Below are 111,544 nucleotides of genomic sequence, written 5' to 3'. Positions count from 1 at the left end.
CCTTGCACCGACTGCACCGCGTCGTCGGCCTGGGAGATGTGAATGAGCGGCAAGATGGTGCCGACGAACAGGAAGATCAGCGCGCCCGCGATCACGGCGGCGACGATGATGCCGCGCAGCCACCAGATCGGCGCTTCCAGTGCCTTGGCGGCCTTGGCCAGATCGCGCGACAGCGACACCAGTTCGGCGGCGACGCCGCGCAGCCCGGCGTCCGGGAAACGGTCGGCGACGCGGCCTTCAAGCCGCTCGGCGGTTTCGATGATCAGTTTCGGATCAAGCGTGCGGTAGCGCATGGCGAGATATCCGATCGGCCCCTAGAACATGATGCCGAAAAGTGCCGAGCGGCTTTCGGACGACATCATGCCTCTCTATCTCTTCGATTCAGCCGGCTCGTTGGTGCGCCGGCCATAGCGGTTGGGCCCAGGCTGCCCTGGAAACAGGCACAACACAAGGAAGGCGACGATCGAGACGACCGGCACGAACAGGATCAGCGCGGCAATGCCCGGCTTGTCGAGGTCGTGCAGACGCTTCACCGCCAGCGCGATGTTCGACCACAGCGAGGCGATGAAGGCGATGAAGAAGATGAACGACCACATATTGCTCTCGGCCGAGCCCTCCGGCACCAGCGTGAAGCGGTACAGCGGGAACGCCTGGATGATGGCGACGAGCAATCCGCCGAGAAAATAGGCCGCGCGGCTGACGCGGCCCGATGTCTTGAAGAAAAGCCAGTTGAGATCCGATCTTTCAGGCAAGCGGGTCCGATCCATATTGGTTGGCACCCTTGGTGCCTTCGAGGATGCCGAGTTCGACCAGCAGCCAGATGCCGCCGATGATGGGTACGAGGCCGATCAGCGTCCACCAGCCCGACTTGTTGCGGTCGTGCCAGCGTTTGGCATAGAGGGCAATCGCGAAATAGATCGATGCCAACGCGAAGAGGATGCCGATGATGCCGATCTGGGCACCGCTGGCGGTGGTGAAACGCGTGCCGAGGATCGCATCGAGAATGAAAGCGATAATGCCGATCACGATGAATACGCCGATGCCGGCCCAGAACTTGGCTCGGTTGATGCGGCCATCAAAGCTTGTGAGCAGATACTTCCAGTCCATGTCACCCCCTCCATGTTGAACCAGCGCGACCGATCGTCGCGCCGGCGGAAGGTGCGCCTGACCGGGGCAAAGATCAATCGCGCAGCAATTCGTTGATCGAGGTCTTGGACCGGGTCTTGGCGTCGACCCGCTTGACGATGACGGCGCAATAGAGACCTGGGCCCGGTTCGTTGTTTGGAAACGGCTTGCCCGGCATCGATCCAGCGACGACGACGGAATTCGGCGGCACCTCGCCATAGAAGACCTCGCCGGTGGCGCGGTCGACGATCTTGGTCGACTGGCCGATGAAGACGCCCATGCCGAGCACCGAGCCCTCGCGCACGATGCAGCCCTCGACCACTTCGGAACGCGCCCCGATGAAGCAATTGTCCTCAATGATGGTGGGACCGGCCTGCATCGGCTCCAGCACGCCGCCGATGCCGACGCCGCCCGAAAGGTGGACATTCTTGCCGATCTGGGCGCAGGAGCCGACAGAAGCCCAGGTATCGACCATTGTGCCGCTATCGACATAGGCGCCGACATTGACGAAGGACGGCATCAAGACGGCGCCTGGCGCGACATAGGCCGAACGGCGCACGATCGACGACGGCACGGCGCGGAAGCCAGCCTTTTCGAAATCGACGGCGCTCCAGCCGTCGAACTTGGACGCCACCTTGTCCCACCACACGGCCTCGCCGGGGCCGCCCTTGATGATCTCCATCGGATTGAGCCGGAAGGAGAGCAGCACGGCCTTCTTCAGCCACTGGTTGACGTGCCATTTGCCGTCGGCCTGCCGTTCGGCGACGCGGGCGGTGCCGCGGTCGAGCAGGTCGAGCGCCGACTGGATGGCGTCGCGCACCTCGCCGCGGGTCGCGGTCGAAATGGCGTCGCGTTCCTCGAAGGCCTTGTCGATGGTCTTTTCGAGGCTCGCCAGATCGGGCTTCGACATGAATTCGCTCCATTACCAAGCTGTTAAGGGGCTGCGCCTTAACCTGTTTAAAAGTCGCGCGGACCCTATGTTAAGGCTCAATAGGGGTCAATCGCGACTGCGTCACGGGACGACGCAAGTAAAGGAATGGACGGGTGGATTCGATGACTCCCATGGAAAAGGCGGGATGGACGCCGCTGCCGCATTCGGATGAGGATCTGGAGCGGTCGAAAAGCGTGCCGGACACGCCGCAGACGCGGGCCGAAACCTACCGCCTGGCCTGGAACGATCCCGACTTCATGACCCGGCGCGAACTGCGCGCGGTCAGGCTGCAACTGGAACTGCTGAAGCCGGAAATGATCCTGGCCGAGCGCGGCATCCGTTCGACGGTGATCCTGTTCGGCGGCGCGCGCCTGCCGGAGCCCGGTGGCGAAGCCTGGGCGGCCAAGAACGAGACGCAGAAGAAGAACCTCGAGGAAAACAGCAAATATTACGAGGAGGCGCGCAAATTCGCCCGCCTCTGCTCGCGGCAGTCGGCCACTTCATACTATCGCGAATATGTCGTGGTGACCGGCGGCGGGCCCGGCGTGATGGAAGCGGGAAACCGCGGCGCCGACGATGTCGGCGCGCCGTCGATCGGGCTCAACATCGTGCTGCCGCACGAGCAGGCACCGAACCCCTATGTGACGCCGGAGCTCTGTTTCAATTTCCACTATTTCGCCATCCGCAAGATGCACTTCGTCATGCGCGCCAAGGCCGTGGCGGTGTTTCCCGGCGGCTTCGGCACGATGGACGAGTTCTTCGAGACGCTGACGCTGATCCAGACCGGGCGCATGGAGCGCGTGCCGGTGATCCTGTTCGGCAAGTCCTTCTGGAAGCGGGCGATCGACCTCGACTTCCTCGCCGAGCAAGGCACCATCAGCCCGGGCGATCAGGACATCATCGATTTCGTCGACACAGCCGACGAAGCCTGGGGTATCATCAGCCGCTTCTACAAGCTGGGGGAATAGGAATTGGGGGAATTTGGGAAACGAAATGAGGAACTGGGGAAATGAAGAATTGACGAAATAAGGGGCATGGTCTTGCGTCCCTCCTCAATTCCTCAATTCCTCAATTCCTCAATTCCTCAATTCCTCAATTCCTCAATTCCTCAATTCCTCAATTCCTCAATTCCTCAATTCCTCAATTCCTCAATTCCCCAATTCCTCAATTCCCCAATTCCTCAATTCCCCAATTCCCTACTCCCTCGCGACTATGGTCGTGAGGAACTTGGCGAGATCGTCGGTGACGAAATCGACGTCATCCTCGTTGGCCGGGTCGCGTTCCCAGATTTCGGAGAAGGTCGGTTCGAAATTGCGCGGTACCACGAGAACCGTGGTCATGCCCAATGACTTCGGCACGGCCAGGTTGCGGGCGAGATCCTCGAACATCACCGCATTGTGGCCGGTGACGGCGTGCAGCTCGGCGAACTTCTCGTAGGTCTGGCGCGCCGGCTTGGGGTTGAGATCGGCGGCGACAATATCGAAGATGTCGTCGAAATGGTCGAGGATACCGAGCTGGCGCGCGGTGCGCTCGGCGTGCCTGCGGTCGCCATTGGTGAAGATGAACTTGCGACCGGGAAGCTGGCGGATGGCGGTGCCGAGAACGGGATCGGGCACCAGCCACGAATAGTCGATGTCATGGACCTTCTCGAGGAAGTCGTCGGGATCGATGCCGTGGCGCGTCATCAGCCCGTTCAGCGTCGTGCCGTATTCGAGATAGAGCTCCTTCTGCAGCTTGCGCGCCTCCTCGCGCGGCAGCGCCAGCAGCTCCCCGACATAGGCGGTCATCTTGACGTCGATCTGCGAGAACAGATTCGAGTGGTGCGGATAGAGCGTGTTGTCGAGGTCGAACACCCAGCCGGTGACATGGGCGAAGCGGGCGGGATCGGGAAGCGTCGTCATGCGCTCCTTATGGCATGAAACAGGGATTCCGAAAGGGACTTTATCCACAACTTCTGCCCGTTGAGGTTGCAGAAATGGCCTCACGGTTCAAATTTTAACCGTCCGGGAAAGGTGGCCTTCAGGGCTTGCTGGCACAGAGACAAGTCCTGAGGGGAGTTCGCGATGAACAGCATTATTCTCAAATCCGCCGCCATCGCTTTCGCCTCCGTCGCCGCCTCTCTCATGCTGACGTTGATTGTCGTCCCAGCCATGGGATTCCCCATAACGCGCACGATCTGGCTGACCTCGACGCTCTGTCCGCTGGTCCTTGCCTGGGCCGCATGCGCCAGCACGTTCTGGCAGAGCGACAGGCTGAAAAACGCGCATCGCGAGCTTGCCCGTGCTCATGCCCAACTCGCCGCCGCGCACCGCCGCCTGGCGGAAAAGGCGAGCCGCGACGACATGACCGGCATGCTCAACCGGGAAAGCTTCTTTGCCGCGCTGGACGGCTCCCGGCGCAAGTCCGACCGCGGCGCCCTGCTGATCATCGACGCCGACCACTTCAAGACGATCAATGACAATTTCGGCCACCTGACCGGTGATGACGCGCTACTGCTGATCGCCAGCGCCATCGAGCGCGGCGTGCGCAGCGGCGACGTGCTCGGCCGTATCGGCGGCGAGGAGTTCGGCGCGTTTCTGACCGGCGCCACCGAACAGGAGGCCAAGCGTGTTGCCGAACGGATCCGCCGCGAGGTCGAGCTGATCCGCTTCCGGCCGGTCGATGAACGGACCATTCCGTTGACCGTCAGCATCGGCGGCACTGTCTGCGGCGAGGATGTCAACGTATCGGAGCTGATGCGCGCCGCGGACCGGCGCCTCTACCAAGCCAAGCATGCGGGCCGCAACCTGACGATCCTCGATACCGATATTTCCGAAGCGGCATGAGCAGGCCGGGCCGGCACACCTGGCCCGTTAAAAAATTTCTAACCCTGTTTGCATCCGGTTGTGCCGCTTGTCGGCACTTTCCCCGCCTTGATGCCATGCTTGGCACGATACTGGCTTCCGTGACGATGTGTGTGCCGTTCGGGGAATGTCATGCGCGCATCGAAGCCCTAGCCGAGAGACCTGCCATGAGTTTCCTCATAAAAACAATGTCGCGCCGCACGCTCGTGCAGGCGCTGATCGCCCTGCCTGCCCTGTCGTTGTTCCGCAAGCTGCCTGATGCCGACGCCACCCATGCCGGTTCATCCCGGGCCGATCCTGACGAGATCGTCGAGGTCAATGGCTGGATCCTGAAGCGGAGCGATCTGGCATGATCTTCGACAGCTACGAGGCATATCGCGCCGCCAACTTTGCGCCAAGGGTCTGCATCCTTGGTTCCGGTCCGGCCGGCACAACGATCGCCAGAAAACTTGGCGCTGCCGGCATTCCGGTCGTGGTGCTGGAAGCCGGTCCGCGGGAATTCAGCGACGACTCGCAGGATTTCTACCGCGGCACCACCGTCGGCGATTTCTATTTCGATCTCGACATCACCCGGCTGCGGTTCATGGGCGGCAGCTCCAATCACTGGGCCGGTTGGTGCCGCGTGCTCGACACACTGGATTTCGAGCCGAAGGCCTGGGCACCCGACACCGGCTGGCCGATCCGCCGCGCCGACATCGAACCCTACCTTTCGGAAGTGCGCGCTATCCTCGATCTTCCCGATTTCCGGCCTGATGTGCCGATCTCGGACGACATTCGCTGGGTGCAGTTGATCAAGAGCCCGGCGGTGCGGTTTGCCGAAAAATTCGCCGACGAACTCGACAAGAGCAAAAACATCGCCGTCGTGCTCAACACCTACGCCACCGAGCTTGCCGGCGACGGCAAACGCGTGACCGGCGCCAAGCTGTGGTCCAACGGACAGGACGCCGGCTTGTTCAGCGCCGACTATTTCATCGTCTGCACCGGCGGGCTGGAGAATTCACGGCTGCTTTTGTGGTCGAACCAGCGCTCCAACGGCGGCGCCGTGCCGAACGCGACGGCGCTTGGCCGCTACTGGATGGAGCATCCGACCTTCGAGGGCGGCAACGCCATCCTGGCCGACTATGGTGCGTTCGAGGTCGATGCCGTCAAGGAGGCCTTCTTCTCGCCGATGCCTGCCGCGATGGAACGTCTCAAGATCATGAATTTCGGCATCCGGCTGATCGAGACGCCCTATCCGGGCGTCAAGAGCCTCATCGCCGACCTAGCCTGCACGGCGCCGCACATGGCGGAATGGGTATCTGGCAAGCTCGACCAGAACCTGCGTTGCGCCGCTCAGCTTTATGTCGCCTGGGAACAGGCGCCGCTGGCTTCGAACCAGATCGAGTTGTCGAAGACCGAGGTCGACCATGCCGGCGTGCCGCGCATCGAACTGCACTGGAAGAAATCGAAACTGGAACAACGCACCCTTCTCGAAGGCCTGAGGCTGTTCGGCACGACGCTTGCCCAGAAAAACCTGGGCCGGGTGCGCATTGCCGACTGGATCTCGAACGGCGAGGATTATCCGACCAACGAAGAGACGGCGGGCCATCATCATATGGGGGGCACGCGCATGGGCACGGATGTCACCAGGAGCGTGGTGGACGCCAATTGCAAGGTGCATGGCATGGACAATCTCTATGTTGGCGGCTCTTCCGTGTTCTGCACGTCGGGCCAAGCCAACCCGACGACGACGATCACCGCGCTCGCCTGCCGGCTGGGCGACCATCTGAGCAAGGTCGTCATGGCCTGAACGACCTCCACGAAGCCGTCGTCCTGCCAAGCCGCGACCGGCAGGGCCGGCACCAAGGATGGCGCCGGCAGAGGCTCAAAAGCCGTAGACGGCGATCCGGACCAGCACGGCGGCGGCGGCCAGCGACACCAGCAGGATACCGAGACCGATCGGAGAGCCCCAGCCATACCATTCCATGGCCAGCTTGGCGTATTTGAATTCTTCCTCGTGTGAGAGAGGCGTACGCTGTTGAATCAAACTCATTTTTCATATCCTTGCCCGGGAGCGGCTCTTGCCTTGTCGGGGGCGTAGCCGCATATTGCTATAATGGTCTAAATGTTAGACGGATTGATAGTTAGATGATCGAAGTAAATTCGTCAAGCGGGAATCGAGCCGAACTGACGACAGCCATCGGTCTTGCCATCATGCAGTGGCAGGACGCGACGCAGGCCTATGACGAGGCGGTGGGGATGAGACTCGGCCTCAACATGGCCGAGCGCCATTGTATCGGACTGCTCCACGGCGGCCCGCAATCGGCCGGCGCGATCGCGACCGCGACCGGGTTGACGCCGGCCGCGGTGACCGCGCTGATCGACCGGCTGGAGGCGCGCGGCCTCTTGACGCGCACGCGCAGCCTCGAGGACAGGCGCAAGGTGGTCATCGAGGCAACGGAGTCAACACGGGAGCTGTCGGCACGCTATTACGGCGCCATCGCGCGGGAAGGGGAGAAGCTCATTGCCACGTTCAGTGACGCGGAGCTTGCCACCATTCGGCGCTTCGTCACCGCCGCGCTCGACCTGCAGCGCGACCAGCTCATGCGGCTGAAGGCCGAGGCGCCGCAGCCGCGCTGATCTAGAGGGTCAGACCACCTAGCGTCCTGATCGGCCGAAGCGCCGTTCGAGATAGGCTTGGCCGAATTCCAGCGCGATCGACAGAATCCAGTAAATCATCGAGGCGGTAATCAGCATCTCGATATGGCGGAACTCCGTCTGGCCCATCGTGCGGGCGAGATACATGATCTCCCAGACGCCGACGACGGAGACCAGCGAGGAATCCTTCAGCATGGCGATGAACTGGTTGCCGGTCGGCGGGATGATGACGCGCATGGCCTGCGGCAGGATGACGAGCGCCATGGTTTGGCCGGGGCTTAGGCCGAGCGCCGTGGCGCCTTCGCTTTGACCGCGCGGGATGCTTTCGATGCCGGCGCGGAAGATCTCGGTCATGTAGGCGCCGTAACACAGCGACAGCGCGACGATACCCGCCGGCACCGCGCCGATCACGTAACCGATCTGCGGCAGCCCGAGATAGATGATGTAGATCTGCATCAGCAACGGCAGGCCGCGAAACAACGATGTGTAGAAGGTGGCCAGCCCGTAAACGATGCCGTTCCCGGTCAACTTGGCGATGGCGCCGACCAGTGCGATCAAGGTCGCGATCAGGATCGAGATCGCCGAAATGTAAAGCGTCGTGGTGACGCCCTGGGTGATCAGGAAGCCGACTTTCCTGGCGATGAAGGCGAGGGAGAGGTCGAAGGAATAGAAGAACAGCATCAGCAGCACGAACAGCTCGATCCAGACGCCGACGATCTGCTGGCGTCGGGGCAGGAGCAGAAGCAGCTTGCAATTCACCAGCACCAGCAGCGCGATCAACACGGCCGAGAGGGCTCGCGACAAGGCTGGGTTGGCCTGCAGCCAGTCGGACGCAAGCGGCATCAATGAGCCGATCCAGCTCGACTTGATGCCCATGGCGTAGAGGGCTGCGGCCAGCAGCGCCGGAAAAAGCGCGGCCGCGGCGCGGCGGGCGAGCCCTGGATGGGAGAGCATCAGCCTGCCGATCATGCCGTCACCTTGTCCTTGGCGATGGCGTTGCGTTCCCGCCACCAGTCCTGCGCTTGCAGTTTCCAATAGGTAAGCTGCGCGGCGGCCAGGCCGGCGGCGCCGCCGGCCCAGCTCAGTCCGAAGGGCGCGAACTGCCGGTACCGGTCCGAGGCGCCCAGAATGCCCTCGGCGACAATTTTTCCGGCAATCGCCGTGGTGTTGAGCCCATGGCCGCCGAAAGCGGTGCAGTACCAGACGCCTGGCTGCAGCTCGCCGATCTGGGGCATCAGATGCCGGGCATAGGACATCAGCCCCGACCACGCCAGTTCGGTCTTGAGGCCGGCAAGCTGCGGGTAGGTGCCGACCATCTCGCGGCGCAATTCGCGCGCCAACGCGTCGGCGGAAGCGGCGCGCGTGGTGATGCGCCCGCCCCACAGGAGACGATTGCCATTCTCGACCAGGCGATAATAATCGCCGGCCCGCCTGTTGTCGCCGACGGCGTCCGTCGTGGCGACCGCTTGCGCGATGAGGCGGGGGGCCGCCTCGGAAACCATGACATAGGTCGCGATGGGCAGGAACGCCCGGTAGAGCTGGCCGAATACCGGGCCGGTATAGCCGCCGGTCGCGAGCACGATCCGGGGCGCCCGAAGCGTGCCCTGTCTGGTGCGAAGCATCTTTTGCGGCCCCGAGAGGTCGCACTGCACGACTTCGGAGCTTTCATGAATCTCGCCGCCAAGCCGCTCGATCTCGTCGGCAAGGCAACGCAGATAGTTGAGCGGATGGATGTGAAAGGCGTTCGGGTCACGCAGGCCCTGGTGGTAGCGAGCGGACTTCAGCACCGATCGGACGTCTTCTCTCTCGAGATACTGAAGTTCATAGCCGTGGTCGCGGGCCATCTGTTCGGCATAGGCCTTCAGCGCATCGCCGTCGTCGTAGCGCAAGACGCTGAGCAGGCCGGCACGCGGCTGGGCGGCCGATATTGCGAGCGTCTCGATGGTGTCGCGCACGAATTCGACGCCTTCGATCGACAGCCGGTGCAGGTCGCGCGCGGCCTCCCCGCCGACACGTGCGGCGATATTGTCGCCGCCGGTGGCGAAGCCGGGCGTGACGAAACCGCCATTGCGGCCCGAAGCGCCGAAACCGACGAGCTGGGCTTCCAGCACGGCGACATGCAGTCCGGCGCGCGCCAGCTGCAGCGCCGTCGTCAGCCCGGCCAATCCGGCGCCGACGACGGCCACGTCACATTGCGCCTCGCCTTGCAGCGGAGGCCTCGTCTTCCGGTCGGTCAGGGTGCGGGCGTAGTAGGTATCCGGATAGGCCATCGACGACTTTGCGGTGAGGGGCATGTATTTGGTGGGTGATGCCGCCGGCTGCCGAGGGGCAGCCGGCGGAATGACTTTACTTGGCGCTGTAGTCCTTGCCGTACCACTTCGTGGTCAGCGCGGCGAGCGTGCCGTCCGTCTTCATCCCGGTGATGATGCCCGCGACCTTCGCGGTCCACTCCGGATCCTTCTTCTCGGCGATGACGACGAGCGGCTCGCGGAAGGCGTACTCGCCTTCGAGGATCTTCACGGGATAGCCGTTCTTGATGGCGTTCTGCGCCGTCTGCTCCGGTGCGATCACGGCATTCAGGCGCACGCCGTCGCCAAGCCGCAGGTCATCGAAGGGAAGCATGGAATCCGCGTAGGTGCGGACCTCGCCCGGTTCCAGCTTGTATTGGATGGGAGCCAGGCCGGGTGCGTCGATTTCGAGCTTGCGGCGGATGAAATCCTCCGAGGTGGTGGCCGTCTCGACGCCGATGATCTTGCCGTTGAGATCGGCGACCGACTTCGCGCCGCTGTCCTTGTGCAGGACGTAGACATAGGGGCTGTAATAATAGATGCCGACAAAGTCGATCACCTTGGAACGGGCTTTGGTCGGCGTGACCGATCCGACGCCGAGGTCGTAGCGTCCCTGCCAGCGTCCGCCGGTCAGCGTCGCCCAGTCGGGCGTTTCGAACGAGACCTCGACACCGAGCCGCTTGCCGATCTCGCGCGAGACATCGATGTCGAAGCCGGCGAGTTCGTTGCTGTCGTTGAGAAAGCTCTGCGGTGGCCAGGCCGCGTTGGTGGCGATGACCATCGCCTTTTTCGACGTGACGCGGTCCAGGGTTTCCCCGGCCATGGCCGCCGTTGTGATCGCGAATGTCGCGGCGGCAAGAACGGCTAAATCGAGCAGCTTTTTCAAAGTTATCCCTCCCTTGTGGTTGAAACTGATAGGATGCGTAACGTCGGACCTCAGCGCTTTCGGCCACAGGTTCAACGCGGATCGGTTTGTGCCCACCACAGCTGAAGCTCGTTCCCCCTGATGGACCGGCGTTTGTGACCCCAGACAGTCAGGTCGCAAAAAGAAGGGTTCCACCCGGCGAAATGCGGGATAATGGCGATCGCGCAGTCATTGCGTGCCTTGAGACGGCAAAGTGCCGGATATGTTCGCCTTGTTCCGGTCGCTAAGGCCGGTCTTGCGGATTGTCGCGGGGGCGGTTCAGCCGATAGGATCGCGGCGGTTACAGCGCGGATCGAGCGAGAGGATTTGTTTGTGGAATTGACCGAGAAGGATCGTCAGCTGCTCGCGCTGATGCAGAAGAATGCGCGTGAGCCGGTCGCGTCACTGGCACGTCAGCTCGGCGTATCGCGGACAGCGCTGCAGGAGCGGATCCAGAAGCTGGAGGCCGGCGGCATTATCGAAGGCTATAGCGTGCGGCTGACCAAGGAGGTGGCCCAGAACGCCGTCCACTGTTTCACGCTCGCCGCCCTGAACAACAAGAGCTATCCGGACGTCTCCAGAAAGATCAAGGCGATGCCTTCGATCCAGGCGGTCTACGCCATCACCGGCGAGTGGGACCTGATCATCCACCTTGCCGCCGAGACGCTCGAGAAGCTGAACCGGGAGGTGAATGCCGTGAATGAAATCAGCGGCGTCGTCAAAACCGCTTCCCATGTGGTGATGGAGACGAAGTTCAACCGGACCATCTACGCCTTGTAGGAGATGGCGGGATGTCCGGCGGCGGGCATCACCGTCTCGAGGTCGAAAGGCACATGGTGGGCATCGTTGCTCCCGACCGTGAACAAATGAGACTATTTCGGTTGGACCCCATAGGCGACAAGAAACGCCTCGACCGAGGCATCCGCGTGCCGTTCAAGTTCGGCTTTGGAACGCGGGTTGCTCCCCGTGAACATGGCTTCATTCATGGGGATCCAAAGGATCATCCCAAAAAGATGGCTGGCCGCCAGACGGGGATCACTGGTTTGCATCAGCCCCCGATCGGTGAGCTTTTGAAAGCAGGACGCCGTCGAGGCAAGCATGCGCTCAAAGCCTTTTTCGTACCAGCCGCGGCCAAGCTGCGGCATTCGATCCGCGTTGGCGATGACCAGGCGGCGCAGCTTCAACAACTCGTCGTCCATGAGCATCGTTATCAAGCGCCGAGCAAGCTGCTGCAGGCCGCCCTCCATGAATTTCGCCTCGGAAAGCAGTGTCGTCACGGACTCGATGATGTCGTTGACCTGGCCAGCGGTTGACAGAACGACTTCACCGAAAAGCGTCTCCTTGTCGGTGAAATGCTTGTACACGGTCTGCTTGGAAGCTCCCGCCCTGGTGGCGATTTCCTCCATGCTGGTTCCATCATAGCCCTTGGCGATGAACGCCGCCGTGGCCGCCTGGATGATTTCACGATCCTTGCGTGCCGATCTGGTCTCCCCCTTGATTTCCATGGCGCCCCTTTGACCAGTACTAGACGGTACCGTTCTCTCGTGATAGTCGTCAAACGGTACTGGACTGACTAGTACCTGTCAACGAAGGCGAGGCTTTAGACCGATGACCAAGATGATCTTCATAAATCTGCCGGTGCGCGATCTGCAGGCAGCCACCAATTTTTATCTCGCGATCGGGGGCACGCTGAATCCGCAGTTCTCGAGCGACCAGGCCAGCTCGATCATGTTCTCGGACTCCATTGGCGTCATGTTGCTTTCGCATCAGTACTACAGCCAGTTCACCGAGCGGCAGATCGGCGACCCCAGGCGTGAAAGCCAGATGCTGATCGCGCTCACCGCCGACAGCAAGGACGACGTCAACGCCATGATCGAGAAGGGCGTGGCGGCGGGCGGACGCGCTGATCCCAATCCAGCGCAGGATCTCGGCTTCATGTTCAACCGCCACATCGAAGACCCCGACGGCAACGTCTGGGAGTTCATGTGGATGAACCCCGCCGCCCTGCAATAGTCTGTCTGGATCAAAGCATCTGAAGCGCGTCGCGTCGAAACGGAGTCATGCGACGCGCTTTAGGTCTTTGTTTTTATGTCGTATTCCCAAAAACTAGACCGTCGCCGGGTCGAGCGCCGGCTGGCTCTTGCGGCGTGCGACGATCGCCTCGAAATCCGCGCTCTGGAAGGCGTCGCGCAAGGCGTCGAAGGACGGCAGCACGAAATAGGCGCGCTGGAACTTGTCGATCTCGTAGCCGGTGCGCATCACCGTTTCCAGGTCGAACGGCACATGATGGGCGTCCTTGCCCTCCACCGCGAATTGCAATTCGGTGAACGACGACATCAGCCCGGCGCCGAAGGCTTTCAGCGGCTGGCCGGCTTCCCGCATCAGGCCATACTCGGCCGTATACCAGTAGAGCCGGGTGATCATCTCGTCGCCGCCGAGCGTGATGATGTCGCCGGCCTTCTTGCCATACATCTGCATGAAATCGGCGAACACCGGCTGCGACAGCACCGGCACATGGCCGAAGAAGTCATGGAACATGTCCGGCTCGACGATGTAATCGAGTTCCTGCCTGGTGCGCAGCCAGTTGGTGACCGGGAAGCGGCGATTGGCGAGGTGATCGAAGAACGGGGCCGCCGGAATGAGGCCGGGCACGGCGACGATCTCCCAGCCGGTCAGCTTGCGCAGCCTGGCGCTGACGTCGGCGAAATCGGGAATGGCGTCGAGCAGGCCGAGCTTCTCCACGCCGTCGAGATAGGAATGGTGGGCGAGCTTGCGCGTCAGCCTGGTCTGGCGGTCGCACAGCGTGCGCCACACCGCCTGCTCCTCGGCGCTGTAGTCATAGCCCTGTGCCACGGTGAAATCGGCGCGGCAGACCGAATAGTCGCCGCGCAACCCTTGCGCCGCGCAGTCGCGGGCATATTCGGCAACGCTCATCGTCGTCATATGTCTCTCCCTCGCAAAGCATCGATGGCTGCGGTGTGGAAAGTGTAGCCCGACTTACCGAGGCAAATTGGTTTTGATCGTAGATCGAGCGGCATATTCGAGATAACATTCACTCAAAATCGACACAAGGAGAGTGAAAATGCCTCAGTTCGATGATTTCGAGATCAGGATGCTCGATGTCCTGCAACGCGACGGGCGCAAACCTGTCTCCGAGCTGGCGCAGGAGATCGGCCTCTCCACCACGCCCTGCGCGCGGCGCTTCGAAGCGCTGCAGGAAGCCGGCATCATCAAGGGATTTGCCGCCGTGATCAGCCGCCGCGCGGTCGGCCTGATGGTCGAGGTGTTCATCCAGGTGCGCCTCGTCAGCCACAGCGACGGCTCTCCCGAAAGCTTCATTGCCTCTGTCCAGCGCATGGACGAGGTGTCGTCGTGCTGGACGATGACCGGCGACCACGATTTCCTGCTGCATGTCATGGTGCCATCGGTCGACGAGCTCAACGCCTTCGTCATGCATCGGCTGATGCGGCTCGAGGGCGTGCGCGACGTCCACACCCAGCTGGTGCTGCAGAACATCAAGGGACCCGGCCACGTGCCGCTCGCGCATCTCAGGCGCTGACAGCGCTCACTCTTTTCTGCGGAAAAGCTGCGAGCAAACTGCTGAAACGGGCCAACCGGGCGGCACGATCTCCGGCCAGCATGCGGACCAACGTCCTGGAGGTCCGCTATGAAAATCGTCCTGATCAATCCGCCGCACACCGCCATCGGCAGCCGCGTGCCCGACGATCACCTGCCACCACTCGGCCTGCTGGCCATCGGCGGCCCGCTGGTCGACGCCGGCCATGAGGTGCGGCTCGTCGATGCCGAGTTCGGGCCGATGCCGCTCGCCTCGGTCGTCGTGGAAGCCCTGAAGGACTGTCCCGGCTTCGTCCTGATCGGCCATTCCGGATCCACTTCTGCGCATCCGGCCGCCTTGTTAATCGCCGCGATGATCAAGGCGCGCGAACCGGCGACGATCGTCATCTATGGCGGTGTCTTCCCGACCTACCACTGGCGCGACATCCTGGCCGAAACGGACGTTTTCGACTTCATCGTGCGCGGCGAGGGCGAGGCGACCGTGGTGGCGCTGGTCGAGGCGGTGGAAATGCGCCAGCCGCCGGCAAGCGTCGCCGGCATCGCCTATCGCGACGATCTGCGCCGGCCCTTCGCCACCCAGGCGGCGATGACCATCGCCGACCTCGACGCCTACCGCGTCGGCTGGGAACTGATTGACGTCAGCAGATACAGTTACTGGGGCGGCAAGCGCGCGGTGGTCATGCAGTTTTCGCGCGGCTGCCCGCATCTGTGCAATTATTGCGGCCAGCGCGGCTTCTGGACCCGTTGGCGGCATCGCGATCCCAAGAAATTCGCGCAGGAGATCGCCTGGCTACACCGCGAGCACGGCGTCGAGCTGATCAACCTCGCCGACGAGAACCCGACCGTCTCGAAGAAGGCCTGGCGCGCTTTCCTGGATGCGATGATCGCCGAGAACGTGCCGGTGCTGATCGTCGGCTCGACACGCGCCGACGATATCGTGCGCGACGCCGACATGCTGCACCTCTACCGCAAGGCCGGTGTTATCCGCTGGCTGCTCGGCATGGAAAACACCGACGAGCAGACGCTGCGACTGATCCGCAAGGGCGGCAGCACCTCGTCCGACCGCGAGGCGATACGGCTGCTGCGAACGCACGGCATCCTGTCGATGGCGACCTGGGTGGCCGGTTTCGAGGATGAAGGTTTTCGTGATCTCTGGCGTGGTTTCCGCCAGCTCATCGCCTATGATCCGGACCAGATCCAGGCGCTCTATGTGACGCCGCATCGGTGGACGCCGTTCTTCCGCATCGCGCGGGATCGCACGGTCATCCAGAAGGACGCCCGCCTGTGGGACTACAAGCACCAGGTGCTGCAGATGACGCGGCTCAAGCCATGGATGCTGTTCTTCTCGGTCAAGCTGATCGAACTCGCCGTGCAGTCGCGGCCGAAGGCGCTGGCGCGCATCCTGTTCCACCCGGATCCCGAGCAGCGGCATTCGATGCGCTGGTACACCAAAATGGGCCGCCGCGCCTGGTTCCGCGAGGTGTGGGGTTTCCTGGTGACCGACAACCGGGTGAAAGGCGGCCCGACGCTCGCCGAATTCTGGGGCGCGCCGCAGGATGCGGAGGAAGAGTCGATGACCTTTCAGCGCCCGGCGAAGAGACCAGTAACGGCGCCTGCCGCCGAGCAGCATGCCTTTGGCGTCTCACCGCCGCCGGCCTGAACCGTCTCGCCCTGGCCGCCAGCGGACCTCGCGCTAATTTCTGGCGATCGGACGATGGTGACCAGCAGGAGGAAGCGATGAAACTTGTCACGCATAAGAAGATGAAAGGTGGCCGGCCTATGCCTTGGGGGAAAGGCACCGTCGTGACCGGAGCCAAGGGGTATGTCTTCCTTGCCGGCAATACAGGCACGGCCGAGAATTATGACCCGTCGAGCGGCAAGGGGGGCGCCGTCGGCGACGCGGCGACGCAATGGCGTTCCATTCTGACGAACATCAAATCGGATCTGGAGGAGCTCGGCAGCTCGCTCGAATATCTCGTCAAGATCACCCAGTACGTCAAAGGGCCGTTTCCCGACGGAGGCGCGCTGAGCTCCCCAAATTTCCGGCTGGACGTGATGGACGAATTCTTCGCCGAGCACTGCCCGAAGCACTGCAGCTACAACAATCCGCCGCCCTCGGAAGTGATCGGGGTCGCCGCGCTCGCGCAATCCGATCTCGTCATCGAGATCGTGGCCGTCGCCGCTCTGCCGGACTGAGGATGCCGGGCTCCGAAGCGCAAAATGTCAAGGCACGATCAGTGTACCGGCGCCGTGTTCGGTGAAGAGTTCGAGCAGCACCGAATGCGGCGTCTTGCCATTGAGGATGACGACGCCCTCGACGCCGCGCTCGATCGCCTCGATGCAGGTCTCGACCTTGGGGATCATGCCGCCCGAAACCGTGCCGTCCTTGATCAGCGCCTTCGCCTCGGTGACCGTCAGCTCGTCGATCAGCTTCTTGTTCTTGTCGAGCACGCCGGGCACGTCGGTGAGGAACAGCAGGCGCGAGGCCTTGCATGCGCCGGCGATGGCGCCGGCGAAAGTGTCGGCGTTGATGTTGTAGGTGTGACCGTCGCGGCCGGGCGCCACCGGCGCCAGAACAGGGATCATTTCGGAACGGGCCAGCAGGTCGAGCAGCGTGCGGTCGACCTCGACCGGCTCGCCGACGAAACCGAGATCGAGCACGCGCTCGATGTTGGAATCGGGGTCGATCATGGTCTTGCGCGCCTTTTCGGCGAACACCATGTTGCCGTCCTTGCCGCACAGGCCGATCGCCCATTCGCCCTCGGCGTTGATCAGTGCGACGATCTCCTTGTTGATCGACCCGGCCAGCACCATCTCGACGATCTCGACCGTCTTCTGGTCGGTGACGCGCAGGCCGCCCTCGAACTTGGATTCGATCCCCATCTTGTTCAGCATGGCGCCGATCTGCGGGCCGCCGCCATGGACGACGATCGGATTGACGCCGGACTGCTTCAACAGCGCGATGTCGCGGGCGAAGGCCTTGCCGAGCTCGATGTCGCCCATGGCATGGCCGCCATATTTCACCACGACCGTCTTGTGCTCGTAGCGCTGCATATAGGGCAGCGCGCGCGACAAGAGTGCGGCCTGCATTTCGGCGGTGGCGGCGACGTCCGTCATCGGCGTGGTTCCCTGGCTTTTGGTTTTATGCATGCCGTTGTCCCCAAACCGCTGGGCACTTTTGGGCGACATGCATCAGGTAAGGACGGCGGCGTCTTAGCGGGAATTGACGCGAGCCGCAAATGGCATTGCTGTCATATTCGAGCCGTTCACGGTGTCGTCATTGTGACGGCACCATCAGCGGCGCACGCCGCTTCAGCCAGCCCGAGATCTTCTCCATCTGCGCGGCGAGCGACAAAAGCGTTTCCTCGTCGCCCGGGCGGCCGGCGGCCTGGATGCCGAGCGGCAGGCCGGCGTCCGTGACATGGACCGGTAGCGCAATCGACGGCTGGCCGCTGACATTGTGGATTGCGGGCCAGTGCGTGAACCAGAGGCTCTTGTCCATCAACTGGCCGAACAGTGGTTTGATCCTGAGCAGCGCCGTGAGAAGCAGCTTGTCGACCAGGGTTTCGATCAACTCGTCGGCGCCTTTGGGATCCATGGCGCCGCAGGCAAGCGGCGGGTGCGCGATGACGGGCATCAGCACCGCATCATAGCGCGCAGTGTCCTCGATCAGGCGGCGCGAGGCGGCATGCAGCCGCTGCAGGCCGGCATAGACCTCGCCGGCCGAGACCATTTCGCCCAACCGGCCGAGCACCCGCGTGGCGCGCTCGATGTCGCCCGTCACGGAGCGGCCGACGCGCAGCGCTTCACCCCGCAACGAGCCGGCAACGGCGGAGGCGACCGTCGTGCAGAAATCGGCGAAGAAATCGCGGCCGATGAAGGGCAGCTCGATGTCCTCGACGGTATGGCCGCCCTCACGGGCGAGCGCCACGGCAATGTCGAGCGCCTTGAGCGTCTCGGCCGAAATCGGCAGGCCGAGCGGCGACTTGCGGTAGACGGCCAGCTTGAGCTTGCCGGGATCGCGCGCGGCAGCGGCCGCGAACGGACCCTTTGGCGGCCGCGCGGCATAAGGCGCCAGCGCATCTGGACCATGAGTGAGGTCGAGCAGCAGCGCACAGTCGCGCACCGAGCGGGTGACGGCGTGATCGACGACCATGCCGTACCAGCTTTCGCTTACCAGCGGCGACAGCGGGACACGGCCGCGCGAGGTCTTGAGACCGACAAGGCCGCTGCAGGCCGAAGGCACGCGGATCGAGCCGCCGCCATCCGACGCATGCGCCGCCGGCACGACGCCGGCGGCGACCAGGGCTGCCGAACCGCCCGATGAGCCGCCGGTGGTGTGGCCGGTATTCCAGGGATTGCGGGTGATGCCGAAGGCTTTGGATTCCGTCATCAGCCGCAGCCCGTGCTCGGGCGAGGTCGAGGTGACGACCGGGATCAGCCCGGCGGCGAGATAGCGGTCGGTCATCACCGAATTGAAATCGGGCACCCATGCGGGAATGCGGCTGCCGCCATGCGAGGGCACGCCCTTGGCGGCGATGCCGAGATCCTTGATGGCAAAGGGGACGCCGGCCAGCGGCAAGGAGCGGTCGATGCTCTTCGCCCGCGCCCGCGCGGCGTCATAGAGCGTTTCGGCCGTGGCATTGATTTCGGGGCGAGTGGCCTCGGCGCGGGCGATTGCCGCTTCGGTCAATTCGATCGCCGACACGTCGCCCTTGCGCACCAGAGCGGCGAGGCCGGTCGCGTCTTCTTCCCAAAGGATTCGTTCGACCGACATGCGCGCTCCCCCGTTGCCGCCAAGCTAGTCAGCGGCGATTCCGTTGGCAATCCAGGCCAATAATGTCTCAGTTTGGAATTTGAGCGGCGAGTTTTTGTAAGACGCCTATCTCATAGAGTTGGAGGGGGAGCAACCGCCCCCGGAACAATGTCGGTATTCTGGGCAACCTTTATCCGCCAGCCCGACGGTTCTTCCTTCACAACAACCAGAAGCAGAATGCCTTTTCGCGTTCCGGCGGATGAGCCGTCCGGAGCGGATGCACCAGTCAGGATCCATGTATAATGCACCGATGCAATGCCGGAAGATAATTCAACAACTGACGAGACGGCACCTTCTAATCGGCTGTCACGAAACATGGTTTCATGAGTTGCGCGGTGCGCCCTTTCGATCTCGGTGTGGTTCTTCCACCACATGCCCACGACATTGACAAAATTAGCGTCGTCGGCGAACAGCGCCGCGAAGTCGTCCATGTCATGTCTATTCCAAGCATCGGCAAAGGCAGTCGCGACATCCTCAGGTTTGGCGACTACCAATCTCATGCCAAATCCCCCTTGCTTTCCGCTAAAGTGTAGCATGTCGGGGTCATCGCCTCAAATGCGATTGCCAATCTTTGAATTCAAACTGGGACACAGCCTCGAGGCAGGTGTGCGGACGCCGGAACTTTAGGCGCGCGGAATATTTCCGCGTTGCAAATACATCGCAATTGCCTAATTTGGACCCGCATGACGCCGCAGGACATCACCAAGCTGATCGTTCGGACTTCGATGAAGGATCGGGCTGCGTTCGACCTGCTGTACCGGCAGACCAGTGCGAAACTTTTCGGCGTGTGCCTTCGTGTATTGAACGACCGGGGAGACGCGGAAGAGGCGTTGCAGGAAGTCTTCGTCAAGATATGGACGAAGGCGGATCGTTTTGCCGTCTCCGATCTGAGCCCGATCTCCTGGCTGGTGGCGATCGCGCGCAACCATGCGATCGATCGCATCCGAGCGCGGCGCAAGCCTGCAGTCGATATCGATACCGCGCTCGACCTGGCCGATCCGGCGCCGGGACCAGAAGCGATGGCGGTGGCGGGCGATGAGACCGAACGCATCCACCACTGTCTCGATGAACTGGAAAAGGACCGGGCGGCGGCCGTCCGCGGCGCTTATCTCAAGGGCGAAAGCTATGCCGAACTGGCGGAACGTCACGGCGTGCCGTTGAACACGATGCGTACCTGGCTGCGCCGCAGCCTGATGAAGCTCAGGGAATGCCTGGAAAGATGACGCTGGCAGAGGACAATGGACCGGAACGTGGAGGCGACGACCTGTTCGCCGCCGAATATGTTCTTGGCGTTCTGCCGGCGGAAGAGCGGCAGATCGCATCCAGGCGCATCGACAGCGAGACAGAGTTCGCGCGGCTCGTCGATGGTTGGGAAGTTCACCTCTCGCCGTTGGGCGCCGGCTATCCGGAGATCGAACCGCCGGCTTCGGTGAAGCCGGCGATCGACCGCCGGCTGTTTTCATCCACCGCCGCCGCGCCCGCCGAACCGCGCGCCGGCCTGTGGTCCAGCCTCGCCTTCTGGCGTGGTCTCGCCGTGGCGGCTGTTGCCGCGCTGGCGCTCTATGTCGCCGTTCCCTACGTCAATCGGCCGGCTGAACAGCCGCAGGCGCGACTGGTCGCCTCGCTGGCGGCCGACGGCAGTGATGTCAAATATCTCGCCGTCTATGATTCCGAACGGCATGAAGTCAGCCTTTCGCATGTTTCCGGCGCGCTCGCCTCCGGCAAGGACTTCGAACTGTGGATGATCGAGGGCAAGAACGCGCCGGTCTCGATGGGCGTCATCCCGGCCGGCGCGACGGCGCACATTGGGGTCTCGCCCGCCACGCAGCAGAAACTCGCGCAGGGTGCCGTGCTGGCCGTCAGCCTCGAGCCTGCCGGAGGCTCGCCGACCGGCCAGCCGACCGGCCCCGTTGTTGCCGCGGGCGATCTGAAGGGCATCTGATCGACCCTTCGGATTGTGACAAGGTAGAAATTACCCAGTCTATCTCCATCACATATGTCTAATAGGCCCGTAAGCCGGCAAACCGCCGTGCTCGAAAGATTTATCCCGCAATGCAGATAAATCTAAAAACCAGGAAATAGTCTGAAACTCACGCATCTGTGTTCCGTATCTCCTCGGGTCCCCAAAAATGGGAAGAGAAACCCGAGGAGTCCAGATATCATGCGTAGATTCGCCACCCTTTTGCTCGCCGGTACGATCGCTGTCTGCGCGCTTGCCACGGCTGCTTATGCTGAAAACCCGATGGTCGGCGGCGCCGCCATGTTTGCCAACAAGACCATCGTCGACAACGCCGTCAATTCCAAGGATCACACGACGCTGGTCGCCGCCGTCAAGGCCGCCGGCCTGGTCGAGACGCTGCAGGGCGCCGGCCCGTTCACCGTCTTCGCGCCGACCAACGAAGCCTTCGCGGCACTGCCGGCCGGCACGGTCGACACGCTGCTCAAACCCGAGAACAAGGACAAGCTCACCAAGATCCTGGCCTGCCACGTCATCGGCGCCAAGGCGATGGGGGCGGATGTGGCCGCAATGGCCAAGGCCGACGGCGGGACGCACAAGGTCAAGACGGTCGGCGGCTGCGAGCTGTCGCTCAAGGCCGATGGCGGCAAGGTCACCGTCACCGACGAGAACGGCAATGTCGCCAATGTGACGATCGCCGATGTCGAACAATCCAACGGCGTCATTCATGTCATCGACAAGGTTCTGCTCCCGAAAATGTGATGGGACCGAAAATGTAACAAGGCGCTTGCCGCGGACGAAACAGCAGGCAAGAGCTCTCTGTCGATCGCGTCGTCTCGCTCCCGTGATCCGCAATCGGCACGCCTGCTCCGCGCCGTTCCACGGTCAGCCGTGAACGGCGCGGAGTGTCGTTTGAGGGCAACCGTCACCGGCTTTTGACTTTTGCGTGGCGGGTATAGTTTGGCAAAACGGACGACAGGAGGAACTGGTCATGAACCGTCGCGACTTTCTTTTGAGCGGTGCCGCCGCGATCGGCGTCGTCGGTGCCGCGGCAATGGTGCTTCGCATGGGCAGCCCGCAGGCCGCCCAGGCGGCCGAGAAATTCGAGGTCACCAAGACCGACGACGAATGGAAGGCCATCCTGTCGCCGGCCGCCTTCGACGTGCTGCGCAAGGAGGGCACCGAGTATCCAGGCACCAGCCCGCTGCTCAACGAACACCGCAAGGGCATCTTCGCCTGCGCCGGCTGCGACCTGCCGGTCTATCCCTCGGAGACGAAATTCGATTCCGGCACCGGCTGGCCGAGCTTCTGGCAGGAGATCGCCAATGGCATCGGCAAGACCGAGGACCGGTCGCTGGGCATGACCCGCACCGAAGTGCATTGCCGCCGCTGCGGCGGCCATCTCGGCCACGTCTTCGACGATGGCCCGGCGCCGACCGGCCTGCGCCACTGCATCAACGGCGTCGCGCTGACCTTCAAGCCCGCCACCGCCTGACGCTAGAGCAGTTCAGCGATTGGTAGAATCGCTGAACTGCTCTAACTATTTGTTTTTACGCAATTCCGGACGGAAAACCGCTACACACTTTTCCTGGAATTGCTCTAGCAAGGGCAATAAAAAACTCCGGGCTTTGCGGCCCGGAGTTTTTTGCGCTGTCAGCGTTTCAGGCGTGGACTGGAGGAGCTTCCTGAAACCGCTGCCGCGTATGGTTCTTTTGTTTCAGTGCCCGCCGCCTCCGCCACCACCGGGCGCGGCCGGCTTCCTGATCAGCATGGTGAACAGGCCAAGCGTCGCGAACAGCACCGTGAGCATGTAGAACACGTCCATGAAAGACAGCAGCGCCGCCTGTTGATGGACCATGCCCGACAATTTGGAGATCGCCGCACTGGTAGCGTCCAGGCCTGATGTCTGCTCGAAGTTGAGCGTCATGTTCTGCAGCTTCTGCTGGGCCGCCGCGCTGCCCCACTGCACGTGCTCGCCGAGCCTTGCGTAGTGGAAGGCATTGCGGTCGATCAGCACGGTGTTGATGAGGGCAAGGCCGACCGCACCACCGAGATTGCGGGTGAGGTTGAACAGGCCGGATGCATTCTTCAACCGGTCCGGCGGCAAGGTGCCGAGCGCGATGTTGTTGATCGGCACCATGCACAGCATCATCGAACAGCCGCGCAGGATCTGCGGGATGAGCAACTCATAAAAATCCCAGTCGGCGGTCAGGTGGGTCATCCACCATGTGCCGGTAGCGAAGCCGAAGAAGCCGATCATCATCATCAGCCGCAAATCCATCTTGCTCGACAGGATGCCGGAGATGGGCGCGGTGAAGAACATGGCTAGGCCGCTGACGAACAGCGCTTCGCCGATCATCATCGAATCGTAGCCGCGGATGCGCCCCAGGAAGACCGGATAGAGATAGGTCAGGCCATAGAGGCCGATGCCGATGACGAAGGAAAACAGCGAGCCGAAGGCGAAATTGATGTTGCTGAACGCCTTGAGGTCGACGATCGGTTCCTCGGCGGTGAAGACACGCCAGAAGAAGATCACCGCGCCGATGGTCATGATGATGGCGCAGATGAACACGGCCTGGTCTTGCAGCCAGTCGTTGTTCGGACCCTCTTCCAGCACGTACTCCATGCAGCCGAGGAAGGCGGCCATGCCGGCGAGGCCCCACCAGTCGAACTTCGAGAACAACTTGAGATTGGGCTTGTCGAAATCGATCAGCGACCAGGCCGCGGTCGCCACCAGAATGCCGGGCACGACATTGACCAGGAACAGCCAGTGCCATGAAAAGGCGTGGCTGATATAGCCGCCGACGGTCGGGCCGATGGTCGGCGCCAGCGTCGCCACCAAGCCGATCATCGGCGAGACGATTGCGCGGCGCGACGGCGGGAAGATGGTGAAGGCGGCGGCGAAGACGCTCGGGATCATGCCGCCGCCGATGAAGCCCTGCACGGCGCGGTAGACGATCATCTGGTCGATGTTGGTGGCGGTCGCGGCCAGCGCGCTGGCCGCGGTGAAGCCCGCGGCCGCGACGGTGAACAGCACGCGCGTCGACAGCATCCGGCTGAGGAAGCCCGACAGCGGGATCATGACCACCTCGGCGATCAGATAGGCTGTCTGCACCCACGGGATCTCGTCGGAACTGGCGCTGAGGCCGGCCTGGATTTCGGCCAGCGAGGCCGAGACGATCTGGATGTCCAGGATCGCCATGAACATGCCGAACACCATCGCCAGGAAGGCAATGACGCGTCGCGTCGAAATCGTGTCGGGAACCGCCGGCATGGCCGGTGGCGATCCTGCGGTGATGGTTGCGGTTGCCATGTCCTAAGCCTCCTTGAGGCAGGCCGGGCGGCCAGGTGCTTCAATCAGCCACCAAGCCGCCCTCCGAAAAGCGATTAGTTACTGGTCGCGGCAGGCGCCGTGCGGCTGTCGACGGCGACGACGACGCTCAAGCCCGCGCGCAGCTTGCCGGTTTTCAGCGCATCGGCCGGCACGTCGATGCGGACCGGCACGCGCTGCACCACCTTGGTGAAGTTGCCGGTGGCGTTTTCCGGCGGCAGCAGCGAGAACACCGCGCCCGACGCCGGCGCCAGCGAGGAGACGGTTCCCTGGATGGGGTGGCCGTCGATGGCGTCCACCGAGATGTTGACCTTTTCGCCGGGAACCAGCCGGGCAAGCTGCGTCTCCTTGAAGTTGGCGACGATGTAGAGCTTGTCCATCGGCACGACCACGGCGAGCTTCTGGCCGGGGCTGACCAGATCGCCCTGTTCGACGGAGCGGTTGCCGACGACGCCGTCATACGGCGCCTTGAGCACGGTGAAAGAGAGATCGCGCGCGGCCTTGTCGCGGCCGAGCTGCAAGGAGGCAAGCGTGCTCGCCGATTCGGCACGCTGTGCCTCGAGCACGCCGATATTGGCCTGCGCAGCGGCGATCTGCGCGTCGGCGCCGACGAGAGCGGCCTTGGCCTGGTCGAGCGCGGTCTGGGCGTCGTCCAGCTGTGCCTGCGTGCCGACATGCGTCTTGACCAGTTGCGCGGCGCGCTGCTGGGCGCGGCCGGCATTGTCGGCGGCGGCCTGGTCGGCGACCTTCTGCGCCTGCGCCTGCTGCAGGGAGGCCTGCGCGGCCTTGGTCTGCGCGTCGATGCGGTCGAGCGTCTTGGCCAGCGTGGCGATCTGCGCCTCGGCCTGGGCAACGGCGATCTTGTAGTCGCCGGCATCGATCGTCAGCAGCGGATCGCCGGCCTTGACCTGCTGGTTCTCGCTGACCAGGAGCTGATCGACATAGCCGGAAATTTTTGGCGAGACGAACGCCATGTCGGCCTGGACATAAGCATCGTCCGTGGAGATCATGAAGCGGCCCGTGGTCCAGTAATCATAGCCGTACCAGGCGCCGCCGCTCAAAAGGGCAAGGCCGATGATCGGCAGCAGGAAAGAGCGCACCGAGCGCTTCTTCTTGGCCGGAGCTTCAGCCTCCGGCGGCGGTGCGACGACTGGCTGGACATGCACATCGGGCGCTTCCGTCGCCGGGGCAACCTTGGCGTTGGGGAAAGGGCGGACTTCGGCGGTGACGGACGTATTCGAGGACATGACATCTCTCTAAAGTTATAATACTGAACCGTTCGGTTCGATCTGGGCGTTGACATAGCGCGTAAAGAGGACCATATCAAGGGGCAATCGAACCGGTTGGTTCGAATTATTTTCGGGGTGTGATTTTTATGGTTGAGACTGTGCGCAACGCCGAAGCCGACCAGTGCGAGGATCTGCTGGATGGTCTGCGCCGTGGCCGCCCGGCAGCCGGACAGGATCCGGTCAAGCGCAGCCAGATCATCGACGGTGCCCGCCGCGTCTTCATCGAAAAGGGCTTCGAGGCCGCCTCGATGAACGACATCACGCGCGAGGCCGGTGTCTCCAAGGGCACCATCTATGTCTACTTCGCCAACAAGGAAGAGTTGTTCGAGGCGCTGATCGAGGAAGAGCGCGGCACCATCTTCAAGAACATGTACGACATGCTCGACCGCGCCGACGATTTGCGCCAGACGCTGGTCAAGTTCGGCAAGGTCCTGTCGATGAAGATCACCTCGGCCAGGGTCATCCAGGCGCAGCGCACGGTTATCGGCGCCTCCGACAGAATTCCGGACATGGGCGCGCGTTTTTACGAACGCGGGCCCAAGCGCGGCCATGACAAGGTGGTGGTCTTCCTCAACGCCGCCATCGAGCGCGGCCTGCTCGAGATCGACGATGTCGACCTCGCCGCCTATCAGTTCACCGAACTGTGCCTGGCCGGTCTTTTCCGGCAGTGCATCTTCGCCTACCGCACCAAGGCACCGACCCAGGACGAGATCGATCACATTGTCCGGTCGGGCGTCGGCATGTTCCTCAAGGCCTACGGCACCGAAAGGCTGGCAGAGGAAGAAAACAGCTCACACTCGCCCTGACAGGAATCTCCGAAACGGCCGTCCAGTGGCCGATTTTTTGCGGAGGGCGGCTTGACCTCAAGGCGCGGAGCGTCAACGTCTGGATCTGGGTAGAACCGATCATTCGGCGGGAATGGTTCTCGTTCGCGAGCGTGAGGGCAGATCGGGATGGGCGTTCCGAAGCTCCAGAATCAGATGCGACGCATCGTGGCGGACTTCAACGCCGGTCGCCACGAGCAGGCACGGCTGCTTTGCGGGGAGGCTCTTCGCGAGGCGGCTGACGACCCTGCCCTCAACCACCTTATGGCTGCCGTTCTTTTCGCCAAGGGAGAGATATCGGAAGCCCGCGCCCATATTCAGGCAAGTCTGGCGATCCGGGCTGACAACGCATCCGCCCAATTGCTCGCCGGCCGCTTGGCGCGGGCGGCGCGGGATTTTGACCAAGCACTGTTCCATCTCGCGCGCGCGGCGGAATTGGCGCCTGGCGCCGCTGTGCTCATCGAGCAGGGGCGCACGCTCGATGAGGCAGGCGACCGGGCCCATGCGCTCGAGGTATGGCGACAGCTGACACTTGCCGATCCCTTTTCGGCGGAGGCGGCAGCACGCCTGGGCCGCATGCTGTTCGAGGACGGAATGCCCGCCGATGCGGCACCCTTGCTGGAGCGGGCCGTAAAGGGAAGCGCGCCCGCGTCGGCATGGTTCGACCTCGCCCTTGTCAGGCAGGATCTGCATGATCATGTGGGGGCAGCGGCCGCCTATCGCAAAGCGCTGGAGATACGCCCCGACGACGCCGAGGCGGCGGTCAATCTGGGGGTAGCGCTTCAGGAAGCGGGCGATATGGACGCCGCGATCGAGGCCTATCGAACGGCCTACGGGCAGCGCGCCACAACCTTTGGCACCATCGCGATGGCCCTGACGTCAGCGCCGCACGGCAAGCTTTGGATCGATCGCGAAGCGTTGAAGGGCTTGCTTGGTAAAAACAAAAATTAGGTCGGGTCGCATTTGGAGCGGCGGCACTCGAATCGGAGCTCTAGCGGGCGCGTTTCACGCGAAACTGCTTACGGTAGACGCCGGGTTCGGCAAGAACCTCGGCGACGGTTTTTTCATAGGAGGCTTTGCGTGTGACATCGAAGCTTTCGAAAACGAGTTCGGGCGCGGCGCGCGGCACGGGAAAGCATTGCGCAATCGGCGTGCCCTTCGCCAGCACGCCGGAGAAACCCTGGTCGGTCCAAATCGCCGGGAAATTGATGCCGGCGTCCTGGAAGTGATCCGAATCGACGACACCAGTCACCAGGCGGAAAGGAAGATCATCGCGGTTGACCGGATGGGTGGCGAAGAGGGACCAGCCTTCCTCCAACTCGATCGTCCAGAAACTGTTGAATTTTATCGCCGCCAGGCCATTCGACAACGGTGCGCCGGAGAGCTGTTCGGCGACATGGAAGCTGAGCGGCGAACGCGGGTGGCCCTTCGTTGACGGCTCGGCGATGTCCCACCGCCATTCAAAGGCCCCGTTCTCAACTGTCACATCGCATGGCAGCAGGATCATGAAGCCATGTGTCATCGCATCAACGAAGGGCGGACACTGTTTTACTGTCCTGATCTCTCGCCCATGGATTTCCGAATAGGCTTTCGGAGGCATCTTGCGGAGCCAGTCAGGCAGCACGCCACGCGCGGGAACCGGCCGGGGGAGCATTTCGGCAAGCGCGGGATCACAACGAAAAACGATACGCATCCGGTTGCCCTCGAACGGCACTGCGATGTTGACGGATTGCCAGGGCGCGGTCAACGTATGCGCGCACGACGACTAGCCGCCATTCGCCGCGAGCACGATGGCAGCCTGCAATTCCTCAAGGCCCTCGCCCTTTTCCGATGATGTCGCCAGCACGAACGGGAACGCCGCCGGACGCTTCTTGATCTTTTGCAGCGTCTCCTCGATCAGCCGCGGCACGCCGGCGGCCTTGATCTTGTCGGTCTTGGTCAGCACGATCTGGTAGGATACCGCCGCCTTGTCGAGCAGCGACAGCACCTCGTCGTCCTTGGCCTTGATGCCGTGGCGGGCATCGATCAGCACATAGACCCGCTTCAGCGTGACGCGGCCCTTGAGATAGTCGAAGACCAGCTTGGTCCACTCGTCGACTTTCTCCTTGGGCGCGGTGGCGTAGCCGTAGCCCGGCATGTCGACCAGCGCCATCGGCGGCAGGTCGGTGCCCTCGCCCGAAAATCCGTCCGGTACGAAATAGTTGAGTTCCTGCGTGCGCCCCGGCGTGTTGGAGGTGCGCGCCAGCCCCTTCTGGTTGACCAGGGCGTTGATCAGCGACGACTTGCCGACATTGGAGCGGCCGGCAAAGGCTATCTCCGGCGGCCCTTCCGGCGGCAGGAACTTCATGGCCGGCACGCCGCGGATGAAGATCCATCCGCGCGTGAACAGGTCGGTTTGGATCGCGGTGCTGGTGGGAACGTTCAAGCTGCTGCCTCCAGTAGAGAGATATCGGCGCTCCTGATGGCGTCGAGATTGCGGCCGATCTTGTCCACCGGCCAGTCCCACCATGCCACCGCCAGCAGCCGTCGGATCGTCCTGTCGTCGAAACGCATCTTGACCACCTTCGCGGCGTTGCCGGCAACGATCGCATAGGGCGGCACATCGTGCGTCACCACCGATTTGGCGGCGATGATGGCGCCATGGCCGATTTCCACACCGGGCAGGATCACGGCCTCCATGCCGATCCAGACATCGTTGCCGACCATCGTGTCGCCGCGCAGTTCCTTCGACCATGTCTGGGGGTCGAAACCCTTTTCCCAGCCATGGCCGAAAATGTTGAACGGATAGGTCGAGAAGCCGGACATGGCGTGATTGGCGCCGTTCATGATGAAGCGCGCGCCCTCGGCGATGGCGCAGAACTTGCCGATGATGAGCTTGTCGCCGATGAAGGGATAGTGATGCAGCACGCATTTTTCGGCGAATTTGTCCGGTCCGTCCGGGTCGTCATAATAGGTGAAGTCGCCGATCTCGATGTTCGGCTCTGTCACCAGAGGCTTCAGGAAGCCGACGCGCGTGTGCATCGGGATCGGGTGCTTGATGCTGGGGTTGGGTCCGTCCATGTCGAAGTCCGTCCAGGAAGTGATAGCCACGCGGATCCGCAATCCGCGCGCCTGGTCAAAATAACGTGATCCGCCCTATAGCACCAATCGGCTGACGAGCGAGCCTTCCTTGCCCGCCACGCTCATTTGTTGCCGCGGCAGATCACGATCGGGTTCGACAGCGCGCTGTCGAAACCACTGCCCTGATAGACCTGAACGTTCGACGCTCCGGGCGGCAGCATGAAGCTGCCTTCGACGACCTTCTGATCTCCCGCCATCGTGTGAAGATCCCAACTAAACGTGCAGAACTGCGGCGGGGCCTTGGGTTCGACATGGCTGCAGTTGAGCTGCGCGCCGCCCAGCATGGCGGCGCCGCCGCAGCTGACCGCATCCTTCGCGGCAGCGGCGCCGGGGCACCCAACGAGAGCCGTGAGAGCCGCGATCCTGATCCAATCCATCGCCAAAATCCTTGCCGGCAAATCCACATCACCACGCGGCTTTTGCATACCGTGGCCCATGCGTTTTTTCTTCCCCGGGGCTTAATCGGTCTTGCGCGGGGCGTCCAGCAGGATTATGTGCATGATGATAATAAGCATGCTCACGAAAAGTTGCCACCCGACCCCGACCTCCTCCCATGCCCTCTTCCCCCAATATCAGCTTCGTGCTGCACGACGTCGCGCGCCTGCTTCGCAAGCGGTTCGAGCAGCGGTCACGCGCATCGGGGCTGACCCGCGCCCAATGGCAGGTGCTGGCCTTCCTTTCGCTGCATGAAGGCATCCACCAGAACAAGCTCGCCGACCTCATCGAGATCGTGCCGATCACGCTCGCCCGGCTGCTCGACAAGATGGAGGCGCGCGGCTTCATCGAGCGCCGGCCCGATCCCGTCGACCGCAGGGCATGGCTGCTTTACCTGACACCGCGGGCCCGTCCGCTGCTCGAGATCATGCGCGGCAACGGCCAGAAAACACGAGACGAGGCCTTCGACGGCCTTTCGTCCGAAACACAGCAGCATCTGCTGCAAACCCTAAGCTTGATCAAATCCAATCTGCTCGCGGCTTGCACCCAGCCAGCCGTCGACCGGGAGAAAGTACATGGCTGAATCGACATCCCCCAAGAAGCCTGCCGGAGACGAAACACCGGCGGGTCGGACCGACCAGATTATCCAGCTCGACAGTGAGCGCGAACAGCGGCGGGCCAGCGCCGTCATCGAAAATGACGAACTGGAAGCGCCGGTCGCCCCGGAGCCGGCGGCGCTGGAGGCTCCGGCCAAGGAGCCGCCGCCACGGCAGGCCCCTGCCGCCGTCGCCCCTCCTGTTCCGGTCAAACCGAAGCGCAGCCTGACGCGGCCCGTCCTTTTTGCCCTGCTTCCCGTCGCGCTTGTCTTCGGCGGCTATTATTATGTCACCGGCGGTCAGCTGATGACGACCGACAATGCCTATATCCAGGCTCAGTCGCTCGGCGTCTCGACCGACGTCTCCGGCACGGTGCAGGAGATCGACGTGCATGAGAACCAGGCGGTCAAGAAGGGCGACGTGCTGTTTCGCCTGCGGCCGGCCTCCTTCGAGACCGCTCTCGCCGCCGCCCAGGCCCAGCTCGGCACCGTCCGCAACCAGGTGCTGACCCTGGAGGCGAGCTACCAGCAGTCGCTGTCGCAGATCGAGCAGGCGCAGGCCGACATTCCCTATTACGAAGCCGCCTTCCAGCGGCAGCAGGATCTGCTCAAGACCTCCACCGCCTCGAAGGCGTCTTTCGACAGCGCCCAGCACGATCTCGTCGCCGCGCGCCAGAAAGTGTCCGTCGCCAAGGCGCAGGCGCAGGCCACGCTCGCCCAGCTTGGCGGCGACGCCAACCAGCCGGTGGAGAAGAACCCCTTCTACCTCCAGGCCCAGTCGGGCGTCGACGACGCGCAGCGCAACCTCGCCGATTCCGTTGTCAAGGCACCGTTCGACGGCATCGTCACCAATGTCGACGCGCTGCAGGTCGGCAAGTACCTGCCGGCTTCGCAGCCGGCGTTCAGCCTGGTCTCGTCGACCGATCTGTGGATCGCGGCGGAACCGAAGGAAACCGAGCTGACCTATGTGCGTCCCGGGCAGACGGCGACGATCAGCGTCGACACCTATCCCGGTGCCGTCTGGCACGGCAAAGTTGCCTCGATCAGTCCCGCCTCGTCGTCGAGCTTCTCGCTGCTGCCGGCGCAGAACACCACCGGCAACTGGGTCAAGGTCGTGCAGCGCATCCCGATGCGCGTCACCATCGCTGACATCGACGGCAAACCACCGCTGCGCGGCGGCATGAGCGCCGTGGTCGACGTCGACACGGGCCATTCACGCGGCCTGCCGGACTTCGTCACCAATCTCATCGGCCTGTTCGGACAAAAGTCATGACCAGCGCGTCCGCGACAGGTGCCACGCCGGTGGTCGCCAATCGCGGCGCCATCACCGCCTGCGTGATCCTGGCCGTCATCATGCAGGCGCTGGACACGACCATCGCCAATGTCGCGCTGCCCTATATCCAGGGCAGCGTCTCGGCCAGCGCCGACCAGATCAACTGGGTGCTGACCTCCTACATCGTGGCGGCGGCGGTGATGACGCCGCCTTCCGGCTACCTTGCCAACCGCTTCGGCCGCAAGCGCATCCTGTTGACCTCGATCACCGGCTTCGTCGTCGCCTCGGTGCTGTGCGGTTTCGCGCAGTCGCTGCCGCAGATCGTCGGCTTCCGCCTGCTGCAGGGCCTGTTCGGCGCGGCGCTGGTGCCGCTGTCGCAGAGCATCCTGCTCGATATCTACAGCGTGGAAGAGCGCGGCTCCGCCATGGCGCTGTTCGGCGTCTCGGTGATGGTCGGGCCGGTGCTGGGGCCTGTCATCGGCGGCTGGCTGACCGAGAATGTCAGCTGGCGCTGGGTGTTCTACATCAACGTGCCGATCGGCGCGCTGGCCTTCGCCGGCGTGTCTCTGTACGTCTTGGAAACCAAGCTGGATTTCAAGGCAAGGCTGGATTGGCTGGGTTTCGGCATGCTCAGCATCACCATCGCCGCCTTGCAGATGTTTCTCGATCGCGGCGAGCAGCTCAACTGGTTCTCGTCATCCGAGATCCTCGTCGAGGCGCTGATCTGCGCTTCGGCCTTCTACATCTTCCTCGTCCACACCTTCACCGCCCGCAACACCTTCGTCAATCCGAGGCTGTTCCTCGACCGGAATTTCGCCGTCGGCATGATCTTCATCTTCATCATCGGCATCACCTATCTCGCCTCGCTGGCGCTGATGACGCCTTACCTGCAGACGCTGATGGGCTATCCCGTGGTGACGGCCGGCATCGTCATGGGGCCGCGCGGGCTTGGCACGATGGCCTGCATGTTCCTGGTCGGCAGGCTGACCGGCAAGGTCGACACGCGCTGGCTGCTGCTCATCGGCCTGCTGATCACCGCCTGGGCGATGTACGACATGACCGGCTGGACGCCTGACGTTTCGCAGTGGACCATCATCTCCACCGGCTTCATCCAAGGTGCGGGCTTGGGCTTCCTGTTCGTGCCGCTGACCACCATCACCTTCGCCACGCTGGCGCCGGAGCGGCGCGCGGAAGGCACCGGTCTTTACAATCTGTCGCGCAACATCGGCTCCAGTGTCGGCATATCGGTGGTCACCGCGCTTCTGACGCAGAATGTGCAGATCAACCACGCCAACATCGCCGCCTATGTGACGCCCTTCAACCAGGCGTTCAGCGATCCGGCGATCTTCCAGGCGATGAACCCTTATACCGCCGCCGGCCGCGCCGCGCTCGACGGCGTGGTGACGCTGCAGGCGACTGTTATCAGCTACATGAATGACTTCAAGCTGATGATGATCCTGTCGCTGGCGGCGATCCCGCTGGTGCTCCTGCTGCGCAAGCCGGGGACGCCGGCCAAGGTCGACCACAGCGCCGTCATGGAGTGATGTGGCGGAAGCGGTCGGGCTTCGAACGCCGAGGCAAAGCGCTCTCACCAAAAGAAACCGGGGCCCTGTGAGGGACGACAGGACCCCGGCCTCGCCGATACGGCTTCGCAAGAAACATGGCACCTCGTCATGAGGCGGGGATGGCGGACCGGGAAAGCCCCAACGATCCGCCGACGCCCCCTTTTCGCCGGAAGCCGCTACTTCGGCAACAGAACCTTGTTGACGACGTGAATGACGCCGTTCGACTGGTTGACGTCGGCGATCGTCACCTTCGACTCGCCGCCGGACTCGTCCATGATGTAGAGCTTGCCCTTCTTGACTTCGGCGGTGAGCGTGTCGCCCGAGACGGTCTTCATCTCGTATTTGCCGCCCATCGCCTTGGCCTTCTTTATCATCTCGGCGCCCGAAATCTTGCCGGCCACGACATGCGCGGTCAGCACCTTGGTGAGCTTGTCCTTGTTTTCGGGCTTCAGCAGCGTGTCGACCGTGCCGGCCGGCAGCGCCGCGAAAGCTTCGTTGGTCGGGGCAAACACGGTGAACGGGCCGGCGCCCTGCAGCGTGTCGACCAGGCCGGCGGCCTTGACGGCGGCGACCAGCGTTGTGTGGTCCTTCGAGTTGACTGCGTTCTGGACGATGTTCTTGGTCGCATACATCGCCGCGCCTCCGACCATGGGGTCCTTGGCATAGGCTGGAGCGGCGATTGCCGCGCTGACGACAAGTGCGGAAAGGGCGATGGTCTTGAGTGACGGCAAGCGCATGTGGTCTTCCTCCGGTGAGGGCTGATCGGAATTGATAGCCTTTGGAAATGCACACGCAGTCACGCCCCGCGAGCGGCTTCAGTTTCGCCGATCACGGGAACGTGAACAGAGGCTTGCCTGAACGAAAAAAGCGCCGGACGAGCCGGCGCTTTTGACATTGGGTTGTGTTCTCGAAGCCGGCTATTCCGCCGGCGAAGGTTTCTTGCGGAACAGCGCCACCAGATTGTCCCAGAGCTCGATCTTGGCGCCCTGGCGCTTCATGATCACGCCCTGCTGCAGGATCGACAGCGTGTTGTTCCAGGCCCAGTAAATGACCAGACCCGCCGGGAACCCGGCCATCATGAAGGTGAAGATGACGGGCATCCAGGTGAAGATCGCGGCCTGCGTCGGATCCGGCGGCGTCGGGTTCATGCGCATCTGCAGGAACATGGTGACGCCCATGATCAGCGGCCAGACGCCGATCATCAGCATGTGCGGCAGGGTGACCGGAACGAGGCCGAACAGGTTGAACAGCGAGGTCGGATCGGGCGCCGCCAGATCCTGGATCCAGCCGAAGAACGGCGCGTGCCGCATCTCGATGGTGATGTAGAGCACCTTGTAGAGCGAGAAGAAGACCGGGATCTGCAGCGCTACCGGCCAGCAGCCGGCGAGCGGATTGATCTTCTCGGTCTTGTACAGCTCCATCATCGCCTGCTGCTGCTTCATCTTGTCGTCCGCGTATTTCTCGCGGATCTCGAGCATCTTCGGCTGCACCTTCTTCATGTTCGCCATCGACGCGTAGGACTTGTTGGCGAGCGGGAAGAAGATGGCCTTGACGATGACCGTGGTGGCCAGGATCGCCAGGCCGAAATTGCCGAGGAATTTGTAGAGCGTGTCGATCAGCCAGAACATCGGCTTGGTGATGAAGTGGAACCAGCCCCAGTCGATCAAGAGGTCGAACCGCTTGATGTGGCGTTCTTCGGCATAGGCGTTGATCTTGGCGACTTCCTTGGCGCCGGCGAAGACCTCGGTCTCGACGGTCGCCGACTGGCCGGCCTCGACATTGATCGGGTCGGTCAGGAAGTCGGACTGGTAGCGGTGGCGGCCATCCTCGAAATAGGCATAGCGCGGCTGGAACGGCTGCTTCTCGGTCGGCACCAGCGTGACGGCCCAATATTTGTCGGTGATGCCGAGCCAGCCGTCGGTCGACTTGCCGGGCTGGTACTGCTTGTCCTTCTCGACCGACGCGTATTTGTGTTCCTGCAGGCCTTCCGTGCCGGTGAAGCCGATCAGGCCTTCATGCAGCACATAGGTGCTGGCGACGGCCGGCTTGTCGTAGCGCGTGACGCGGCCGTAGTTGAACAGCGAAACCGCGCTCGATCCGGCATTCTGCACCGTGTCCGACACCGTGAACATGTAATTGCCGTCGACGGAGAAGGTGCGCTTGAAGGTCAGGCCCTTGTCGTTGGTGTAGGTGAGCGTCACCGGCGTCGACGGCGTCAGTGTCGGATTGCCGTCGACCGTCCACGCCGTTTCCGCGCCCGGCACCGCGCCGGTCTTGTCGTTGCCGACAAACCCGATCTCGGCGAAATAGCCGGTCGGCAGCGCCTGCGGGTTGAGCAGCTCGATCTCGGGCGAATTCTTGTCGACGGTCTCGGTGTAGTGCTTGAGCTTGAGGTCGTCGAGGCGCGCGCCGGTCAAATTGATCGAGCCCTCGACGCTCGGCGTATCGATCTTGACGCGCTTCGAAGTCGCCAGTGCCTGGTCGCGGCCGGCCGCGGTGACGACGTCGCCGCCCGGCGCGTTGGGAATGGCGCCGGGAGCCGGGGCGGGCGTTGCCGCACCCGGGTTGGCCGCCTCGGCCGCTTTCTTCTGCTCTTCCACGCGCTGCTGCTCGATGCGAGCCGCCTCGCGTTGCTGCTCGCTGCGCGGCAGGACATAAAAATACTGCCACAGCGCCAGGATCAGCACCGACAGGGCGATGGTGATGAAGAAGTTCCGGTTGTTTTCCATCGAGAGCCCTTGGCCTATCGTGTTCCGCGAATCCGGCGGGAGAGTTCGGCCTTCAACTGGCCGAAGGGGGCGCGCAGCGCATCATCGCGCCCGACGATGACATAATCATTGCCGGGCACCATGTCATCTGCGGCATGGACGCGGACGGCCTCTTTCAGCCGCCGCCTGACGCGGTTGCGCACAACAGCGTTGCCGACCTTCTTGGTGACGGTGTAGCCGACGCGCGGCATCCCGCCGTCGCCGCGGTCGAGGACCTCGACGAGGAAAAACCGTCCGCGTCGCTTTTCACCACGACGGACGGCCAGGAATTCCGCGCGTTTCAGAAGCCGCTTGGGATTTTGCCCCACTGGCTTGCCGGTTGCGGGCAACGATCTCGTCTCGCTTAGGCGCTGAGCCGCTTGCGGCCGCGGTTGCGGCGAGCTGCGACGACCCCACGGCCACCCTTGGTGGCCATGCGAGCACGGAAGCCGTGCCGGCGTTTGCGGACGAGTTTGGACGGTTGGTAGGTACGCTTCATTTGTTTTAATACCGCGGGGTGCGGCCCTTCTTGATTCTGTCACTTTGTAACAGGAGCTTTGCCGGGCCGGTTTTGGCGCGATCGAAACCGCGCCGGGACGAATGGCCCGAGCGTGAGCGGGCTTATAGAAAGAAGGGTTTTGGAAGTCAATCCGGCGTCGGCGCGCTAAAGACGCACCTCTTTTGGAGCATCTATTTTTCCGACCAAGGGAGAAATTGGCAAAAAAGCCGTAATCGCCTAATCTTGGCTGATCAAGTGATTGTGAAGATCGAGTCGCATGAGCGAAGCCAGCCAAGCAGGGGAAGGGACCGGAACGGCATCAGCCGCCGTCCGCACGGTACCCCTGTCGCGCGGTTTGTCGACGAAGCTGCTGCTGCTCACCATCGTTTTCGTGCTGCTGGCCGAAGTGCTGATCTTCCTGCCCTGGATCGCCAGCTATAGGTTGAGCTGGCTCAAGGAGAGGCTGAGCACGGCCGCCGCCGTGTCGATCGTGCTGGTGCAGGGCGAGTCGACCTCGCTGTCGCGCACGGCCCAGAACGACGTGCTGATGGCCATCGGCGCCAAGGCGATCGCGGTGCGCGACGGCGGTGTCTCGCGGCTTCTGGTGGTGGCCGACATGCCGCCACAGGTCGACGAACACATCGATCTCGCCAGCGTCGGCATGGTCAAGGGCATGACCGGCGCGCTGGACACGCTGTTTTTCGGCGGCGACAGGATGCTGCGGGTTTTTGGACCGGTCGGCGACAGCGACAAGGAGTTCGAGCTGATCATGCCGGACTACTCCCTGCGCAAGGCCATGCTCATCTATTCGCGCAACGTCGCCTTCGTCTCGCTCCTGATCTCGCTGTTCACGGCCATGCTGGTTTATGCCGCGATCGACCTGATCATGATCGGCCCGATCCGCACCATGACGCGTTCGATGCTGTCCTTTTCCCAGGCCCCCGACGATCCTGGGCGGATCATTCACCCCGCCGATCGCGCCGACGAGATCGGCGTGGCCGAACGCGAACTGTCGCAGATGCAGGAGCGGCTGCAAAAGATGCTGGCCGAGCAGAAGCATCTGGCCGACCTCGGCCTCGCCGTATCGAAGATCAATCACGATATGCGCAACATTCTGGCCTCGGCCCAGCTGCTGTCGGACCGCCTGCGCCAGGTCAAGGATCCGACCGTGCAGGCCTTCGCGCCGAAACTGGTGCGCGCGCTCGACCGCGCCGTCGCCTATTCGGAGGGCGTGCTTCATTACGGCCGCACGCAGGAGCCGCCGCCCTCGCGCCGCAGGGTGCGGCTGCGCCAGCTTGTCGAGGACGTGCACGGCCTGCTGGCGATCGAGGAGGGCATCGAGTTCATCAACGCCGTCGAGACGGCGTTCGAGGTGGACGCCGATTCCGACCAGTTGTTCCGGGTGCTCACCAATCTTTGCCGTAACGCGGTGCAGGCGATGGCGGCCGATACCGAAAGCGCCGTGGTGCGCCGGCTGGCGGTCTCGGCCGAGCGCATGGGCAGTGTCAGCCGCATCGCCGTCACCGACACCGGCCCCGGCCTGCCGCCGAAGGCGCGCGAAAACCTGTTCGCCGCCTTCCGCGGCTCCGCGCGCAGCGGCGGCACCGGTCTTGGCCTGGCCATAGCGCATGAACTGATCCGCGCGCATGGCGGCACGGTGGAATTGGTCGAGTCGATTGGCGGGCGCACGACATTCGCCGTCACCATCCCCGACCAGCCGGTGCGCCTCGACCAGGCCCGTGGCAGCCTGCGCCGCCCGGCCTGACGGCTTCCGGCCGTTTGCTGAGGATTACTCGCCTTCCGGGCCCGCCTCTTCCCTGACCTTACCCGATTGTCCGCCGTCTGGATTCAGGCTGATCCCACGGCTCGAAGTGCCGGGATCGGCGCCGGCATCGCTGGATGACGGGCTTGCGACAAAACTTTTGCCGGATCGGCTTGCTTTTCGCAAATTCAGTCGTTAGGGAACTGCACACATTCGCGGCCGGTCTTTCGGATCGGATCGCGGGGCCGTCGAAAACATGGCCTGATGCGCGCCCGTAGCTCAGCTGGATAGAGCACCAGACTACGAATCTGGGGGTCAGGAGTTCGAATCTCTTCGGGCGCGCCATTTCGGTACAGAACTATGAGCGCCGACGCCGCCGATTCTTCGCTGGAAGCGGCAACGAGGGTTCGCAGCAGTTCCGAACTCGATCCCATGATCCATGATTGCGACCGCCGCCGCTGCCAATCTTGGACGTGCTTCTTCTAACTCTTTGTTTTTACGCAATTCCGGACGAAAAGCCGCTACACGCTTTTCCTGGAACGGCTCTAGATTGCTCGAAGTGCGGCAGAGCGCCGCTTCTCGCGACAGATATCCGCTATCGCTAGCGGGAGACCGCGGCGCCCTTGTCCGTCCAGGTGGGCGGCAGGCCGAAGCGGGCGGCGACCATTCCCGGAAGGCCGGGAGCCGTTCCGAACGTCTTGCAGGCATCGTATTTCGGATCACCGCCGAGCGAGGCCCGCAGTCTTTGCATCGATGGTATCGCCGGCATTCCCTTGAACGGGTCCTTGCCCTTGAGCAGCATGCGGCTGAAGTCAGCGGCGAAGGCCGAAGAGAGGGAATACGCATCCCCCACCGTGGACACCCGAGCCTTGGTCGTGATTATGTTTGCACCGCGCGACCAGAGCATGGCTGCCTTCGGGGAACTGTCCTTGTCGACGGCCTCGGCCTCGATGGCCAGGCCGCCGAGGCCGATCGGAAGCCGGGGGACTGGAACGCCGAGCCCCGCCACCGAGGCGCCGAGCGACGCAACGACGGAACCCGCCGCCGCCGTACGATTGGTCGCAACGATGTCGGTGACGGTAGCGTGGACGATGAGGTCCGCCGGCAGGCTCGGGGCCACGACCTGGAAGCGGTCGCTAAGGTCAGTGCAGAGCGCCCGGTCGACCGCGTTGGCGACGAGCGCCAGGTCTTTGGGATCGAAGCCACTGCTGCCGATCTGCGTCGCGGTCGGTACAATGCGCACGGTCTGTGCGGCGAGCAACGGCGCCGGATCCACACGCAATCTCGCTTTTGCGAGGATGCCCGTGGATGGGCTCATTCCGGCGTAGGAACTGAGGGACGTGCCCTGGGGCAAGGGCACACTCGTGCACGCGGACAACCACAGGGCCGCGCAGAGCGCTGCTCGCGGCCGCATTTCAAGTCGTCGAAGCTTCAGGATCATTGTCAAATCGTCTGAACCGGCATCATGGGTTCAGCTCTAGCGGCCCCAGCGTTAATCGCGGTAAAGGCAGTGTAAAGTTGGGTAAAACCCACGATCGGCACGGATCTTCAGCCGGCGCATACGTCGCCGGAAGCGCCGGCGTGATGGTGCGGCCAGCGGGGCGTTTCGCCTCAGAACCGTACGCGGGCCGGAGGAAACTTGTTTCATCGGGCCGGCAGCCCAGCCATCAAAAGAGGTGCAGTATTGGTTTGAGGAGCTTTGCGGATTGCAACGACTCGATGAGTTCGGACCCGGGGATTGCAAGGAGAAAGCAGGAACTGTCGATAGCGGTACGCTTCAGCGCAACCGGGTTGAACGTCCTGGGCAATTGATGCGCGACGTCGCCAACGCTTCGTCCGAAGCGAGGGAGGAAGGCGGGCACCTCATGGCAATATTCCCGGTAGGCATCGCCAAAAAGCCCGTCAAGAGCAATCGATTCGCGGCCTGAGACATAAGCGAATACCAGATACCCAAACAGGAAGTAGAAGGCCGCAATCGCCACTGACCCGAAAATCAGGCCGATGCCGGCAAGCCCTAGGGAAGAAAAGAAGTACAGCGGATTGCGGGTGTGGTTATAAGGGCCGTTCGTTATGAGTTCCCGGTTCTTGCGTCCGCCTATATACAGCGATGCCCAGCACCGACCGGCGACACATATTATGATAAATGCGGAGCCAATAAGCTCCATGCCTTGGCGAGGAAGAGTCTCCGGCGGCCAGGCGCTCTGCGACAATAGGACCGGCGTCAAAAGTAATGGCACGGCCAGCCAGAGGAACCGCATCCTCTTGCCCTGCTGAAACACCGTCGTGGTCACCGACATCAGTCCACTCTCTCGCATTTGAAGAACCGGGGTCGCGGTCCAGCTTTAGCGATGCCAGCGTTAATGGCGGTAAAGGCAGTGTAAAGTTGGGTAAACCTTGCCATCAACCTCGATCGTTGGCCGGCTGCCGAGGAATCTCCAGCATGATGGCCAAGCCGCCGACGTCCGGCAGCGACGCGTAAACGCGCCCGCCATGGCGCTCGATTGCCTGTCTCGCGATCGCAAGGCCAAGACCGTACCCGCCTCTGGGTGCCGCGTCGTTGCCGCGGGAGAATGGCTGGAAGATTCGTTCGAGTTCGTCTCGCCTGACGCCCGGCCCCTGATCCACGACGCACACCTTGAGGAGGTGTTCCGTGGTCTCGCATTGCACGATGATTTGCGAATGTTCGGCGGTGTATTTGACGGCGTTGCGAATGACGTTTTCCAGCGCCCGGCAGATCAGCTCGCCTTCGACCTCGGCAAGAAAGCTGTCGTCGACATTGGTGGTGATCGAAACCTGGCGTGCCTGGGCTTCGAACGCCGCGTCGCTCAGGATTTCGTTCAGGAGATCGATGACGTCCAGCCTCTGTGTCGACAGAGGGAGGCGGGAACCGGCCGTCAGCCTGGCGAGCGTCAGCACTTCGCCGACCAGCGCATCGAGCCGTTCGATCTCCCGGTCCATGCGATCCAGCATGGCATCGAGTTTGCCCGGACTCTGCCGAAGGACACCCCCAACGGCTTGCAGACGTGACAGCGGGGAGCGCAGCTCATGGGACACGTCGTGGAAAAGTCTCTGCTGTGCCTCCTGCAGCTCCTGCAACCGCGCGGCGCTGGAATCGAAATCATGCGCGAGCGCGGAGACCTCGTCCTTCCGGCCTGCCATCTTGTGTCCGATGCGGACGTCGAAGCGGCCATGGGCGAGCGCGCTCAGGCCGTCGCGAAGGTGCACGACGGGACGAATGAGATATCGGGCGAGCGCGGCCGCCGATATCGCGCTCGAAATCAGAATACCGAGCCCTGGTACGAACGGACCAAGCTTGTCGAGAATGACGCTGTATTGCCGAGGCACGGAGATCCGGTAGCAACTCCCGTCCTTCAGGACGGTTCTTGTCTCCGCCGTGCTCCTATCTGTGCATGCGCCGGATCCCGCGATCTCGGAGATCGTGAGGCCGACCGGCACCGTGTCCTCGCTTGCACGGGCAAAGCGCCGAGCGGCATCTTCACCGTCCTTGACAAGGAGGTTTTCAGTCAGGTCGAGGACGACTTCCTGCTTCTGGCGTTCCAGTTTCGAAGCGGAAGGAAGCGTCTGAAAGAAGTCGAGCGTTAGGACTATGATCGCGACGGACGCGGCAAGCGTCAGCCAGGTTATCGCGAAGAACTTCTTGAACAGCCGGGGCATGTCAGTCCAAAAGAAGTTGATAGCCTTGGCCGCGAACAGACCTTATCCATGACTGTCCATCGTCCCTGAGGCCGAGCTTCTGACGCACGCTGCTGATATGGACGTCGATGCGGCGATCGAACGGGGCTAGCGGCTTTCCAAAAGCCCGTTTCGAGATGTCTTGCTTCGGCACCAACTGACCGGCATGGCGAGCGAGAACTTCGAGCAGGCTGAACTCCGTACCGGTAAGCTCTAGCAGCTGCCCGTCCCATTCGGCGGTTCTGTTGCCCGGATGGATCACCAGCCGTCCGGCTCTCAGCGTGTCAGTGGACGCGCCGACCGCGGGCTGGTTCGCACGGCGAAGGATCGCGCGCACTCGGGCCGCGAGCTCTCCCGGCGAACAGGGTTTTGTCACATAGTCGTCGGCGCCGAGGTTAAGGCCCGATATCCGGTCGATGTCATCGCCTCTTGCCGTGAGCAGCAGCACCGGAACCTGGCTCAGCTTCCTGATCCTTTGCAGGACCTCGATCCCGTTCATTCGGGGCATCATGATATCGAGCACGATCAGGTCCGCCGCGTTGCGCGCGGCGGCGGCAATCGCCGTGCCGCCGTCCGTGCCTGTCGCTACGTCATACCCTTCTTCGACCAGGTATTCCTGCAGCAGCGTCGTCAACTCGACATCGTCGTCGATGAGGAGGACCTTGTTCATTCCATTCCGTCCGTCATTCATGCCGGCCCCTAAGGCACAAATGCGGGCGGGCGGCGGGATTTTACCCAACTTAACACAACTTGACTGCGTTTAACGTTCACCCGGCCAAGCATGGAGCGGCGACACGGGTCGCGTTCAACCACCGCTGCGGTTCGTCGGTTGCACGGCCGATGTCGTCGGCCTTGCCATGCCTGGCCAAAGGCCTGCAAGACGCCGCCATCTCACCCCACCGAACGTGCCGCTGCCCGGCCCGCGCTGCGGCCCGAGAAGATGCAGCCACCCAGGAACGTGCCTTCGAGCGCCGCGTAGCCGTGCACGCCGCCGCCGCCGAAACCGGCGGCTTCACCGACGGCATAGAGGCCCGGTACCGGCTGGCCGTCGGGACCCAGCACGCGGCTGTCGAGATCGGTCTGCAGGCCGCCCAGCGTCTTGCGGGTCAGGATGTTGAGGCGCACCGCGATCAGCGGTCCGTTCGCCGGGTCGAGCATCTTGTGCGGCTTTGCCGTGCGGATCAGCCGGTCGCCAAGATAGGCGCGCGCGCCGCGCAGCGCGGTGATCTGCATGTCCTTGGAGAACGGGTTGTCGAGCTGCATGTCGCGGGCGCGGATCTCGCGCTCGACCCCTGCTACATCGAGCAGCGGTTCGCCGCCGGCCAGCGCGTTCATGCGCGCCACCAGCTTCGAAAGATCGGCCTCGACGATGAAATCCTCGCCCTTTTCCATGAACGCCTTGACGGGACCGGGGATGCCCGACGTGGCGCGGCCGAGCACCTGGCGCCAGCTTTTTCCCGTCAGATCGGGGTTCTGTTCCGAGCCCGACAGCGCGAATTCCTTCTGGATGATTTTCCTGGTCAGGATGAACCAGGAATAATCGAAGCCGGTACTCATGATGTGGCTGAGCGTGCCCAGCGTGTCGAACCCGGGATAAAGCGGCACCGGCAGGCGTTTTCCCCGGGCATCGAGCCACAGCGAGGACGGTCCGGGCAGGATGCGGATGGCATGATCGGTCCAGATCGGCGCCCAGTTCTTGATGCCCTCGACATAGTGCCACATACGGTCGCGGTTGATGATCGAGCCGCCGGCCTGTTCCGATATGGCCAGCATGCGGCCATCGACATGGTCGGGCACGCCCGTGATCATGCGCTTCGGTGCCGTGCCCAGCCGCTTGGGCCAATTCTCGCGGACAAGCTGATGGTTGGCGCCAATGCCGCCGGAGGCGACGATCACCGCCTGGGCATGCAGTTCGAAGTCGCCTGACACATCGCGCGAACTCTTGTGGCCACGCTCGACAGTGCTCGGCTGCAGGATGTCGCCACGCACGCCGGTCACGGCCGCACCCGTCCGCGTCAGCTCATTGACCCGATGGCGGAACCTGAAGTCGATCAATCCGCGCTTTTGCGCCTCGCGCACGCGCTGGACGAACGGCTCTAGCACGCCGGGACCGGTACCCCAGGTGATGTGGAAGCGCGGCACCGAATTGCCATGGCCGATGGCATTGCCGCCGCCGCGTTCGGCCCAGCCGACGACAGGAAAGAATTTCAGGCCGCGCTGCAGGAGCCAGGAGCGCTTCTCGCCGGCGGCAAAGCCGACATAGGCCTCCGCCCATTTGCGCGGCCAGAAATCCTCCGGCCGGTCGAAAGCGGCGGTGCCCATCCAGTCCTCGAGCGCCAGATCATGGGAGTCGCGGATGCGCATGCGCCGCTGCTCCTGCGAATCGACCAGGAAAAGCCCGCCGAACGACCAGAACGCCTGGCCGCCCAGCGATTGCTCCGGCTCCTGGTCGACGATGATGATTTTCTTGCCGGCCTCGGCAAGCTCGGCGGCGGCAACCAGACCGGCAAGGCCGGCGCCGACAATGATGACATCCGCGTCGTCAGCCATTTTTCCTCCCAGGATTAGCCGGCTATTTAATGCGGGTCTCAGACGGTCTCCCAGCCGCCCGTGTCGCCGGCGCGGAAGATGGCGTCGATGACTTTCTGGTTGAGCACGGATTCTTCCAGCGTGAAAACCCGCTCCTTGCCGCCTTGCGCCGCCCGCGCGAAGGTCTCGACCTCCAGCCTGTATTGCTGCGTCCCGGGAAAGCGGAACACCTGCGCCTCGGTGTGATTCTGGTTGTGCAGTTCGACGCGGTGATGGTCGTACAGCCCGGCATTGAAGGGCGAGAATACTTCGATGAAACCCTTCTCACCATGGAACACCATCACCTGGCGTGCCGCCATCTGGGTCGACAGGTAGAAGGACAGTTCGAAATCGCCGAAATCGGCGCGGATCGAGGAATAGATGTCGGTGCCGAATGTCCTGTCGCGCTCGATCGTTGCCTGTACGCGCAGCGGCTCCTTGCCGGTCGAAAAGCGCGTCGACACGGTCGGGTAGACGCCGATGTCGGGCAGCGCGCCGCCGCCGAGATCGAGCTTGTTGCGCATGTTGTTGGGATCGACATTGTAATAGGAGAAAGCGCCCTGCACATGGCGCAGCCGGCCGATGGCGCCGCTGGCGATGAGATCACGCACCTTGATCCATTGCGGATGGTAGATGACCATGAAGGCTTCGCAGACCAGCACCTTCTTGGCGTCACGCAGCTTGATCAGGGGCGCGATGTTCTTGGCGTCGAGCGCCAGCGGTTTTTCGACCAGCACATGCTTGCCGGCCTCGATGGCCTTGGCCGTCCATTCGACATGCTGCGACGTCGGCAAGGGGATATAGACGCCGTCGACTTGGTCGGAAGCGAGCAGCTCCTCATAGGAGCCGAAGGCATGGCGCGCGCCGAAGCGGTCGCCCAATGCCTTGGCCTTCGACAGGTCGCGGCTGGCGATCGCCGACAGAACGCCGTTCTCCGCCTCGACGATTGCCGGCAACAACTGCTCGCGGCCGATCTTGGCCGTCGACAAAACACCCCATCGGAACATCGCGCTTCTCCATGTCGGTTACAGGCAAGGAGGTTTGCCTGAAATCGCCGGAAAAGCCAATGCGGGTGCTCTGTTCCCCGCCCCTCGAAACTGTGGCGAGGAACCAGGTCGCGCCTAGCCCCTTCTCCCGGTCAGCGCCATGTCGAAATCGACGACATTGGAATAGAGCGGCGTGCCGACATCCATGCCGTAGCGCGAGCGCAGCACCTTGCCGGTGACATGGAATTTGATCGTGCCACCCTTCAACCCGTCGAGTTCGGCGGTGAATTTTTCCGGAAACGTCTTGCCGCGCGCCGTCAGCCGGCCGGTGACGAGCGCCGTCGTGTCACCGGTCCGGCTCACGCTTGTCGAGCGGAACTGGATTTCGGGACTGTTGGCCGCATCGAACACCGCGTCGGAGCGCAGGAAGGCATCGATGCGGCCTTGGCCGGTGCCGACGCTTTCGGGATAGATGGTGAGGTCGACCTTCGAGCGCCCGACATCATCGTTGTCGATGCGGATCGTGCCCTTGAAACGGGCAAAGGCGCCATCGAAGCCGCCGCCGCCGGCCTTGCCGATGGTGAAGCGGATCGCGGAACCAGCCTGGCTGATCGTATAGCTGCCGGCGGCATCGCCGAGTACGACTGCCGCATAGACGGGCATGGCAAGACAAGCGGCGGCAGCCGCCAATCCGAGGATTCGCGCACGCATTGGATTGTTCCTTGTTCGGAGGCAACGCTCTCTCGCGTCCTCACCCCACCAACGAGATCAAGGCCCGTTCTATTCCCCGGTTGACGAAGGCGTGATCATGCGTGTCAGCACGCTGTCGCGCAGCAGGAAACGATGGCGCAGGGCCGCGCAGACATGCAGCGCAACCAGCGCGATGCCGGCATAGGCGAGATACCAGTGCGCCGACGCCCAAAAACTTTCGGCGGCGTCGGATTCGGGTAGCGGCAGGTTGGGCATGACGAACAGGTGGAACGGCATGCTGGGGATTTCCAGGGTCGAGACCGAAACCAGCGCCCAGCCGGACAGAGGCAGGGCCAGCTGGAAGACATAGAGCGCCAGATGCGCCAACGGCGCGGAGCGGCGCTCCAGGGCGCCGACAGAAGGCGGCAAGGGCGGTGCGGCGTTGCCGAGCCGCCAGGCGATACGCAGGATGATGAGCCCAAGCAGCAGAAAGCCCAGTGATTTGTGCAGCTGGATCAGCTCGAAGGCGGTACGCTGGCTCTGGGTCCTGACCATGACGAAGCCGAGTGTGAACTGGCCGATGAAGATGATCCCGATCAGCCAGTGGAGGACGATGGTTGCCCAGCCATAGCGGGTCGTGGTGTTGGTGATGGTCTGCATGGGAGGCGAACGTTGGCGCGGTCAGCTTTCTTCCCCTTGCCGCCAAGGGGCAGAGTTGCCTACCCGCTCACCCTGAAGAAATCGACGAAAGCCCTCAGCGCCGGCCGCATCTGACGGCGGCTGGGGTAATAGACGAAGAATCCCTCAAAGGGCGGGCACCAGTCCTCCAGCACGCGGACCAGCCGGCCGTCGGCGAGCGGCGCGCGGACATAGTCCTCGAAGACGAAGGCGAGCCCGGCGCCGTCGACCGCCGCCTGGGCGATCAGATGGTCCTCGTCGAGGATCAGCGGTCCTTGCGCGGCAATTTCGATCTCCTCGCCGTCCTTCTCGAATTCCCAGCGGTAGAGGACGCCGCTGGAGAAACGGAAGCGGATGCAGCGATGGTCGGCAAGCTCGCGCGGATGGCGAGGTTTCGGCATCGTCGCGAAATAGGACGGCGCGCCGACGACGGCGCCGCGAAGATCGGGCCCGATGCGCACCGCGATCATGTCGCGCTGCAGGCTTTCGCCGAGCCGCACGCCGGCGTCGAAACCGCCTTCGACCACGTCGGTGAAGCGGTCCTCGATGACGATCTCCAGCACGATCTCGGGATAGGCGGCGGCAAAGGCGCCGAGCCGCGGCGTCAGCGTCAGATGCGCAGCCGTGCGCGGGACGGTCAGCCGCAGATTGCCGGCAGGCCGGTCGCGCGCCTCGACGGCCGTTTCCAGCGCCAGGTCGATCTCGGACAGCGCCGGCCGCAAACGTTCAAGCAGCCGTGCGCCTTCCTCGGTCGGAGCGACGCTGCGCGTGCTGCGCGCCAAAAGGCGCACGCCAAGCCGTGCTTCCAGGCTGGAGACTGCGTGGCTGACCGCCGAAGGCGCGATCGCCAGTTCCCTGGCCGCGCCGCGAAAACTGCCGCATTGGGCAACGGTTGCCAGCACCGCAAGCTGTGAGAGATGCGCTCGGTTCATTGATCTATTTCTTGGAACGACCCGTACTAAGAAGAGCCGATTATCGAACGGACCGCAAGGCATTATTTCTGCCGCATCACAACAAGGAGACGCGTGATGAAAACCCGCAAACTCGGTACTGAACTCGAAGTCTTCCCGGTCGGCCTTGGTTGCATGGGCATGAGCTTTGCCTATGGCGGCCAGCCGGAAGCCGAGGCGATCGCCACTCTGCACCGCGCCGTCGAGATCGGTGTCACCTTCTTCGACACGGCGGAGGTCTACGGCCCCTTCGAGAACGAGATCCTGCTCGGCAAGGCGCTGAAATCGGTTCGCGGCAAGGTGACGATCGCGACCAAATTCGGCTTCAAGATCCTGGAGGAAGGCACCGGCATGGATCGCATGGCCGGTGTCGACAGCCGTCCCGAGCACGTCAAGGCTGTTGCCGAGGCGTCGCTGAAGCGGCTTGGCACCGATGTCATCGACCTCTACTACCAGCACCGTGTGGATCCGAACGTGCCGATCGAGGATACGGTCGGCGCCATGGCAGAGCTGGTGCGTGAGGGCAAGGTGCGGGCGCTGGGCCTGTCGGAGGCGAGCGCCGCCACCATCCGCCGGGCACACGCCGTACACCCGATCGCGGCCGTGCAGAGCGAATATTCGCTGTGGAGCCGCGACCCTGAAGACGATGTCTTCGCTGTCTGCCGCGAGTTGGGCATCGGCTTCGTGCCCTACAGCCCGCTCGGCCGCGGCCTGCTCACCGGCACCATCGCCAAGCCGGAGACCTTGAGCGACGATGACTGGCGCCGTGTCCTGCCGCGCTTCCAGGCCGATGCCATGGCCGCCAATGCCGAGGTGATCGCCACGCTGGAAAAGATGGCGGCCGACAAGGGCGTCACCTCGGCGCAACTGGCGCTGGCCTGGGTGCTGCACCAGGGCGACTTTATTGTCCCCATCCCTGGTGCACGAAAAATCCGCCATCTCGAGCAGAACACGGCGGCGGCCGCGATCGAGCTAAGTGCGGCCGAGGTGGCGGCGATCGGCGATGCGCTGTCACCGGATAAGGTGATGGGCAAGCGCTATACGGAGGAACTGCTGACGCTGGTGAATGGGTAGATTTTTCGGCATCCGCTAGCTTTCAGACGCTGGCGCGAGGCGCCCCCTCTGTCCTCCGGGACATCTCCCCCACCAGGGGGAGATTGGATGTCATTTCGGCCTTCGCCAATCGCCGACGTCGAAAGAGGGCGAGACCGCCAAGCTGCCGATCTCCCCCCAAGTGGGGGAGATGGCCGGCAGGCCAGAGGGGGGGCGCCTTGCGCCAGCGCCCTACCAAGGCACCACCGTAATCTCCGGCCAGTTCTCCTTTGCCCGCGCACCCTTCACTTCATGCGTCCGCTGGTTGTCCATCACCCGGTTCGGCGTGATGCGAAACGAGAAGAGATCGTCGAGTCCGAACGGCGCCACCAGCTCCAATTGCCCATCGGCGCCGTAGCGCACCCCGACCGCATGTGTCTTCGAGGCGAAATAGCTGACGGACTCACTGGAACTCGTATAACGCGGGCAGGGCTGTCCGAACTTCCGCGGATACCACAGATGCACGCGGGCCTGGTTGCGCACTTCGACCGGCAGCGGCAGTCCCTCGAAATACCGAGCCGCCCGGCGGATCACCGCGTCCTCTGCCTCATAGGACAGGTCGGAGTCGTCGAAATAGAAGAGGTCGACATCCCTGATGCCGTAGCCCGACGACTTGCCGGTCAGCTGGTTCCAGACGCTGTTGTAGAGCGCGCCGGAAACCACCAGCCAATCCGGCAAGGCAAACGCGCGCACTCGTGCCAGCGTTTCGACAAGCAGCGGATCAGCCTCGACGATGCCGAGAAACGCACTTCGTTGTTTCTCAAACGGGAGCCCGGAATGACGCAGATGGTTCATCACCCTTTGGAGGGCGATTCGCCATCTACCCGCAATCCTTTATCCCCGCAGCACGCCACCCGTTTGCTTGCCGACATTCTCGACGATGCGCTTGGCCAGCGCCTCGAAATCCTCGTCGGTCAGTGTCTTCTCGACCGGCTGGATAGACACTTCGACGGCAATCGATTTTTTGTCGGCTCCGAGCGACCCACCCTCGAAAATATCGAAGACCGAGACGCCGGTGATCAGCTTCTTGTCGGCGGCCAGTGCGGCGCGAACAAGCGTGCCCGCCTCGACCGCCTTGTCCACGACGAAAGCAAAATCGCGCTTCACCGCCTGGAAGGCGGAGAGTTCCAGCTTCGGCTTGGTCTTGGTCGGCTTTACCTTCGGCTCGGGCACGGCGTCGACGAACACTTCGAAGCCGCATAGCGGCCCGGAGACGTCGAGCCCTTCCAGCGTCTTCGGATGGAACTCACCGAACGTGCCGAGCACGGTCTTCGGACCGAGCTTGATCGTGCCGGAACGGCCGGGATGATACCAGGCCGGTCCGCCGGCCTCGATCTGCAGCCGTTCGACCGGCGCGCCGCAGGCTTCGAGTGCGGCGACCGCGTCGGCCTTGGCGTCGAACACCCCGACCGGACCGGAATTGCCGGCCCAGTTGCGGCCGGAGCCGTCGAGCTTGGCCGTGCCGCGGCGCACGCCGGCGGCGACGCGCCGCTGCTGGTCGGCGCCATCGCCCTCATAGGTGCCCGAGACCTCGAACAGCGCCACGTCGCCGATGCCCTTGTCGGCATTGCGCTGCGCAGCCGAAATCAGCCCCGGCAGCAGCGAGGGCCGCATGTCGGACATGTCGGCGGCGATCGGGTTGGCGAGTTTCAGCGCCGTCTGGCCGCCGCCGAACAGTTCGGCGTGTTTGGCCGGAATGAACGACCAGGTGACGGCCTCCATCATGCCGCGCACGGCAAGCGAACGCTTGGCGGCACGGGTGCGGATCTGCAGTGTCGTCAGGATCTTGCCGTTGACCACGTCATGCGCGCCGAGCGGCTGCGGCGCGATGTTGTCGACGCCATGGATGCGCATGACCTCCTCGACCAGATCGGCCTTGCCGTCGACATCGGGACGCCAGGAAGGCACGGTCACGTCGACGACGTCGCCCGATCCCTGCGCGTGGAAGCCGAGACGCGACAGGATGTCGAGGCTCTCCGCCTTTGGCACTTCGATGCCGGTCAGCCGCTTCACTTCCGACAGCGGAAGGGAAACGATCTTCGGCTGATGCCCGGCATAGCCGGCCACCTCGGTCTCCGTCGGTGTGCCGCCGCAGAAGTCGATCACCAGCTTGGTGGCCAGTTCGATGCCCGGAACCATGAATTCAGGATCGACGCCGCGCTCGAACCGGTAGCGCGCATCGGTGATGATGCCGAGCGTGCGCCCGGTGCGGGCCGTGGTGATCGGGTCCCACAGAGCGGATTCGATCAGCACGTCCGTCGTGGTCTCGTCACAGCCGGAATGCTCGCCGCCCATGATGCCGGCAATGGATTCGACGCCATTATCGTCGGCGATCACGCACATTTCCGGCGTCAGCGTGTACTCGCGCCCATCGAGCGCCTGCACCTTTTCGCCATCCCTGGCGCGGCGCACGACCAGATTGCCGGCGACCTTGGCGGCGTCGAAGACGTGCAGCGGTCGGCCGCGGTCGAAGGTGACGTAATTGGTAATGTCGACCAGCGCGCTGATCGGCCTCAGCCCGATGGCGATCAGCCGCTGCTGCAGCCATTTCGGCGACGGCCCGTTCTTGACGCCCTTGACCAGCCTGAGCGCGAAGCCCGGGCAAAGCTCCGGCGCCTCGATCGTCACCTTCACCGGGCACATGCCGCTGCCGACATGCGGCATGATCGCGCCGCCGACGAGGCGGCCGAGGCCGCTCGCCGCCAAATCCCGGGCGATGCCAAAGACGCTGGTGGCATCGGGCCGGTTCGGGGTCAGATTGATCTCGATGACCGGATCGTCGAGATGGGCATAGGACGCAAAGCTGGTGCCGACCGGCGCATCCTCGGGCAGGTCGATAATGCCATTATGTTCGTCGGACAGTTCCAGCTCGCGCTCGGAACACATCATGCCGTGGCTTTCGACGCCCCTGATCTTGCCGACCGCCAAAGTGACGTCGATGCCGGGCACATAGGTGCCGGGCGCGGCGAAGGCGCCGATCAGGCCGGCGCGAGCGTTGGGCGCGCCACAGACGACCTGCACCGGCGGCTTGCCGTCACCGGTATCGACGGTCAGCACCCGCAGCCGGTCGGCGTCGGGATGCTGCACTGCCGTCAGCACCTTGGCAATGACGAAGGGTTTCAGGCCTGCCTTGTCGTTGACATGCTCGACCTCGAGGCCGATCGAGGTCAGCCGCTCGACGATCTCGGCCAGCGTGGCGTCGGTTTCAAGGTGATCCTTGAGCCAGGAGAGGGTGAATTTCATTGGGCTGTTCCGTAATGGCTGGCGGCAGGAGTCTTCAGGGGTGTCACGCGCTCAAGCCTCCGAACAGCGTCGGCATGTCCAGCGGCCGGAAGCCGTAATGCGACAGCCAGCGCACATCCGCGTCGAAGAAGGCGCGCAGGTCCGGCATGCCGTATTTCAGCATGGCGATGCGGTCGATGCCCATGCCCCAGGCAAAGCCCTGGTATTCGTCGGGGTCGAGCCCGCCGGCCCTGAGCACATTGGGATGCACCATGCCGCAGCCGAGAATCTCCATCCAGTCGGAGCCTTCGCCGAAGCGCACCTCGCCTGGCCTTGAGCGGTCGCACTGGATGTCGACCTCGAGGCTCGGTTCGGTGAACGGGAAGAAGGACGGCCGGAAGCGCATCTTGACTTGCGGCACTTCAAAGAAGGCCTTGCAGAACTCTTCCAGCACCCACTTCATGTTGGCGACGTTGGCCGACTTGTCGATCACCAGCCCCTCGACCTGATGGAACATCGGCGAATGGGTGGCGTCGGAATCCTGGCGGTAGGTCTTGCCGGGAATGACGATGCGGATCGGCGGCTTCTGCTTCTCCATGGTGCGGATCTGCACTGGCGAGGTGTGGGTGCGCAACAGCTTGCGTTCGCCCTTCTCGTCCGGCTGGAAGAAGAAGGTGTCGTGCATCTCACGCGCCGGATGGCCCTCCGGGAAATTCAGCGCGGTGAAATTATAGTAGTCGGTCTCGATGTCGGGACCTTCGGCGATGGCGAAGCCGAGATCGCCGAAGATCGCCGCGATCTCGTCGATGACCTGGCTGATCGGATGGATGCGGCCGCGCTCGGCCGGCGACTGCCGCACCGGCAGCGTCACGTCGACCTTTTCGGCGGCCAGCCGGGCGGCGATCGCCACATCCTTCAGATCAGCCTTGCGGGCCGTCAGCGCCTCGGTGACGCGGTTCTTGAGGCCGTTGATGGCGGGGCCCTTGACTTGGCGCTCCTCGGCGGTCATGGCGCCAAGGGTTTTCAGCATCTCGGACACGGTGCCCTTCTTGCCGAAGGCAGCGATGCGCACGGCCTCGATGGCCGGCTCATCGGCGGCCGACGCGATCTCAGCCATCAGGGAATTTTCGAGCGTATCCAAGCCGGTAGTTGCGTCGTTCACGGTCAAACTCGCTACGTTGGAAGTCAGCTTTAAAGTGAAAGTCACTTCTAAGTTGAAAGTTCAGGCATCAGAGACAAAAGAACCCGCGCCAGCCGTGCCAGCGCGGGTTCCCCAAATCAGAATTGCGAATGCTTGGGAAGCGCTGGGCTCGGAGCCCGATCCCGAAAAGTTGCAGACTTTTCGGAAAAGATCGCGCTCCTCGCTAATTTCCCTGGAGCATGATGTTGTCCAAAAAGTCAGAAACTTTTTGGCATCATGCTCTAGGCGACAGCGCTTTCAAAAGCGTTCGGCGTGGTGTTCTTCAGGTATTCGAGCGCGACCTTGGCCTTGGCGACCAGGGCGGCGAAAGCCTGCGGCTCGTGGATGGCCATGTCGGACAGGATCTTGCGATCGATCTCGATGCCGGCCTTGTTCAAACCGTCGATGAAACGGCCATAGGTCAGGCCGTGCTCGTGGGTCGCGGCGTTGATGCGCTGGATCCACAGCGCGCGGAACGAGCGCTTGCGGTTCTTGCGGTCGCGATAAGCGTACTGCAGGGACTTTTCCACCGCCTGCTTGGCGATGCGGATGGTGTTCTTGCGACGGCCGTAAAAACCCTTGGCGGCTTTCAGGACCTTCTTGTGCTTGGCGTGCGAGGTGACGCCTCTTTTTACGCGTGCCATGTCATGATCTCCTTAAAACTTAAAGGCCGTTCGGAAGAAAATTCTTGATGACCTTCTTGCCATCCGGTTCAGCCAGAACCATCGTGCCGCGGGCATTTCGAATGAACTTGTTGGAACGCTTGATCATGCCGTGACGCTTGCCGGCCGCAGCCGACAGCACTTTACCCGTACCTGTGATCTTGAACCGCTTCTTGGCGGCCGATTTGGTCTTCATCTTGGGCATTTTGCTACTCCGTATTGTTGGCGCACGATCGCGCTTCTTGTTCGCTCCAGGCCGACCAAAGCCCGAAAAGCAAATGAAACCGCCACGGCATGCCCTGCCGGGCGGTTTTCTTGGAACGGCGGTGCTATAGATCAAAGATGGCGCGGGCGCAACACCTCAGGCCGTGCGACGCACTGTCCCCTCTCAGGGCAGCCTGAACCACACCGGCAGCACGCCCGACAGTTGCGCGCCGTCGATCAGTTCGAAAGCCGGCAGCGCAATGAGAAACACCAGCCCGTCGAGCAGTGTGGTCAAAAGCAGGCGCGGCTTGAAGCTGCCGGTGTCGCCTTCCTGGTAGAGCGAAAGCTTGGGGAAGAAGCGCGGCACGCGCGCCAGATAGTCCGCATAGGGTGCGCCGAGCGCCTCCTTGAGGAATTTCTCCTCGCGCAGGATGACGATATGGAAGGCACCGGCGCACAGAACCGCGAAAAGGATGATGCCGGAGAACGAGCCGATCTGCGCGCCGACGCCGGCGGCGGCGACGGTCGAGAACACGTAGAGCGGATTACGGGTGATCGAGTAGGGGCCGCCGGTCACCACCTCGGACGACTTGCGTCCGCCTATATAGAGCGTCGCCCACAGGCGCCCGACGATGCCGAGGAAAATCAAGAGCACGCCGAACATCTCGATCGATTCATGGACCGGCGTGTCCGGCGGGAAGGTCGACTGGCCGAAAAGCAATGCCAGAAACAGCACCACCACGAGCACGGCAAGCACCAGCCGGCGCATCTGCTGGTAGTTGCCCAGCCCGTGTTTGTATTCTGTGTCCAAGATTGGGATCCGATCGTCGAGGAGCCTGGCCGGCGATCGCAGCTCTAGCCAGGAATGGCGTCCCGCCGATCGCCGGGACGCCTCTGTAGCACAATTCAGGCGGATTTTGGCGCGATGACGAGGCCTGACGTCATCGTGATCCAAGCGGGTTCCGCAAAAGTGTCCACGGTTTTGCGGTGAGAATCCGCGACAACCATGGAAACTATGCAGACGACGCGTTGCGAAGCGAGCGGAGTCTGCTTAGCGCGGCGCCAGCACCATCATCATCTGGCGACCTTCGAGCTTCGGCTCGGCTTCCACCTTGGCGATGGTCGCCACTTCCTCGCGCACCTTGTTCAGAAGCTGCATGCCGAGTTCCATATGCGCCATCTCGCGGCCGCGGAAGCGCAGCGTCAGCTTGACCTTGTCGCCTTCCTCGAAGAAGCGGCGAACCGCCTTCATCTTGGTCTCGTAGTCATGGCTGTCGATGTTCGGGCGCATCTTGATCTCCTTGATCTCGATGACCTTCTGGTTCTTGCGCGCCTCGGCCGCCTTCTTCTGGTTGGCGTATTTCAATTTGCCGAGATCGAGGATTTTTACGACGGGGGGCACCGCGTTGGGCGATATTTCGACCAGATCGAGCCCGGCCTCTTCGGCGAGCAGCAATGCGTCGTTGATGGAAACATCGCCGCGGTTCTGGCCTTCGGCGTCGATAAGCTGGACCCGGGGAACCCGGATGTCACGGTTGGAGCGCGGCCCATCCTTGGTCGGCGCCGCTGCTTTGAAAGGTCTGCGAATGGTCGTGGTCTCCTTGGCCGTTTCGTTCAGGGTTCGCATGAATCTGTGTGCGGACGCGCCAATGTGGGAAGCGCGCGGCGCAAGTCAATAGCACAGCGTTCTCAAGAAATCACCTGATCACGAGCCTGTGCCAAGCAAAGAAACATCGCGAGCACTTTCCGTCTTGCCTTTGGCCGTGCCAAAAGCGACGCGTGAAAAAAACCGGGACCGCCCCACAGCCATGACCTCCGCTCCGACCTTTCTTGATGTTGATGGATCCGATATCGCCGTGCGCCATGCGGGTGGCTCGACGCCCGGCATCGTCTGGCTCGGCGGCTACAAGTCGGACATGCTGGGCACGAAGGCCGAGACGCTGTCGGACTGGGCGGCACGGGAAGGCCGGGCCTTCCTGCGCCACGACTATTCGGGCCATGGCGAATCCGGCGGCGCCTTCGCCGACGGTACGATCTCGAAATGGCTTGCGCAAAGCCTTGCGGTTTTCCGGCATTTCGCCAAGGGCGATCAGGTCCTGGTCGGCTCGTCGATGGGTGCCTGGATCGCGCTGCGCATGGTGCAGGAGTTGCGCAAGGCGGGCGATGCAAGCGTCGTCGGCCTGGTGTTGCTGGCGCCGGCACCCGATTTCACCAGCGACCTGATCGAGCCGGTGCTGACCGAGGCGCAGAAACGCGACCTCGCCGAAAAGGGGTTCTTCGCGGAGCCGTCGGACTATTCCGCCGAGCCTTACGTCTACACGCGCGCGCTGATCGACGACGGGCGCGAAAACCGGATGATGACCGGGCCGATCGACACGCATTGCCCGGTTCACATCCTGCAGGGGCTGGCCGATGCGGACGTGCCATCGAGCCACGCGTTGAAGCTCGCCGCCCTGCTGCCGGCCGACGATGTCACGCTGTCGCTGATCCCCGACGGCGACCATCGCCTGTCGCGCCCGCAGGATCTCGACATGCTGGTGCGGGCGGTCGGCGACATCGCCGGACGAGGCAAGTAACGATGCGCCTTTCCATCCCGATCTCCGCTTTTGTCGCGGCAATCGTCGGTTTCGGCGGCACGCTGGCCATCGTCATAGCCGCCGCCAAGGCGGTCGGCGCGACGCAGGTCGAGACGGCGAGCGGTGTGACGGCGATCTGCCTGGCCATGACGGTCGAGTGCCTGTTGCTGTCATGGCGCACGAAAATGCCTGTCATCACTGCCTGGTCGACGCCGGGCCTGGCACTGGTCGCCGCCTCGAGCGGCTTTTCGATGGGCGAGGCCGTCGGCGCCTATATCGTCACGGGCGTGCTGTTGGTCGCGACCGGCCTGTTTGGGCCGCTGACCCGGCTGATATCGAGAATACCGGCTTCGGTCGCCTCAGGCATGCTGGCCGGCATCGTCGTCACTTTCGCCATCAATGCCATGAAAGCCATTCCGGCGGACCCTTGGCTCATCCTGCCGCTGATCGCGGCGTTCTTTGTCATCCGGCTGTTCAATCCGGCACTGTCGGTACTGGCGGTGCTGGTCGGCGGCGGTCTCGCCGCGTTCCTCACCGGCCGTGTCGGCGGGCTGCCGACACCCGAGCTGTCGACTCTGACACTGATTACACCTGATTTCACCGCCAAGGCGATGATTGGGCTGGCGCTGCCGCTCTATCTCGTCACCATGGCTTCGCAGAATCTCTCCGGGCTCGCCGTGCTGCGCGCCGCCGGCTACCACCCCGAGCCGGGCCCGCTGATCGGCGTCACCGGCCTGTTTTCGCTGCTGTCGGCGCCGTTCGGCGGTTCGACCACCAATCTGGCGGCGATTTCGGCGGCGATCTGCACCGGGCCGGACGTTCATCCCGACCCCGCCGAGCGCTGGAAGACCGGGCCGTTCTATGCGCTTGCCTATCTGATCTTCGCGATCTTCGGCGCCTCGCTGGTAGCGATCTTCGCCGTCCTGCCGCAGAGCCTGATCGTGCTGGTGGCGGGTCTTGCGCTGATGGCGTCGCTGGCCAACGCGCTGGCGATCGCGCTGAAGGACGAAGGCGACCGCATGGCCGCCACCGTCACCTTCGTCGTCACCGCCTCCGGGCTGACACTGTTCGGTGTCGGCGCCGCATTCTGGGGCCTGATCGCCGGGCTGGTCGTGCTTTTCCTCGATGCGCTCAAAAAGCGATAATCATTTCAGAAGCTTGTCCGGTTTTGGCGAACATTGTCTTGAATCGCGGTTTTCTCCTTCCCATTTCGATTCCACGCAGCCGGTTCTGGCTGTCTCCAACCGAAGGAATGGGAGAAAATGAACACATCTGCATTGATCCGCCCGGCCTGGACGCCGGCGACCATCGCGTTGATGGTGATCGGCTTCATGGTGTTCTGGCCGCTCGGCTTCGCCATGCTCGCCTACATCATCTGGGGCGACCGGCTCGAGGGCTTCAAGCGTGACGTCAACCGTGCGACCGACGGCATCTTCGCCGGCTGCCGCCGTGGGTCCGACAAGGCCGCGCGCTGGGGCAATGGCTCCGCCCGCACCGGCAACGTCGCTTTCGATGACTGGCGCGAAAAGGAGCTTGAGCGTCTGAACGAAGAGCGCCGCAAGCTCGACGAGATGCTGACCCAGTTCGACGAGTACGCTCGCGAATTGCGCCGCGCCAAGGATCAGGACGAGTTCGACCGGTTCATGGCCAACCGCAACAAATCGACGGCTCCGGCGAAGACCGACCCGAGCACCGGAACGACGCCCACCAAGCGTGGCAAAGGCTCGAACCTGCTCGACGACTGAGGCCCAGCGACAGGGCCAAGGTATGATGACGGCGTCGCGCGAGCGGCGCCGTTTCTTTTTTGTTCTATTCGTTTTCCTCGAATCGCGTATCGTCCCGCCATGACCATCGGGTTCTTCCGCAATCTGACGAAGCCCAAGCCCACGCCTGCCGTGGAACGGGAATACTGTGTCGCCGGGCGTACGCTGCCGCTCAAGATCGTCGAGAGCGCCAGGGCAAAGCGCCTGACGCTGCGCATCGATTCCGGCGGCCAGGGCCTGCGCATCACCGTGCCGCCAGGCCTGCGGCGCGGCGAGGTCGACAGGTTCCTCGACCGCCACCAGGACTGGCTGGAGCAGCGTCTGGCCAAGGTGCCGGCTCGTCCTCAAGTAAGACCAGGTATCAAGATCCCGGTGCGCGGCGTGCCGCATCGCATTGTCCACGAACCGTCAAAGCGCGGCACCGTCACCATATCGCGCGACGAGCGCGGCCCGCTGCTGATCGTGCATGGCGAGCGCATCCATCTGCCGCGCCGCATCGCCGATTTTTTGAAGCGCGAGGCCAAGAAGGATATCGAGAAGCTGGTGGTCAAGCATACGGAGGCGCTCGGCAAGCGCGCCAAGGCGATCCGCTACAAGGACACCTCCAGCCGCTGGGGCTCCTGCACCTCCGAAGGCAATCTGTCCTTCTCCTGGCGCATCATGATGGCGCCGCAGCCTGTGATAAACTACCTCGTCGCGCATGAAGTGGCGCATCTCAAGGAGATGAACCACGGCCCGAAATTCTGGAAATTGTGCGAAAAGCTCTGCCCCGACACGGACCGCTGCAAGGATTGGCTGAAGCGCAACGGCGGCGCCCTGCAGGCGATCGTTTTCGAATAGGGATAGCGGACGGCGGCGTTTCAGCTACCGGCCACGCACTCAATCATCGTTCGCCGCATTGAGCTCCTCCGGGCGCAGTCCTTCGTCGGTATGCGGCCAGGGCAGAAAATTCCGGTCGAAGGCATCGCCGCCGAAATAATCCAGCGCCCGATGCGCTTCGGCGCCGTTGAAGGCGGCCTTGTCCATGAGATGCGCGATCACCTCGCGCGCCTGCGCGATCTTCTGCTTCAGTTCGGCAACGGTCTGGTCGGCCATGGCTGTGCTCCCGCCTTGCATGCTGTCCTTCCATAGGTAGCGCCTTTGGCCTTGCCGGCAAACAGCATGCTTTTTCTCGACTCTTGGCGCTTTTCATGTCAATTCCCGCGCCATGGCGCTCGACATCAAGATCTGCGGCTTGAAGACCGACCAGGCAATAGGCGCGGCGCTGGCCGGCGGCGCCAGCCATGTCGGGTTCATTTTCTTCGCCAAAAGCCCGCGCTACGTCGAACCGGCCGAAGCTGGCCGTCTGCGCCAAGCGGCGCGCGGCAAGGCCCTGGCGGTTGCCGTCACCGTCGGCGCCAATGACCCCTTCCTCGATGAAATCGTGGAAAAGATGCAGCCCGACATTCTGCAATTGCACGGCTCCGAAACCCCCGAGCGAGTGGCCGAACTGAAAGCCCTCCATGGCCTGCCGGTGATGAAGGCGTTGCCGCTCGGCGATGCTGCCGATCTCGAACGGATAAAGCCGTTCGTCGGCATCGCGGACCGCTTCCTGTTCGACGCCAAGCCGCCAAAGGGCTCCGAGCTGCCGGGCGGCAATGGCGTCGCCTTCGACTGGCGCATCCTTGCCGGCCTTGACGCCGGGATCGATTACATGCTTTCCGGTGGGCTCAACGCCGCCAACATCGGCGACGCCCTTCGGCTTGCAAACCCGCCCGCAATAGACATTTCCTCGGGCGTGGAGAGCGCGCCGGGCGTCAAGGATCCGGCGCTGATCGAACAGTTTTTCCGGGCCGTCAGGGCCGCGCGCGACGACCGCGCCGCCTGAACAAATTTCGAACCCTGAGCATGTCCCGGAAAAGCGGGAACCCGGTTTTCCGACAGGGACATGCTCAAAGTACAGATCTAGGAGATCGGCGATGAACAAGCCGGCGACACCCAATTCCTTCCGTACTGGACCCGACGAGCAGGGCATGTTCGGCATTTTCGGCGGCCGTTTCGTTGCCGAAACGCTGATGCCCCTCATCCTCGACCTGGAGAAAAACTGGAACGAGGTCAAGAACGATCCGGATTTCAGGGCCGAGCTGACCGATCTGTCCACCCACTATGCCGGGCGGCCGTCAAAGCTGTATTTCGCTGAAGGCCTGACGAAGCATCTTGGCGGCGCGAAAGTCTATTTCAAGCGCGAGGATTTGAACCACACCGGCTCGCACAAGATCAACAATTGCCTCGGCCAGATCCTGCTGGCCAAGCGCATGGGCAAGAAGCGCATCATCGCCGAGACAGGTGCCGGCCAGCATGGCGTGGCGTCCGCGACCGTCGCCGCCCGCTTCGGCTTTCCCTGCGTCGTCTATATGGGTGCGACCGACGTTGCCCGGCAGAGCCCCAACGTTTTCCGCATGAAGCTGCTTGGCGCCGAAGTGCGGCCGGTGACCGCGGGCCACGGCACGCTGAAGGACGCCATGAACGAAGCCCTCCGCGATTGGGTGACCAATGTCGAGGACACCTATTATTTGATCGGTACCGCCGCCGGCCCGCATCCCTATCCGGAACTGGTGCGCGACTTCCAGTCGGTGATCGGCACCGAGGCACGCGCGCAGATCCTCGAACAGGAGGGACGGCTGCCCGACACCATCATCGCCGCAGTCGGCGGTGGTTCCAATGCCATCGGCATGTTCCATCCCTTCCTCGATGACAGGCAAGTCCGCATCATCGGCATCGAGGCCGGCGGGCGCGGCCTCGACGGCATCGAGCATTGTGCCTCGATGAACGCCGGCTCTCCAGGCGTGCTGCACGGCAACCGCACCTATCTCCTGCAGAACGCCGACGGCCAGATCATGGACGGCCATTCGATCTCGGCCGGCCTCGATTATCCCGGCGTCGGTCCGGAGCATTCCTGGCTGCGCGATTCCGGCCGTGTCGAATACGTGCCGATCCTCGACGACGAGGCGCTCGAAGCCTTCAAGCTGACGACGCGCGTCGAAGGCATCATCCCGGCGCTGGAATCGGCGCACGCCATCGCCCATGCGGTCAAGATCGTACCCGCCATGGACAAGGACCAGATCGTGATCGTCAACCTGTCCGGCCGTGGCGACAAGGACGTGCACACGGTGGCCTCGATGCTGGGCATGGAGATCTAGGCCCTTTGGACAGTTTCGATTTGGGAGTTGATTATGAGCAAAATTCGTCCAAAGGGCCAGACATGACCACTCGCATCGACCGCCGCATGGCGAAGCTCAGGAACGAAGACCGCCCGGCGCTCGTCACCTATTTCATGGGTGGCGACCCCGACTATGAAACCTCGCTGTCGATCATGAAGGCGCTGCCCAAGGCGGGTGCCGACGTGATCGAGATGGGGATGCCGTTCTCCGACCCGATGGCCGACGGCCCGGCGATTCAGGCCGCCGGCCTGCGCGCGCTGAAGGGCGGCCAGACGTTGGTGAAGACGCTGAAATTGGCGTCCGACTTTCGCGCTGGCGATGACGAAACGCCTATCGTGCTGATGGGCTATTACAACCCGATCTACATCTACGGCGTCGACCGCTTCCTCGTCGACGCCAAGGCGAGCGGCATCGATGGGCTCATCGTCGTAGACCTGCCGCCGGAGATGGATGAGGAGCTGTGCATTCCGGCGCTGAAGGCCGGCATCAACTTCATCCGGCTGGCGACGCCGACCACCGACGACAAGCGCCTGCCCAAGGTGCTGCAGAACACGTCCGGCTTCGTCTACTACGTCTCGATGACCGGCATCACCGGTGCGGCACTCGCCGACACCGGCAAGGTGGCGTCGGCGGTCAAGCGCATCAAGGGTCACACCGACCTGCCTGTCTGCGTTGGCTTCGGCGTCAAGACCGCCGAACAGGCGCGCGTCATCGGCGCCAACGCCGACGGCGTCGTCGTCGGCACGGCGATCGTCAACGCGGTCGCCAATGTGCTGGGGCCGAAGGGCGAAAAGACCGCCGATCCGGCCGAGGCCGTCGCCACGCTGGTCAGCGGCCTGGCGCAAGGCGTGCGCTCGGCCCGCCTTGCTGCTGCCGAATAGTTTTCCTACGTCTTTACCCAACTCTTCGTCAGGACAGGAGCCGAAGCGATGAACTGGATCACCAATTACGTTCGCCCGAAGATCAACTCGATGCTCGGCCGGCGTACCGACATGCCCGAGAATCTCTGGATCAAGGATCCCGAGACCGGCGAGATGGTGTTCCACAAGGATCTGGAATCCAACCAGTTCGTCATCCCGTCCTCCGGCCATCACATGAAGATCTCGGCCAAGGAGCGGCTGAAATTCTTCTTCGATGACGGCAAGTACGAGACCCTGGACAACCCCAAGGTCATGCAGGATCCGCTGAAATTCCGCGACGAGAAGCGCTATGTCGACCGGCTGAAGGACGCCAAGGCCAAGACCGGCCTGGAAGACGCCATCATCAATGCGCTGGGGACCGTCGAGGGCCTGCCGGTGGTGGTGACGGTGCAGGATTTCGCCTTCATGGGCGGCTCGCTCGGCATGGCGGCTGGCGATGCCATCGTACATGGCTTCGAGGTCGCCTTGCAACGCAAGCGGCCGCTGATCCTGTTCGCCGCTTCCGGCGGCGCCCGCATGCAGGAAGGTATTTTGTCCCTCATGCAATTGCCGCGCACCACGGTCGGCGTCGACCGGCTGAAGGAAGCCGGCCTCCCTTATATCGTCGTGCTGACCAATCCGACCACCGGCGGCGTCACCGCCTCCTACGCCATGTTGGGCGACGTGCACATTGCCGAGCCCGGCGCGCTGATCGGCTTTGCCGGGCCGCGTGTCATCGAGCAGACCATCCGCGAGAAATTGCCGGACGGCTTCCAGCGCGCCGAATATCTGATGGAGCATGGCATGGTCGACATGGTGGTGTCCCGGCTGGAGATGCGCCAGACGATCGCGCGTCTGCTCAAGATGCTGCTCAAGATGCCGGAAGAGCAAAAGCCGCTGGAACCGGAAATCCTGCCGCCGGCCGTGCTTGCCGCCGAAGCCCGGCCACAGGCTTGACGCTACGATGGCCGGAGGTGAGCCCGGCCTGGCGCGACATTGGCCGCCGCGAACAGCGATTGCGCGCCGCCCATGACGCGCTGTAGCCTTTTGATAGCCGTGGTCATTGCGGGAGCGATTCTGGCTCTCGGGCCATGCGCCGGGATTGTGCCATGACGACGCTTGCCGCCGACCGCGAAATCGAAGCCCTGATGGCGCTTCACCCGAAAGGCTTCGACCTTTCGCTCGATCGCATCACGCGGCTGCTGGAGCGGCTGGACAATCCGCAGGATTTGCTGCCGCCGGTCATCCACATTGCCGGCACCAACGGCAAGGGCTCCTGCGCCGCCTTCTCGCGGGCGCTGCTGGAAGCTTCCGGCCGCCTCGTCCACGTCCACACTTCGCCGCATCTGGTCAGCTGGCACGAGCGCTACAGGCTGGCCGCCGAGGGCGGCGGCAGGCTGGTCGACGATGACATCTTCGCCGAGGCCATCGCCCGAGTCGCCAAGGCCAATGCAGGCCAGAAGATCACCGTCTTCGAAATCCTCACCGCCGTCACCTTCATCCTGTTCTCGGAACATCCGGCCGATGCCGCCATCATCGAGGTCGGTCTTGGCGGCCGCTTCGACGCCACCAACGTCATCGCGCGGCCGGCCGTGTCGGTGATCATGCCGGTGTCGATGGACCACGAGGCCTATCTCGGCGACCGTGTGGAGCTGATCGCCGCCGAAAAGGCCGGCATCATGAAACGCGGCTGTCCCGTGGTCATCGGCGCCCAGGAAAGCGAGACGGCGCTGCAGGTGCTGATCGACACCGCCGAGCGGCTGGAATGCCCGACCCTCGTCTATGGCCAGGATTTTCTCGCTTTCGAGGAAAACGGCCGCATGGTCTACCAGGACGATGATGGCTTGATGGACCTGCCGTCGCCGCGCCTGCCCGGTCGCCACCAGTTCGCCAATGCCGCCGCCGCGATCGCCGCGGTCAAGGCCGCCGGCTTCGAGATCAGCCACCGCGCCGCCGAGAAGGCGATGACCAGTGTCGCCTGGCCCGGCCGCATGCAGAAGCTGGGGCAGGGCAGGCTGGCGGAACTGGCGCCGAAGGGCGCCGACATCTGGCTCGATGGCGGCCACAATCCGGGCGCCGGCGTGGTCGTCGCCGAAGCGCTGGCCGAGCAGGAAGAAAAGAACCCGCGCCCGCTGTTCCTCATTTCGGGCATGATCAACACCAAGGACCAGAGCGGCTATTTCCGCGCCTTCAAGGGCTTGGTCAGGCATGTCTACACGGTGCCAGTGAGCCAGAGCGATGCCGGCGTGCCGAACGACGAACTGGCGGTCCGCGCCACGGAAGCCGGACTGACGGCCGAACCGGTAAGCTCCGTCGCCAGCGCGCTCATGCTGCTGCGCGACACCTGGGACGGCCCGCCGCCACGCATCCTGATTGGCGGGTCCCTCTATCTGGCCGGTGCGGTGCTGGCTGAAAACGGCACGCCGCCGACCTGAGGGCGGCTACAGTTTCGACGCCTTGCATCTTTAGACGCCTGCGGCGGAATTCTGCTATCTCGCTTTTGACCGAAAGATCCGAGGGCGGTTCAGAAGTCCCACGGCGAGATTAGGTCAAGGCTGGTGGCACTAAAGTCATTGAGATTGCGCGTTGCCAGTCGACCACCATTCACCCGCGCTATTGCCGCGATCATGCCACCGGGAGCTGACATGCCGCGGCCTTGGCGCGTGGCGAACCCCATGATCTCGCCATAAGCCAAGGCAGCTTCTTCCGTCAGCCCAAAAATCCGGTCGGCAAATCGATGGCGCCATCGTGAAAGTCCCTGCTCCAGCCGATCGGCTCGCTCATCGGGCCGTATCTTTTGAATGCCAAAGGCGATTTCCGCAATCGTCACCGTGGGAAGGGCCAGTTCGGCGTCGTTGCGGACGAGCCACGCCAGCACGGCCGGGTTCGGCGCCTTCTTGAAGGACTCCGAAATCACGTTGGTATCGACGAAAATCAAAGCTCAAGCCCTGAATGAACCTGGCGAGCTTCGTGAATAACTTCCTCCAGATCGATGTCGACGCCGGCGCTCGCGATCAGGCTGGCATAGAAGGTTGATGCGGGTTCGCGGCCCGCTTCACGGATTTCGTATGATTCAAGCGCACGTTCGACCACATCGGCTATCGAACGATTTTCGCGACGAGCCAGTCTGTGAGCCAGGTCGCGTGCTTTTGCGCTGCGGACTGAGAGCTGTGGTTCGGCCATGTCAAACTCCCGTTTGGAAAGAGATATAGACCGATCAGCACCTGCCATCAAGATGGCAGGGGATGGCATGCCAGCACATCGTGCCGATCAGTCGATGAATTTCCCGGTGTAACTATCGGCGAGCGAATGGCCCTATTTCAGCTCGATCTCGATAAAAGCGTACTCGCCGTCATTGGCGCTGATGACGTCGTGTTCGACGCCCTCCTTGCGGAAATAGGGGGAACCTTTCTTCATATCGGCGAAGGTTTCACCGTCCTTGGTCACCAGCTTCAGCTTGCCGTCCATCAGCGGCACCACGACATAGTCGTGGCCGTGGCGATGCCAGCCAGTGTTGTCGCCCGGCTGGAAGCGGTATTCGGTGACGATGACGCGCTCATTGTCGATGAAGACTGTGGCCTTGGCGGATCCGGTCATTTCTCTCTCCTGCTTCTGCCGCCAACAGAAGACATGGAGGGCGCCGATGTGAGTGCCAGAGCGGCGCACCGATGGCGCCAACAAAAAGCCCGGCGCGATGGCCGGGCTCAATGCTTCGAATTCAAATGGTATCAGGCGAGATTGCCATTGACCCAGTGCGACAGCGCGGTCTTGGGCGCGGCGCCAACCTTGATGTCGGCCACTTCGCCGCCCTTGAAGATCATCAGCGTCGGGATCGAGCGCACGCCAAACTGGGCGGCAAGCTCGGGATTCTCGTCGATGTTGAGCTTGGCGATCTTGACCTTGGCGCCGAGTTCGGTGGCGATGTCCTCAAGCGCCGGTGCGATCATCTTGCAGGGGCCGCACCACTCCGCCCAGAAATCAACCACGACCGGTACCTGGGCATTGAGCACATCGGCCTGGAAATTGTTCTTGTCGACCTTGACGGTGGTCATGCGGAAATCCTTTCGAAATTTTTCGTCGCACCAAATGTGGTGGTTGCCGCGCCCTTCTTCAAGCAGTTCTTGTGTCACGCTCCCGTGAGTCGGGCAAGGGCGTCGTCCATGGCCCGGGCCGGGAGCTCGATCAGCCTAGGCGTTTCGGTGAACAGCAGGGCCGCCTTGATTTCCCGCCCGGGATAAAGCGGCTGCAGCAGGGCGCGATAGAGCGCGAGCTGAAGCAGATAGGCCGGCGGGACTTCGGCCAGGGAGGCGGGTGCGGGCCTGTTGGTCTTGTAGTCGACGATCGAGACCGTATCCGGCGTCACCGCCAGCCGGTCGATCTTGCCGGAGATGGAGCGGATTTTGCCCTTGACCTCCAGGCTGCCCATGATCGCGACCTCCGCACGTGATGACGGCGCGAACAGTTGACCGAGGCCGGGGTCGGCAAGGATGGCCATGACCGATGCCAGGGCCCTTTCGCGCTCGGCTTGCGGCCACCCCGCACCCGTTCGCGAGAGGTAACGCTCCGCCGCGCTTTGGCGGCCGCTCTCGGCAATGCCGGGCAGCATCTGCAGCAGTTTGTGCAAAGCGAGCCCGCGCATCACCGCAAAACCCGGCTCGGCATCGGCGTCCAGCACCGGCGAGGCCTTGTCGACAACCGCTTCCTTGCCTTCCTCGATCAGCGCCGAGGCGCCCGATGGCGACAACGGTCGCGGCAGGTCCTCGAAAGGCGGCAAGGGCCGGAACAGGGTCGCCGGCAACGGGCCGAAAGCATCGGCTTGCCGCGCCTGTTCACTGACGCCTGGCGCGACCGGCGGCAAGTTGGTGACATGGAAACGATGCACCGGCTCGCCGCCGGCGGGGTGCGGACGCTGTTCGCTTTCCGGCGCACCGATCAGCGCGCGGCTGACGATCGAATGCCAGGTTCCGGTGTTCGGCGCCCGCTTGCCGTGATAGCCGCAGACGATCAGCCGGTCCTCCGCGCGCGTCATGCCGACATAGAGCAGCCGGCGGTATTCATCGTCGGCGAGTTCGCGGGCGCGAGCAGCCGCCGTTTTCGAAAAGCCGTTGGCGACGTCGCTGGCCGAACGCCAGAGATAGCCCTTGCCGTCCCAATGCCTGCCCGATCCCTCGAAAGGCATCAGGCGCGGCAAATGCTGGTCGCTGAAGGGAGCGGAACCGCCGTCGACCAGGAACACCACCGGCGCCTCCAGGCCCTTGGCGGCGTGCACGGTCATGACCCGGACCTCGTCGCGGGTCTGATCCATCTCGCGCTTGATCTCGGGGCCGGCGTTTTCCAGCGTCGACAGGAAGGCTTCCAGCCCGGGCAGGCCGGTCCGCTCGTCCGCAAGGCAGAAGCTCAGGAACTCATCGAGAATATCGCCGGCTTCCGGCCCGAGCCGGGCGACCATCTTGCGGCGCACGCCATCGCGCGCCAGCAGGCCGGCATAGAACTCGAACACCGGCTTGAAGGCGGCCTCATCAGCCCAGAGGTCAAGCTGAGCGACGACCTTTGCGAGGGCTTCGTCGTCGCCGGCTTGCTGGCGCAGCGATGCCGCCAGCGACACGCCGGCCGGCCTCTGCGCGGCGAGCGTGAACAGCCTCTCCTCCGGCAGGTCGAAGATCGGGCTGCGCAGGACGGCGGCGAGCGACAGGTCATCCTGCGGCTGGATCAGCAGATGGCCGAGCGCGATCAGATCCTTGACCGCGATATGGCCGGGCAAGCTCAGCCGGTCGGCGCCGGCGACCGGAATGTCGCGACGCTTGAGCGCGCGGGTCAGCGCGTGGACGAAGCTGTCGCGCTTGCGCACCAGCACCAGCACGTCGCCCGGCCGCAGCCGCTTGCCACGGCCCTCGATGATTTCGCCCATGCCGATCCACCCGGCAATGGTGGCCGCGACATGCTCGGCGACGCGCACCGCCGGCGCATGGGCATGGTCGATCGCTTGCGTCCAGTCGTCGGGCTCGTCGACGGCCTCGGCGCCGATCGACGGCCACACCTCGACATAGCCCGGCGCATCGGTGCGGATCGCCTTGTGGTCCAGCGGATCGGGGTCGTGGCTGATGCCGCGCCGCACGGTCGGATCGGCAAAGACGCGGTCGACGGCGGCCAGCACATCGTCCGTGGAGCGGAACGACCAGGTCAGCTTGAGGTCGGCGAAGGATGCATCGGCCTCGCGCACCCGCCCGGCGAACAACAGCCGGCTGTCGGCGAAGGAGTCCGGGGCGGCACCCTGGAAGGAATAAATCGACTGTTTCTCGTCGCCGACGGCAAAGACCGTGCGGTGCACCCGATCGCGCGCACCGAAGCCGGCAAAGAATTCTTCCGCCAGCCTCTTCACCACTTCCCATTGATCCGGGCTGGTGTCCTGCGCCTCGTCGAGCAGGATGTGGTCGATACCCTGGTCGAGCTTGTACTGCACCCATGGGCCGGCATCGGGCCGCGCCAGAAGGTTCACCGTGCGGGTGATCAGGTCGTTGAAGTCGAGAAAGCCGCGGCTGCGCTTCAGCACTTCGTAGCGCGCGATCAGCCAGTCGGCGATGGTGAGCGCCGCACGTGTGCCTTCCAGCATCCGGAACAGCGCCAGCCGGTCGACGGTCTCCACGATGGCGCCGGCCGCCGAGAGATAGCGCTCGGCAAGGTCCGGCAGCCGGTCGGCCAGCGCCTTCTTGAAGGCCTTTGCCGGATCATAGGGATCGCCATCGGTCTTGAGGAAGGCTCTTGCCAGGAGTTGCAGCCGACGAACGGGATCGCCCTCGGCGAAAGCCTGGCGCGCATAGGGCAGGATGTTGTTCAGCACCGATCTGGCGTCGGTGGCTTCGGCTGCCTGGACAAAGCCGGCAAAATAGTCCGGCAGGAAGCCGGGCAGCGGCCATATCGACGCCGCTATGCCTTCGGCGGTCTGGCCGGGGCGGAAATGGAACTCATCGAACAAGGGCTGGAAGCCGTCGCGCCCGACGGCATCGAGGAAATGGCGCAACCCATCGCGCTTGCGCACGATCTCGCCGAGCAGGGCGTCGAGACCGGCCTCCCCCCCACGTTCCAGGACAGTGGCGAAGGCCTCGGCTAAATTCCTGTCGCCGGCGGCAGAGATCATCTCGCGGCGCGCGGCAGCAAAAAGCGAGGCCTCCATCTGGCTGTCGAGCATCTCGAAATGGGCGGGGATGTTGGCTTCGAGCGGGAATTGATGCAGCACGGATTCGCAGAAGGCGTGGATCGTCTGGATCTTCAGCCCGCCAGGCGTTTCCAGGGCCTCGGCGAACAGGCGGCGGGCTCTGCGCATGGTGTCGCGATCGGGCCGGCGCCCCTCCAGCGCCCCGACTTTGGAAGCCAGCTCCGCGTCGCCAAGCGTCGTCCACTCCGACAGCGTGGAAAAAACCCGGTTCGACATGTTGGCGGCCGCGGCGCGCGTATAGGTCAGGCACAATATCTTCGACGGGTCGGTGCCGTTGAGCAGCAGCCGGATGACGCGCTGGGCAAGCACATGGGTCTTGCCCGATCCCGCATTGGCCGACACCCAGGCGGAATTGCCGGGATCGGCGGCGCGGGCCTGGCTCGAAGCCGTGTCGGTCGGGATCGGATAGGCTTTCTTCATGCCTCTCCGCCCTCGTCCCCGGCGTCTCCGCCGGCGGACCATTCGAGTACGCGGGCGAGGTGGTCGTAGTCGCCGTCGGTTTCGCCTTCGCGAAACGGCAGCGCGCGCGACAGATAGCCGGTCGCCGGGTCGGCATAATGGATCAGCAGCTTTTCCAGCCGCGCCCAGGCCTCTTCGGCGAGATCGGCCGCGGTGCGTGGCTGGCGGTTGTGTTCGAGTATGGACTCTTCGAACACCTCGCCATTCGGCTTCAGCCTGATGAAGGCCAGTTGCGACGGCTCGCGTGCCCCCAGGTCCTTGAACGCGCCACGCCTCAGCAGCGCGCCTTCCAGCGCCAGTTGCGGCGCCAGCAGCGTATGCGCCTGCGCCTTCGAAGGCGAGGAACCCGTCTTGTAGTCCAGAATGTCGGCCATGCCGCCGGCCAGCAGATCGACCCTGTCGGCGTAACCGGACAGCGTCACCCCGGACTGTCCGACCACGGTTTTCCCAGCCCTCTCCTCGGCATGCCGCTGGACCACCGCATCGGCGCGCGTGCGCTCCCATTCGATGATGTTGGCGGCGAGCTTTTCGAAACGTGGCCACCACACGGCCTCGACATCGGCCGGAAGCGCCGCCTCGGCAAAACAGGCGCGGCCGGCGGCGATGAGCCCGGCCAGCGCGTCCGGCGCGCGCGGGTCGGCCACCTCGGAGGAGAAGAGATGCAGGATGGCGTGAAACAGCGTGCCGCGCTCGGCCGCGCCCGGATCACGGATGAGCGGATCGAGCGGCATCAGGCCGAGGATCCTTCGGGCGTAGATGGCGTAGGGGTCGCGGCGCAGCGTCTCGATCTCGGTGACCGAGAAATGGCCCGGGCGAACCGGCAATGGCGGTTTCGGCTGCGGCCGCGGCGCGAAATCCCGCTTCGGCCCTGTGTCGAGCGCGCGTGCCCAGGCAAGCAATTCATCGCCGCGCCGGCGCAGCGCTGTCGCCTGGTCGTTGCCGATGAAGGTGAGCAGCCGCTGCAACCAGCGCGACGGCACGGCGGGCGCGTCGCCGGCGCGCGCCGAGCGCGCCAGCAGCACCTTCCTGGCACCCATGGCCATCTGGAAGTCATGCGCGGCGAGGCCGATGCGCCGCTCTGGCGGTTCGAGATCGATGCCGGTCTTCATCAGCCGCGACATGAAGCGGTCGCTCTCCGGCTTGCGCGGCCAGACCCCTTCGTTGAGCCCACCGATGACCAGTGTGTCGACGTGCTGCAGCCGGGCTTCCAGCGCGCCCCAGATGGCGATGTTCCTGTCGGTGCCTTGCGCCGGCTTGACGGTCTCGGGCGCGATCAGCGCCTCCATCACGTCAGGCCATTCGATTGCCGCGAACGACAGCGGCGCCGAAGCCGCGACCAGCCCGCGCAAAAGGTCGGCGAGCTTTTCGCCGGCATCGCCGGCGTAGAGTTCGCCAAGGCCGCCATCGGCGGAACTGCCGAGATTCTCCAGGGCAACGACGCTGGTCTCGACCAGCGCGGCAAGGCCGGCTTCCGCCTGGCCCCGAAAGGCTGAAAGCGGCGCCAGCGCTTGCTTGAGACGTTCAAGCAAATTCCGCGCGCCTTCGATGGAGCGCACGGTCAGCCGGGCAAACCAGAAGGGCGGCCGGCTGTCATCGCCAAGGCCGGTGAGGCGGGCCTCGAAAAGGTCCGGCAGCGACGCAATGTCGGGGCGGCCGGTGCCGCCGCGCAGCGCCACCAGTTCGACCAATTCCGCCGCGTGGCGCACATCGCCGCGTTCCAGGCCGAGGCCGAGCAATGGATGCTTGAGCAGCGACAACAGGCCGACCGGATCTCCCGGCCGGAACACGGCCTCGAGCGCCAGCCTGAGCAGGCTGGCCGCCGGCGTGTTGGAAAGCGGCGTGCCGCCGGAATCGTCCGCAACGACACCGAAGCGCTTGAGCTCGACACTGACGCGGCGCGCCAGCGCGCGGTCGCCGGTCACGAGAGCGGCCCTTTGGCCGGGTTCTTCCACGGCCTGCTTGAGCGCGACCGCGATCGCGACGGCCTCGTCGCGCTCGCTTGCCGCTTCGAGCAGCGTCACGTCGGCGAAGGCGGCGGCAATATCGGACGCTGAAAACCCGTTTCGCGTCTCCGCCCACAATTCGGTGGTCTCGGCCGGCCGCAACGCCTCGCCGACAAGGGCCGCGCGGAGCGCGAGCTTCGGCTCGGCCGCGCCGATCTCCTCGACATCGCCGCGCAGCACGCCAATCTTGCCGATCAGCTTCGCCAGGCCGTATTGCGGATGGCCAAGCACGGCTGGACGCGCGCCTGGCGCCACGAGCGCCTGGAAGGAGGCTTCGTCCAGTAACTGGTCGAGCCCGGGCAACACGATGGCGCCACCGGTGAGGCCGGCGATGGTCGCAAGCAGCTCCGCCGTGGCGGGGATGGAGCCGGTGGACCCCGCGGCTATGACCGGCCCGGCGGGCGGATTGCGCCGCAGCCGCGCGGCCTCGGCGCGGATCAAGGCGCTGCGATGCGCTGCCGGGTTGGAGCGGTCGCTTTCTTCGAGGAATTTCGGCCAGGCATCGGTGACGATGCCGAGGAATTCGAGCGTCACCTGCCACCATCCGGCAAGGTTCCCGCTCACCAGGCCGGCAAGTTTGGCCCAGTCGGTGCCTTCCGTCTCGATCTCGTCCATCAGTCCGGTCAGATCGCGCGCCAGCCAGATCGCGTCGGCGGTGGAGGCAGGCACAACGATCTCCTCGGCGAAGAGCGCCGCGACATGGGCGGGCAACCGGCGTTTCCACGCCCGCACCAGCGGCGTCAGCAGCAACAGCCGTTCGGTGGCGGCGATCGGCGGCGCCAGATCGATTGCCGCCGATGGCTCGGCCTCGAACAAGGCTTCATCCTCGTCGAATTCGCCGAGCGGACGGATCACCGGCAGGATCGCCGAACCGCCGCCGCCACGCGCCTTCAGGCTGTCGACGAACACGCCGCGCAAGGCACGTGCGGCACGGCGCGTCGGCACATAGATGGTGACGTCGGCCAGGGCGAGCGGATCGCCGTCGAAACGAAATCCGGGGACAAGCCGGCCGGCAAGCAGCGCCTCGGCCAGCGTCGGCAGAAACGGCGCTCCGGAGGGAATGGAGAAAACGCGGCTTGAGCCGCTCATTGCGATCCGATGAGTGCGCCAGCCACCGCGTCTTCGGCGAGCGGAATGGCATCGGGCGTGCCGACGGTTATCCAGCGACCATGCATCGGCATGCCGAACAGGCGGCCGCCGGCAATCGCCTTGTCGAAATAGGCGTTGAGCGAATGCGGTTCGGCGGTTGCGTCCTTGAACAGGCGCGGATGGATGATCGCGGCGCCGGCATAGATCAGGCCGGCAGGATCGCCTTTCGAACGCCGCAGCGCGCCGTCCGGCGCCACCAGGAAATCGGTGCTGCCACAATGGCCTGTCGCCTGATGGAGATCCGCCAGCATCAGCAGAATATCCATTTTCGCCGCGTCCCATGCAAGGGCGAGCCGCCTGAGATTGAGCGGGCCGTGGTCGATCCAGAATGTATCGGCGTTGAGGATGTAGAACGGCTGTTGGCCGAGTTCCGGCAGCGCCTTGACGATGCCGCCGGCGGAATCGAGCAGCCGGTCGCTTTCATCGGAAATGACGATGCGCGGCGCGCGGCGCGCGGCGACATGGGCGATGATCTGTTCGGGAAGGTAATGGACATTGACCACCGCCGTGCCGACGCCGGCCGCGGCCAGGCTGTCGAGGCCCCAGTCGAGCAGCGTCTTGCCGGCGATCCGAACCAGCGGTTTGGGGATGGTGTCGGTGATCGGCCGCATGCGCTTGCCAAGCCCCGCGGCAAGTACGATGGCGGTGTCCGGTCTCATTGTCACAGCGCTCGTTCCTCCAGCAACCCGTGCGCGCCGTAGAAATCCCGCAGCTCGGCGAGCGCGGGATGCGACAGCGCCCGCCTGAGATAGTCGCGGATGCGCGGCAGGTGCTTGAGATAATAGGGTTTGCCGTCGCGTTTTTCGAGGCGCACGAAAATGCCCAGGATCTTGGAATTGCGCTGCGCGGCCATGATTGCGTAGGCTTCGAGGAAGCCTGCTTCATCGAAGCCGCCGGCTTTGTGACGCGCCGCGACATAGGCAGCAAGCGTCCGCTTCTCGATCTCGGGCGGGATGGTGACGCGGGCGTCCATGGCAAGCGAGGCGACATCATAGGCGGCGGGACCGATCAGCGCGTCCTGCACGTCGACGATGCCGAGCCGGTCGAGGCCGGACCGCTCGCCGCGCCAGATGATGTTGGGTGAATGGAAGTCGCGCAGCATCAACGTGTATTCGCTGCCTTGCAGCCGGTCGAGAAGCGCGTTCCATGTCCTGTGGTAGCCGGAACGCAGCGCGTCGCTCGCCGGGCCGCCCGATATCGCCGGCACGTACCAGTCGATCAGCAGGTCCGCCTCGATCAGCATGGCATCGCGATCGAAGGGCGGCACGTCATGAACGACGCCGGGTGCCGCCTCCATGCGGTGCGGCCAGGTCTTGCCATGCATCATGGCAAGCAGTTCGGCCGCCGCCTCGTAACGTTCGGCGACCGGCTCGCCATTGCCGGCGAGGAAGCCTTCCGAACCCAGATGCTCGAGCAGCAGGAAGCCCTGTTCGAGATCCTGCGCATCGATCCTGGGTACCGCGACGCCGGCGGCCAGCAGCGCACGGTCGATGGCGACAAAAGCGGACACCGACCGCGCGGTGTGGGCGATCACGGCATAGGGCTTGCCGTCGCGCACGGGAGGGCCGAGCACCAGCCGCGGCGAATTCATCAGCACGCGCGGCGCCTCGCCGGCAAGCGAGACGATCTCGTAGGAGCGGGCCGAGGCATCGCCGATGAAATGCCGGCGCCGCGCTTGCCCCCATCCGGCGTTGTCGAGGAAGCCGCGCATGGCCAGCGAGCGCGCCACACGGTCGAAGCTCGCGCCTTGCCCCGACAGGCGCGCCAGCCGGCCCTCGCCGTGCTGGACGAGTTCGATCAGCACCGTCGTCTTGGGCAAATAGCCCTCAGCCCGTTCGGGCCACTCGATGAGGGCGGCACCTTGCGCGATTGCTTCCTCGAAGCCGAGCTCGTCGAGCTCGGCCGCCGAGGACAGGCGGTAGAGATCGAAATGATGGACCGGGATGCGTGTGTCGTAGCTCTGAACCAGCGTGAAGGTCGGGCTCGGCACTTCGAGATCGGCATCGTCGGCCAGTGTTCGGATGAGCGCTCTTGCCAGCGTCGACTTGCCGGCGCCGAGATCGCCCTTGAGCGCCAGCACGTCGCCGACGCGCAGCGCCAGCGCCAGATCCTCGCCCAGTCGCGCCGTCTGGGTCTCGTCGGCGAGCAAACGCTCCAGCACCGGTTCCGTCATCGAGCGCGCTACTCGGCCGCTGCGCGGATACCCGGCATGTCGGGAAAGGTGCAGATGACGGTCGTGCCCTTGTCCTTGCCGGTTTCGATGCGAACGGCGCCGCCATGCAGTTCGACAAAGCTCTTGACGATCGACAGGCCGAGGCCGGCGCCGCGGCGGCGGCCGCCATTGGTGCGCGGCTCGAAGCGGCGGAACACCGAATCGAGCACATCAGGCGGCATGCCGGGCCCGTCGTCGTGAACCGAGAACTCGACTCCGTCCGCCAGCTGGCGGCAGGCCAGCCGGATGGTGCTGGCCTCCGGCGCGTAATTGGCGGCGTTGCTCAGCAGATTGTAGAGGATCTGGCGGATGCGGGTTTCGTCGCCATGGAACGTCTTCGGCGCGGCGGCGGCGTCGACCGCAAGCCGGATCGAATGCTCCTCCAGCCGGTCGGCGACAAGCTCGGCGGCGGCCGCGATGGTGCGGTCGACATGCACTTCGGAAATGTCGAGCTGCATGATGCCGGCATCGACGGTCGCAAGGTCCAGTATGTCATTGACGATGGTCAGCAGCACCGAGGAGGACGAGCCGACATGCTCGACATATTCGCGCTGCTTCTGCGTCAACGGGCCGGTTGCCGGCAGCGACAGCAGCTCGGTGAAGCCGATGATGTTGGTCAGCGGCGAACGCAGTTCATAGGACACATGCTGGACGAATTCGTTCTTGAGCTGGTCCGATTTCTCGAGCGCCTCGTTCCTGTCCTTGAGCGCGCGTTCGACGTGGACGCTGTCGGTAACGTCGACGAAGGTCATCATCACTTGCCCGTTGGGCAGCGGAATCACGGCGTACCGCAGCACGGTGCCGTTGTTGAGCTCGGTCTGGCCGTGGCGGTCGCGGCGCTCGTCGTCGAAGCCGGTGATGGCGGCGACGAAGCCGGGCCAGGGGCTCTCGACCGCTTGTCGGTCGGAGAGCTCGCGTATGGCCGATACGTGCACATTGGGCTTGGCGGCTTCCGCGTCCAACCCCCACAGCGTGGCGAAGGCCGGGTTCGACAGGCGCAGCCGGCCGTCGGGGCCGAACACCGCGACGCCTTCCGCCAGATTGTCGAGCGTTTCGCCCTGGACCCGAACCGCGGTGCGGTAGCGGCTTTCGAGATCCATCTTCTCGGTCAGGTTCTCGAACACCCAGGTGACGCCGCCCTTGGGTTGCGGATTGGCGACGACACGGATCGTCTTGCCGTCCGGCAGATGCCACCAGTGCTCCTGCGATTCGACGGCGCGGTAGGCGCCGAGCAGGCCTTCCTTCCAGCGGCGCCATTCCGGCTGTTCGGCGATCTTGCCCTCGCTGCGCAGCCGGTCGAGCAAAAGGGCGTTGTCGGGCGCGCTGTGCAGGAAGCCGCTGTCGAGCCCCCACAGTTTCTGGAAAGCCTGGTTGAAGAAGCGCAGCTTCTCGTCGGTGTCGAAGATGGCGACCGCGGTGTTGAGCTGGTCGAGCGTATCGGCGTGGCTGCGCACAGTCCGCTCATATTCGCCGCGGATGGCCTCGATGGCGCTGGTGTCGCAGGCAAGGCCGGCCGAACCGTCGGCGCCGGCAAAGTCGGTCACGGCGAACACGCGGCGGTCGCCTTCGATCACCGTCGAAAGCGACTGCTCGAACACCGGATGCGATTTGTGCTGCGTGGCGATGGCGTCGCGCGCCTGGCCGCCGAGGAACTCCTTGGCGCCGCGCACGGCGGCTTCCGCGCTCTCGGCTTCGACGGCGTCGGCATAGGCCCGGTTCACCCATTTCAGGCGGCCATGCTCGTCACGCAGCCATGCCGGCATCTTCAGCGCTTCGAGCAGGCCGATCATCGTGTCATGGTCAGCGGCCAGCCGCTGGTTGTCGATCTTGAGCCGGGCCTGGCTGCGCTGTGTCTCGGACAGCGAGACAAACCGCACCAGCACATGGGCCGCGCTCTTGCGGCCATGCACCTCCAATGGAGCGCCGGCCTGGGATTCGATCACCAGGTCGAACGGCCTGCCTTTTTCGCGCAAACCCGCCACGGCATGTTCGAGTGCCGCCGCCGAACGCGGCATCAGCCAGCGGCCAAAGGCGAGGAACGCGGCCCGTTCCTCCGGCGCGCCGCTTTCGGTCGGCAATGTGCCGATGAGTTCGGGCTTCTTGTTTTCCGAGGCCCAGACGACGACACGCTGGTCGCGCAAATTGAGCAGCGCTTCCGAACGCCGCAATGCCGCGCTGACATCGGCGACGCGGCTTCTCAGCTCGACATTCTCCGCCGAGGTACGCGCTCGTTCGCGGATGAGAACGATGGCCGACAGGAATGCCGTACCCGTTACGCCGACGAACACCGCCAGTTGTACGACCTCGACGGTGCTGATCGAAAGACCGGCCACCGCGGCGCCGACCGCCTGGGCATGCGCGACCGCCCCCTGCAAGGGGCAGGCAAGCGCGGAACCGGCAAGGAGCAATCCCGCACGGGCGCGCCAGGAAAGGCGCTCGCCGCGTGTGGCGCAGCCCATGGTCCCTGAATCATCGTGGCCGCCGGAAACGGCCTGTCCCGCGTGAAGCGGGTTTTCCCCCGGCATGTCTTGGTCCTCTTCGCCGCCTGAATGCAAGACCGCCCTGACGCGTGCGCCGGTCCTCGCCCCTGGACCCGCGAATCACAACAATAGCGCCTGCTGGAATCGGCGTGAAGAATCATTCGGCGCAAAAATAAAGCCGGGCGAAAAGTCAATCGCCCGGCATCAATATCTTGTAGTAAATTCGGCTTTGGTTAATAGCGGTAGTGTTCCGGCTTGAACGGACCCTGCGGCGTGACGCCGATATAGGCGGCCTGCTCGCCCGACAGCTCGGTCAAGCGGGCGCCGAGCTTGTCGAGATGCAGGCGCGCGACCTTCTCATCGAGATGCTTGGGCAGCACATAGACTTGGTTCTGGTACTGCTCACCCTTGGTGTAGAGCTCGATCTGGGCCAGCACCTGGTTGGTGAAGGATGCCGACATGACGAAGCTCGGATGGCCGGTGGCGTTGCCGAGATTGAGCAGGCGGCCCTCCGACAGGAGGATCATCCGCTTGCCGTCCGGGAAGGTGATCATGTCGACCTGCGGCTTGACATTGGTCCACTTCAGATTGCGCAGCGACGCGACCTGGATCTCGTTGTCGAAATGGCCGATGTTGCCGACGATCACCATGTCCTTCATCGAGCGCATATGGTCGAGAGTGACGACATCCTTGTTGCCGGTGGTGGTGATGACGATGTCGGCGGTCGGTGCCGCATCTTCCAGCGTGACCACTTCAAAACCGTCCATCGCCGCCTGCAGCGCGCAGATCGGGTCGACTTCGGTGACCTTGACGCGGGCGCCCGCGCCCTTGAGCGAGGCCGACGAGCCTTTACCGACATCGCCATAGCCGCAGACGACCGCGACCTTGCCGGCCATCATCGTGTCGGTGCCGCGGCGGATGCCGTCGACCAGCGATTCCTTGCAGCCATATTTGTTGTCGAACTTCGACTTGGTCACCGAGTCGTTGACGTTGATGGCGGGGAAGGGCAGCAGGCCCTTCTTCTGCAGCTGGTAGAGCCGGTTGACGCCGGTAGTCGTCTCTTCGGTGACGCCGCGGATCGCTTCCTTCTGCTTGGTGAAGAAGCCCGGCGAAGCCTTCAGGCGCTTCTTGACCTGCGCGTAGAAATATTCCTCTTCCTCGCTCTGCGGATTGGACAGCACGTCCTCGCCGGCCTCGGCGCGGGCGCCGATCAGGATATACATGGTGGCGTCGCCGCCATCATCGAGGATCATGTTGGAGAGGCCGCCATCGGCCCACTGGAAGATCCTGTCGGTGTAGTCCCAGTACTGTTCGAGGCTTTCGCCCTTGACGGCGAAGACCGGAATGCCGGCCTCGGCAATCGCCGCGGCGGCGTGATCCTGGGTCGAGAAGATGTTGCAGGAAGCCCAGCGGATATCGGCGCCGAGCACCTTCAGCGTCTCGATCAGCACCGCCGTCTGGATGGTCATGTGCAGCGAGCCGGTGATGCGCGCGCCCTTGAGCGGCTTCTTGGCGCCGAATTCCTCGCGGCAGGCCATCAGGCCCGGCATTTCGGTCTCGGCTATATCGAGTTCCTTGCGGCCCCAGCCGGCAAGCGAGATGTCGGCGACCACATAGTCCTTGCTACCCGTCATGGCAGTGCTCCGATGCGAATTGTTATGCGTGCGAATTGTTTGCGGATGCGCCCGTGCCGGAAGACATTTCCAAGGGCGCGAATTGCCGGTCTGACTAGCAGATCAGGTTCCACACGACAATGGGATATAAAGAAATCTTTATTCGTGCATGTCCCGGAGGGCTGATTTCGGGGTCAGCACTCTTCGCCGAAACGGGAGGCGACAAGCTGCTCCAGCGCATCCATGACCTCGAGCGCCTCCGGGCCGCTGGCGGTGACGCGGATCGAGTATCCCGGGCTGGCGGCCAGCATCATCAGGCCCATGATCGACGTGCCGCCGACCTGGACGCCGTCCTTCTCGACATGGACAGAGGCGTTGAAGCCGCTGGCGAGCTGGACGAATTTCGCCGAGGCGCGCGCATGCAGGCCGCGCTGGTTGACGATCGGAAACTCCCGGACGATCTGGTCTTTTTCCGGGAATATCGCGTTCATTTGCTGCTCAGAAGCTGGCTGGCGACATTGATGTATTTGCGGCCCGCGGCCTGCGCTTCATCGAGCGCCGCCGCCATGTTGTCGCCCTTGCGGATCGACGACAGCTTGATCAGCATCGGCAGGTTCATGCCGGCAATCACTTCGGTGCGGCCGGACTCCATCACCGAGATGGCCAGGTTGGATGGCGTGCCGCCGAACATGTCGGTCAGCACGATCACACCTGCCCCTGTATCGACACGGGCGACCGCGTCGACGATGTCGCGGCGACGCTGCTCCATATCGTCGTCGGCACCGATCGCCACGGTTTCGAAATTGTCTTGTGGCCCGACGACATGTTCGACGGCATGTCGGAACTCGGTGGCCAGTTGACCGTGCGTTACAAGCACGAGTCCGATCATTCTTTGGTGGCTCCCGTCATCGCCGCTTCACAGGCGCATTTTATGCTCGCCAGCCAATCCAGGCGGCGGGAGCGCTATCTTGTCGACGCGCGGCCCGTTGACAAGCCCAAAATTGCGCCGGCCCATGCCATTTTGACGCATTGCAGCAAAAAACCCAGGGCGGATCATAGAAAAGGCGCGATCGACAGCCGCGCCATGATGGCCGGCAAGGCCGTGGCGGCGTTGCGCTCCGCAAGGTCGATACGCGGCACCGGGCAGCCTGCGACCGGCTCACTGGGTTCCTCCTGGAAACGGGCCATTTCCGCCTTCGGCACAAGCCGCACATGCAGGTCGATCACGCCGCCCGGCTCGAATGGTAGCGGGCGCGGCATGAACCCAGGCACCTCGGCGAGACCGGCGATGGTCGGCGGCACGCGGCAGACCAGCCGCCCGGCGTGTGCCGAGGCAAGCAGCCTGTCGTCGCCGATCAGCCGCGAGAACAGCGCGCGCGCCCGGCAATGGTCCAGGAGCGTCAGCGCCAGTGTCGTCTTGCCGGCCCCGGACGGGCCGGTGATGAGGACGCCGCGATCGCCGATCAGGATCGCGGTTCCGTGGATGTTTTCAGGCTGCGCGGCGGCTTCGGGCATGGTTATATCAGGGCCAAGGTCATCCCTCGGCCGGCAGCGTCACGACGAAGCGTGCGCCCTTGATCTCGCCGGGCTTGGTGCCGGGAATGTTTTCGGCGGTCAGCGTGCCGCCATGGGCCTCGACGATCTGCCTGGAGATCGACAGGCCAAGCCCCGAATTCTGGCCGAACGCCTCGCCGGCCGGCCGGTCGGTGTAGAAGCGTTCGAAGATGCGGTCGATCGTGTCGGCGCGGATGCCGGGCCCATTGTCGTCGACGGTCAGGATGTTGAACTTGCCGGCGCGCGCCAGAGACAGGCTGATGTGGCCATGATCCTCGGGCACGAAGGAGCGGGCGTTCTCGATCAGGTTGGTGATGACCTGGCCGATGCGCAAGTCATGGCCGACGACGACATAGCCCTTGGCGCCCTGTGGCAGCTTGGCAACCTTGAGCTCGATCTCGACCGCCTTCTTGTTGCGCGTCGTTTCACGCGAAACAGCGACGAGGTCGGTGACGAATTTCTTCAGGTCGACGGTTCCCGCGTCCTCGCGCGCCAGTTCGGCGTCGAGGCGGGAGGCATCGGAAATGTCGGTGATGAGGCGGTCCAGCCGTTTGACGTCATGCTGGATGATCTCCATCAGACGTGCGCGCGAGGTATCATTTTTCGCCAGGGGCAACGTCTCGACGGCGCTGCGCAGCGACGTCAGCGGGTTCTTCAGCTCATGCGAAACATCGGCGGCGAAACTCTCGATCGCCTCGATGCGCGCATAGAGCGCGTTGGTCATGTCGCGCACGGCTATCGACAGATTGCCGATCTCGTCCTGGCGGTCGGAAAAGTCGGGGATTTCCTCGCGGCTCTTGACGCCGCGGCGCACCCGCACGGCAGCCGCCGACAGCCGGCGCAGCGGGTTGGCGATGGTAGAGGCCAAAAGCATTGACAGGATGGCGGTGACGAGCGCCGCTATGCCGAAGACGCGCAGGATCGCCTTGCGTTCGGCGGCGACGATCTTGTCGATATCGCCGCCTTCGGTCGACAGCATCAGCACACCGAGAACGGCGCGAAAACGCTGGATCGGCACCGCCACCGAGACGATCTGCTCGCCCTGTTCCGAGACACGCACTATGGTCGAGGGGCTGCCGGTCAGCGCCTTGACCACTTCCGGAAAGGCGGCGCCGTTGCCGCCCGGCTGCTCGTGATAGACCGGCAGGTCGGTGTTGCGGAAGAAGTCGAAGATGAATTTCTGGACGCGCTCGACAAGGTCGGGTTCTTCCTCTTCGACCGGCGGCAGGTCGTAGCGCAGGATCTGGCCGCGCGAATAGAGATGACGTGAATCGAGCAGCAGGTTGGCGTCGCGGTCATAAATGCGGGCGCGGGTGCGGGTCGGCGAGATCAGCCGCCGCAGCACCGGCGCCACGCGCTCTGGGTTGATCGGAAAATCCAGATTGTCGAGCTGGTCCGAGCCAGGTCCCAGGCTTTCGCCGGCCTGCAGCTCGAGCAGCTTTTCCGGGTCGATGCTGATCGAATCCGTCTCGACCGTCGCCGACGCCGCGATGGCGCCGGCGATGATCTCGCCCTGCGTCATCAGGCTTTCGACGCGCGCGTCGATCAGACCGTCGCGGAAGGTGTTGAGGTAGAGGATGCCGGTGACGAGCACCGCCAGCCCGGCGAGATTGAGGAAGAGGATACGCCGCGTCAGGCTGGAAAAGATATGGTGGCCGAGGAATCGGCGCATCGGCACCGTGAATTTCGACACGAAGGACGGCATGATGCGCGACGGCCGCCTGGCAGCGGCCGCCGGTCTGCTTCGTTGTGCTTCCACTGCCATCGAATAGCAGCTCCTGCCTAGGCTTTACGCTTCGCGGAACCGGTATCCGACTCCGTAAAGGGTTTCGATCATTTCGAAGTCGTCGTCGACGGCCTTGAACTTCTTGCGCAGCCGCTTGATGTGGCTGTCGATCGTGCGGTCGTCGACATAGACCTGCTCATCATAGGCCGAATCCATCAGCGCATCACGGCTTTTTACCACGCCGGGGCGTTGCGCCAGCGAATGCAGGATCAGGAACTCGGTGACGGTGAGCGTTACCGGCTCGCCCTTCCAGGTGCAGGTATGGCGCTCCTGATCCATGACGAGTTGGCCGCGTTCGAGCGAGCGAGCCTGCTGGCTGGGCGCTTTTGCCGCGGCCTCGCGGGCACTGGCCCGGCGCAATACGGCGCGCACCCGCTCGACCAGCAGGCGCTGCGAGAACGGTTTGCGGATGAAGTCGTCGGCGCCCATCTTGAGACCGAACAATTCATCGATCTCATCGTCCTTGGAGGTCAGGAAGATCACCGGCAGGTCGGATTTCTGGCGCATCCGGCGCAGAAGCTCCATGCCGTCCATGCGCGGCATCTTGATGTCGAGGATGGCCAGATTCGGCGGCCGCGCCGCCAGGCCTTCCAGCGCGGACGCACCATCCGTGTAGGTCTCGACACGATACCCTTCGGATTCGAGGGCGATCGACACCGACGTCAGAATGTTGCGGTCGTCATCGACAAGCGCGATTGTTGCCATTTCAAGCGGCTCCCTCATGAGCTGTCCCTTCTTTCGTAGAGAAGGGGCTTTTGCAGGACAAATTAGGTACAAAATGTGGCGTAGGCCTTGTCCGCTGTCACGAGCAGGGTGCCGCCGGCCACAATTCAACCTCGACACGGATTGGACGAACGAACATCGCCAATCCTTTGGGCAACCACGAAACTTTTCGCATATATAAACGATTTAAACAACTTTCAAAATGTTTAAATCGATTAATGATTTGATATCATTTGGCTTTTCTGGTTCTGACCATCCTGGCCTGCTTGGCGGGTGTGCCGGAAATACGCCGGCAAAGATGCGGCAAATCTTGAGAAAGGTCTCCAATGTCGGAAATCGGCAAACGCAATCGTGCCTGCGCGATCGATCGTATCGGTCTGAAAACCTCCGGCATGGTGCGCTACAATTTCGGCGCGGCCGCCCTCTATGAGGAAGCGATCCGGCGCGGCGAAGCCCGGCTGACCGCCCATGGCGCGCTCGTCGCCGAGACCGGCCAGCACACTGGCCGCTCGCCCAAGGACAAGTTCGTCGTTCGCGACGGCGCCACCGAGCCGCATGTCTGGTGGGACAACAACAAGGCGATCTCGCCCGCTCAATTCGACGTCTTGCTCGCCGATTTCCAGGCCCACGCCGAGGACAAGGATCTCTATGTACAGGATCTGGTCGGCGGCGCCGACGAGGAGCTCAAGCTGCCCACCAGGGTGATCACCGAATTTGCCTGGCACTCGCTGTTCATCCGCAACCTGCTCATCCGTCCCGACGCGGCCGAACTCGAACAGTTCGTGCCCGGCATGACGATCATCGACCTGCCGTCCTTCCGCGCCGATCCCGCCCGCCATGGCAGCCGCACCGAAACGGTCATCGCCGTCGATCTGACCCGCAAGATCGTGCTGATCGGCGGTACCTCCTATGCGGGCGAGATGAAGAAGTCGGTATTCACCATGCTCAACTACCTCCTGCCGGAGAAGGGCGTCATGCCGATGCACTGCTCGGCCAATGAAGGACCGGCCGGCGATGCCGCCATCTTCTTCGGCCTGTCGGGCACCGGCAAGACGACGCTGTCGGCCGATCCGTCGCGCACATTGATCGGCGACGACGAGCATGGCTGGGGCCCGCACGGCATCTTCAATTTCGAAGGCGGCTGCTACGCCAAGACGATCAAGCTGTCGGCGGAAGCCGAGCCGGAGATCTTCGCCACCACGCAACGCTTTGGCACGGTGCTGGAAAATGTCGTGCTCGATGCCGACGCAGTGCCGGATTTCAATGACGGCAGGCTCACCGAAAACACACGCTGTGCCTATCCGCTCGACTTCATCCCCAACGCCTCGAAGACCGGGCGCGCCAGTCATCCGAAGAACATCATCATGCTGACCGCCGACGCTTTCGGCGTGATGCCGCCGATCGCCCGGCTGACGCCGGCGCAGGCCATGTATCATTTCCTCTCCGGCTACACGGCCAAGGTCGCCGGAACCGAAAAAGGCGTCACCGAGCCCGAGGCGACCTTCTCGACCTGTTTCGGCGCGCCCTTCATGCCGCGCCATCCGTCGGAATATGGCAACCTTCTGCGCGAACTGATTGCCCGCCATGGCGCCGATTGCTGGCTGGTCAACACCGGCTGGACCGGCGGCGCGCATGGCACCGGCAAGCGTATGCCGATCAAGGCGACGCGCGCGCTGCTCGCCGCCGCCCTCGACGGCTCGCTGAAGGCAGGCGCTTTCCGCACCGACGCCAATTTCGGCTTCGAGGTGCCGGTGGCGGCGCCGGGCGTCGACAGCGCCATTCTCGACCCGCGCTCAACCTGGGCGGACAAGGCGGCCTACGACCGGCAGGCGGCAAGGCTGGTCGGCATGTTCGCCGTCAATTTCGAGAAATTCGAAAGCCATGTCGACGCCGTGGTGCTGGGGGCAGCACCTCGCATGCAGGAAGCGGCGGAGTAATCGCCAAGCCGCTCAGCATCATTGCCGCGTGGCACCAGTGAAGGCCCGGTTTCGATCGGGCCTTTTCTTTTTCGGTCCGCCGCGCCATGACTGCGGCATGCCGATCGACGACGACATCATCATCTCAGGCGAGGCCGTGATCCACCCGGGCGACTTGCACGAGGATTTCATCCGCTCGTCCGGTCCCGGCGGCCAGAACGTCAACAAGGTGGCGACGGCGGTGCAGCTTCGCTTCGACGCGCAGAACGCCGAGGGCCTGTCGGACCGTGTGCGCGAGCGGACCATAAAACTTGCCGGCCAGCGCGCCACCAAGGACGGTGTCATCGTCATCGAGGCCGGACGCTTCCGTACCCAGGAACAGAACCGCGCCGATGCGCGGGCCAGGCTCACGGCACTGGTCGCCAAGGCCGCCGAACCACCGCCGCCGCCGCGCAAGAAGACGCGGCCGTCGAAAGGCGCGGTTGAGCGGCGGCTCAAGACCAAGGCCGGGCGATCGACAGTGAAGAGGCTGCGCGGTCGGGTGGAGAACGATTAAGCAGCACGCCAATCGTGCCCGTCAACCGCCTTTGGCCAATCGGGCAAACGAATTCACCGCGCGTTCTGCCCGGGCAATTTCAGTGAAAAACGACGACGGCTTTCGGGTCGCCCTCTGCCTGTGATGGTGGCATCTTGCGGCTCCGAACATTAGCAAGGTGAACCAGTCCATGCTCGTTCTGCCCAAAGGCGTCCGCCACATGCCGGCCCATCTGTCCCGCGCCGTCCAGGAGACGCTGGTCGAGGAGGTGAGGAGCATCGTCCAGCAAGCGCCGTTGTTCGTGCCGGCCATGCCGCGGACCGGCAAGGAGATGAGCGTGCGCATGACAAATTGCGGTCCGCTCGGTTGGGTCACCGACAAGGAACGCGGCTATCGCTACCAGCCGACGCATCCGCTGACCGGAGAGCCATGGCCGCCTATCCCCGACAGCCTGCTCGACCTGTGGCGGCAGGTGTCGGGCTATCCGAATCCACCGGAGGCCTGCCTGATCAATTTCTACACGCCCGACGCAAAGATGGGCCTGCATCAGGATCGCGACGAGGCCGATTTCTCGGCTCCCGTCGTCTCTGTCTCGCTGGGCGACGACTGTCTGTTCAGGGTCGGCCAGACAACGCGCGATGGCGCTACCAAATCGTTCAGGCTGAAAAGCGGCGATGTCGTCGTGCTTGGCGGCGAGGGCCGTCTTGCCTTCCATGGCGTCGACCGCATCTACCCTTCGACCTCCGCGCTGCTCAAGAACGGCGGCAGGATCAATCTGACGCTGCGGCGGGTGACGAAGCCCGGCGAGACCTCCACATAAGCCGATCTTAACGCGCGTCGCTTATCAAGGCGGACAGGGTCTTGGAAACAGCGCAATGGCACAGGCCGATCAGACTGCCCGCAATCGAGCCGATTTTCGGTTCGCGGCACTTGTGCTGTGCACCGGAATCCTGATCGGGCTGCGCTACCATCTTGCCTTGTGGACCTTCGACGAGCACGGCTTCTCCGAACTCAGCGACCGGCTGCCTTATTGGGATTTCACCAATCTGTGGGCCGGCGGACGCATGGCGCTCGACGGCCATGTAGCCTGGCTGTTTGACGTCGACAGCTATCGCGCGGCCTTGCGGCGGATGTTTTCGCCCGATCTTCCCAACCAGGAATGGAGCTACCCGCCCAGCATCCTGATCTTCGGTGCGCCGCTCGCGCTGCTGCCGATCTTTGCGGCCTATTTCATCTGGACTTTCGGCACCGTCTTCTGCCTGTGGCTGGCGGTGCGGCCGCTGAAACTGGGCACGCTGGCCGAAGCGGCCGTCCTTGTGTGTCCAGCCGTCTTCGTCAACGCCATCTTCGGCCAGAACGGCGCCCTGACCACCGCTCTTCTCATTGGCGGACTGGCGGTGGCGCCGAAGCGGCCAATCCTGGCCGGGCTGCTGTTCGGTCTGCTGACGATCAAGCCGCATCTGGGCATTCTGGTGCCGTTCTGCCTGCTGGCCAGCGGCAACTGGCGTGCCATCGCCGCAGCGGCTCTGTCATCGGCGGCGCTGTTCATTTTGACCGGGCTCTCACTCGGATTCGACGTCTGGCATCTGTTCTGGACCGAAACCCGCCCCCTGATGACGGCGATCCTGGAGGCACCCTATCCGCAACCCTACCAGGCCAATGCCGCAACCATGTTCTTCCTGGCGCGCGCATGCGGCGCCGGGCTGACAGTGGCCTATGCGATGCAAGCCGCTGCGACCATTGCCGCAATCTGCGCCGCCATCTGGGTCTGGTTGCCACGGCGGCAGGTCGTGCATGGCGAAAGAGTGGTCCTCACCGCCGTGCTGGCAACGGTCGCGACGCCGTACGGCTACAGCTACGACACCGTCGGTCTCGCCGTTGCCGTCGCCTACCTGTTTTCGAGGCGCGCCAGCATGCCCCGGATTTTCCTGGCGCTCGTCTGGCTCTATCCTGCCATCGCTCATCTGGTGAACGGCATCGGGCTTGGCATCGGCGTGTTGGTGCCCTTGTCGCTGTCGGCATGGATGCTTGCCGACATACGGGCTCGCGAACGCGTGACCTCGACGATAGCTGACGGCCGGATATCATCGCCACGGTGAACCATTGCCGTGCCCTCGGCTCTCTTCCGCGGGGTGTCCATCGGGCTCGATCCGCTCGTGCCGCCATCGCGACCCTGGCGGGTGAACTCCGATATCTCAGCGCAGCGGCGAAAAGGTCGCCGAGACCAGATGGAAAGGCAATGCGCCATAGGCGGCGACCGTCGCCTGGTCATCCCATTGGCGGAATTGCCGCGACGGCCGCGCCTCCAGCGTCAGGGCATGCTGCCGGCCGTCGACTGTAACCTTGCCGCGAAAGCGCAGCACCCTTTCCCCACCGGACCGGCTGATGGCCATCGCACGCAGACGCGCGACGTGGTCGTCACCCCGGTTGATCTCCATTTCGATACGGCGCCGGACCGGCGGAACGCTGATCCTGACCGTGATGTCCAGCATCATCTCCCCTGCCGTCGGCGGGCAAGGTATGGTCTGCGAGAACACCAGGGGCGACGGTGCTTCCGGCTGCTCGCGACGGGCCGGCCCGTCGCGCCATGCTTTTCCGCGCCATGCCCTGGCGGGCGGCTCCTGCCGAAGCCGGCCGCTCTTGCGTCGCAGACGCAACTGCTTGGCAAAGCCGCGCGACAACCAGACCAGCCTGCCGAAGTCGGTCCGTGGCTTGGCTTGCAGCATGGCCGACCAGCGCGAAAGGCCTGTACGGTCGGCCATCTCAAGCAGGCGCGCCAGCACCCTGTCCGGCGCCGCCACGCCTATTTCGAGCGCGAGATAGGAGAGCGCCACCGCTGCGGCAACGGCAAGGCCACGCCTGGCGACAACGTCGAGGAACACGTCCCAGTCGACGTCGCCGACGCGAATGGCTACCGCGCAATCGACCAGCCAATCGCTGTGCGTGTGGGCGTCGAGCCCGCCATGCGCGATGGCCAGCGCGATGCGGTCCGCCGGCGACGGCACCAGCACGCCGACACCACTGAATTCGGCCGCCGCCGCCCGCCGCCAGATCGCCTGGTCGTCCTCGTCGCTTTGCTGGGAACCGTCATAGGCAAGCTGGTGCAGGTCGATGTCGCCATAATTGCCCTTGAAGAAGTTCATCGACCGCAACGACGCCAGTCTTGTCCTCAGATATTGCGGGCTCACCCCGGTGGCGATCTGCCAGTCGCGGTCGCGCAGCACGTCGAACGCCATTCCCATGTCCTGCGGCCGCACCAATATGTCGATGTCGTGCGCCACCCGGCCACGCTGCGCCGACGCGTCCAAGGCAATGCGACTGGCGCCCTTGATCAGCATCACAAGGCATCCGGCGTCCGTCATCGCCTGCAGCGCCGGTTCGGCCTCGCGCATCGCCATGCGCGACTTGGTCCACAGCATCTTTTGCAGGCCGACAAGACGTGGATAGGCGGAATGGCCGGCCAATTTCCGGCCGAACCGGTCGCAGATGGCGGCAAGCAGCCGATGCTCCCTGAAGGAGACGAGATCGATGTCGTTGGCGCTCAGCCACTCCATCGCGCAACCGGCGGCCGCGTCGTCGTCGGCAAGAAGCGCGGCCTTGAGCAACTGGTCGAGCCCGCCCGTCGGCCAGGGCCAGCCATAGTCCGGGAAACGGCGGCTGATGCGGCGGATGCGCGCCATCAGCCCGCGCCGGTCTTGTTTCGGACCCGTCGCAGCATGGCCAGCCGCGCCACTTCGAGATAGCCGCGGTCGCGCGTCGCATCGCGTCCGTACGACAGGCTGCCGGGCCTGATGCGGCGCAGCGCCAGCACCTCTTCCATCATGTCGAAGGCAAGGCCCGCCTCGCGTGCCCGCGCGATCCAGTCGATCATTTCGCCGCGACCGCCCGGCGGATCGACAACCGGACCGACGGTCTCGGCGACCTCGCGCCGGATCAGCATCGTGGTCCGCGACCAGCCGGGCACGACCGCATCCTCGGGTGCATCGGGCCGGTCATTGCGGAAGTTTCGCAAATGGCAGAAGACGCCCGATGTGCCGGGCAATCCTCGCAGATATGCAAGCTGATCCTCGATCTTGGTCGGCAGCCAAAGGTCGTCGGCGTCGAGCGTCGCGATGAACGGCGTCGTCAGCGCGGCGATGCCTCTGGTCGTGGCGCTGCCCGGTCCGGCATTTGCCTGGCGCAGCAATTGCAGCGGCAGGTCCGTTCCGCCGATCGCCGCGGCGAGATCGTCGGTTGATCCGTCGTCGACGATCACCACCAGCTCCGGCCGCACCGTCTGCGCCGCAACCGATCGCAGCGTCTCGGCGATGGTGCCGCTGGCGTTGAAGGCCGGTATGACGACGCCGTATCCGTCCATCACAGGGCACGCCAATCTGACAGTTTGTCGAGCTCGAAGATCCCTTCGATCGGCCGCAGCGACGGGTCGGCCTTGCGCCGCTTCATGGATTTGTAGATAGCGCGCAGGAATTCCCGCGACTGGACGTCCTCTTGCCTCGTCATGTTGCCCGCATGCCGTCTGTAATAGAGCGCGACCGTGTCGGGAAGCACGTATCTGGGGCCGATCTCAAAACCGCGCAGCAGGTAGTCGGTGTCTTCGGCCTGGACGAAATCCTCGTCGAAATCGCCTATGCGCGCGACGAGGCGGCGCGCGAAGATCGCCGCCGACAGGTGAATGCCGCGAACCGTGATGCTGTTGCTGTCCGCCATGGGCTCCAAGGTCCCATCATCGATTTTGTCGACCAGCATCATCCTCGAATAGGTCAGGTCGAGATCGGGATTCTTCCGGAAAAGCTCGACATCGGCTCCAAAGCGCCCCGCTGGCGAGATGTCGTCCGAATCGAGGAACGACACCAGTTCCGCCTCGGGCTTGAGCTGCCTGAGCCCGCTGTTGCGCGCTCGGGTCACCCCCATGTTGTCTTGCCGGAACAGCCGGATGCAGGAATGATCATCCATCATCGCGCGCACGACCTCGACCGAGCCGTCGGTCGAACCGTCGTCGATGACGATGATGTCGAGATCGGCGGCGTCGGCTTGCCTGAGCAGCGAGCGCAGCGCGGCGCCGACATAGGCCTCGCGATTGTAGACCGGCATGATCACGCTCAGCCTCATCCTCGGCCTCGCGGCCGCTGCTGCACCACCCGTTTTGATCGCGAGATATCCCGCATCAAAACACCCGCCAGTCGGGCGTGCTCTTGAGCTCGAAAATGCCTGGAATCTCACGCAGGGACGGGTTCGCCCGGCGTCGCCGGATCAATTTGTGGATCGCCCGCATGTGGTCGCGGAGCCGGGCCTCGCGCTTGCGGGTGATATTGCCGGCGTGGCGCCTGTAGTAGATCGCGACGGTCTCCAGAAGACGGTAATTCGGACCCGTTTCGAAGATACGCAGCAGATAGTCAGTGTCCTCGCACTGGTCGAATTCCTCGTCGAAACAGCCTATGCGATCGACAAGCGCCCGGCTGAACAGTCCGGTGCTCATTGAAATGCCGCGCAGCGTTACAGTGCGGCTGCCCGCTACCGGCTCCATCGTGTCATCGTCTATCTGCTCGGCCAGGGTCATCAGGGAGTAGGTCAGGTCAAGGCCCGGGTCGGCCTCGTAGCAAGCCAGATCCGCCTTGAAGCGCCCGGCAAGCGAGATGTCGTCGGAATCGAGGAACGACACAAATCCGGCATCCGGCGGCAACTGTCTCAGCCCGGCATTGCGCGCCCTCGCGACACCCATATTGGGTTGCAGAAACAGGCGGATGCAGGGCGCCTCGCGCATCGTCGACCGTACGGCCTCCACCGAGGCGTCCGTGGAGCCATCGTCGATGACGATGATGTCGAAGTCGGCGTCAGCGCGCTGCCTGATCAACGAGCGCAGCGCCGGGACGACGTAGCGCTCGCGATTGTACACAGGCATGATCACGCTGAGCTTCACCGGGCGCCTCGTGTCAGGACGTCCTCGATCGTGCCGGCGATCTCCGCCGGGTCGGTGCCGAGGGACAAACGAAAGCACGGCAGGCGGCGCGTCAATTCGCTGAAGAAGCGAAAGCCGCTTTCGCGTTCGCCCGGCATCTGTGCGATGCCGGACGGCGCCAAGGCAATCATGGCATCCCTGCGCGACACCGGCATGATCGAACTTGCTCCGCCACCGCTAATATGTGACACCATCAGCGCAACGATGTCCAGCATCGCGGGCACCGGCCTGGGCGCGATGTCATCGACGTGAAACATGTGCTTGCCCTGCCAGTTCAGCGGGCCTTGCGCCGTTAGCCGCTTTTGCAGGCCCAGCCGCGTGAAACCTTGCGCGTCCTGCTTCAAGGTCGAGAAAAGGGGCCGCGCGGTCACGCCTCCGGCGAGATCGATCAGCACATAGTCGTCGCCGACACTGTCTAGTCCGTTGAGCAGGCCGGCGGCGACGGTGCCGGATTTCCCGGCTCCACCCGAGCCGGCAAGGAGGATACCCTTGCCATCGATGCCGAGCGTGCCGGCATGGGTCAGCCGCATGCCGCGTGCGGCATATTCCCAATGCAGGAAGGCGCGCACCGGTGCCCCCGGCTCCCAAGGCGGAAAGGCATCGGCCGAGGCCATCAGCTGTACGCCAACGCAACGTTGCGGATCGTAGATCTGCCAGAAATCTAGATCGTGGAAATAGTGGCCGCGTAACCCGGCTTCGGCGAGCCGTTTGGCAAAGCCGTGCTCGGTGAAATGCGCGTCGCCCCATCGCGCCGGCTCCGGGATGCCGTCGATGCCGGGATGAGCGATGAAGATGCGGCAGGTGGACGGTTCCGGCTGATCGTGAGCGGCCTCGACAAATGCATGGCTCAGGGCGTCGGCGAGCACACCGTGACCCAGATGCACGGCCAGTTCCAGCCCGGGCAGCCGAACCCGCCGGATGGTCGGATAGCGCGAGGCAGCGCCTTCAGCGGAGGCGATGAGATACCGGGCGTAGTCCGGCAGAGTTTCGAGCGTGACGCGCGGCATCAAGCGCCTTCCATCACGGCTGCGGCCGGCCGATCAGGAAGCCTGCTTGACCGCCGGCCAGCCAAGGGGTTCCTCGACCTCATGGATGGGATCAACGACGATCAGGTCCGCGAGGTCGTCGTGGATGCTGACATTGAGCGGCTCGCTGGTGGCGGCAAGCTCGGCTTGCAATTCGCCCGGCAGTGGCTGCGCCGCCGCTTCCGAACGCACCAGCAAACCCAGTTCGAGCAGCTGCGATATGAAGTGTTCGAGTTCGGCCTGGCTTATTGTCGAGCCGCCCGCGGCCAGCCCGATCAGAGCCTGGGCGTCCGCTCCGGACGAAAGCACCTGCCACGCCTTGCTGCCGGAATCGGAGAAGCCGAAATATTTGCCATTGGCAAGGTTGAGCACCACGGCCTCGCCATCGAAGGATTCGAAAACGATATCCCGGCTCGCAACCGCATAGGCATGGGATTCATGCTTCATTGTTGCCCCGCTTTACATCCCTGCCCGCCAGCAGGACCGCTTCCACCGACAACGCCTGTAGACTTTCGGTCGTTCCTTGGCAAGGTAACCTTTGCCGGCAAGGCGCCGACATTTCCGGGATCAGTCGAAGGACGGGCGGATCAAGCCTCGATTTCCAGCGCCGACAATGGCTTGGAACAACAGGCCAGGATGAAGCCGTCGTCGATCTCATGATCGAGGATGCCGCCATTGTGGCTCATCTCGACGCTGCCGGAGACTTTCTTCACCTTGCAAGTTCCGCACAGGCCGAATTCGCAGGCCGCCGGTATCCGCACGCCCGAGGCGCGCGCGGTCTGCAGCACGGTCTGGCCGGCGACGCAGTCGGCGTCGACATCCGAAAGCGCGAAGCGGATCGGCGTCGCGGCTTCGACGGAAATTGCCGCGCCGTCTTCAGCCGGCGCGGCAAACGGTGCCGGGACTTCGTCCACGGTCGGCGCGGCAAAGCTTTCCTGATGGTACTTTGCCATGTCGAAGCCGGCGGCTTCGAGCATGCCGCGCACGGCGCGCATGAAGGGATCGGGCCCACAGCAGAAGATTTCGCGTTCGCGGAAATCGGGTGCCAGGAGCGGCAGCCGGATGGCGTCGATGCGGCCCATATGGCCGTACCAGCCCTCGCGGCTCGACCGCTCCTCGATCATGAAGCCGAGCGACAGGCCAGGCATATGGCCGCCGAGCAGTTCGAGTTCCTTGCGGAAGATGATTTCTTCCGGGCGCCGCGCGCAGTTGACGAAACCGACATCGGTCCATGGCGCACAGTCGTTCAGCCAGCGCAGCATCGACATCATCGGCGTCACGCCGGAGCCGGCCGAGACGAACAGATATTTCGCCGCCGGATGGCTGTGCAGTGAAAAGTCGCCGCCCGGTCCATAGGCCTTGACGTGCGAGCCGGGCGCCAGGTGATCGAACATCCAGCGTGTGCCGATGCTGCCCGCCTGCGCCTTCACCGTCACCGCGATCGAGAACGGCCGCGACGGCGACGACGACAGCGTGTAGGTGCGCATCAGCGGCCCATCCGGCGTCGGCAGTTCCAGCGTCACGAACTGGCCCGGCTTGTAGCGGAACCAGGTCTGGTTGTCGGACCGGAAGGTGAAGGTCTTGACGTCGGGCGCCTCGTCGCTGACACCGGTCACTTCCAGCACCTGCAGCCTGTCGTTCCAGGGCGCCATCTGGTCGAGATGGCGATAGAGGCCAAGGTCGGTCATCGCATTCATCCCTGCATACCTTTCATTTTGCGGATGTCGTGATCCCAAAACCGCTGCACACTTTTGGGTGACATGCGCTAGGCGACGCTGCGCAGCGCCGGCCGCCCGCCTTCGGCCAGGCGCGGACCGATGAAGCGGGCATACCAGTCGACGAACTGGATGACGCCGCCTTCATGCAGCTCCGAATACGGGCCGGGTTCATAGGCCGGCGACAGGATACCGAAAGCGTTCTCCTCGACGATGCGGCGATCCTGGTCGTTGGTCTCGGTCCAGACATGGGTGAGTTCGGCGAGATCGTAGTCGACACCCTCGACGGCGTCCTTGTGCACCAACCACTTCGTCGTCACCGCCGTTTCGGTGGCGCTGACCGGCAGCACGCGGAAGGTGACGGCATGATCCACGAGGATGTGGTTCCAGGTCGTCGGGTAGTGATAGTGCATCAGCGTGCCGATGCGGTCGGCCGAAACGCTGTCGGACAGGTCCTTCCTCACCGCCCGCTTGCCGGTCATCGTGTAGCTCTGGGCGTCGCGCAGCAGCGGCGCGCGGGTGGCGCGGTATTGCCCGGCCGGGTCGATGCGGAATTTGCTGGGCAGGCCAACAGCTTCGCACTTCGCCCAGTGCGCCAGCATCTCCGGATCGCTGTCGGCGCCTTGCACGCCGGTCACGGTCGGTGCTTCCGGGAAGGTCTTGCACAGTTCGGGATGATTGCCCGCGCAATGATAGCATTCGCGGTTGTTTTCCCAGACCAGCTTCCAATTGCCCTTCTCGATGATCGTGCTCTCGAAGGCGATCTTGGCCTCGCTCAGCCGGTGCGGCTTGAGATAGGGCTCGATCATCGCCCGCATCGGCGCGAAGTCGGCCGGCTCCTTGGCCAGGCAGATGAAGACATAGCCGGCGACGCTTTCGCAGGCGACCGGCTTCAGCCCGAACTGGCTCTTGTCGAACCCCTCGGCCATCTGGCGGGCGAACAGCAGGCGCCCGTCCAGCTCATAGGTCCACTGGTGATAGGGACAGACCAGTTTGGCGGCCATGCCCTTGTCGCTGTTGCAGACGCGGCTGCCGCGATGGCGGCAGGAATTGTGGAAGGCGTTGATCTTGCCCTGCTGATCGCGCACCAGCACGATAGGATAGTCGCCGACCTGCACGGTGATGAAGCTGCCCGGCTTGGGCAATTCGCAATCATGGCCGATGAACAGCCAGTCGCGATACCAGATCAGCTCCATGTCGAGCTTGAAGTAGTCCGGGTCGGTGTAAAAAGGCTGTTCCAGCGAAAAGCCTTGTCTGCGGCTGTTCAAGAGCCTCAGCATGTCGTTGCGCGCGTCCATGTCCTGTCCTCATTTTCAAGGACTGAACTGGTGGTGATTGAGGAAGGACTGGACGCAGATCGGCGCAAAGCCGGACAAACACCATCCGCCTCTTGACCGCCCACCGCGATCAGTCGAGTTCTAGCCATCTCGGGCTGGTTTCCGGGCTCTGGAGTCGTCCTTACGGACCATCGCGACACCTTCCCAGGCTTACGCCCAGTGGTCTCCCGTTGCGACTTGAACTCCACCACCGTTGCGGGGGCAGCGCCGGAATCTGACCGGCTTCCCAATTCTCCGCTCCGTCGTCACGCAGCGGCACCTGAGATGCCTGATCTAATCACGGCAGGGTTTGCGACATCGGCATGAAAGCGACATCGCATCCATGCGGCGCGACACGCATGCTGGAACGTCGTGACAGGGGTCGCATCATCAAATTGCCTTCTGTCGCCAGGCGCGCCGGCACCGTTTTTCGACCCCTTTGCCGGGGGCGAAAAGGTTAACAGTTTCGAAAAGTGACTATTAGCAGATTCTAAAATCGAACCGAACGGTTCGTTTCTGTTGACGGTGCGTGCAGGACGGTGTGAACGCCGAGCCTCCGATACAGTTGGTGATCGGGGTGCCATTTTTAGCTAACTGATTGATATAACGACAGAAAATAACAGATGTGGAAATCACTGGCACAATTTCAAGTGGTAGGGTCATGGTCCACGCTGAACAACTTCGTGATTGGAAACAGCAGAGGTGCTCTCCCACATCGGGGCGGTCCGAACGACGCGATTTTAATCCCAAGACACGCCGCTAGACGGACGGAAAAATACTGGAGTACCCAAAATGAAAAAGATTGTTCTCACTGCCGCCGCCCTTCTGGCCATTTCCGGCAGCGCCTTCGCTGGTAGCGACCATTACGGTTCGAACGCCGCCACCCCCGCTGCCACTGTCGACAGCTCGTACACCGCTTCGACCAGCAAGTCGGAGCCGGCTGCTCAGACGCCTGCCCAGGGCGCCGACCACAATCTCTTCGGCAACAACTAACAGCCGATCCCCGGCTTGCGGCGGGGCGACCCTGCCGCGCGGGGTGGATGCCACAAATTCAGGAGTACCTAAAATGAACAAGATCCTCATTGCCGCCGCCGCCGTCCTGGCCCTCTCCGGCAGCGCCTTTGCCGGCAGCGACAACTACGGTTCGAGCGGTGCCAACCAGGCGGCTGTCACGTCGACCGACAACGCGAACACCGCATCGATCGGCAAGTCGGCTCCGGCCACCGAGGCGCCTGCCCGGCCGGGTAGCGATCGCAACCTCTTCGGCCGTTGACGCCTGTTGCGAGTGGCGGGCTCGCTCGCCACTCGTGGAATTCAAGACGTTAGGAGTATTGGAAATGAACAAGATCCTCATTGCTGCCGCCGCCGTTCTGGCCCTCTCCGGCAGCACTTTCGCCGGCAGTGACAACTATGGCTCCAATGGCGCCAATCAGCCCACTGCATCGTCGACCGTCAATGTCGATACGTCGCATACGGGTTCGGTCCGCAACAGCGACTCACCCATCTACAAGCTGCTCAACTCGTCCGGCGACGTGCAGAAGTCCGCCCCTCACGGCGCAGACCGCAATCTCTTCGGCAACAACTAACCAGCCGTCGTGATGTATAAAAAGAGAGCGGCGGGCCAGCCCGCTGCTCTCTTTTTGCGTTGTCGAGACATGGCTGGCCTCAGGCGGCTTTTGCTTCCGCTTCGTGCAGCGCGAACGACCGTCCATCCGCATCGAAGATATGAAGGTCGCCGGCATTGGCGGTCAACTGTAGCGTCGAGCCGCGCTTGATCTCGACATTGCCCGGCAGCTTGGTCACCAGCGGCAGGTCGGCACGGCCGATGTCGATATAGACCAACTGAACCTCGCCGAGTTGCTCGACATAATCGACCGTCCCCTCGAACAGATAGTCCGCACCACTGGCGATCGCGAGATCTTCCGGCCGCACGCCGAAGCTGACCGCCGCTCCCTTTGCCGAAGCAGGCGTCGCGATCGGCACCGTCGCCTTGCGGCCGCCGACATGGCTGATGATGGTCGGATTGCCCGTCTTGTCGACCGTGGCCGGCAGGACGTTCATGGCCGGCGAGCCGATGAACTGGGCGACGAATAGGTTGCCGGGGTTCTTGTAGAGCTCCATGGGCGTGCCGACCTGCTCGATGTGGCCATCCTTTAGCACCACGATGCGGTCGGCCAGCGTCATCGCCTCGACCTGGTCGTGCGTGACATAGATCATGGTCGTGTTGGGCATCGATTCCTTGAGCTTGGCGATCTCGATACGCGTGGCGACGCGCAGTGCCGCGTCAAGGTTCGACAGCGGTTCGTCGAACAGGAACACTTTTGGATTGCGCACGATGGCGCGGCCGATGGCGACACGCTGACGCTGGCCGCCCGACATCGCCTTGGGCAGGCGGTCGAGATATTTGGTCAGCTGCAGGATTTCGGCGGCCTGCCGCACCCGTTTGTCGATCTCGGCTTTGCTTTCCTTGCCGATCTTCATCGAGAAGGCCATGTTGTCGTAGACTGTCATGTGCGGATAGAGCGCGTAGGACTGGAACACCATGGCGATGCCGCGCTTCGATGGCGGCACGTCGTTGACCACCTGGCCGTCGATCTTGAGTTCGCCCGAGGTGATTTCCTCAAGCCCGGCGATCGAGCGCAGCAAGGTCGACTTGCCGCAGCCCGACGGGCCGACGAAGACGATGAATTCGCCCGATTTGATGTCGAGGTCGATGCCGTGGAGAATGTTGAGATTGCCGTAGGACTTCTTCACTTGTCTCAAATTGACATCGGCCATTGATTTCCTCCCAGTGGTTCCTCAGATGTTCAGCCTATGCGCCCGAACCAGACGCCGTAACCGCCGAGTTCGACCGTACCGGTGCTTGCCTGCCCGGAAAATCCGTGTCCCGCCAAAGGTTGCAGGGTTCGGTTGCCGAGGTCAACCTTCGCCGGCGCGGCGCCCAGATTGAAGACGCAGACGATCTCCTCATTGCCCGCCCGGCGGGTGAAGGCGACGGTGTCGCCCTGGCTTTCGATGAAGCTGATGTCGCCCTTGGCCAGCGCCGGATTGGCACGGCGGAAGGCGAGAAAGCGCCGGTAATGCTCAAGCAGGGAGGTTTCGTCACCCTGCTGCACGTTGACCGCCTGTGACAGGTGCTTGGCCGGCACCGGCAGCCAGGGCTTTGCCTGGGAGAAGCCGCCATTGCTGGCGCCGCCATCCCACACCATGGGCGTGCGGCAGCCGTCGCGGCCCTTGAATTCCGGCCAGAAGCGGATTCCGTAGGGGTCCTGCAGGTCCTCGAAGCGCAGGTCGGCCTCTCCGAGCCCGAGTTCTTCGCCCTGGTAGATGCAGACCGAGCCGCGCAGCGACATCAGCAGCGCCGAGATGACCTTGAGATAGGCGGTCGGGTCTGCTTCGTCGGCGGCCCAGCGCGAGGCCGGGCGCATCACGTCATGGTTGGAAAACGCCCAGCACGACCAGCCGTCGCTGGCCACCTTGCCAAAAGCCTCCAGCACCGAGCGGACCTTGGCGGCGCTGATTTTTTCCGGCGCCAGGAAGTCGAAGGAATAGCACATATGCACGCGCTTGCCGCCCGCGGTATAGGCGGCGACCACGTCCAGCCCGCGCTGCGAATCGCCAACTTCGCCGACCGCGGCGGTCGCCGGATACTCGTCGAGCAGCGCCCGGAAGCGCTCGAGGAAGGCGAGGTTCTCCGGCCGGCTCTTGTCGTAGATATGGTCCTGGTAGTTGTAGGGGTTGACCGCCGGTGCGGTCTGGTCGTTGCGCTCTTCCGGTGGCAGCGGCGGGTTGTTTTCCAGCCCCTGGCTGTGGAAGTAGAAATTGATGGTGTCGAGGCGGAAACCGTCGACGCCGCGCTCCAGCCAGAAGCGGGTGACGTCGAGCAGCGCGTCCTGGACTTGCGCGTTGTGGAAGTTGAGGTCGGGCTGCTCGGCCAGGAAATTGTGCAGGTAGTATTGCTGGCGACTGGTGTCCCATTGCCAGGCCGAGCCGCCGAAGATCGACAGCCAGTTGTTGGGCGGCGTACCGTCGGGCCTTGCGTCCGCCCAGACATACCAGTCGGCCTTCGGATTGACGCGGCTCGAGCGGCTTTCCTTGAACCAGGGATGGATGTCGGCGGTATGCGACAGCACCTCGTCGATCATCACCTTGAGACCGAGCCGGTGCGCCTCCGCCGTCAGGGCGTCGAAATCCGCCAGCGTGCCGAACATCGGGTCGACGTCGCAGTAATCCGAGACGTCGTAGCCGAAATCCTTCATTGGCGATTTGAAGAAAGGCGAGATCCAGATGGCATCCGCGCCAAGGGCGGCAATGTAGGGCAGTCTGCCGATGATGCCTTTGAGGTCGCCAATGCCGTCGCCATTGGAGTCCTGATAGCTGCGTGGATAGATCTGATAGATCACCGCGCCCCGCCACCAGTCGCGGTCGATGGCGGGGTCTGGTTTCGAAGTCGCCTTCAAAGCCGATTGCATTGTCTCAACCTCCTTTCACCGAGCCGGCCAGCAGCCCGCGGACGAAATAGCGCTGCAGCGAGAAGAAGACGATCAGCGGCACGATGATGGTGATGAAGGCCGATGTCGTCAGGATCTCCCAGTTGCCGCCGCGCGAGCCGAGCAGCGCATTGAGCTTGGCCGTCAGCACGATCTGATCGGGCGCCGTTCCGAGGAAAACCATTGCCACCAGCAGATCGTTCCATACCCAGAGGAATTGGAAGATGGCGAAGGAGGCAAGCACCGGGAAGGACAGCGGCAGCACGATCTTGACGAAGATCTCGAAATCGCTGGCACCGTCGATGCGGGCCGATTCCATGATCTCGCGCGGCAGGCCGGCGATATAGCTGCGCAACAGGTAGATGGCGAAGGGCAGGCCGAAGCCGGTATGCGCCAGCCAGATGCCGAGATAGGTCTTGGACGGCACGCCGAAGAAAGTGCCGACGCCGTTGTAGAGCCTGAGCAGCGGGATCAGCGACATCTGCAGCGGCACCACCAGGAGGCCGATGATGACCGCTATCAGCAAGGCGCGTCCGGGAAACCGCATCCAGGCCAGCGCGTAGGCGGCAAAGGCCGCGATCAGGATCGGGATCACGGTCGCCGGGATGGTGACCGTCAGCGAATTCATGAAGGAGCGGCCGATGCCTTCGGAGAACAGCACGGTTTGGTAGTTGTCGGTGGTGAATTTCGGCGGCGCCGACGAGGCGTAGTAGACGCGCTGGCCGCGATCGCCTTCGAAGGCCTTGGGCGAGGTGAGCACGAAACCGCCATCTGCATTTACCTGCAAGGTGACGCCGTCGCCGAGATCAGCCGCTGTGCCGGCCTTGTATTGCGTCGGCGCCGCCGCCTTGACGCCAAAGGCGCTGATGTCGCGCTTGGCGCCGTCGCCGAAGACATTGCCTTCGATGACATACTTGCCATCCTTTTGCGTCTGCGCCGAGGCGGCCGGCAGCCGCCCGGCCTCGGTCTGGCTGGAACTGGCGAACGAATTCCACCAGCCCGAGGCGACGATCTGGTCCTTGTCGCGCAGCGACGAGACGAGGATGCCGAGCGTGGGGATGGTCCAGATCGCCACGAAGACCAGCACCGCGATATGGACGCCGAAACGGCTTGCGAAGGAATTTCCGGTCGCGACGGCCATATCAATGCCCTCCCGTCTCTTTGTTGGCCTGGCGGATGTTCCAGACCATGATCGGAATGACGGCGATCATGATGATGATGGCAATGGTCGCGCCGCGGCCGAAGTCGCCGCCGCCGCGGAACATCCAGTCGAACATCAGATTGGCCAGCACCTGGCTGTTCCATTGGCCGTTGGTCATCGTCAAGACGATGTCGAACACTTTCAGCACCAGGATGGTGATGGTGGTCCACACCACCGCGATGGTGCCCCAGATCTGCGGCACCATGATCTTCCAGAAGATCTGGAACGGGTTGGCGCCGTCTATGACCGCGGCTTCCAGCGTTTCTTCGGGGATGCCGCGCAGCGCGGAGGACAGGATGACCATGGCGAAACCGGTCTGGATCCAGATCAGGATGATCATCAGGAAGAAGTTGTTCCAGAACGGCAGCGATATCCAGACCTGCGGCTGGCCGCCGAAATGCTGGATGATGGCGTTGAGCAGGCCGATCTGGATCTGGCCGTCGCCTCGATATTCGTAGATGAACTTCCAGATCACGCTGGCGCCGACGAAGGAGATGGCCAGCGGCAGGAAGATCAGGCTCTTGGCGATCGTGCCCCACCATATCTTGTCGGTGAGCACGGCGATGATCAGGCCGAGGAAGGTGCAGGCCGCCGGCACCACCGCCAGCCACAGGATGTTGTTCAGGATCGCGTTTCGCAGATCCGGATCGCGCAGCGCCCATTCGTAGTTGGCGAACCCCACGAAACTCGTGCCGCCGCGGTCGAAGAAAGACAGCCACAGCGTCGCGATCACCGGATAGATCAGGTAGATGGTCAGGATGATCAGCGCCGGACCCACGAACAGCCAGGGCCGCACCAATCCCTGCCGGCGCAGATTGTTGACGGCGGCCGTCCCGGACACCCCGCGCGAGGGGAAGATCAAATCGAGCAGTTTGTTGGCGCCCCAGAAATAGGCGACGCAGCCGCCGACGCCGATGATGATGACGAATATTGCCGAGAAAATCTGAGTCGCCATGGGTCCCTCTCCCTGCGCATGACCGGCCAGCGATGCTGGCGATCGGATGCACCGACTTTCAGTTATTCGGAACAATCGAAACGTGAAGGCTTCCGGCGAGCACCGCCGGTCGGATCCGGGCCGTGGCCCGGATCCAGCAGGAGGATTGGAATGTGTTAGGTCGCCCCGCTATTTGATAGCGTCCCAGCTCTTCTGGATGTCGGTGGCGACGTCCTGGGCGGACTTGCCGCCGACCAGGTCGATCATGCCGGTCCAGAACGAGCCGGCACCGACCTTGCCGGGCATCAGGTCAGAGCCGTCGAAGCGTACCGTCGTGGCGCCGACCAGGATCTCGCCCTGCTTCTTCAGCGCATCGCTGCCATAGGCGTCCTTGTTGGCTCCCTTGAAGGGGGTGACGAAGCTCTTCTGCGCCATCCACAATTCATGCGCGAGCGGCATCTGCAGGAATTTGATGAATTCGCGCGACGCCTTGGAATCCTTGGTGATCATCACCAGCGTTCCGGCCACTTCCAGCGGCGTTCCCAGTTCCGGCTTGGAGGCGTAAGGCGGGTAGGGGAAGAAGTCCGCATCCTGGCCGAGCTTCACGCCCTCCGGGAAGAAGGAGGGGATGAACGATGCCTGATGGTGCATGTAGCACTTCGGCGGCACGGTAAAGAGTCCCTTCGGGCTGTCGCGGAAGTCGGTCGCCGCGACTGCCTTGGCGCCGCCGTCCACCATCTTGTCGTCGGTGGCGATCTTGCCGAAGATGTCGATGGCGTTGACCACCGCCGGATCGGTGAACGGGATCTCGTTCTTCACCCACTTGTCGTAGACTTCGGGCGGCTGCGTGCGCAGCATGATGTCCTCGACCCAGTCGGTCGCCGGCCAGCCCGTCGCGCCGCCCGAACCAAGCCCGATGCACCACGGCTTGCCGCCATCGGCGATGATCTTCTTTTCGAGCTCCGCCAGTTCTTCCTGCGTCTTCGGCACCTTGTAGCCGGCTTCCTCGAAATTGTCGGGCGAGTACCAGACCAGCCCCTTCACGTCGATCTTGTAGGGAAAGGCATAGAAGCCCGGCTTGCCGTCCTTGCCATTGTAGGTGCCGAGCTTGGCCCAGGAGTCGCCGGCGGCGTAATTCTCCTTGACCCAGGCCGCGACGTCGTCGCCCAGCGGGGTCAAGACGCCCTTGGAAGCAAGGTCCTGGATGAGGCCCGGCTGCGGCAGCACGGCGATGTTGGGCGGGCTGCCGGCCTGGGTGTCGATGACGATCTGCTGCTCGTAATTCTCGGACGAGGAATATTTGACCTCCGCGCCGGTGGCTTCGGAGAAATAATCGAGTACCGACCGCACAAGCGTCTCGTCCTCGCCACGCCACGGTCCGAAGATCGACAGAGTCTCGCCCTTGAGGTCGACTTTCTTGAGATCTTCGTAATTCGCCCAGTTGAAGCGCTTGTCCTCGCCCGGCTTGAACTTCAGTTCGGCATGCGCGGGCGCGCTCAGGGCGAATGCGGCAGACGCAACACCCAGCAAAAGCATTTTCTTCATCGGTATTCCTCCCAGTGGGTCACACACTCACCGGACGGAACCTCCATTCCGCCCGCCGACGCCGCAGGACTGTGACTCAGTCGCAAGGGAACCGCAACCTTTCGAAGAGTCTTCCAAAGCGCTTTGGCTTCGCCGATCTCGCCATTGAATCGATCAGGAGTCAAGAGGGCCCGCGGACTAATCGATTTAATTGCCAGCAGCCAGGGCTCGAAAAAGTGCGTAGAAACATGCTTTTTTGGCAATGCAACAGCAATTCTTGTTTCAAACCCAACCCCGGCACGCTTATGGTCTCTGCGATATGGCCGCGTCGCGGACGGTGGTTGGGTCGATTCAATCTAAAAGCGCTTTGAGTCGGGGAGGCCTCTCGTGAACCTCAAGCAACTTGCGCATATGCTGGCGCTTTCGCAGACCACGGTTAGCCGGGCGCTGAACGGCTACCCCGAAGTCAACGAGGAAACCCGCAGGCGCGTCATGGACGCCGCCAAGCGCCACGGCTATCGCCCCAATCCGAGCGCGCGCCGGCTGGCCACGGGCAAGTCCGGAATGATCGGCTATGTGCTGCCGACGGGTGCGGCCGTCGACATCGACCCGCACTTCGTCGAATTTCTGTCCGGCCTGGGCGACTATGCCCGCTCGCACGAACTCGACCTCGTGTTGTCGCCGGCTGATGCCGACGATCAGGAGACGACCTACCGGCGTATCGTCGCCAACCGGCAGGTCGACGCCGTCTACATCTCTTCGCCCAGGCCCGCCGACCGGCGCGTGGCGCTGGTCAACACGCTCGGCATTCCTTTCATCGTCCATGGCCGCAGCGAGGGTTTCGATTTCGACTATCCCTATCTCGACATCGACAATGAAGGCGCTTTCCACGAGGCGGCCCGGCTGCTCGTCCAGCTCGGCCACCGGCGGCTGGCGCTGATCAACGGCGATGACAGGGAAACCTTCGCCATTCACCGCGAGCGCGGCCTGCGCCGGGCGCTGGCCGCGAGCGGCCTGACATTGGGCGATCGCCATGTCTGCTCCGTCGTCATGACCGAGGAGAATGGCTATCGCGCTGCCCGGCGCCTGCTCGAACAGGACGGCGCGCCGACGGCAATCGTCTGCTCCAGCCTGATCATGGCGCTCGGCGTCGTGCGCGCGGTGCGTGATCTCGGGCTCAGCATTCCCGGCGACGTCTCGCTGATTGCCCATGACGACGTCTTTCCCTGGCTGAAGCCGGAGAATTTTTCCGTGCCGCTGTCCACGACGCGCTCGTCGATCCGGCTGGCCGGCGCACGCATTGCCGAGCGGCTGGCGGCACGCATATCGGGGCTGGAGGAGGGCGCCCGCGGCGAGGTCTGGCCGGTCGACCTGGTGGTGCGGGGGTCCGTGGCTGGCGCGCCTGCCTAGCCCGCGGATTTGAGATGATCGATGAAGGCGCGCAGCTTCGGCAGGACCTGGCGCTTGCCGGGATGATAGAGGAAGACACCCGGCGTCGTCGCCGAGAGGCCCTCTAGAACGGGCTTTAGTTTTCCCTGGGCAATCGGACCCTCGGCAATGGGTCGAGGCGTTTGCGCCAATCCAACGCCTTGCATCGCGGCCCCCAGCAACGTCGGATAGTCATGCGCGATCAGCGGGCCCGAGACGATCGCCTCGATCGTTTCGTTGCCGTCGACGAAGGACCAGGGCGCGATGGCGCCGTTCGAGCGGCGCAAGCGCAAGCAGGCGTGGTGGCGGAGATCCTCGACATGCGCGGGATAGCCATTGTGCTCAAAATAGTCCGGGCTGCCGACGACGACGAAGCTGAACGGCGGCGTCAGCCGCACCGCGACCATGTCAGGCGCGACGAATTGGCCGAGGCGGATGCCGGCGTCGAACCCGCCGTTCGCGAGATCGACCATCTCGTCGCTCGCGGCGATCTCCAGCTCGATCTCGGGATAGGCTCGGCAGAACGACGCGATCATCGGCTCCAGGATCAGCGGCACGACGGCCCGGGGCACGGACAGGCGTAGCAGTCCGGTTGGCCGCTGGCCGACATCTCGGGCGGCTTCGCCGGCCGAGACGAGTTCTTCGAAGGCAGGGCCGGCGCGGTCAAGAAACCGCTGACCGGGCTCGGTCAAGCCGACGCTGCGGGTCGTGCGGACGAACAGCGCGGTGCCCAAGCGCGCTTCCAGCGCGCGCACCGCCTGGCTCACGGCGGACGGCGTCACGCCGAGATCCGCGGCGGCGCGGCGGAAGTTGCGGTGCCTGGCGACAGCCAGGAACGCCTCGACGCCCTCCAGCGCACCATGACGGACTGTGTAGTTCTGCTTCATAGGTCGTTGTGATTACAGGGGATAGTCGAATTATGGAAGCGGGCTTAGGTAGTAGGTCGAAGCACGGAGACATCTTGCAATGACCAATGAACTCGATGGGGTGCGCGACCATTATCGCGCGACCGGCCTGACTGAGCGGCTGAAGACCGTACTGGCCGCCCTTGGTCCAGCGGACCAGCTTCTCACGCCACAGCAATTGGGTACCCTCGACCAGTTTCACACGCGTGGGCTTGCTGCCACCGCCGAGCTTGCCCAATTGGCGGGGGTCGCCGCCGATATGTCGGTCCTGGACGTCGGCTCGGGCATCGGCGGGCCGGCGCGCTTTCTGGCTGCGACCTATGGCTGCCGGGTTACTGGCGTGGACCTCAGCGCGCCTTTCGTGGAAGCCGCACGCTATCTGACCGAACGCACGGGACAGAGCGGGCAGCTGTCGTTCCAGACTGCCAATGCCCTGGAGCTTCCGTTCGACGACGGCCGTTTCGACATCGTACTGCAGCAGCACGTGGCGATGAACATCTCCAACCGGGCGCGGCTCTATCACGAGACCAGGCGCATGTTGAAGTCAGGCGGCCGGTTTGCCACCTTCGACGTCGCATTGGGCAAGGGTGAACCGCACTATCCGCTCCCCTGGGCACGAATGCCGGCGACGAGCTTCCTCCTGACAGCCGACGCGACGCGCGCGGCGATCGAAGCGGCCGGCTTCCGCGTGCTCGCATGGCAAGACGACACTGAGGCCGCCAGAGCCTGGTTCGCGCAACTGCGCGCATCGGGGCCGCCGCCTTCGCCAAATCTCGGCGTGGTGATGGGGCCGGACTTCGCCGAGCTTACGACCAACCTGGGTCGAAATCTCATGCAGGGCCGGCTCGGCATCCTGACCGCGGTGTTCGAAGCAGTGTGAACCGGCTGTCGGGAAGACCTCAGATGTCCACGGAAGTCCTATTTCAAACCCATCTCGCTCTGGGCTATGTCGCATGGCTGCTTTGCTTCGGCGCGTATATCTGGCCCTGGCTCCGGCAAATGGACCCGGTCGCAGCACAACGCGCCATCGCCACCCTGCACAGCTTCCGCTTCTTCGGCCTCGTCTTCATCCTCCCGGGCGTCGTGGGTTCCAACTTGCCTGCCGGCTTCGCCGCATTCGCCGCCTACGGCGACTTCGCAACAGGGGTGCTGGCCATGCTGGCATTGCTCACGGTGCGGATACCTCGGCTCTTCTGGCCGTTCGTCGTCGCCTTCAACCTTTTCGGGATGGTCGATCTGCTAGTCGACTATTATCATGCCACGCAGCTCGGCCTTCCCGCACACGCGGAACAATTCGGCGCCACCTATGCGATCCCGATCATCTATGTGCCGCTGCTGATGATCACGCACATCGCCGCGTTCTGGTTCTTGGTCCGTCCCGGGCAACGCGCGGCCTGAGCCGTCACGGGCTACTCCTTCGCCGTCTGTGCGGCCTTGATGTCCAACAGCCCAAAGCCGAAATCATTGTCGCGGCCCTTCGGGCCAAGATCCCTGGCGGTGGCGGCCAGTGCCTTCTCGATGTCGTCGGCCGAGCGTTCGGGGGCGGCATGGATGAGGTTGGCGATGGCGCCGCTGACGATTGCCGCGGCAAACGAGGTGCCCGTGACGACGTCCGAGCCGGCCCCGCTCGGCGCCACCATCTCGACCCCCGGCGCCGAGATGAAGACATAGGCGCCGCGATTGGCCTGCGGCATCAATCCGTCCTTGGCGTCGGTGGCCGTCACCGCAATGACGCCCTCAAAGGCGGCCGGGTAGCCATAGGGCGCCTTCGGGCCGTTGTTGCCGGCCGCCGCGACCAGCACCATGCCGAGCGCGCGGGCATTGCGGCAGGCAGTACCAAGCAGGTCGTTTTTCGGGCCGACGAAGCTCATATTGATGATGCTGACATTCTGGTCCGCCGCCCAGTCGAGCGCCGACAGGATGACGTCCATGGTCGACTTGCCGCCCTCGAAGGCGCGTGCGTGGTAGATCCTGGCGCCCGGCGCCATGCCTTCCAGCGCGCCGACGCCGGCAATCAGCCCGTCGACCGAGGTGCCGTGATCGCGCTTTTCGATCGGCACGCCGGGCATCGCATCGAACTGCACGGCGATGACGCCGGCCAGAGCCGGATTGGTGTCGTCGATGCCGGTATCGATGACGGCGACACGGACGTTTTCGCCACTGGCCTGTTTGGCGTCGAGCGCGATGCGGTCGAAGGCATAGTTGACGATGCCGGCCGCCTGCTGCAGCGAATAGATATGGTTGGGCTCGCGGCGCTGCGTGCGGCCGTCGGCGGCAAGCTGCGCCAGCACGACGCCGACCGGGCGGCCGTCGGGAATGCCGAAGCGCACCAAAGTCGTGCCAAGCAGCCGGGACTGGCGCTGCGAGCGCACTTCGAGGCCGAAGGAGGCGGCGATCTGCTGCACCGCGCCGGCATCGCCATCGACGGTCACCAGCACCTCGTCGGGCACGAATTCGCCGGTCACGGCGCGCGGCGGCTGAACGGCGATGAGATCGGTCGGCGAGACGATCGCTCCGCCCGACGGCGGGCCGGCCTGGTTGCCTGCAACTGGTGCCGCGGGCTCCGGCCGTGGTGTCGGCACCGGTGCCGGGGGAGCGGTCGGGTTGGGGAAGAGGTCGACGATCAGGGCGGGCAGAAAAACGGCGCCGGCCTCTGCCGCACCCGACCCGCCCTTGGCGCCGCCGTCCTTGACGCAGTCGGCTGCCGTCGCATTGGCCTCGTCGCTACAATCGATTTTCGCCCGGTCCGGATTGGTGGCGTTGGTCTGCGCCGACGCAGGCACGGTGACGATTGCCATCGCCGCCAAAGCAATTCCAAGAAAAGTGCGTAGCGGTTTTCTCGGGAAAAGCGCAAAGCGCTTTCCCTTGGGAATTGCATCAAAACAAGAAGATAGAGCAGTCCATCGTTTTCGCGAAACGGTGAACCGCTCTCGCATTGCCGCAAATCGAATGACCGCCTTAGCCGCCATCAACGGGCTTCCTTCCCTCGATCACGGTCTCCGCGAAAGGCTGGGCTGCAATAAGGCCGCGCGCCTTCTCGTAGTCGGCGGCGGTCGTCGCCGGAATGGCGAGCCTGAAGACGCCGTCGGCGGTCGGACCACCGATGATCTTGAGCTTGTTGGTGTCGAGGAAGACGGCAATATCGGCCATCCTGGCGTCCGGCTTGAACTTGACCAGGGCGAACGGCATCTTCGCCAGATCGTCTTCAGTGCCGGCGATCTCGAAATTGCCGCCCTTGCCGCCTGGCTGCACCAGCGATTGCACCGCGATCAAGGCCAGCAGGACCGCGGCCGTCGCCCAGGCGACGCCAGCCGGCACCGCCATGAAGCGGTCCCAGGCCCGCGCCAGCCAGGACGCGCTTGCCGGCGCCCGAGTCGGCCCTGCCTCCGCGTCCAGCGCCTTGGCGAAGCGGCTGAGCGCATCGGCCGGTGGACGGATCGCCTCGTTGGCGGCGGCCGTGCCGGAGAACTCGGCTTCCGCCTCGCCAAGCGCGGCAAGTGCCGCGGGATCGTTGGCCAGCCATTCTTCGATGGCTTCCAGATCCGAACCTTCGAGCGAACCGTTCAGGTAGAACGGCAGCAACGTTTCCATTTCGTCGCGGCGCGACATCTTTTCAGCGGCGCTCATGGCCACCCCCTGTCGTAACCGGCGGCCTTCAGGGCTTCGCCGAGTTTCTTGCGGGCATAGAACATCCGGGTCTTGACGGTCGCGACCGGGATGTCGAGCACCTGCGCGATCTCGGTCACCGATTGCCCTTGATAATAGGCGAGATCGATCACCGTGCGGTGCTCCTCGGGCAGGGCGTCGATGAGGCGGCGCAACGCGGCCGCCTTGTCCTCCTTCATGGTGACGACCTCGGGCGTATCGGCGCTGTCGGGCACCGCGGCGGCGGCCTCGTCGTCGATCCAGTCTTCCTTCTTCTTGCGCAGCAGCGAGAGCGCCTTGAAGCGGGCGATGCCGAGCAGCCATGTCGAGACTTCGGAGCGCCCTTCGAAGCCCGGCGCCTGGCGCCACAGTTCGAGGAACACCTCGTTCGCGATATCGTCAGCCATCATTTCCGATCCCGTCTGGCGCGCCACGAAGCGGTAGATCCGCGCGTGGTGACGCATGAACAGGAGCCGCACGGCAGCCCGGTCGCCCTTCGCGACCCGGTCGACAAGCGCGCGATCGGTCTCCGCCGCCGCCGTCATGGCCGGTTGAGCCGCCTGGCTCCTGCCTGCTCTGTCGCCGATCGGTCCAAAAAGGTTCATCCTCCGCCAAGGAATTTTCGGAGGCTAGCTGAAGAAAGTTTGTCTTGCCAGAGCCGCGCATTTTTCCTTCTCCCCTTGTGGGAGAAGGTGTCGCCGAAGGCGACGGATGAGGGGTGTTCCAGCGGAGTGAGGCGTTGGTGTTTCCTGGAACACCCCTTGTATCTGCACGGATCTGACTTTGTGCGATGGAAGCGACTGAGCCTCGAACCGGACGGCATCCGATTCGAGGCTTGGCGAAGTCGCCCGACACCCCTGCGGCTACAACCGTGGATGAGCC

The 111,544-nt window shown here is 63.7% G+C and carries 113 protein-coding genes, 1 tRNA gene and 1 riboswitch (1 of these 115 cut by a window edge); of the genes, 41 read left to right on the top strand and 73 right to left on the bottom strand.

Going from position 1 to position 111,544, the window contains the following annotated elements; all coding sequences use genetic code 11:
- The 4 genes from EN851_RS24520 to dapD form a co-directional block, all read right to left on the bottom strand.
- On the bottom strand, window positions 1–293 hold the 5' portion of the coding sequence (locus tag EN851_RS24520; protein WP_127873293.1) for a hypothetical protein. Its footprint begins 484 nt before the window's first position; the window shows 293 of its 777 coding nt (coding positions 1–293); it begins with the start codon at window positions 291–293; its stop codon lies off the left edge, out of view.
- Between the two features lie 75 nt (window positions 294–368).
- A complete protein-coding gene (locus EN851_RS24515) occupies window positions 369–752 on the bottom strand; it encodes a DUF805 domain-containing protein (protein ID WP_245458575.1) in 384 nt (127 codons plus the stop codon).
- On the bottom strand, window positions 745–1,107 hold the full coding sequence (locus EN851_RS24510; RefSeq protein ID WP_127873295.1) for a DUF805 domain-containing protein: 363 nt from the start codon (window positions 1,105–1,107) through the stop codon (window positions 745–747). The genes EN851_RS24515 and EN851_RS24510 overlap by 8 nt, the downstream gene beginning before the upstream one ends.
- Before the next feature lie 73 nt (window positions 1,108–1,180).
- The gene (dapD, locus tag EN851_RS24505; protein ID WP_135930151.1) at window positions 1,181–2,035 is read right to left on the bottom strand and encodes a 2,3,4,5-tetrahydropyridine-2,6-dicarboxylate N-succinyltransferase; all 855 of its coding nucleotides are present in this window, start codon (window positions 2,033–2,035) and stop codon (window positions 1,181–1,183) included.
- 143 nt (window positions 2,036–2,178) lie between these two features.
- On the opposite strand from dapD, the gene EN851_RS24500 reads away from it, so the two are divergent.
- Entirely contained in the window at window positions 2,179–3,024 is an 846-nt protein-coding gene (locus EN851_RS24500) for an LOG family protein (RefSeq protein ID WP_135862990.1), read from the top strand.
- Between the two features lie 228 nt (window positions 3,025–3,252).
- Here the strand turns inward: EN851_RS24500 and EN851_RS24495 are convergent, their stop codons facing one another.
- Entirely contained in the window at window positions 3,253–3,957 is a 705-nt protein-coding gene (locus EN851_RS24495; protein ID WP_135930150.1) for a pyrimidine 5'-nucleotidase, read from the bottom strand.
- 162 nt (window positions 3,958–4,119) lie between these two features.
- On the opposite strand from EN851_RS24495, the gene EN851_RS24490 reads away from it, so the two are divergent.
- The 3 genes from EN851_RS24490 to EN851_RS24480 all read left to right on the top strand — a co-directional run bounded on the left by EN851_RS24490 (window position 4,120) and on the right by EN851_RS24480 (window position 6,688).
- Complete coding sequence (locus EN851_RS24490; RefSeq protein WP_127276044.1) at window positions 4,120–4,881, top strand: GGDEF domain-containing protein; 762 nt, start codon at window positions 4,120–4,122, stop codon at window positions 4,879–4,881.
- 185 nt (window positions 4,882–5,066) lie between these two features.
- Complete coding sequence (locus tag EN851_RS24485; RefSeq protein WP_135930149.1) at window positions 5,067–5,252, top strand: hypothetical protein; 186 nt, start codon at window positions 5,067–5,069, stop codon at window positions 5,250–5,252.
- The gene (locus EN851_RS24480) at window positions 5,249–6,688 is read left to right on the top strand and encodes a GMC family oxidoreductase (protein ID WP_135930148.1); all 1,440 of its coding nucleotides are present in this window, start codon (window positions 5,249–5,251) and stop codon (window positions 6,686–6,688) included. Before EN851_RS24485 ends, EN851_RS24480 begins: the two co-directional genes overlap by 4 nt.
- 75 nt (window positions 6,689–6,763) lie before the next feature.
- On the opposite strand, the gene EN851_RS36475 is transcribed toward EN851_RS24480, so the two are convergent.
- Complete coding sequence (locus EN851_RS36475) at window positions 6,764–6,931, bottom strand: hypothetical protein (protein ID WP_167531521.1); 168 nt, start codon at window positions 6,929–6,931, stop codon at window positions 6,764–6,766.
- A 95-nt stretch (window positions 6,932–7,026) separates the two neighbouring features.
- Between EN851_RS36475 and EN851_RS24475 the strand changes: the two genes are divergently transcribed.
- A complete protein-coding gene (locus tag EN851_RS24475) occupies window positions 7,027–7,518 on the top strand; it encodes a MarR family transcriptional regulator (RefSeq protein ID WP_127873301.1) in 492 nt (163 codons plus the stop codon).
- Window positions 7,519–7,536: 18 nt separating this feature from the next.
- On the opposite strand, the gene EN851_RS24470 is transcribed toward EN851_RS24475, so the two are convergent.
- The 3 genes from EN851_RS24470 to EN851_RS24460 form a co-directional block, all read right to left on the bottom strand.
- Window positions 7,537–8,505: an amino acid ABC transporter permease gene (locus EN851_RS24470; RefSeq protein WP_127276041.1), complete on the bottom strand. Its 969-nt coding sequence runs from the start codon at window positions 8,503–8,505 to the stop codon at window positions 7,537–7,539.
- Window positions 8,502–9,806, bottom strand: coding sequence for an FAD-binding oxidoreductase (locus tag EN851_RS24465; protein WP_135930147.1), 1,305 nt, complete (start codon window positions 9,804–9,806; stop codon window positions 8,502–8,504). The genes EN851_RS24470 and EN851_RS24465 overlap by 4 nt, the downstream gene beginning before the upstream one ends.
- 76 nt (window positions 9,807–9,882) lie before the next feature.
- Complete coding sequence (locus EN851_RS24460; protein ID WP_245464268.1) at window positions 9,883–10,647, bottom strand: transporter substrate-binding domain-containing protein; 765 nt, start codon at window positions 10,645–10,647, stop codon at window positions 9,883–9,885.
- A 255-nt stretch (window positions 10,648–10,902) separates the two neighbouring features.
- On the opposite strand from EN851_RS24460, the gene EN851_RS24455 reads away from it, so the two are divergent.
- On the top strand, window positions 10,903–11,508 hold the full coding sequence (locus EN851_RS24455; RefSeq protein ID WP_245464266.1) for an Lrp/AsnC family transcriptional regulator: 606 nt from the start codon (window positions 10,903–10,905) through the stop codon (window positions 11,506–11,508).
- A gap of 92 nt (window positions 11,509–11,600) precedes the next feature.
- On the opposite strand, the gene EN851_RS24450 is transcribed toward EN851_RS24455, so the two are convergent.
- Complete coding sequence (locus tag EN851_RS24450) at window positions 11,601–12,233, bottom strand: TetR/AcrR family transcriptional regulator (RefSeq protein ID WP_135930146.1); 633 nt, start codon at window positions 12,231–12,233, stop codon at window positions 11,601–11,603.
- Window positions 12,234–12,336: 103 nt separating this feature from the next.
- Here EN851_RS24450 and EN851_RS24445 point away from each other — a divergent pair, with 103 nt between their 5' ends.
- The gene (locus tag EN851_RS24445) at window positions 12,337–12,741 is read left to right on the top strand and encodes a VOC family protein (protein WP_135862569.1); all 405 of its coding nucleotides are present in this window, start codon (window positions 12,337–12,339) and stop codon (window positions 12,739–12,741) included.
- 93 nt (window positions 12,742–12,834) lie between these two features.
- On the opposite strand, the gene phhA is transcribed toward EN851_RS24445, so the two are convergent.
- On the bottom strand, window positions 12,835–13,671 hold the full coding sequence (gene phhA, locus EN851_RS24440) for a phenylalanine 4-monooxygenase (RefSeq protein WP_135930145.1): 837 nt from the start codon (window positions 13,669–13,671) through the stop codon (window positions 12,835–12,837).
- A 139-nt stretch (window positions 13,672–13,810) separates the two neighbouring features.
- Between phhA and EN851_RS24435 the strand changes: the two genes are divergently transcribed.
- From EN851_RS24435 to EN851_RS24425, 3 genes are all read left to right on the top strand, one after another.
- Window positions 13,811–14,287 carry an Lrp/AsnC family transcriptional regulator gene (locus EN851_RS24435; RefSeq protein ID WP_135882734.1) on the top strand — a complete coding sequence of 159 codons (477 nt, stop codon included), beginning with the start codon at window positions 13,811–13,813 and terminating at the stop codon, window positions 14,285–14,287.
- 108 nt (window positions 14,288–14,395) lie between these two features.
- Window positions 14,396–15,964, top strand: a complete 1,569-nt coding sequence (bchE, locus tag EN851_RS24430; RefSeq protein WP_135930144.1) for a magnesium-protoporphyrin IX monomethyl ester anaerobic oxidative cyclase — start codon at window positions 14,396–14,398, stop codon at window positions 15,962–15,964.
- A gap of 77 nt (window positions 15,965–16,041) precedes the next feature.
- On the top strand, window positions 16,042–16,500 hold the full coding sequence (locus EN851_RS24425) for a RidA family protein (RefSeq protein WP_127276034.1): 459 nt from the start codon (window positions 16,042–16,044) through the stop codon (window positions 16,498–16,500).
- A gap of 27 nt (window positions 16,501–16,527) precedes the next feature.
- Here EN851_RS24425 and argB read toward each other — a convergent pair whose 3' ends face one another.
- From argB to EN851_RS24410, 3 genes are all read right to left on the bottom strand, one after another.
- Entirely contained in the window at window positions 16,528–17,421 is an 894-nt protein-coding gene (gene argB, locus EN851_RS24420) for an acetylglutamate kinase (protein ID WP_127276050.1), read from the bottom strand.
- A gap of 160 nt (window positions 17,422–17,581) precedes the next feature.
- Window positions 17,582–19,081 carry an amidase gene (locus EN851_RS24415; protein ID WP_135930143.1) on the bottom strand — a complete coding sequence of 500 codons (1,500 nt, stop codon included), beginning with the start codon at window positions 19,079–19,081 and terminating at the stop codon, window positions 17,582–17,584.
- Window positions 19,082–19,191: 110 nt separating this feature from the next.
- Window positions 19,192–19,620, bottom strand: a complete 429-nt coding sequence (locus tag EN851_RS24410) for an SgcJ/EcaC family oxidoreductase (protein ID WP_135930142.1) — start codon at window positions 19,618–19,620, stop codon at window positions 19,192–19,194.
- Window positions 19,621–19,803: 183 nt separating this feature from the next.
- Between EN851_RS24410 and EN851_RS24405 the strand changes: the two genes are divergently transcribed.
- The 4 genes from EN851_RS24405 to msrB all read left to right on the top strand — a co-directional run bounded on the left by EN851_RS24405 (window position 19,804) and on the right by msrB (window position 22,572).
- A complete protein-coding gene (locus EN851_RS24405; protein ID WP_135930141.1) occupies window positions 19,804–20,343 on the top strand; it encodes a sigma-70 family RNA polymerase sigma factor in 540 nt (179 codons plus the stop codon).
- Window positions 20,340–21,062 (top strand): anti-sigma factor, encoded by a 723-nt coding sequence (locus tag EN851_RS24400; protein WP_127280229.1) that lies wholly within the window; start codon window positions 20,340–20,342, stop codon window positions 21,060–21,062. The genes EN851_RS24405 and EN851_RS24400 overlap by 4 nt, the downstream gene beginning before the upstream one ends.
- 219 nt (window positions 21,063–21,281) lie before the next feature.
- The gene (locus EN851_RS24395) at window positions 21,282–21,839 is read left to right on the top strand and encodes a fasciclin domain-containing protein (protein WP_135930140.1); all 558 of its coding nucleotides are present in this window, start codon (window positions 21,282–21,284) and stop codon (window positions 21,837–21,839) included.
- Window positions 21,840–22,068: 229 nt separating this feature from the next.
- Complete coding sequence (gene msrB / locus EN851_RS24390) at window positions 22,069–22,572, top strand: peptide-methionine (R)-S-oxide reductase MsrB (protein ID WP_135882740.1); 504 nt, start codon at window positions 22,069–22,071, stop codon at window positions 22,570–22,572.
- A gap of 222 nt (window positions 22,573–22,794) precedes the next feature.
- On the opposite strand, the gene EN851_RS24385 is transcribed toward msrB, so the two are convergent.
- Window positions 22,795–24,351: a DHA2 family efflux MFS transporter permease subunit gene (locus EN851_RS24385; RefSeq protein ID WP_245520811.1), complete on the bottom strand. Its 1,557-nt coding sequence runs from the start codon at window positions 24,349–24,351 to the stop codon at window positions 22,795–22,797.
- A gap of 113 nt (window positions 24,352–24,464) precedes the next feature.
- The gene (locus EN851_RS24380; RefSeq protein ID WP_135917044.1) at window positions 24,465–25,655 is read right to left on the bottom strand and encodes an HlyD family secretion protein; all 1,191 of its coding nucleotides are present in this window, start codon (window positions 25,653–25,655) and stop codon (window positions 24,465–24,467) included.
- 128 nt (window positions 25,656–25,783) lie between these two features.
- Between EN851_RS24380 and EN851_RS24375 the strand changes: the two genes are divergently transcribed.
- Both EN851_RS24375 and EN851_RS24370 read left to right on the top strand, forming a co-directional pair.
- Entirely contained in the window at window positions 25,784–26,503 is a 720-nt protein-coding gene (locus EN851_RS24375; protein WP_135862562.1) for a TetR/AcrR family transcriptional regulator, read from the top strand.
- A 147-nt stretch (window positions 26,504–26,650) separates the two neighbouring features.
- On the top strand, window positions 26,651–27,472 hold the full coding sequence (locus EN851_RS24370) for a tetratricopeptide repeat protein (protein ID WP_245520802.1): 822 nt from the start codon (window positions 26,651–26,653) through the stop codon (window positions 27,470–27,472).
- Window positions 27,473–27,512: 40 nt separating this feature from the next.
- Here EN851_RS24370 and EN851_RS24365 read toward each other — a convergent pair whose 3' ends face one another.
- From EN851_RS24365 to EN851_RS24350, 4 genes are all read right to left on the bottom strand, one after another.
- Window positions 27,513–28,214, bottom strand: a complete 702-nt coding sequence (locus EN851_RS24365) for a hypothetical protein (protein ID WP_135930139.1) — start codon at window positions 28,212–28,214, stop codon at window positions 27,513–27,515.
- A 72-nt stretch (window positions 28,215–28,286) separates the two neighbouring features.
- Complete coding sequence (yihA, locus tag EN851_RS24360) at window positions 28,287–28,946, bottom strand: ribosome biogenesis GTP-binding protein YihA/YsxC (protein ID WP_135930138.1); 660 nt, start codon at window positions 28,944–28,946, stop codon at window positions 28,287–28,289.
- The gene (locus EN851_RS24355) at window positions 28,943–29,581 is read right to left on the bottom strand and encodes a CatB-related O-acetyltransferase (RefSeq protein WP_189343552.1); all 639 of its coding nucleotides are present in this window, start codon (window positions 29,579–29,581) and stop codon (window positions 28,943–28,945) included. The genes yihA and EN851_RS24355 overlap by 4 nt, the downstream gene beginning before the upstream one ends.
- 122 nt (window positions 29,582–29,703) lie before the next feature.
- Window positions 29,704–30,078 (bottom strand): hypothetical protein, encoded by a 375-nt coding sequence (locus tag EN851_RS24350; RefSeq protein ID WP_245464381.1) that lies wholly within the window; start codon window positions 30,076–30,078, stop codon window positions 29,704–29,706.
- A 116-nt stretch (window positions 30,079–30,194) separates the two neighbouring features.
- On the opposite strand from EN851_RS24350, the gene EN851_RS24345 reads away from it, so the two are divergent.
- From EN851_RS24345 to EN851_RS24335, 3 genes are read left to right on the top strand one after another with little or no spacing between them, the layout of a single operon-like run.
- Window positions 30,195–30,659, top strand: coding sequence for a MarR family transcriptional regulator (locus EN851_RS24345; RefSeq protein ID WP_135917042.1), 465 nt, complete (start codon window positions 30,195–30,197; stop codon window positions 30,657–30,659).
- A complete protein-coding gene (locus EN851_RS24340; protein ID WP_135930137.1) occupies window positions 30,652–31,944 on the top strand; it encodes an HlyD family secretion protein in 1,293 nt (430 codons plus the stop codon). The genes EN851_RS24345 and EN851_RS24340 overlap by 8 nt, the downstream gene beginning before the upstream one ends.
- On the top strand, window positions 31,941–33,488 hold the full coding sequence (locus tag EN851_RS24335) for a DHA2 family efflux MFS transporter permease subunit (RefSeq protein WP_135930136.1): 1,548 nt from the start codon (window positions 31,941–31,943) through the stop codon (window positions 33,486–33,488). Before EN851_RS24340 ends, EN851_RS24335 begins: the two co-directional genes overlap by 4 nt.
- Before the next feature lie 197 nt (window positions 33,489–33,685).
- On the opposite strand, the gene EN851_RS24330 is transcribed toward EN851_RS24335, so the two are convergent.
- The 4 genes from EN851_RS24330 to rpmH form a co-directional block, all read right to left on the bottom strand.
- A complete protein-coding gene (locus EN851_RS24330) occupies window positions 33,686–34,246 on the bottom strand; it encodes a fasciclin domain-containing protein (RefSeq protein WP_135930135.1) in 561 nt (186 codons plus the stop codon).
- A gap of 180 nt (window positions 34,247–34,426) precedes the next feature.
- Window positions 34,427–36,238: a membrane protein insertase YidC gene (gene yidC, locus EN851_RS24325; RefSeq protein ID WP_135930134.1), complete on the bottom strand. Its 1,812-nt coding sequence runs from the start codon at window positions 36,236–36,238 to the stop codon at window positions 34,427–34,429.
- A 14-nt stretch (window positions 36,239–36,252) separates the two neighbouring features.
- Entirely contained in the window at window positions 36,253–36,606 is a 354-nt protein-coding gene (gene rnpA / locus EN851_RS24320; RefSeq protein ID WP_127873309.1) for a ribonuclease P protein component, read from the bottom strand.
- 14 nt (window positions 36,607–36,620) lie between these two features.
- Entirely contained in the window at window positions 36,621–36,755 is a 135-nt protein-coding gene (gene rpmH / locus EN851_RS24315) for a 50S ribosomal protein L34 (protein WP_008833937.1), read from the bottom strand.
- Between the two features lie 277 nt (window positions 36,756–37,032).
- On the opposite strand from rpmH, the gene EN851_RS24310 reads away from it, so the two are divergent.
- Entirely contained in the window at window positions 37,033–38,520 is a 1,488-nt protein-coding gene (locus EN851_RS24310) for a HAMP domain-containing sensor histidine kinase (protein WP_127873310.1), read from the top strand.
- A gap of 265 nt (window positions 38,521–38,785) precedes the next feature.
- Window positions 38,786–38,862, top strand: a tRNA-Arg gene (locus EN851_RS24305).
- A gap of 256 nt (window positions 38,863–39,118) precedes the next feature.
- Here EN851_RS24305 and EN851_RS24300 read toward each other — a convergent pair.
- The 9 genes from EN851_RS24300 to EN851_RS24260 form a co-directional block, all read right to left on the bottom strand.
- A complete protein-coding gene (locus EN851_RS24300; protein ID WP_135930133.1) occupies window positions 39,119–39,958 on the bottom strand; it encodes a DUF3313 domain-containing protein in 840 nt (279 codons plus the stop codon).
- A gap of 226 nt (window positions 39,959–40,184) precedes the next feature.
- Window positions 40,185–40,814: an isoprenylcysteine carboxylmethyltransferase family protein gene (locus EN851_RS24295; RefSeq protein ID WP_189521927.1), complete on the bottom strand. Its 630-nt coding sequence runs from the start codon at window positions 40,812–40,814 to the stop codon at window positions 40,185–40,187.
- 103 nt (window positions 40,815–40,917) lie between these two features.
- Window positions 40,918–42,192: an ATP-binding protein gene (locus EN851_RS24290; protein WP_135882751.1), complete on the bottom strand. Its 1,275-nt coding sequence runs from the start codon at window positions 42,190–42,192 to the stop codon at window positions 40,918–40,920.
- 1 nt (window position 42,193) lies between these two features.
- Window positions 42,194–42,880 carry a response regulator gene (locus tag EN851_RS24285; RefSeq protein ID WP_135930269.1) on the bottom strand — a complete coding sequence of 229 codons (687 nt, stop codon included), beginning with the start codon at window positions 42,878–42,880 and terminating at the stop codon, window positions 42,194–42,196.
- A 221-nt stretch (window positions 42,881–43,101) separates the two neighbouring features.
- Complete coding sequence (locus EN851_RS24280; protein WP_135930132.1) at window positions 43,102–44,760, bottom strand: FAD-binding dehydrogenase; 1,659 nt, start codon at window positions 44,758–44,760, stop codon at window positions 43,102–43,104.
- Between the two features lie 38 nt (window positions 44,761–44,798).
- Window positions 44,799–45,785 (bottom strand): Gfo/Idh/MocA family oxidoreductase, encoded by a 987-nt coding sequence (locus tag EN851_RS24275; protein ID WP_135930131.1) that lies wholly within the window; start codon window positions 45,783–45,785, stop codon window positions 44,799–44,801.
- 114 nt (window positions 45,786–45,899) lie between these two features.
- A complete protein-coding gene (locus tag EN851_RS24270; RefSeq protein WP_135930130.1) occupies window positions 45,900–46,475 on the bottom strand; it encodes a YceI family protein in 576 nt (191 codons plus the stop codon).
- A 69-nt stretch (window positions 46,476–46,544) separates the two neighbouring features.
- Complete coding sequence (locus EN851_RS24265; protein ID WP_135930129.1) at window positions 46,545–47,114, bottom strand: cytochrome b; 570 nt, start codon at window positions 47,112–47,114, stop codon at window positions 46,545–46,547.
- A gap of 59 nt (window positions 47,115–47,173) precedes the next feature.
- The gene (locus EN851_RS24260) at window positions 47,174–48,064 is read right to left on the bottom strand and encodes a LysR family transcriptional regulator (protein WP_135930128.1); all 891 of its coding nucleotides are present in this window, start codon (window positions 48,062–48,064) and stop codon (window positions 47,174–47,176) included.
- 96 nt (window positions 48,065–48,160) lie between these two features.
- Between EN851_RS24260 and EN851_RS24255 the strand changes: the two genes are divergently transcribed.
- Window positions 48,161–49,156, top strand: a complete 996-nt coding sequence (locus EN851_RS24255) for an aldo/keto reductase (protein ID WP_127873317.1) — start codon at window positions 48,161–48,163, stop codon at window positions 49,154–49,156.
- 210 nt (window positions 49,157–49,366) lie between these two features.
- Here the strand turns inward: EN851_RS24255 and EN851_RS24250 are convergent, their stop codons facing one another.
- The 7 genes from EN851_RS24250 to infC all read right to left on the bottom strand — a co-directional run bounded on the left by EN851_RS24250 (window position 49,367) and on the right by infC (window position 56,030).
- The gene (locus EN851_RS24250) at window positions 49,367–49,969 is read right to left on the bottom strand and encodes a nucleotidyltransferase family protein (protein ID WP_127873318.1); all 603 of its coding nucleotides are present in this window, start codon (window positions 49,967–49,969) and stop codon (window positions 49,367–49,369) included.
- Window positions 49,970–50,008: 39 nt separating this feature from the next.
- Window positions 50,009–52,417: a phenylalanine--tRNA ligase subunit beta gene (gene pheT / locus EN851_RS24245; protein WP_127873319.1), complete on the bottom strand. Its 2,409-nt coding sequence runs from the start codon at window positions 52,415–52,417 to the stop codon at window positions 50,009–50,011.
- Between the two features lie 43 nt (window positions 52,418–52,460).
- Entirely contained in the window at window positions 52,461–53,513 is a 1,053-nt protein-coding gene (gene pheS / locus EN851_RS24240; RefSeq protein WP_245511840.1) for a phenylalanine--tRNA ligase subunit alpha, read from the bottom strand.
- Between the two features lie 305 nt (window positions 53,514–53,818).
- The gene (gene rplT, locus EN851_RS24235) at window positions 53,819–54,220 is read right to left on the bottom strand and encodes a 50S ribosomal protein L20 (protein ID WP_006201247.1); all 402 of its coding nucleotides are present in this window, start codon (window positions 54,218–54,220) and stop codon (window positions 53,819–53,821) included.
- A gap of 19 nt (window positions 54,221–54,239) precedes the next feature.
- On the bottom strand, window positions 54,240–54,443 hold the full coding sequence (gene rpmI, locus EN851_RS24230; protein WP_006201248.1) for a 50S ribosomal protein L35: 204 nt from the start codon (window positions 54,441–54,443) through the stop codon (window positions 54,240–54,242).
- A 183-nt stretch (window positions 54,444–54,626) separates the two neighbouring features.
- The gene (locus EN851_RS24225) at window positions 54,627–55,253 is read right to left on the bottom strand and encodes an isoprenylcysteine carboxylmethyltransferase family protein (protein WP_127873321.1); all 627 of its coding nucleotides are present in this window, start codon (window positions 55,251–55,253) and stop codon (window positions 54,627–54,629) included.
- A 240-nt stretch (window positions 55,254–55,493) separates the two neighbouring features.
- Window positions 55,494–56,030 carry a translation initiation factor IF-3 gene (gene infC, locus EN851_RS24220; RefSeq protein ID WP_010912915.1) on the bottom strand — a complete coding sequence of 179 codons (537 nt, stop codon included), beginning with the start codon at window positions 56,028–56,030 and terminating at the stop codon, window positions 55,494–55,496.
- 220 nt (window positions 56,031–56,250) lie between these two features.
- On the opposite strand from infC, the gene EN851_RS24215 reads away from it, so the two are divergent.
- The 4 genes from EN851_RS24215 (at window position 56,251) to EN851_RS24200 (ending at window position 59,621) form a co-directional block, all read left to right on the top strand.
- Entirely contained in the window at window positions 56,251–57,018 is a 768-nt protein-coding gene (locus tag EN851_RS24215; protein WP_127873322.1) for an alpha/beta hydrolase, read from the top strand.
- A 2-nt stretch (window positions 57,019–57,020) separates the two neighbouring features.
- Window positions 57,021–58,163 (top strand): benzoate/H(+) symporter BenE family transporter, encoded by a 1,143-nt coding sequence (locus EN851_RS24210; RefSeq protein ID WP_127873323.1) that lies wholly within the window; start codon window positions 57,021–57,023, stop codon window positions 58,161–58,163.
- Between the two features lie 117 nt (window positions 58,164–58,280).
- On the top strand, window positions 58,281–58,763 hold the full coding sequence (locus EN851_RS24205; RefSeq protein WP_127873324.1) for a DUF2852 domain-containing protein: 483 nt from the start codon (window positions 58,281–58,283) through the stop codon (window positions 58,761–58,763).
- Window positions 58,764–58,862: 99 nt separating this feature from the next.
- Window positions 58,863–59,621: a M48 family metallopeptidase gene (locus EN851_RS24200; protein ID WP_135930127.1), complete on the top strand. Its 759-nt coding sequence runs from the start codon at window positions 58,863–58,865 to the stop codon at window positions 59,619–59,621.
- 39 nt (window positions 59,622–59,660) lie between these two features.
- On the opposite strand, the gene EN851_RS24195 is transcribed toward EN851_RS24200, so the two are convergent.
- Window positions 59,661–59,876: a hypothetical protein gene (locus EN851_RS24195; RefSeq protein ID WP_127873326.1), complete on the bottom strand. Its 216-nt coding sequence runs from the start codon at window positions 59,874–59,876 to the stop codon at window positions 59,661–59,663.
- Window positions 59,877–59,988: 112 nt separating this feature from the next.
- Here EN851_RS24195 and EN851_RS24190 point away from each other — a divergent pair, with 112 nt between their 5' ends.
- The 5 genes from EN851_RS24190 (at window position 59,989) to EN851_RS24170 (ending at window position 65,315) form a co-directional block, all read left to right on the top strand.
- A complete protein-coding gene (locus EN851_RS24190; protein WP_127873327.1) occupies window positions 59,989–60,648 on the top strand; it encodes a phosphoribosylanthranilate isomerase in 660 nt (219 codons plus the stop codon).
- Between the two features lie 91 nt (window positions 60,649–60,739).
- Window positions 60,740–61,960 carry a tryptophan synthase subunit beta gene (trpB, locus tag EN851_RS24185; RefSeq protein ID WP_127279846.1) on the top strand — a complete coding sequence of 407 codons (1,221 nt, stop codon included), beginning with the start codon at window positions 60,740–60,742 and terminating at the stop codon, window positions 61,958–61,960.
- A gap of 62 nt (window positions 61,961–62,022) precedes the next feature.
- The gene (trpA, locus tag EN851_RS24180) at window positions 62,023–62,862 is read left to right on the top strand and encodes a tryptophan synthase subunit alpha (protein ID WP_127279847.1); all 840 of its coding nucleotides are present in this window, start codon (window positions 62,023–62,025) and stop codon (window positions 62,860–62,862) included.
- A gap of 48 nt (window positions 62,863–62,910) precedes the next feature.
- The gene (accD, locus tag EN851_RS24175; RefSeq protein WP_135882764.1) at window positions 62,911–63,837 is read left to right on the top strand and encodes an acetyl-CoA carboxylase, carboxyltransferase subunit beta; all 927 of its coding nucleotides are present in this window, start codon (window positions 62,911–62,913) and stop codon (window positions 63,835–63,837) included.
- Between the two features lie 152 nt (window positions 63,838–63,989).
- Entirely contained in the window at window positions 63,990–65,315 is a 1,326-nt protein-coding gene (locus EN851_RS24170; protein ID WP_135862515.1) for a folylpolyglutamate synthase/dihydrofolate synthase family protein, read from the top strand.
- Window positions 65,316–65,404: 89 nt separating this feature from the next.
- Here the strand turns inward: EN851_RS24170 and EN851_RS24165 are convergent, their stop codons facing one another.
- The 15 genes from EN851_RS24165 to EN851_RS24090 all read right to left on the bottom strand — a co-directional run bounded on the left by EN851_RS24165 (window position 65,405) and on the right by EN851_RS24090 (window position 84,054).
- Window positions 65,405–65,818, bottom strand: a complete 414-nt coding sequence (locus tag EN851_RS24165) for a type II toxin-antitoxin system VapC family toxin (protein ID WP_127280588.1) — start codon at window positions 65,816–65,818, stop codon at window positions 65,405–65,407.
- The gene (locus EN851_RS24160) at window positions 65,815–66,063 is read right to left on the bottom strand and encodes a plasmid stabilization protein (protein ID WP_127280589.1); all 249 of its coding nucleotides are present in this window, start codon (window positions 66,061–66,063) and stop codon (window positions 65,815–65,817) included. The genes EN851_RS24165 and EN851_RS24160 overlap by 4 nt, the downstream gene beginning before the upstream one ends.
- 132 nt (window positions 66,064–66,195) lie before the next feature.
- Entirely contained in the window at window positions 66,196–66,477 is a 282-nt protein-coding gene (locus EN851_RS24155; RefSeq protein WP_127280590.1) for a cupin domain-containing protein, read from the bottom strand.
- Window positions 66,478–66,608: 131 nt separating this feature from the next.
- Window positions 66,609–66,932 carry a thioredoxin gene (gene trxA, locus EN851_RS24150; RefSeq protein WP_015314366.1) on the bottom strand — a complete coding sequence of 108 codons (324 nt, stop codon included), beginning with the start codon at window positions 66,930–66,932 and terminating at the stop codon, window positions 66,609–66,611.
- A 74-nt stretch (window positions 66,933–67,006) separates the two neighbouring features.
- Window positions 67,007–70,513, bottom strand: a complete 3,507-nt coding sequence (gene addA, locus EN851_RS24145) for a double-strand break repair helicase AddA (RefSeq protein ID WP_135930126.1) — start codon at window positions 70,511–70,513, stop codon at window positions 67,007–67,009.
- Window positions 70,510–73,644, bottom strand: a complete 3,135-nt coding sequence (gene addB, locus EN851_RS24140; RefSeq protein WP_135862510.1) for a double-strand break repair protein AddB — start codon at window positions 73,642–73,644, stop codon at window positions 70,510–70,512. The genes addA and addB overlap by 4 nt, the downstream gene beginning before the upstream one ends.
- Window positions 73,641–74,363: a nucleotidyltransferase family protein gene (locus tag EN851_RS24135; RefSeq protein WP_189521935.1), complete on the bottom strand. Its 723-nt coding sequence runs from the start codon at window positions 74,361–74,363 to the stop codon at window positions 73,641–73,643. Before EN851_RS24135 ends, addB begins: the two co-directional genes overlap by 4 nt.
- A gap of 2 nt (window positions 74,364–74,365) precedes the next feature.
- Window positions 74,366–75,877 carry a tRNA (adenosine(37)-N6)-threonylcarbamoyltransferase complex ATPase subunit type 1 TsaE gene (gene tsaE, locus EN851_RS24130; RefSeq protein ID WP_135930124.1) on the bottom strand — a complete coding sequence of 504 codons (1,512 nt, stop codon included), beginning with the start codon at window positions 75,875–75,877 and terminating at the stop codon, window positions 74,366–74,368.
- 8 nt (window positions 75,878–75,885) lie between these two features.
- Entirely contained in the window at window positions 75,886–78,441 is a 2,556-nt protein-coding gene (locus EN851_RS24125) for a PAS domain-containing sensor histidine kinase (protein WP_127279620.1), read from the bottom strand.
- Window positions 78,442–78,629: 188 nt separating this feature from the next.
- Window positions 78,630–80,030 carry an adenosylhomocysteinase gene (gene ahcY / locus EN851_RS24120; RefSeq protein ID WP_127279621.1) on the bottom strand — a complete coding sequence of 467 codons (1,401 nt, stop codon included), beginning with the start codon at window positions 80,028–80,030 and terminating at the stop codon, window positions 78,630–78,632.
- Between the two features lie 173 nt (window positions 80,031–80,203).
- A complete protein-coding gene (locus tag EN851_RS24115; RefSeq protein WP_127275650.1) occupies window positions 80,204–80,500 on the bottom strand; it encodes an HPr family phosphocarrier protein in 297 nt (98 codons plus the stop codon).
- Window positions 80,497–80,898 carry a PTS sugar transporter subunit IIA gene (locus EN851_RS24110; RefSeq protein WP_010912939.1) on the bottom strand — a complete coding sequence of 134 codons (402 nt, stop codon included), beginning with the start codon at window positions 80,896–80,898 and terminating at the stop codon, window positions 80,497–80,499. Before EN851_RS24110 ends, EN851_RS24115 begins: the two co-directional genes overlap by 4 nt.
- A 164-nt stretch (window positions 80,899–81,062) precedes the next feature.
- A complete protein-coding gene (locus EN851_RS24100; RefSeq protein WP_135930123.1) occupies window positions 81,063–81,524 on the bottom strand; it encodes an HPr kinase/phosphorylase in 462 nt (153 codons plus the stop codon).
- A 19-nt stretch (window positions 81,525–81,543) separates the two neighbouring features.
- Window positions 81,544–83,328 (bottom strand): sensor histidine kinase, encoded by a 1,785-nt coding sequence (locus tag EN851_RS24095; protein ID WP_127275653.1) that lies wholly within the window; start codon window positions 83,326–83,328, stop codon window positions 81,544–81,546.
- A gap of 24 nt (window positions 83,329–83,352) precedes the next feature.
- Window positions 83,353–84,054: a response regulator transcription factor gene (locus EN851_RS24090; RefSeq protein ID WP_010912942.1), complete on the bottom strand. Its 702-nt coding sequence runs from the start codon at window positions 84,052–84,054 to the stop codon at window positions 83,353–83,355.
- A gap of 344 nt (window positions 84,055–84,398) precedes the next feature.
- On the opposite strand from EN851_RS24090, the gene EN851_RS24085 reads away from it, so the two are divergent.
- The 4 genes from EN851_RS24085 to EN851_RS24070 all read left to right on the top strand — a co-directional run bounded on the left by EN851_RS24085 (window position 84,399) and on the right by EN851_RS24070 (window position 88,622).
- The gene (locus tag EN851_RS24085) at window positions 84,399–86,009 is read left to right on the top strand and encodes a phosphoenolpyruvate carboxykinase (RefSeq protein ID WP_135930122.1); all 1,611 of its coding nucleotides are present in this window, start codon (window positions 84,399–84,401) and stop codon (window positions 86,007–86,009) included.
- Between the two features lie 97 nt (window positions 86,010–86,106).
- Window positions 86,107–86,544, top strand: coding sequence for an alternative ribosome rescue aminoacyl-tRNA hydrolase ArfB (gene arfB, locus EN851_RS24080; RefSeq protein WP_127275655.1), 438 nt, complete (start codon window positions 86,107–86,109; stop codon window positions 86,542–86,544).
- Window positions 86,545–86,713: 169 nt separating this feature from the next.
- Entirely contained in the window at window positions 86,714–87,343 is a 630-nt protein-coding gene (locus EN851_RS24075; protein WP_127275656.1) for an alpha-ketoglutarate-dependent dioxygenase AlkB, read from the top strand.
- A gap of 55 nt (window positions 87,344–87,398) precedes the next feature.
- Entirely contained in the window at window positions 87,399–88,622 is a 1,224-nt protein-coding gene (locus EN851_RS24070) for a glycosyltransferase family 87 protein (protein ID WP_245511841.1), read from the top strand.
- Between the two features lie 96 nt (window positions 88,623–88,718).
- On the opposite strand, the gene EN851_RS24065 is transcribed toward EN851_RS24070, so the two are convergent.
- The 8 genes from EN851_RS24065 to EN851_RS24030 form a co-directional block, all read right to left on the bottom strand.
- Window positions 88,719–90,203 (bottom strand): nucleotidyltransferase family protein, encoded by a 1,485-nt coding sequence (locus tag EN851_RS24065; RefSeq protein ID WP_189521926.1) that lies wholly within the window; start codon window positions 90,201–90,203, stop codon window positions 88,719–88,721.
- Window positions 90,203–90,880, bottom strand: a complete 678-nt coding sequence (locus EN851_RS24060; RefSeq protein ID WP_135882774.1) for a glycosyltransferase family A protein — start codon at window positions 90,878–90,880, stop codon at window positions 90,203–90,205. The genes EN851_RS24065 and EN851_RS24060 overlap by 1 nt, the downstream gene beginning before the upstream one ends.
- Window positions 90,880–91,632, bottom strand: a complete 753-nt coding sequence (locus EN851_RS24055; protein WP_135930120.1) for a glycosyltransferase — start codon at window positions 91,630–91,632, stop codon at window positions 90,880–90,882. The genes EN851_RS24060 and EN851_RS24055 overlap by 1 nt, the downstream gene beginning before the upstream one ends.
- Window positions 91,633–91,687: 55 nt before the next feature.
- Window positions 91,688–92,440 (bottom strand): glycosyltransferase family A protein, encoded by a 753-nt coding sequence (locus EN851_RS24050; protein ID WP_189521925.1) that lies wholly within the window; start codon window positions 92,438–92,440, stop codon window positions 91,688–91,690.
- Complete coding sequence (locus EN851_RS24045) at window positions 92,437–93,486, bottom strand: serine kinase (protein WP_135930119.1); 1,050 nt, start codon at window positions 93,484–93,486, stop codon at window positions 92,437–92,439. Before EN851_RS24045 ends, EN851_RS24050 begins: the two co-directional genes overlap by 4 nt.
- Window positions 93,487–93,519: 33 nt before the next feature.
- Window positions 93,520–93,951 (bottom strand): PqqD family protein, encoded by a 432-nt coding sequence (locus EN851_RS24040; RefSeq protein ID WP_127275662.1) that lies wholly within the window; start codon window positions 93,949–93,951, stop codon window positions 93,520–93,522.
- 140 nt (window positions 93,952–94,091) lie between these two features.
- Window positions 94,092–95,192, bottom strand: coding sequence for a hybrid-cluster NAD(P)-dependent oxidoreductase (locus tag EN851_RS24035; RefSeq protein WP_127275663.1), 1,101 nt, complete (start codon window positions 95,190–95,192; stop codon window positions 94,092–94,094).
- A gap of 77 nt (window positions 95,193–95,269) precedes the next feature.
- Window positions 95,270–96,517, bottom strand: a complete 1,248-nt coding sequence (locus tag EN851_RS24030; protein WP_135930118.1) for an aromatic ring-hydroxylating dioxygenase subunit alpha — start codon at window positions 96,515–96,517, stop codon at window positions 95,270–95,272.
- A gap of 114 nt (window positions 96,518–96,631) precedes the next feature.
- A riboswitch (cobalamin riboswitch) is annotated at window positions 96,632–96,834 on the bottom strand.
- 493 nt (window positions 96,835–97,327) lie between these two features.
- On the opposite strand from EN851_RS24030, the gene EN851_RS24025 reads away from it, so the two are divergent.
- The 3 genes from EN851_RS24025 to EN851_RS24015 all read left to right on the top strand — a co-directional run bounded on the left by EN851_RS24025 (window position 97,328) and on the right by EN851_RS24015 (window position 98,121).
- Window positions 97,328–97,528: a DUF680 domain-containing protein gene (locus tag EN851_RS24025; protein WP_127275665.1), complete on the top strand. Its 201-nt coding sequence runs from the start codon at window positions 97,328–97,330 to the stop codon at window positions 97,526–97,528.
- Window positions 97,529–97,601: 73 nt separating this feature from the next.
- Window positions 97,602–97,808, top strand: a complete 207-nt coding sequence (locus EN851_RS24020) for a DUF680 domain-containing protein (protein ID WP_127275666.1) — start codon at window positions 97,602–97,604, stop codon at window positions 97,806–97,808.
- 64 nt (window positions 97,809–97,872) lie between these two features.
- Window positions 97,873–98,121 (top strand): DUF680 domain-containing protein, encoded by a 249-nt coding sequence (locus tag EN851_RS24015; protein ID WP_135930117.1) that lies wholly within the window; start codon window positions 97,873–97,875, stop codon window positions 98,119–98,121.
- 79 nt (window positions 98,122–98,200) lie between these two features.
- On the opposite strand, the gene ugpC is transcribed toward EN851_RS24015, so the two are convergent.
- From ugpC to EN851_RS23990, 5 genes are all read right to left on the bottom strand, one after another.
- Window positions 98,201–99,313 (bottom strand): sn-glycerol-3-phosphate ABC transporter ATP-binding protein UgpC, encoded by a 1,113-nt coding sequence (gene ugpC / locus EN851_RS24010; protein WP_135930116.1) that lies wholly within the window; start codon window positions 99,311–99,313, stop codon window positions 98,201–98,203.
- Window positions 99,314–99,342: 29 nt separating this feature from the next.
- Window positions 99,343–101,007, bottom strand: a complete 1,665-nt coding sequence (locus EN851_RS24005) for an alpha-glucosidase (RefSeq protein WP_135930115.1) — start codon at window positions 101,005–101,007, stop codon at window positions 99,343–99,345.
- 4 nt (window positions 101,008–101,011) lie between these two features.
- A complete protein-coding gene (locus EN851_RS24000; protein ID WP_135930114.1) occupies window positions 101,012–102,166 on the bottom strand; it encodes a carbohydrate ABC transporter permease in 1,155 nt (384 codons plus the stop codon).
- Between the two features lies 1 nt (window position 102,167).
- Window positions 102,168–103,181, bottom strand: a complete 1,014-nt coding sequence (locus EN851_RS23995; RefSeq protein ID WP_135930113.1) for a sugar ABC transporter permease — start codon at window positions 103,179–103,181, stop codon at window positions 102,168–102,170.
- Between the two features lie 168 nt (window positions 103,182–103,349).
- Complete coding sequence (locus tag EN851_RS23990; RefSeq protein ID WP_127275672.1) at window positions 103,350–104,705, bottom strand: ABC transporter substrate-binding protein; 1,356 nt, start codon at window positions 104,703–104,705, stop codon at window positions 103,350–103,352.
- Between the two features lie 366 nt (window positions 104,706–105,071).
- Here EN851_RS23990 and EN851_RS23985 point away from each other — a divergent pair, with 366 nt between their 5' ends.
- A complete protein-coding gene (locus EN851_RS23985; protein WP_135930112.1) occupies window positions 105,072–106,094 on the top strand; it encodes a substrate-binding domain-containing protein in 1,023 nt (340 codons plus the stop codon).
- Here EN851_RS23985 and EN851_RS23980 read toward each other — a convergent pair.
- Window positions 106,091–106,999 (bottom strand): LysR family transcriptional regulator, encoded by a 909-nt coding sequence (locus EN851_RS23980; protein WP_135917021.1) that lies wholly within the window; start codon window positions 106,997–106,999, stop codon window positions 106,091–106,093. The genes EN851_RS23985 and EN851_RS23980 overlap by 4 nt on opposite strands.
- Before the next feature lie 79 nt (window positions 107,000–107,078).
- On the opposite strand from EN851_RS23980, the gene EN851_RS23975 reads away from it, so the two are divergent.
- Together EN851_RS23975 and EN851_RS23970 are read left to right on the top strand one after the other, a co-directional pair.
- Entirely contained in the window at window positions 107,079–107,897 is an 819-nt protein-coding gene (locus tag EN851_RS23975; protein ID WP_135930111.1) for a class I SAM-dependent methyltransferase, read from the top strand.
- 23 nt (window positions 107,898–107,920) lie between these two features.
- Window positions 107,921–108,415 carry a hypothetical protein gene (locus tag EN851_RS23970; protein ID WP_135930110.1) on the top strand — a complete coding sequence of 165 codons (495 nt, stop codon included), beginning with the start codon at window positions 107,921–107,923 and terminating at the stop codon, window positions 108,413–108,415.
- Between the two features lie 11 nt (window positions 108,416–108,426).
- Here the strand turns inward: EN851_RS23970 and EN851_RS23965 are convergent, their stop codons facing one another.
- From EN851_RS23965 to EN851_RS23955, 3 genes are all read right to left on the bottom strand, one after another.
- Window positions 108,427–109,815 (bottom strand): S8 family serine peptidase, encoded by a 1,389-nt coding sequence (locus EN851_RS23965; RefSeq protein ID WP_135930109.1) that lies wholly within the window; start codon window positions 109,813–109,815, stop codon window positions 108,427–108,429.
- 160 nt (window positions 109,816–109,975) lie between these two features.
- Window positions 109,976–110,644, bottom strand: coding sequence for an anti-sigma factor (locus tag EN851_RS23960; RefSeq protein WP_135917016.1), 669 nt, complete (start codon window positions 110,642–110,644; stop codon window positions 109,976–109,978).
- Window positions 110,641–111,207, bottom strand: a complete 567-nt coding sequence (locus EN851_RS23955) for a sigma-70 family RNA polymerase sigma factor (protein WP_127275725.1) — start codon at window positions 111,205–111,207, stop codon at window positions 110,641–110,643. The genes EN851_RS23960 and EN851_RS23955 overlap by 4 nt, the downstream gene beginning before the upstream one ends.
- Between the last annotated feature and the right edge of the window lie 337 nt (window positions 111,208–111,544).

It is taken from the genome of Mesorhizobium sp. M8A.F.Ca.ET.208.01.1.1, from assembly GCF_004791315.1.
Taxonomy (GTDB): Bacteria; Pseudomonadota; Alphaproteobacteria; order Rhizobiales; family Rhizobiaceae; genus Mesorhizobium.
This window is presented reverse-complemented; position numbering and strand designations above follow the sequence as displayed.

Coding starts and splice junctions, on each gene's coding strand:
- EN851_RS24200 (WP_135930127.1), top strand. CDS start 58,863: ATGACCATCGGGTTCTTCCGCAATCTGACGAAGCCCAAGCCCACGCCT.
- EN851_RS24375 (WP_135862562.1), top strand. CDS start 25,784: ATGGTTGAGACTGTGCGCAACGCCGAAGCCGACCAGTGCGAGGATCTG.
- arfB (WP_127275655.1), top strand. CDS start 86,107: ATGCCGATCGACGACGACATCATCATCTCAGGCGAGGCCGTGATCCAC.
- EN851_RS24210 (WP_127873323.1), top strand. CDS start 57,021: ATGCGCCTTTCCATCCCGATCTCCGCTTTTGTCGCGGCAATCGTCGGT.
- EN851_RS24215 (WP_127873322.1), top strand. CDS start 56,251: ATGACCTCCGCTCCGACCTTTCTTGATGTTGATGGATCCGATATCGCC.
- EN851_RS24355 (WP_189343552.1), bottom strand. CDS start 29,581: ATGGACGGACCCAACCCCAGCATCAAGCACCCGATCCCGATGCACACG.
- EN851_RS24395 (WP_135930140.1), top strand. CDS start 21,282: ATGCGTAGATTCGCCACCCTTTTGCTCGCCGGTACGATCGCTGTCTGC.
- EN851_RS23955 (WP_127275725.1), bottom strand. CDS start 111,207: ATGACGGCGGCGGCGGAGACCGATCGCGCGCTTGTCGACCGGGTCGCG.
- EN851_RS24370 (WP_245520802.1), top strand. CDS start 26,651: ATGGGCGTTCCGAAGCTCCAGAATCAGATGCGACGCATCGTGGCGGAC.
- EN851_RS24125 (WP_127279620.1), bottom strand. CDS start 78,441: ATGCCGGGGGAAAACCCGCTTCACGCGGGACAGGCCGTTTCCGGCGGC.
- EN851_RS24090 (WP_010912942.1), bottom strand. CDS start 84,054: ATGGCAACAATCGCGCTTGTCGATGACGACCGCAACATTCTGACGTCG.
- EN851_RS24035 (WP_127275663.1), bottom strand. CDS start 95,192: ATGACCGACCTTGGCCTCTATCGCCATCTCGACCAGATGGCGCCCTGG.
- EN851_RS24155 (WP_127280590.1), bottom strand. CDS start 66,477: ATGACCGGATCCGCCAAGGCCACAGTCTTCATCGACAATGAGCGCGTC.
- rplT (WP_006201247.1), bottom strand. CDS start 54,220: ATGGCACGCGTAAAAAGAGGCGTCACCTCGCACGCCAAGCACAAGAAG.
- EN851_RS24295 (WP_189521927.1), bottom strand. CDS start 40,814: ATGTCGGTGACCACGACGGTGTTTCAGCAGGGCAAGAGGATGCGGTTC.
- EN851_RS24040 (WP_127275662.1), bottom strand. CDS start 93,951: ATGAAGCATGAATCCCATGCCTATGCGGTTGCGAGCCGGGATATCGTT.
- EN851_RS24280 (WP_135930132.1), bottom strand. CDS start 44,760: ATGGCTGACGACGCGGATGTCATCATTGTCGGCGCCGGCCTTGCCGGT.
- EN851_RS24110 (WP_010912939.1), bottom strand. CDS start 80,898: ATGATCGGACTCGTGCTTGTAACGCACGGTCAACTGGCCACCGAGTTC.
- EN851_RS36475 (WP_167531521.1), bottom strand. CDS start 6,931: ATGAGTTTGATTCAACAGCGTACGCCTCTCTCACACGAGGAAGAATTC.
- EN851_RS24015 (WP_135930117.1), top strand. CDS start 97,873: ATGAACAAGATCCTCATTGCTGCCGCCGCCGTTCTGGCCCTCTCCGGC.
- EN851_RS24045 (WP_135930119.1), bottom strand. CDS start 93,486: ATGCCGCGCGTCACGCTCGAAACTCTGCCGGACTACGCCCGGTATCTC.
- EN851_RS24490 (WP_127276044.1), top strand. CDS start 4,120: ATGAACAGCATTATTCTCAAATCCGCCGCCATCGCTTTCGCCTCCGTC.
- EN851_RS24300 (WP_135930133.1), bottom strand. CDS start 39,958: ATGATCCTGAAGCTTCGACGACTTGAAATGCGGCCGCGAGCAGCGCTC.
- phhA (WP_135930145.1), bottom strand. CDS start 13,671: ATGACGACGATGAGCGTTGCCGAATATGCCCGCGACTGCGCGGCGCAA.
- EN851_RS24115 (WP_127275650.1), bottom strand. CDS start 80,500: ATGAACGCGATATTCCCGGAAAAAGACCAGATCGTCCGGGAGTTTCCG.
- EN851_RS24030 (WP_135930118.1), bottom strand. CDS start 96,517: ATGGACGCGCGCAACGACATGCTGAGGCTCTTGAACAGCCGCAGACAA.
- EN851_RS24260 (WP_135930128.1), bottom strand. CDS start 48,064: ATGAACCGAGCGCATCTCTCACAGCTTGCGGTGCTGGCAACCGTTGCC.
- EN851_RS24455 (WP_245464266.1), top strand. CDS start 10,903: ATGGCGATCGCGCAGTCATTGCGTGCCTTGAGACGGCAAAGTGCCGGA.
- EN851_RS24350 (WP_245464381.1), bottom strand. CDS start 30,078: ATGGGCCACGGTATGCAAAAGCCGCGTGGTGATGTGGATTTGCCGGCA.
- trxA (WP_015314366.1), bottom strand. CDS start 66,932: ATGACCACCGTCAAGGTCGACAAGAACAATTTCCAGGCCGATGTGCTC.
- pheT (WP_127873319.1), bottom strand. CDS start 52,417: ATGAAATTCACCCTCTCCTGGCTCAAGGATCACCTTGAAACCGACGCC.
- EN851_RS24265 (WP_135930129.1), bottom strand. CDS start 47,114: ATGCAGACCATCACCAACACCACGACCCGCTATGGCTGGGCAACCATC.
- EN851_RS24290 (WP_135882751.1), bottom strand. CDS start 42,192: ATGCCCCGGCTGTTCAAGAAGTTCTTCGCGATAACCTGGCTGACGCTT.
- EN851_RS24345 (WP_135917042.1), top strand. CDS start 30,195: ATGCCCTCTTCCCCCAATATCAGCTTCGTGCTGCACGACGTCGCGCGC.
- EN851_RS24365 (WP_135930139.1), bottom strand. CDS start 28,214: ATGCGTATCGTTTTTCGTTGTGATCCCGCGCTTGCCGAAATGCTCCCC.
- EN851_RS24025 (WP_127275665.1), top strand. CDS start 97,328: ATGAAAAAGATTGTTCTCACTGCCGCCGCCCTTCTGGCCATTTCCGGC.
- EN851_RS24415 (WP_135930143.1), bottom strand. CDS start 19,081: ATGTCGGTCGAACGAATCCTTTGGGAAGAAGACGCGACCGGCCTCGCC.
- EN851_RS24060 (WP_135882774.1), bottom strand. CDS start 90,880: ATGGACGGATACGGCGTCGTCATACCGGCCTTCAACGCCAGCGGCACC.
- EN851_RS24410 (WP_135930142.1), bottom strand. CDS start 19,620: ATGAGATTGGTAGTCGCCAAACCTGAGGATGTCGCGACTGCCTTTGCC.
- EN851_RS24160 (WP_127280589.1), bottom strand. CDS start 66,063: ATGGCCGAACCACAGCTCTCAGTCCGCAGCGCAAAAGCACGCGACCTG.
- EN851_RS24205 (WP_127873324.1), top strand. CDS start 58,281: ATGAACACATCTGCATTGATCCGCCCGGCCTGGACGCCGGCGACCATC.
- rpmI (WP_006201248.1), bottom strand. CDS start 54,443: ATGCCCAAGATGAAGACCAAATCGGCCGCCAAGAAGCGGTTCAAGATC.
- addA (WP_135930126.1), bottom strand. CDS start 70,513: ATGAAGAAAGCCTATCCGATCCCGACCGACACGGCTTCGAGCCAGGCC.
- EN851_RS24425 (WP_127276034.1), top strand. CDS start 16,042: ATGAAACTTGTCACGCATAAGAAGATGAAAGGTGGCCGGCCTATGCCT.
- EN851_RS24500 (WP_135862990.1), top strand. CDS start 2,179: ATGACTCCCATGGAAAAGGCGGGATGGACGCCGCTGCCGCATTCGGAT.
- EN851_RS24330 (WP_135930135.1), bottom strand. CDS start 34,246: ATGCGCTTGCCGTCACTCAAGACCATCGCCCTTTCCGCACTTGTCGTC.
- EN851_RS24405 (WP_135930141.1), top strand. CDS start 19,804: ATGACGCCGCAGGACATCACCAAGCTGATCGTTCGGACTTCGATGAAG.
- EN851_RS23990 (WP_127275672.1), bottom strand. CDS start 104,705: ATGAAGAAAATGCTTTTGCTGGGTGTTGCGTCTGCCGCATTCGCCCTG.
- bchE (WP_135930144.1), top strand. CDS start 14,396: ATGAAAATCGTCCTGATCAATCCGCCGCACACCGCCATCGGCAGCCGC.
- EN851_RS24495 (WP_135930150.1), bottom strand. CDS start 3,957: ATGACGACGCTTCCCGATCCCGCCCGCTTCGCCCATGTCACCGGCTGG.
- EN851_RS24335 (WP_135930136.1), top strand. CDS start 31,941: ATGACCAGCGCGTCCGCGACAGGTGCCACGCCGGTGGTCGCCAATCGC.
- EN851_RS24250 (WP_127873318.1), bottom strand. CDS start 49,969: ATGAACCATCTGCGTCATTCCGGGCTCCCGTTTGAGAAACAACGAAGT.
- EN851_RS24450 (WP_135930146.1), bottom strand. CDS start 12,233: ATGGAAATCAAGGGGGAGACCAGATCGGCACGCAAGGATCGTGAAATC.
- EN851_RS24085 (WP_135930122.1), top strand. CDS start 84,399: ATGTCGGAAATCGGCAAACGCAATCGTGCCTGCGCGATCGATCGTATC.
- dapD (WP_135930151.1), bottom strand. CDS start 2,035: ATGTCGAAGCCCGATCTGGCGAGCCTCGAAAAGACCATCGACAAGGCC.
- pheS (WP_245511840.1), bottom strand. CDS start 53,513: ATGGCTGAGATCGCGTCGGCCGCCGATGAGCCGGCCATCGAGGCCGTG.
- EN851_RS24070 (WP_245511841.1), top strand. CDS start 87,399: ATGGCACAGGCCGATCAGACTGCCCGCAATCGAGCCGATTTTCGGTTC.
- EN851_RS23975 (WP_135930111.1), top strand. CDS start 107,079: ATGACCAATGAACTCGATGGGGTGCGCGACCATTATCGCGCGACCGGC.
- EN851_RS24385 (WP_245520811.1), bottom strand. CDS start 24,351: ATGCCGGCGGTTCCCGACACGATTTCGACGCGACGCGTCATTGCCTTC.
- EN851_RS24480 (WP_135930148.1), top strand. CDS start 5,249: ATGATCTTCGACAGCTACGAGGCATATCGCGCCGCCAACTTTGCGCCA.
- EN851_RS24075 (WP_127275656.1), top strand. CDS start 86,714: ATGCTCGTTCTGCCCAAAGGCGTCCGCCACATGCCGGCCCATCTGTCC.
- EN851_RS24255 (WP_127873317.1), top strand. CDS start 48,161: ATGAAAACCCGCAAACTCGGTACTGAACTCGAAGTCTTCCCGGTCGGC.
- EN851_RS23995 (WP_135930113.1), bottom strand. CDS start 103,181: ATGGCGACTCAGATTTTCTCGGCAATATTCGTCATCATCATCGGCGTC.
- EN851_RS24380 (WP_135917044.1), bottom strand. CDS start 25,655: ATGTCCTCGAATACGTCCGTCACCGCCGAAGTCCGCCCTTTCCCCAAC.
- ahcY (WP_127279621.1), bottom strand. CDS start 80,030: ATGACGGGTAGCAAGGACTATGTGGTCGCCGACATCTCGCTTGCCGGC.
- EN851_RS23960 (WP_135917016.1), bottom strand. CDS start 110,644: ATGAGCGCCGCTGAAAAGATGTCGCGCCGCGACGAAATGGAAACGTTG.
- EN851_RS24445 (WP_135862569.1), top strand. CDS start 12,337: ATGACCAAGATGATCTTCATAAATCTGCCGGTGCGCGATCTGCAGGCA.
- EN851_RS24340 (WP_135930137.1), top strand. CDS start 30,652: ATGGCTGAATCGACATCCCCCAAGAAGCCTGCCGGAGACGAAACACCG.
- rpmH (WP_008833937.1), bottom strand. CDS start 36,755: ATGAAGCGTACCTACCAACCGTCCAAACTCGTCCGCAAACGCCGGCAC.
- EN851_RS24470 (WP_127276041.1), bottom strand. CDS start 8,505: ATGATCGGCAGGCTGATGCTCTCCCATCCAGGGCTCGCCCGCCGCGCC.
- EN851_RS24310 (WP_127873310.1), top strand. CDS start 37,033: ATGAGCGAAGCCAGCCAAGCAGGGGAAGGGACCGGAACGGCATCAGCC.
- EN851_RS24135 (WP_189521935.1), bottom strand. CDS start 74,363: ATGAGACCGGACACCGCCATCGTACTTGCCGCGGGGCTTGGCAAGCGC.
- EN851_RS23970 (WP_135930110.1), top strand. CDS start 107,921: ATGTCCACGGAAGTCCTATTTCAAACCCATCTCGCTCTGGGCTATGTC.
- EN851_RS24195 (WP_127873326.1), bottom strand. CDS start 59,876: ATGGCCGACCAGACCGTTGCCGAACTGAAGCAGAAGATCGCGCAGGCG.
- yidC (WP_135930134.1), bottom strand. CDS start 36,238: ATGGAAAACAACCGGAACTTCTTCATCACCATCGCCCTGTCGGTGCTG.
- EN851_RS24190 (WP_127873327.1), top strand. CDS start 59,989: ATGGCGCTCGACATCAAGATCTGCGGCTTGAAGACCGACCAGGCAATA.
- trpA (WP_127279847.1), top strand. CDS start 62,023: ATGACCACTCGCATCGACCGCCGCATGGCGAAGCTCAGGAACGAAGAC.
- EN851_RS24005 (WP_135930115.1), bottom strand. CDS start 101,007: ATGCAATCGGCTTTGAAGGCGACTTCGAAACCAGACCCCGCCATCGAC.
- EN851_RS24275 (WP_135930131.1), bottom strand. CDS start 45,785: ATGTTCCGATGGGGTGTTTTGTCGACGGCCAAGATCGGCCGCGAGCAG.
- tsaE (WP_135930124.1), bottom strand. CDS start 75,877: ATGACGGAACCGGTGCTGGAGCGTTTGCTCGCCGACGAGACCCAGACG.
- EN851_RS24465 (WP_135930147.1), bottom strand. CDS start 9,806: ATGGCCTATCCGGATACCTACTACGCCCGCACCCTGACCGACCGGAAG.
- EN851_RS24020 (WP_127275666.1), top strand. CDS start 97,602: ATGAACAAGATCCTCATTGCCGCCGCCGCCGTCCTGGCCCTCTCCGGC.
- EN851_RS23980 (WP_135917021.1), bottom strand. CDS start 106,999: ATGAAGCAGAACTACACAGTCCGTCATGGTGCGCTGGAGGGCGTCGAG.
- EN851_RS24170 (WP_135862515.1), top strand. CDS start 63,990: ATGACGACGCTTGCCGCCGACCGCGAAATCGAAGCCCTGATGGCGCTT.
- EN851_RS24435 (WP_135882734.1), top strand. CDS start 13,811: ATGCCTCAGTTCGATGATTTCGAGATCAGGATGCTCGATGTCCTGCAA.
- EN851_RS24460 (WP_245464268.1), bottom strand. CDS start 10,647: ATGGCCGGGGAAACCCTGGACCGCGTCACGTCGAAAAAGGCGATGGTC.
- EN851_RS24000 (WP_135930114.1), bottom strand. CDS start 102,166: ATGGCCGTCGCGACCGGAAATTCCTTCGCAAGCCGTTTCGGCGTCCAT.
- EN851_RS23965 (WP_135930109.1), bottom strand. CDS start 109,815: ATGGCAATCGTCACCGTGCCTGCGTCGGCGCAGACCAACGCCACCAAT.
- ugpC (WP_135930116.1), bottom strand. CDS start 99,313: ATGGCCGATGTCAATTTGAGACAAGTGAAGAAGTCCTACGGCAATCTC.
- msrB (WP_135882740.1), top strand. CDS start 22,069: ATGAACCGTCGCGACTTTCTTTTGAGCGGTGCCGCCGCGATCGGCGTC.
- EN851_RS24095 (WP_127275653.1), bottom strand. CDS start 83,328: ATGGCAGTGGAAGCACAACGAAGCAGACCGGCGGCCGCTGCCAGGCGG.
- accD (WP_135882764.1), top strand. CDS start 62,911: ATGAACTGGATCACCAATTACGTTCGCCCGAAGATCAACTCGATGCTC.
- EN851_RS24485 (WP_135930149.1), top strand. CDS start 5,067: ATGAGTTTCCTCATAAAAACAATGTCGCGCCGCACGCTCGTGCAGGCG.
- EN851_RS24475 (WP_127873301.1), top strand. CDS start 7,027: ATGATCGAAGTAAATTCGTCAAGCGGGAATCGAGCCGAACTGACGACA.
- EN851_RS24270 (WP_135930130.1), bottom strand. CDS start 46,475: ATGCGTGCGCGAATCCTCGGATTGGCGGCTGCCGCCGCTTGTCTTGCC.
- EN851_RS24065 (WP_189521926.1), bottom strand. CDS start 90,203: ATGGCGCGCATCCGCCGCATCAGCCGCCGTTTCCCGGACTATGGCTGG.
- EN851_RS24400 (WP_127280229.1), top strand. CDS start 20,340: ATGACGCTGGCAGAGGACAATGGACCGGAACGTGGAGGCGACGACCTG.
- argB (WP_127276050.1), bottom strand. CDS start 17,421: ATGACGGACGTCGCCGCCACCGCCGAAATGCAGGCCGCACTCTTGTCG.
- trpB (WP_127279846.1), top strand. CDS start 60,740: ATGAACAAGCCGGCGACACCCAATTCCTTCCGTACTGGACCCGACGAG.
- EN851_RS24510 (WP_127873295.1), bottom strand. CDS start 1,107: ATGGACTGGAAGTATCTGCTCACAAGCTTTGATGGCCGCATCAACCGA.
- EN851_RS24100 (WP_135930123.1), bottom strand. CDS start 81,524: ATGCCCGAAGCCGCCGCGCAGCCTGAAAACATCCACGGAACCGCGATC.
- addB (WP_135862510.1), bottom strand. CDS start 73,644: ATGAGCGGCTCAAGCCGCGTTTTCTCCATTCCCTCCGGAGCGCCGTTT.
- EN851_RS24285 (WP_135930269.1), bottom strand. CDS start 42,880: ATGAACAAGGTCCTCCTCATCGACGACGATGTCGAGTTGACGACGCTG.
- EN851_RS24055 (WP_135930120.1), bottom strand. CDS start 91,632: ATGAGGCTGAGCGTGATCATGCCGGTCTACAATCGCGAGGCCTATGTC.